Source organism: Acidimicrobiales bacterium (assembly GCA_035536915.1).
Taxonomy (GTDB): domain Bacteria; phylum Actinomycetota; class Acidimicrobiia; order Acidimicrobiales; family JAHWLA01; genus JAHWLA01.
The window spans coordinates 1-113,229 of the sequence record DATLNE010000010.1 but is presented as its reverse complement, the minus strand read 5'-3'; the positions used below and the strand labels follow the sequence as shown (position 1 = coordinate 113,229).

The window sequence follows — 113,229 nt, the reverse complement described above, 5'->3', positions numbered from 1 at the left end:
GGCGACGACAGCCATCCCCAACGCGTGGGAGAGGTCGATGATCGAGGCGACGATGGCCCGTTCTGTGGCACCGAGGGCGAGCTCGCTGATGAACGAGCGGTCGATCTTGACGAAGTCGAGCGGGAACAGCCGCAGGTACGACAGCGACGAGTAGCCGGTGCCGAAGTCGTCGAGGCCGACTTTCACCCCGGCGTCACGCAGGACCTTGAGGCCGCTCATGGCCGAGTTCGACGCTTCCATGAGCACCCGCTCGGTGACCTCGACCTGGAGCGCGGCAGCGGGCAGGCCGTGGGCGGCCAGGTCGGCGATGACCGACTGGGCGAACCCGGCGTCGGACAGGTGGCGAGCGGTGACGTTGATGGCGACGTCGGCAAAGGCGGTGCCTGCAAACAACCCTCGCCATGCACCGGCCTGGCCCACGGCCTGGCCGAGGACCCATTCGTCCATCTGCGCCAGGAGGCCGACCTCCTCGGCCACTTCGATGAACGACTCGGCCTCGATGAGGTGGTCCTGGTCGGGGTCCCATACCCGCACCAGCGCCTCGACCGCCACGGTGTCACCGGTGCGGAGCTCGACGATGGGCTGGTAGTCGAGCCGGAGCCGACCCTCGGCGATGGCCCGCCGCAGCATGCGCTCGGTGCCCAACCGGCCGACCGCCCGCGTGCGCAAGTCCTCGTCGAAGACCTCGGCCCGGTCCCGCCCCCGGTCCTTGGCGCGGTACAGGGCGAGGTCGGCCTCTTGAAGGAGGCCCTCGGCGCTGTAGCGGGCGTCCGACGTCACGGCGATCCCCACGCTGGTCGTGCAGACGAACCGCTCGTCGCCCACCTGGAACGGGGTGCGGCCGGCTTCGACGATCCGCCGGCCCAAGGCCACTGCCTCCTCGGCCTGCGACATGTCCTCGACCACCACGGCGAACTCGTCGCCACCCAGGCGTGCCAACGTGTCCTGCGGGCGCAGGAACTTGCTGAGGCGCTCGGCCATCTTCAGGAGGACGGCGTCGCCCGCCAGGTGCCCGACGGAATCGTTGATCAACTTGAACCGGTCGAGGTCGAGGAACAGCACGGCGACGAGGCCGTCCTTGCGCTCGAGCCTGAGCAGCGCTTGGTGCAGGCGGTCCATGAACACGGTGCGGTTGGCGACGCCGGTCAAGGGATCGGTGCTGGCTTTGTGCCTGAGCTCGACCTCGGACTTCTTGCGGTCGCCGATGTCGCGGATGCTGGAGACGATCAGCGGCCCGTCCTCACCGTCGACCAGCCGCGACACGGCCTCGGTCCACCGGTAGATGCCGCTCGCACAGCGGAACCGGAAGACGGTGGTCGACGTGCAGCCCGGGTCGGCCGTGACGAGCCTGCGGGCGTCGTCGACGAGCCCCACGTCATCGGGATGTGTGAAGGCGGCCTGGGGCCGGCTCACGAAGTCGTCGGGTTCCCATCCGAAAAGCGCACGGGCGGCGGGAGACACGAACCGGTAGACGCCGTCGAGCGTCGCCACCGTGTGCAGGTCGGGCGAGCCCAGTGTGACCACGCGGTCGAGCCCCGGACCGAGCATCGGGTCGACCTGAGTGACTCCCACAGCGAACGCTCCTCACCGACACGCTTGGGCGCCACCAGGGTCAGGAGCAACGCAACTGCCATTTCGGGTCGCCCGAAAATGGGCCCCCACGGGTGAGGGTACACCGCTTGCTCGCAACTCAATACGGACGCCGTACGGCTTGGGAACGATCCTCCACGTCGTCGCTCCATACGCGACGTACGCTCCGGGCGATTCGTCCTATTCGACCTCGACAGGGGGCATCCATGAGCCCGAAGCGGCAGTCCACGACACCGGTGAAAGCCAGCAGGCTCACTGCAGGCAAGCAGCAGGCAGCCAAGGTGCCGGTCGCCAAAGCCGCCAAAGCGGCCACGGGGAAGGCCACGACGAAGGCCACGACGAAGGCCAAGGCCGAGGTGACGGGCAGGCCGGTGCGCAAGCGGCGCAGCGGCCTCGACATCGCCATGAGGGAATCGATCCCCTTCGACCACGACGACCTCACGCCGATCAAGGCCGACACCTCCGCGCTCAAGCCGGAGAAGGCAGGCTCCCGCTCGGTCAAGCAGACGGGCGCCGGCGGCATCAAGGCCACAGGCGTCGACGCCCCCGCACCCGACGCCGAGTTCAAGCACCTCAAGGCCCGCAACGTGGCAGTCGACGCCGGCTACGGCGGCGGCGCGGCGACGTTGGCCCAGAAGGTGGTGGCGAGCACCCCGGCAATCGAGTTGGTCGACGCCAAGAAGGCGACATCGGTGCAAGTGCGCCGCGGCACCCGCACCCACGCCCACCTCGGTGAGTGGGACGGCAGGTCCGGCCTTTGGGTGGGCATCGACGACAAGCTCCCCGGGCGAGTGGTGGTGCGGGCGGGCAACGCCAAAGCTCGCATCGTGCTCGACGGTGCGGAGTGCGCCATCCGCGTGCGCGGCACCAACGAGAACGTGCAGGCGGTGCTCGGCCCCAGCGCCGACGGCGGCAGCTTGCGGCTGTACGACGCCAACGGGGCGGCCTTCGCCTACCTCGGCGAGTTCGACGGTTACGGCGGCCTCGCTTTGGGCGGTGAAGGCCGCCTGCCCGGTCGCATCGTCCTGCGCAAGGGACAGTTCGAGGACCAGATCGTGCTCGACGCCGATACCGGCGACATCGTGCTCACCAATGCCGACTGTGCCGAGGAGTTCGACGTGGCGGGCGACAAGCCCGAACCGGGCAGCGTGCTCGTGCTCGACGACGACCCGGGCCGCTTGCGCAGGAGCGCCGAGCCCTACGACACCCGGGTGGCCGGCGTCGTCTCCGGGGCGGGCGCCTACCGTCCGGGCATCGTGCTCGACCGGCGGGCCACCGGCGCCGAGCGGGTGCCGGTGGCACTGGTCGGCAAGGTCTTCTGCCAGGTCGAGGCCGACAGCGCCCCCATCGCGCCGGGCACGTTGCTGACCACCTCGGAGCGGCCTGGCGTGGCCATGGCCGCCGTCGATCGTGAACGCGCCTTCGGCGCCGTGCTCGGCAAGGCGCTGGCCCCGCTCGACGCGGGCACGGCCCTGTTGCCCGTCCTCGTCACCCTCCAGTAGGGGGCGAGGCCGTGCTCTCCCTGCGCGACACCGCCTTTGCCCTCGACAACCCGTCCGGCTCGTGGAGCCTGCGCCAGTCGCTCGGCGTGCCCACGTGGCCGCAGCCCATGCCGTCGGGCACGGTGTCGGTCCGCGACTTGGCCCAGCGGTTCAGCCCGGCGGGCACAGCCCTGCGCTCGTTGGCCGACGGCAGCGTGAACCTGTGGTCGCACATCGACCGGGCCACGGTGGTGGCCGAGCTCCGCGACCGGTTGCGCGACCCGGCGATCATCCGGCAGAACCCAACGGGCTTGTGCGGGCCCATCAGCATCGTCGTCGAGTTCGCCCGTCGCCGGCCCGTCCAGTACGTGCTGGCCGCCAAGCAGTTGTTGGAGACGGGCAAGCTCGTGTGCCCGACGGGGCGCGTCATCGTGGCCGAAGCGGAATTGCGCAAGGAGCCGGTCGCCTCCGGGACCATCGGCCAAGTGGACTGGCTGCTGGCCGCGACCATGCGCGACGACGAGAACATCTGGGAAGACGTCGACGACGACGCCAACGGGCTGGAGACGATCACCCTCTGGGGTGAGGAGCGAGGGTGGACGCGCGACGTGCTCGACCTGCCCAACGGCGGGTGGGAGACGTGCTTCGTCGAAGGCGAAGTGCGCTGCATGCGCAAGGCCCAGGACGCGGTGAACGCAGGAGGCGTGGCCTTCTTCCTCATCGACGCCAACCTCATCAAAAACGGGGGCGACGACGATGAGGAGCCCATCCACTACCGGAGCTCGGGGCACGGCGCCCGCCAGGCGCCCAGCGGCTTCGGGGGTTGGGTACACAGCAAGGACGACGACTACCCACCCGACCACTGGGTGATCTACCTGGGTGGCCTGAACCTGGGTGCCGACCCCGACGACGACGACCCCGTGCTGTTCCGAGTGTGGTCGTGGGGCTCGGAGTTCGAACTGAGCGGGACGGTCGACGCCTTCTCCGAATACCTCTACGGGGTCGTCACCGGCACGCCGTGACCAGGCGTGCTCAGAGCAGCGAGGGGTCCGGCACGGCGATGCCCCACAGGTAGAAGTCGTCTTCGCTGAACCCTTCGTTGTTCAGTTCGAGCACCTGGATGTGGGTGGTAACCCCCTTGGCTGTCACCGTGGCGAGGCGCACCGACTCCAACTCGTTCAACGTGGTGGGCGTGGACTCGTCGGCGTCGGCGTGCAACGACATCTGCCCGAGCAGGCGTCCGGTGATGGCGCTGTAGCACTGCACCAGTTCGTCCTCGTCGTCGTCCTTGACGTCGTGGATCATCAGCAACCGTCGGTTGGTGGTGAAGCATGCGCCCTGCACCCCGTTGGGTGGGGGGTCGCCCCAGTGCAAGGTGATGTCCTCCTTGTCGACACGAGGCATCACGCCGTCGACGGTGGCGCTGGCGTCGTAGGCGTACAACTTGGTGGGGAACGAGAAGTTGCAGGTGTAGAGCAGGCCGTTGGCGGGATTGACGTCGCACCACGGGAACAGGTCGTCGGCCGGTCGGTCGGCGGCGGTGAGGACGGCATCGGCGGTGAAGTCGGCCCGCACCTTCCACACGCCCCATGTCGCGTGTTGCACGGGAACGTAGATCCACTCCTCCCACTCGCACGGTGCCCCGTGGTGCACGGTCCCTGTGGCGAGGCGGGGTGCCAGGCGTGTCCACGTCGCCGACGACGTGCCGGGAACCAGTCGGTAGAGGCCCTCTCGGCCGTCGTCTGCGTTGGTGGCGACGTACCACCCGTCCCGTCCCCAAGTGACCCCTTGGGCCTCCTCGGTCCACGCCTCGTTGTCGACCTGCCACATGGGCTCGGGCCACCGCACCCACTCATTGACGCGGGAATCGGTGCAGTAGCCGAGGAGTTCCCGCACGCTTGGGGGCGGGCAGTGCAGGTGCTCCTGCCAACTGAACGGGCCGGTGTGGCCCAGTACTGCCAACCCCTGGCGAAGGCTCTTCATCGGCGCACGCAGGCGCCCGCGATGGCCTGGACGTGGCGCACATCGGTACCGCAGCATCCGCCGAGCACGGCGAAGCGATGTTGCTCCGACAACTCGGCGTATTGGCCGGCCAACTCCGCCGGGTCGCCCTCGTCGAGCTCCTCGGCTTCGTCGAGCTCGGCGTGGCTGGCGCGCGACGAGTTCGCCCGTAGGAGCTTCACCCGTTCGACGGCGTCGGATCCGACGGCGAGCGCGTCGGTGAAGTGGTCGGGGTGGGCGCAGTTGATCCCGAAGTACAACGCTGCCGCGCCCGTCGAGGCGTCGACCTCCTCGATCGCCTCGTGCAGCGGCTGCCCGTCGGGGAGCCTGCCGTCGGTCTCGACGGTGAAGGCGACGACGACCGGCATGCCCGCCGCGCTCGCGGCGTGGACGACACCGATGGCCTCGCCCGCATGCGTGGCCGTGAGCATCGTCACCCGGTCGGCGCCTGCCCCCGCGAACGATGCGACCTGCGGCCCGTGGTACGAAGCCGCCACGTCCGGGGTGAGGAGCTCGGCCGGGCTGTAGCCGTCGCCGCGCGGGCCGATGTTGCCGCTCACCACTGCGTCGACGCCGGGGAACTCGGCACCGACTCCCCGGACGAATGCCACGGCGTCGCGGTTCACCCGGTCCAGGGCATCGGCGTCGTAGCCCAGCCGCGCTCCCCAATCGGCATTGGCCCGCCACGTCGGGGTTTCCAGGACGAAGCCGGTACCCGCCTCCTGGGCTACCCGCAGGTGGTCGCGGAAGTACGTGGCCAGCAACTCCCGGCCGTCGGCGTCGTCCAAGAGCGGGAACGCCGCGAAGTCCGCCAGGTCGATGCCGCGGTGGAAGACCAGCCAGGTCTCCAAGCCACTGTCGGTCAGCCACGGTGCTTGCATGCCTGCCTCCCACCTCGCGCCGGTCGCGCCCGGAGGTTAGGGCGCGTGCGGCCGCGACCGCGGACCCACTGTGCCGTCACCGTGGCTCTACAGGAGCAGGATGCGGGGCGCCGACGCGAGTCTCAGCTTCGTGGGGACGAGTCGGCGCGACGCGCCGACTCCACCGCGGCGAAGTAGGTGGCGACGTTGCCTTCGCTGTCGTACGGGCGCCGGCAGAGATCAGGCTCCCACCATTCGCTGCGTGGCTCGGGCGCCCGCGTGAGGTCGCCGCTGTAGACGTGCAGCGCCGCGCTCCACTCCTGCGACCGCGGGTTGCGCACCGCATGGATCACGTCGGGCCCGAGGGCTCCCACCTGGCCGCGGTGGTACTCACGGGAGACGACGTGCTCGAGGGTGTCGCCTCTCGCTCGGAACAGCCGGTTCTCCTCGACTCCCGCGGCGATGCCCACGACCGCCCACAGCCCGCCGTGGTCGTGCGCCTGCGTGCTGTAGCCCGGCGGCCAGAGGAACTGCTGGACGAGCAGGTCGTCGCTCCGGTAGAGCTCGACGTAGGCGTCGTCGCCCACGGCGAGCCCGTCGGCCAGCGCCTGTTCCACGACCTCTTTGACCGCGGCCATGCCGTCGGGTCGGGCGGCGAGGCACGCCCCGATGAGCTCGTCGCGGTCCATGCGTCCATCATGGCGCGCCCATCGGCATCGAGCGGCCTGTGGTGCAGGCCTACGCGCCGTTGCGCTCGCGGTGCTTGCAGCCCGGCCAGCAACAGGGCCGGCGCTTGCCTTCCTCCAGCTCTTCCTTCGTCCGCCGAATGCGGCGTTCTCGGGTCGTGTCCTGCTTGGCGTCTTCTACCCAGCAGATGAACTCGTTGCGGGCCAGAGGCGTGATGTCCTTCCATGCCTCCAGCGCCGCAGGGTTGGCGACGAGCACGTTGCGCAAGTCGCCTGGAAGCTTGTGTACTACCCCACCGGGCAAGGGCGAGCCGGCCATGCGGTCACGGTAGCCGTCCGACCTCGCCGGACACGGCGCGGAAGAGGCCCGCCACGCATCAGCGCAGCGAGCCTCTTCGACCGTCGTCGGGTTGAGCTCGATGGACGAGCGTTGGGCGTCAGACGAGTGACGTGGTCACCGTGCCTGCATAGGCGCCGGCGAGCGCGCCGGCGGGCATGCTGACGTCGAGGGTGGGGCTCCACGAGGCGGTGTTGTTGCCCGACACTGCGGTCGCGGTCGCCACGGCGCCAGCGGTCGTCGTGAGCGCTTTCGAGGTGACAGCGGCGACGGTGTTGGTCCCGGTCTCCGTGACGGTGCCGTTGGTGTAGGCGACGCCGGTGGAGACGGACAGGCCCTCGCCCGTGAAGGTGGTCGACGCTGCGGAGGTGACCCAGCCGGCGGTGCCGCCACGTGCATCGGTCACGGCCACTTCGCCGAGGGTGCCGGTGATGACGTTGGCGTCGACGCCCGACGCTTCATTGGTGAGAGCAGCACTCGCTCCCACACTGAGGGTGAGCGTCCCGCCGGTGAGGCTGAAGGTTGCGTCGGTGTCGTCGGCGGATGCCGGAAGAGCGGCACCGACGACCAGCGTGGCCGCGGTGGCGAGGATGATAAGAGGCTTACGGAGTTGCATGAGGATCCTTTTTGATGATGTGGGGGTCGGTCGACTCCCGTATCTGATGACCACTGTCGGTGGCATTCCTCGGTGGCTATAGCCGCGTTGAGAAGACGTTGAGCACGGGTGGCCCGGGCCAGAAACGGTGGCTGCGCGGCGGCAGCATTGAGCCGCTGTTGAGCACAGATGTGATGCCGGATGTCGATCAAAGAGGCACGAGGCTGCCGCACCCGGCGCGTCGAACCAGTCGGCGAGGACGCACTCATGAGCAGGTCGCTTCCCTTTCTCAGCATCGCTTCCTTGGTGCTTGCGCTCGGCGTCGCCGCGGCACCAGCGACGGCGGCAGAACCCACGAGCGCGACCGTGTCGGTCACCGGCGGCGCGTTGACGATCACCGTGCCCGCCGACGCCGGAAGCCTCGGCACGCGGGCCAACTCGGTCCAAGGCGGGACGATCAGCGGGCCGCTGGGCCAGGTGCAGGTCAACGACGCCCGTAGCGCCGCCGCCGGATCGGGATGGGTGGCAAGCGTGATCTCCACTGCGTTCACGCCGCCGTCAGGCCCGGCCATCGCCGCCAGCGCGGTCGGCTACACCGCCGGCGACATCGTCAAGGTCGGCACTGCCACCTACACGGCCAACAACCCGCCGAACCTGACCGGCGTTGCACCTGCGGTCACCGCCACCGGCATCACCGGCGACAACTCGGCCACGTGGAACCCGACCATCAGCGTCGCCGTCCCCGGAGGCATGGCCGCCAACGTCTACTCCGCGACGATCACGCACTCCGTTGTCTAGGTCGCGGTCCCGCCGGGTCGCCCTTGCCGCACTGGTACTGACCGCCGGGCTTTCGGCAACACCGTTGACGGCCGCCGCCCAGGGAGCAGCGGGCGGCATCGGCCTCCGGCTGGTCGAGGCGCCGGTCGCCGCCAAGGACGATCCACGGGCGCGCATCTACATCGTCGACCACCTGGCCCCCGGCACCGTCATCGAGCGTCGGGTGGAAGTCTCGAACTCGACCACGTCGAGCCATCACGTGGCCTTGTACTCCTCCGCTGCCACCATCGAGGACGGCGCCTTCGTGGGCGCCGAAGGGCGCACGCCGAACGACGTCTCCAGATGGACCACCGTCAGCCCCGGCACCATCGACGTCGCCGCGGGCGCCAAGCTCACGGCCGTCGTCAAGGTCGCCGTGCCCGACGATGCCGCACCCGGTGAGCAGTACGGCGTCGTGTGGGCCGAAGCCCGCTCCCAGCCTGCGCCCGGCGGCGTCGTGCAGGTGAGTCGCGTCGGCATCCGCCTCTACCTGTCGGTCGGGCCCGGCGGCGCTCCCGCCCCCGACTTCGCCGTTGAAGCCCTCACCCCTGCCCGATCGGCCAAGGGGGCGCCGATGGTCACCGCCACGGTTCGCAACACCGGCGGCCGAGCGCTCGACGTGACGGGGACGCTGCTGCTGTCCAACGGCCCCGGCGGCCTCAGCGCCGGCCCGTTCCCCGCCGAGCTCAACACCACCCTCGCCGTCGGCGACACCAAAAAGGTCACCATCACCTTGGACGAGCGCCTGCCGGCGGGGCCGTGGGACGCGACGGTGGCGCTGGCCAGCGGCGTAACCGAACGTCGAGGTGAAGCCACCATCACCTTCCCCAACGCTGGTGAAGGCGACGCCGTGGCCGCACGAAAAGACTCGATGGTCGGGTGGCCGATGGTCGCCGGAGCCACGGCGGCAGGCGTGGGCCTCGTCGTTTTCGGGATGGCCCACATGAAGGGACGGCGCCGACGTTCGCACGGTCGCCGACAGGCGGCTCTCCCCGTCTAGCGCGCGGCGGCTGTACCGGCTGCGGCCGGAACCCTTGATGGAACTCGACGCCTGGCTCGAGGCCGACCTGGTCGACGCCATGCACATCGCCGTTGCACCCGTCGAGCTCGGACGGGGCGAACGTCTGTGGCACTCCCCCGAGGATCTGCTCGACCGCTTCCATTCGGAATCGGTGCCCAGCCCGAGCGGGGTGACGCACCTGCTGTTCTGGCGCCGATGACGTTCGGCCGGGGCGCTCCCCGGTGAAACGCCGATAGAGAGGCAGCTGGTCAATCGCCGAACCCAAGCCGACGCGAGTTGCTCCGGCGTTTTCAGGTACAGCCGACTGCTTCAAAGACGACACGCTCTACGACCAATTCGTCACCTACGAGCATGACGTGGATTCGCTTTGTGGACTGTTGGCAAGCATCCCACGCGGGCGCAGGGATCACGCCTGCGAGACGGGAAGCCGCCCGCCTGCGACGACGGGAAGCCGCCGCCGAGATGTTCCTCGCTCCCGGTGGCTATGGGCCGCTGCCGGCGATGTCCACCACGGCGGTGACGAAGCCGGGCAGTGCCACAAGCGCCACACCCGCGAGGATCACGCGTCCGAAGAAGGTTGCCTTCGGTCCGTGCAGACCTGTCCTGATCGGCTCCACCTGGCTCAGCGCGACCGCGACCAGTCCAACCAACGCGAGCAGGAGCAGAGGGAACACAGCGGGCAGGAGCAACAACAGCGGCGCGTGGCCGACGAGGGCCCGCCGCTCCCGCGCCAGGAGCGGCAGCGTGGTTGCGTAGCGGGCAGCGAGTGCCGCAACGACCACACCATGGAGAACGACGAGCGCGCCGAAGGCGAGCAGCGCGACCGAGGACGGGCCGACGATGTCGAAGTCCGCGTTGTCGGGTCTGAGCGGCTCGATCCGAGTCCCGGCCACAACCAGGAGCAGCCCGCCAAAAGCGAGGCCGCCAAGCCGTCCGGCCGGCAGCCACCGGCGCACCAGAAGGTAGAGGACGCCGGTCCCCAGTCCGAAGAAGAGCCCGGTGAACACGACGAAGCCGACGGTGCCGCCGACCGTGATCTCGCCAACGATCTCGTTGGCCTCCGTGACCCGGCCCCGTGCCGCCCCAGGCGAGGTGACGGCCAGCAGCCGCATCACCAACCGTCCGCCGGCGCCGGCTACAAGGACACCCGCGCCGAGCCCCGAGACTGCGGCCACCGCCAGGTACCACACATAACGACGGGCTACGTCGACTCGCGCCTCCGCGTCCGACGACGGCGGCGGCGGCTGGAACTTGAGCCCACCCCAACGGACGCCGGCGGTGAGCCCGACGGCCACCAGCAGTCCGCAGGCGATCACAACCACCATGCCGCGAGTCTCGCCCACGTTGGACGCCACTGCGGGGAGGACGTTGCTCCTGACGCTCGGGGCGTTTCGTCAGCGTCTGCGGGTTGTCGCGTAACGAACGTCGCACGTGACGCCCGCCCGGGCTAAGGCGCACGCTGCTCCCATGACCAAGAACACGAAGCCCGGCGCGGCAATGGCGATCACTCGCGGGGCGTCGTCACATCACCAACTCGAAGCTGCACTGAGCGCCTGGTGCATTGACGAGCCGGCGATCTGCAGTGAGCAGCGTGACATCGAGGCTCTCTGCGAGGGCGATGTAGGCGGCGTCGTAGACCGTCACGTTCTTGCGCAGTTCCCAGCAGCGATCCAAAAGGGGGCGGTGGGGCACTCGCTGGACCCGGAGATCGTGGAGGTCGATGACAGCGGCTTCCGCCCGTTCGGCCGTCAGTGTCCCGGCGGCACACAGGCGACGGAAGGCAGAGATGACTTCGAGGTCCAGCAGTTCGGGTGCCGCAAGGCGTTCACCGGCTAATCGCTCTCGCACACGGCGGCCACCGGCGTCGTCGTCCGCCAAAGCGGTCGCGAGCACGCTCGCGTCGACAACGATCAACTGGCGTCGCGATCGGCGCGCACCGCCCGCACGGCTTCCTTCAAGGCGACGCGGCCACCCGTTCGATGCTCGATGCGTCCGAGGACCTCGTCGAGCGTGGGAGTACGCGCCTCATCCACCAGTCGGGCAAGGAGGTACTCCTGCAGAGATTGACCGGACGCGCCGGCCCGTCGCCGTAGCACGGAGTGGACATCCTCCGGAACGTCTTTCACCTGGATGCTCGGCATGTTGCCAGTGTAGCGCCATTGTGGCGCTGACACATGCATATCGGCACCCAGACAACTACAACGTTGTGATTCGAGTGGACCTGAGGTGTCATTATGTAAACACCCCGAGCGTCAAGGGTGCCCCCATCTTCTATCGCGCCGAACAACGGTTCTACGGCACGGTGATGGTGGCCGAACCCCGATCTTCGGTCCATCAGGTGGACCGATTTCAGGGGGTCAGGTCAGGGTCACTGGGTGGCAACCCACCGGCAGTCCCGGTCGTCACCGTAGCTCCGTTGGGCAAGTAGGTCGGCGGGTGGCGAGCCAGCGCCGCCGTGTTCGGCCCTCCCCCCCCTCCGTCGATGTCATCGGGGGGTGGGCGGCGCGATCGCCGCTCACCCCCCGAGGAACGACGCCTAGGGTGCAATCGTCACGACACGGTTATCCCGTGATCGTCACGCTGTTCCAGTATTCGAGACGGGAACCGCCCGTGTAGTTGTTGTAGTGGTAACCGCCCCCGAAGGCCGAGTAGAAGTCGAACAATGCAGTGCCCGGGCCCGTATTGCAGCGGAACTTCGCATAGTTGGCACCGACCGGTCCCGCGCTCACGGTCGGACCGGAGTCGCTCGAGCCGCAACTCGTGGTTCCGGTCATATCGGCGCGGAAGTGGTAGCGCTGCGCGACGACATCGCCGCAGAACCGTCCCCAGCCCCAGACGTCCAGGGTGCCCGACGTGTCACCCGCGCTGGCGTTGCCATCGGTCGTATAGATCGAGTTGGCACCCAAGGTCTCCCACACGCCGGTGTTGCAACGGTAGGTGACCGTGAACTCCCAGTAGTTGGGGCCGTGGTGCGTGTCGGCGGCACCGGCGACGTCCACGAATGCCGAGACGTTCGTGGTGCTGAACCATCCGTGCCCCTCATCGCGAACCACGGTGCTCAAAGCCTGTGCCCCTGGCGCCGGCGCCGCAGTCACGATCGCCGCTGCGACCGCGAGCATGGCAAGCGACCTTCTCCATCCCGTCATTTTCATCGCGTTTCTCTTTCTTTCATTTGGCACGAGTGGCCCAGAACGCGAGGTACGCAATGAAGCAGCCTTGCGGCACCGAACCCCCCGGACCTTCGTTCCTCCGTTTCCCGAGTCATTCGTGCGGAGGGGGTTGTTGTCCTCCCGGTTTTCTCACATGGACAACGTGCGGCTGTGGCCGAAAACAACGTCGAACCCAGAAACTCTCGTCGTAGGCGGCGCCAAGCACCCGCAAGTGGCTTCCCGTCTCCCTCATGCGACGACCGTGTATGAGGGCGAGGGTGCGGCTCGTGGTTGGCCAACCAGCCGACAGTCGCCAGCAGCATCGAAGTGAGCACGAGTAGTTGTGAAAGGTGGTCTCGAAGTCCATGGCCGGACCCACGATGTCGTCACTGGTGAAGGCAGGTTCGATCCGTTGGTCCGACGTCGTGGACGGAGGCGTGGCGTACGTCGTTGACCCGCAGTAGTAGCTCCACCACGCACCGTGGAGCGTCTGCAGACAGTTGGCTCCATACCCAAGGGCAGGTCTGCGCGCGTCGCCGTGAGGAGCTACAGGACATCCTCGACCGGCCGCAGCCTGAAGCCCCGTCCGAGGAGACCGGATGGACTAGTGGACCTGGGTTGTCATTGCACGAACCGCGTTCCACTGCTCGCCGCGCCGCCACTCTCACTCGGGTGACGGCCTGCCACCGCTCTGCGATGCGATGCCCTGGACGAAGTCGACGAGGTGCGGGTCGCGCTCGACGTGAGGGTACGCGGCATAGAAGCGGCTGACGGCGTCGGCCGCGGACCCGAACGAGCACACCGGCCAAAGGGCGACCATGTCGTCGTAGTCGACCGATCGCGCCGCAAAGAGTTTCATCAGGAACACGAAGTGGGCGGGCGGGCCAAGGACGATGAGAGACCTGCGCTCGAACAGCGTGGTACAGCTCATGACGTCGAGGCCGATAGGCGCAAACGCTGCCGAGCGATCGTTAAGCCAGTCCGGACGCAGATCGCGCTCGGCCGCGATGTCCTCAATGACCTTGCGCAACCGGTCGTCGATGCGCGTGATCGTGTCGACGTCGGCGGTCCCCGCCCGAAGCCCGTGCAAGGCCATGAATGAGCCACCGACCACGACGATGGTCGCAGGCTCGCCACCGGGGGACTTCTCGAGCCGATGGGCGACTGCATCCAGCAGGCCGAGGATGTCTTCGCCGGAGAGGACGCCGACACTCACGCGGCGCGCCAGAGGTCGTCGACAGCGAGGACGATGTTGCGGCGCCTGAAGGGCTCGGACGTTCGTCGGCGTGCGGCAGCGACCATCCGCGGGGTGCCGGGAGGCACCCATTCCTCGCGGAGTGGTGGGACCGACCGGGTCCACCGAGGCGATGCGACGCCTGCGTCGTGTGCGACCTGATCCGCCACGGCGGCGAGAAGCGCGGCGACGAACGGGCCGGTGCGCGGCGGTGGCGTGGAGATTGCAGCCTCGGCTTGGTCGGGGTGGAGCCGGATCCAGTCGATGAACCCCCGCAGGCGCGTCCAGTCGATCCCCGTGCCCGGGAGCAAAACGTCGTAGATGTCCACGAGACCGGCGAGCGTGCGATCGCGGTCGAGAGCCGTGGCAGAGATCCCCATCTGCCGTCCGGCCGCGGCGAGAACGCGTTCGAGCATCGTGAACGTCGGGTCGACGTCGTCGTCCTCGATGCGGGACACAGTCGACGTCGGAACACCTGCTCGCAGCGCGAGGGCACGACGGGACAGCCCGGCTGCGATCCGGGCTTCACGGACGAGAGCGGAGGGCGAACTCACCCCTCATAGCATATATGCAACACAGTTGCGCGGACGAAACGACACCGAGCGATTTCGTGGACTTGGCTTGTCTATGTACTAAGACCCGGTGGCCGCTCGTGGGCGGGCCAGCGGTCGAACTCAGCGCCCCGAACACCGCACTTCGGGACGGGGACGGCGACCGGTGACGCCGTTCAGCTGACCTTGAGGTAACGGCGCAGCGCCTCGCGCACGACCTCCGACGCCGTCGTCTTCTCGCTTGACGCCCGCTCGTCGACGGCCTTTCGAAGCGCTGGGTCGAGTCGGACGGGCAGGGTGTCTGCCGGCCCGTCGCCCATGGCAGGCCTCCCCGGCCGCCGCCGCAGCCGGGTCACATCGAGGCCCTCCTCCGCCTCAGCCGCCATCCGGTCGAGGACTTCCTCCGTGAGCTCGACGCCCGTCTTCGAGCGCCCATAGGTCTTTCGCTTTTCACTCATCGGCCTCTCCAACGTCGCGGAGCCACGACTCATAGATGCGGCGCATCCGCATCTACGTGGATCACCACCTCGGTGCCGTCCACGCGCAGCACCGAGACGACTTCGAGCACGTTCCCGGCTCGGTCGGGGCCGAGGTAGAGACACTTGCCCTCGTCGTCCTCGGCCGCGACGAGCGCATGCTCGACGGCGTAGATCGCGTCGTCTTCGGCGATGCCGTGCTTGCGTGCGGAGGCGTAGAAGTCCACGTACGAATATCGTATCGCGAAACTCCGCGTGCCGGAGGGCACGCCGAGAAGCCCAGGGGAGTGTTAGTACAGACTGCCCGACTGCCACGAAGATGCTGGTCAGGCTGCCAGTGGACTTGGCTTGTCTTTGTACTAACACCCGCTGGCCGCTCGTCACCGGGCCGGCGATCACGCTCAGCGAACCGAATGCTGTCCTTCGATCGGGGGACGGCGACCGGTGACGTCGGTGCGCGTGCCCGTCAACTGACCTTGAGGAGGCGGCGCAACGCCTTGCGAACGACCTCGGACGCCGTGGTGTGGTCCGAGGCTGCCCTGTCGTCGACCGCCTTGCGCAGGGCTGGGTCGAGCCGGATGGGGAGCGTGTCGGCCGGTCCCTCGCCCATCGCTGGGCGACCGGGCCGCCGGCGGAGCTTCGTCACGTCCAGCCCTCGCTCTGCGTCCGCCGCCATCCGATCGAGGACGTCCGCCGTGAGTTCAACGCCAGCCCCCTCCAGAGCAGCGATCCCGAGGCGACCGAGGCGCTTGCCAGGAGTAACGAAAATCCCTAGGATTGCAAGCGGAGGCTTTGCCGGCCGTCGGTCGGCATTGCCTTTTCTTGTTTCGGCTCACGCTCGCTGCGCGGTCGAAGGTCGTCGATCTTGGTGATGCTCCAGATGTTGAAGCCTGGGCGGCCATCCTGATCGCGAACAGCGCGATAGCGCATGTCGGCAACGATGCGACCCAACGGGTCCAGTTCGCCCCGGGCTGGCAGGGGGGTCTGGATGTACCTGAAGTTCCAACTGACGATGTAAGCGATGAGATCGGCCAGCTGAACACCCGTCGTGAGATCGCTATGCACGAAGAAGGGTTGTGGGATGATCCAGGCTGCTCGGCGCTGACCCTTTTGGGTCTCGATGAAGTACTTGTGCATTTGATCCAAGAGCAGGTGGCTTCGCGACCGCTCAAGCTCATCGAAGACCACGATCCCCTGGTGGTCCCCGCCGGCATCATCCTCGAGGAAGTAGGAAAAGCGCTCGAAGAGGTACGCGTAGTCCTTGCGCAGCGCCGTACCCGTCGGTCGAGGCGCGCTCTGGGGAACCATCGTTGCGAAGACGCGGGCGCGGGATTCCGCACACGCCTGGAGAACCGCTTCAACGAACGCGATCTTCGCCTGCGCTAGAGCGGCCTGCATCCTGGGACCGGCGCCGTCGCCGCGGTCGAGGCACGCCCTCGCTAGGCGCTGTCGCTCGTCCTCATCGATAGGGTCATGAGATGCCGCTTGCCTGTACGCCTTTTTCTTGAGGAGATTCTTCGCCTTGAGCTCACGACCGCCACCGCTATAACGACCACCGAAGTGGTGTTGCTCAAGTCGCCCTACCTCCTTGATGAGCGGCCACAGGTCGCTATCTCGAACGGCGATACCTGCGAGCACTTCGTACGGAGACGCCCCCTGGTCCTGGCCCGACTCGTCTACGAACAGGAGGTACGCCATTCGGAGAGCGTACGTGAGTCAGACCAGCGCAGGACCCAGTCCGCTCGGTCCGATCTCGACCCGGTGACTGCGTTGGTCCGGGTCGGGTGTCGCGGCATGCGCGCGTCTCCGCCACTGCGCCGTGAAAGCGCGGTAGCTGGTCAAGCGACAGCGACGACGTGCGGCCGAGACCGTGCACGAACACACCCCGGCCGGGCCGTTTCTCTGTGGACCTGGGTTGTCATTGGACGAACCAAGCGGCACTCGTGACAGGCCCGGCGCTCCTACGGGTGCCTACGGCATGATCGCGTCGACGGCGAGGAAGGCGCTCGGCAAGTGCTTCTTCAGTAGTCACCAAAGGAGTACCGACCCGGCGGGCAAGCACGACGAAGGACCGTTCACGGCGACCTATGACGAAAGAGCCCAGGGCTGGGCCCTCGAATCACCCCGTCCGCCCTTGACGCCGCGCGAGTGACTTATTGCTCCTCGAAATCGCCTCGCTAGTCATAGCTGGGGCCTTCGAGACTTGCACCACACCAACGGATCCCACATGATTTCTCCGTGTTGCTCCGGGGGGACCACGCGATCATGAGGCTCACAGGGGTGAAGTGGGGCCGCTCGAAAGATGTCGCAACGCGCCGATTGCGGCCACGAGCGCACATCGCGTTGACAACGCTGCTCTCCTCCGCTGTAGCGAGGGGGTGCCCGGCCTCGTGACGCAACCGCTTGAAGCTGATGCGCGAACGCCGAACCTAAGTGACAAGGAGAAAGCGGAAGCGATCACTGTCGCCACGATCGCCATCGTCGTCGTTGTGTCGATGTGCATGGCTTACGGCTTTTCGGACGTCGATAATGACACCAAGTATCCGTCCCGCGAATTTTTTACTATCGAGTTCGGGGTCCTTCTGGTCGGAGCTCGGTTGGCCCGACTCGGCGCGACGATCTTTGGGAGACGTCCCTCGACGGCCGGTCAGCGAGGCGGAGTGGTCGCGTTGTGGGCGATCACTCTCGGAAACTATGGAGCCTTGGGGATCCTCGTGCAGCAGACTGGCGGTGCGACGTCGAGCCCGTTCGCAACTCTCCTCGTGGCTGTAATAGCCCTGAGTCCTTACATCATGACGGGTGCATTGACGCCATGGCTCAACCTCATCGGCGGCCTCGGGTTCTTTGGCTGGCTTCTATCGGAGACAGACCAGGCGACCGCTCTCCCGGGTGACGTAGCGCCATGGGTGTACTGGTCGACGACTGCGCTTATCGCGTTCATCAGCGTCTACTTCGTCGCGCGGGCGAGGGAACAGACGCTTGCTGACGCGATTACTCTCTCTGCCCGCCGAGTAGGCTCCCTGACTCACAGGGCGTACTTGACGGTGCGTGGCCACCCGTGGGCGTTCGTGGCGGTAGCCCTCGCTGGCTCGATCGTCGCTGCCCTGCTGTTGGTCCAATGACGGATCGGATGTGTAGTGAACAGGGCGACACGTTGGAAGCAGACCTGAGCCGCGGATGAATCGCCGACGCGCAGATGCCGCCGTCGTTGCTGTGGGATGCGGTGTGCTGCTCCTGCAACTGTCGCTTTATCTTTCTGGCGCCCATGTCGGCTGGCTGGCGCTCATTCTGTTCGCTGGCCGGTGGGCACACCTCGCGGAGCACAACCAGGCTCACAAGTCCGTGTTCGACGGACGGGTATGCAGCAACCTCTTCGAAATGGTCTTGACGCTCTCGACGGCGGTTCCGGTGGATCTGTATAGAGCTCACCACGTTGAGACTCATCACCGCTATGACAACGGTCCGGGCGACTGGACGAGTCCGTTCGCGTATAAGGGCGCTCGTTTCCCTGATCGCCCCGTTCATTTTGTAGTCTACGTCGCCACGTTCCCTGGCAGGGCGTGGCGTCGAGGCGTGCCGATCGTCTGGTCGAAGCGGGAACGCCAGACGATCTTCCTCGGGAGCGTCGCCGTACTTGCCATATTCGCCGTTGCGCTAGCCACTTACCGAACGGCCGAATTCGTGATCTTTTTTCTGGTGCCGTGGGTACTTCTCTGGCTGGGCACGGCTGTCGCTAACTGGCTGCACCATGATGGCCGTTCTTTCGAAGAAGGCGACATCGCTAACGATAACTATGGCTTCCTCAACCGATGGATCGCCTTCAATATTGGCTACCACTCGGCACACCATAGGTATCCGTCTGCACATTGGTCCGCGCTCCCACTTCTGACTTCGCGAGATCGCCAGACCGATCGGTCGGTGCCACAAGTTCAGTAGGTCGCTTGCGCGTCGACACCTGGGCTGACAGTGGACGAACCCTATGGGCCTCGCGCTGCGGTAGAGGTAACAGCGCCCACTGCTTGCATCTGCGGACGAAGGGGCTGTACCACATCCCCGTGCCGGTCAGTCGCAGCCCCGGACCGGTGATGCGCCCCTTGGGCCGCCTACCAACAATCTGGTGGCCGGGGCGCTGCGTCAACAGCCCCCGGCCCGGCCGATTCCTGTATTGGAGGAACCGACATGGCCGAAGCTACGTCATCGTCCGAACTGCCGTCCTCGGCACTGTGCGACCGCGTCGCCGTGCTGACCGAGGAGGGCCTGGAACTCGAGAGCCGGGTGCTCGCCTTCGCCACAGAGGCGTGCGAGCTGGCGCGGGATTTCGACGGCGAGGTGGGGCCGCACCTCGACGGCCCTGCGCTCGACCGTGCCGCGGTCCGGTGCGGCCTGGGGGTACTGCACGCCCTGGTGGAGCGCATGACCGAGGCGCTGGCCGGGGCGCTCGGCGGCACTTGCGACGCCGAGGAAGCCGCATGACGGCCGCGGCTCCGCGACTGTCCCTGGAGCCGCTGGTGGGCCGCTACGGCGGCGTCAGCGGACTCGCCCGGGCGCTCGGCCGTGAGCGCGCCCAGGTGAGCAAGTGGCGCAGCCGGGGACTGCCTGCCACGACGGCCGACGCGGTGGCCGTGGCGCTCGGACTGCACCCGGTCGAGGTCTGGCCGGACTGGTACGACGTCTTCCAGTCCGAGGACGCCGCTGCTTGATGGCGTTCCGGAGAGGGACCGCTTCGGCGGTCCCTCTCCACCCGCGCCAGGCTGAAAGAGGGGGGTGAAATCCGGGGGGATCTCCGGGGGGAAGTCAGGGGGGATCTCCGGGGGGATGCGAGAAGCCCCCCAATGCCACCCGCGACACCGCCAAGACGCTGGTCACGGCCTCGCAGGGTGGGGATGGCGGGAACCCGACTCCATAGGACTCGAACGTCCTATGTCCTCCCCTCCGCACGGACCGATGCGTGAAAAGGACTCCACTCGGGGCCTCACAGAACGACGCGGGCAACCGGGTGGGAGGCCGGGCTGGGAACCGGGCCGGCGACCGGGTTGTGCGCGAGAAGGCCGGCAACGGCGTCGGTGCGGCGACGGCGCTGGTCGCCACACTGCAACCCTGGGAGGCGAGAACCCGGACTCCGTAGGACTGCAGGCGTCCTAGGTCGCCTCGGCCGGGGAGAAATCCGCGAAATCTGGAGGAACCGACCCGCGAATCGAGGTTTTCCGCGTCTTTTCCGGTGGAGGCAACTACTCGACCTGGGAGCGCCGATGCCGAGGACCCGACCCGACGACCAAGCCGCCGCCGACGCCGATCTGCGGCTCGCAGTGGCCCGCTACGTGCCGATGACGCCCGAGCAGCGCGAAGCCGCCGTGGCTGCCATGGCGGCGCTGCTCGCCCACGCACGCCGGCGGCGGGCGGTGCTTGAAGGGGGGCGTGGAGACGACGTGTGCTTGTCGGCGGACCCGACCACCCACGACAGCGAAGGAGCCGCGGCATGACCCGGACCGCACAGCCCAAGCGCAAGAGCGACGCCACCACGCCCGCACGCAGCGTGCGAGTGGCGTTGTACCTGCGCATCTCCACCGACGAGGAGCACCAGCCGTTCTCGCTGGAGGCCCAGCGGCTCAAGCTGGAGGCGTTCGTGCCCACCCAGCCCGGCTGGGTCCACACCGCCACCTACGAGGACCAGGTGAGCGGGGCCAAGGCCAGCCGCCCCGAACTCGACCGCGCCGTGCGCGACGCCAAGCTCGGCCGCTTCGACGTGCTGCTGGTCTACCGGGTGGACCGCTTCGCCCGGTCGCTCAAGGTGCTCGTGCACCTGCTGGAGGAGCTGGAGACCGCCGGCGTCGCCTTCCGCTCGGCCACCGAGCCCATCGACACCTCGACGGCGACGGGCCGGATGCTCGTGCAACTGCTAGGCGTCTTCGCCGAGTTCGAGCGGGCCACGATCATCGACCGCGTCGTCAACGGCATGGAGCGCAAGGCGGCCCGCGGCGGCTGGCCCGGAGGGCGGCTCCCCTACGGCCTCCGCCTCGACGACGACGGGCGGCTCGCAACGGTGCCCGAGGAGTTCACGACGGTCGAGCGGGTCTTCAGTCGCTACGCCGAGGGCGTCGTCGGCTGCACCGCGCTGGCCAGCGAGTTGAACGAGGCGGGGCTGCGCACCCGAACCGGCAAGCTGTGGAGCCGCCAGGTGCTGCTGGAGATGCTCCGCAACCGCGCCTATGTCGGCGAGGTGTTCTTCCGGGGCACCTGGCACCGAAGCGCCGAGCACCCCTTCCTCGACCCGACGGTGTTCGACCGGGTGCAGGCCACGCTCGCAACCCGAGGCGAGAATTACGACCGCCGGTTCCGGGCGCGGGACCGCGAGTACCTGTTGACCGGGCTCGTCCGCTGCGGCCGCTGTGCCCAGCGATACGTCGGCGTGTCGGCCCGCGGCCGCTCCGAGCGCTACCGGTACTACACCTGCTGGAGCCGCAACCGCAGCGGCCGGCAGGCGTGCGAGGCCGAGTCCGTGCGCGCCGACGCCTTGGAGCGTGCCGTTCTCGACGCGCTGGTCGACCTCTACGCCGAGCCGACCGCCCTTCTCGACGCCGCAGCGCGACAGAAGCGTCACACGACCATGACAACGGCGCGACACGAGGCCGATGCGGCCGCCGTCGCGGCCGAGTTGCGCAAGGTCGAGGCCGCCGTCGAGCGCTGGATGGCGGCGTTCGAGGAAGGGTCGCTCACCGCCGACGCCTTCGCCGGCCGCGTGCGCGGGCTGACCGAGCGCGCCGAGGTGCTGCGCGCCCGCCACGTCCAACTGCTGGCCGACGCCGAGGCCGAGCAGCACGCCGGAGCGCTGCCCGACGTCGAGACGATCGCCGCCGTGCACGAAGAGCTCGTCGTCGTGAGCAAGGGCGGGCCGCTGGAACTGCGCAAGGCCGTCGCCCAGGCGTTCGTGCACGAGCTACGCGTCGAGCGGAAAGACCTGATCCTGCCGACGTTCCGCGTGCTGCCGGGGCTGCCTGTCAGCACCGAAGCCGGGGAAAGCCCGGTTCGTACAATGACAGGCTCGGTGGGCGTTGAGGGACTCGAACCCCCGACCCCTTCCTTGTAAGGGAAGTGCTCTAGCCAACTGAGCTAAACGCCCGGAAGCCCGTCATCTTCGCACGGCTCGGGCGGCGTCGCTCCAGTTGAGCGGGCTACCGGTCGGCCCACTCCGCAGGCACTCGGTCGGGCACGGCGGGGTTGCGGAGGCGGCGGCTGCCGACGGCGACCAGGAAGAGCAGCACGGCCACCTCGGGTCGCACCAGTGCGAGCGGCAACGCCACGGCGGCCACGATCGACGAGGCGATGGCGTGCTCTCGCGCCTCGGCATGCACAGCCAAGTGGAGCAGCCCCATGGCGGCCACGCACACGAGAACGGTAAAGCTCATTGCATCTGACACGTGTTGTCCCTCCCCGGACGCCCCTCGTTCATTTTTCGGCCGCTTCGCGCCGAACCTGAGCGTTCCTGGCCTGCCACCCCGCCTTCCACATCCTCGTCGGACCGCACTCGCACCCCGCAGCCCGCAGCGCGGCCACCGCGACAGCCCCAGACGGGCGCCCCTTCCCAACGTGGTTCCTCGGCACCCCGAGCAGGCAGGCGGATACCACGATCGCGGCCGGCCGACCAGTACCCTCGCTCATGCGGCCACGGTAGGGGTCGGGGGCACCCACGTTCCACGAGCACGACACGTTCCATGAGGAGCACGCGCATGGCAGGGCGGAGCGACACCGACACCGCGGACGACTTGGTCCGCCGCTACCTCCGGGAGATCGGCGTCTACCCCCTCCTCACGGGGGCCGACGAGGTCCAGCTGGCCGAAGCCATCCACGTCGGCGCCACTGCTCAGGCCGAACTCGACGCCGGCGCCGACCCGACTCCGGAGCGCACCGCCGCCGTGGCCGCGGGCAAAGCGGCCAAGCAGCGCTTCATCCAGGCCAACCTCCGCCTCGTGGTCTCCATCGCCAAGCGCTACCACTCCGTCGGCCTCCCCCTCCTCGACCTCGTCCAAGAGGGCAACCTCGGCCTCATCCGCGCCGTCGAGAAGTTCGAGCACGAACGAGGCTGCAAGTTCTCCACCTACGCCACGTGGTGGATCCGCCAGGCCATCAGCCGGGCCATCGCCGACAAAGCCCGCACCATCCGCGTGCCGGTACACATGCTCGACACCGCCCGCAAGGTCAACAAGGCCGTCGCTCACCTCACTGACCGGGGCGACGGCGACCCCAGCCACGAAGCAGTGGCCGCCATCACCGGCCTGCCCGCCGAGACCGTCAAGGACGCCCGCGCCCTCATCCCCGACCCCATCTCCCTACACCTGCCCGTGGGCGACGACGACGACGGCGAGCTCGCCGACCTCGTGCCCGCCACCGGCGACGCCGGTGCCGACAGCCCCTTCGAGTCGGCAGTGGCGGCCATGGCCCAGGACTCGGTGCAACACGCGGTCGGCCGCCTCACCGCCCGCGAGCAAGAGGTGCTGCGCCTGCGCTTCGGCCTCGAAGGCAGCGAGCCGTGCACCCTCGAACAAGTCGGCCGTCACTTCCGCGTCACCCGTGAGCGCATCCGCCAGATCGAGGCAAAGGCGCTCACCAAGCTCCGCCACCCCACCAGCCCGCCGGGCCTCCGTGCGCTCGTGGGGAACGACGGGGCCCGGCAGGCACCTCTCCGGGGGGACGTTGATCAGGCGGTCAGCTGGGCCTGACGGTTCTTCGGGGGTCGCCCTCGCGGCCGCTTGAAGGCGAGCACCCGCCCGTTGGCGAACAGCTGGCCACCCCACACACCCCACGGCTCACGACGAGCCACGGCGCCCTCGAAGCAGGCGTCGATCACGGGGCACTTGCCGCAGATGGCCTTGGCCCGCGCGATGTCGTCAAGCTGCTCGGAGAAGAACAGGCTCAACATGGTGGCGGCCCCGTCACGGCAGCGCGCCTGCGCCCAGTCGACCTCTGCGGCCTCTTCGGTTGTTCGGACTGCCTCTGCAACCAACTCGGCGAACATGTCGCCCTTCCCTTCACTCTCGTTCGAAACTCGTGTCGTCCTCCGCCGAACCTGAAAAACAGAAAGGCCGCCGGGATATCCCGACGGCCTCTGGGCCTTGCTCGAAGGTTGGTGCCGGTTACCCGGTCGAACCTCCGAAGCCCAGGGGCCGCAGTGCCGTGGCCTTGGCAGTGAGGACCATGGCGTTGGCGGCGCAGTCGCGAACCACCACATGGTCGGTGCCAAAGGCCGGGACGCCGGACCGACGCGCGGACGCGCTGGTGCCGGCGTAGCCCTGGGGCTCTCCGGTCTGCCAGCGAATGCCTGCCATCTCGATCCGTCCTCGCGTCGCCGCCTGAGGGAACTCCTCCGGCTTGGTTATCCGATCACGACTGCCCGGAGGCGTCAACCGAATTAAACGAGATTTCTGCGGGCGGCCACGATCTCCGCCAGCAGTGGCTCGCTCCCCGCCGCCAAGGGCGTCCGTCGCAGCGCCGGGTCACGCACCACCAGGTCACGGTCGAAGGCCTCCGCCACGAACGCCCCCGCTTCCTGGCACACCAGCAGCCCGCCGAGGTAGTCCCACACGCCGTGGGCGTCGACCGAGCAGTCGACGTAGCCGTCGAGCCACCCGCACGCCACCGCGCACAGGTCGAGGGCCGCGGCGCCCAGTGCGCGGAACTGGCGCCACCCGAGCGGCGCCGACGGGTACCCCGACAACCCGACAACAGCCTCGCCCAACGACGAGCAGCCCGACGGCCGCACGCGCACGCCGTCGCGGAACGCGCCCTCGCCTCGCACCGCCGAGAACCGCGTGCCCGACGCCAGGTTCACCACCAGGGCAGCCGCGGGCCCGTCGGCATCCACGGCGCACAACGACGTGGCGAACCACGGGATCCCCCGCCATGCGTTGGTCGACCCGTCCACCGGGTCGACCACCACAAGCACGTCACGCGCCGGCTCGTGCAACCCCGACTCTTCGCTCAACACCCCGAAGCCCGCGGCGTCCAACACCGCCAGCACCGCCTCGTCGGCCGCCAGGTCGCTGCGGTACTGGCCTTCGCGGGTGCCTGCCAGTCCCCAGTCGTCGAGGCCGCCCAGCATCCGCGCGACAGCGGCGGCGGCTTCGTCGAGGACGTCGAGCACGGGTGCCGACGCTACCGCTGGTCGTAGAGTTGCGGTCGATGGCAGTCATCGACGTCGCCGGCTACGTGGCCGATCTAAAGGTGCATGCGAGCGACCACGGGTTCCACGTGCACGACGAACGGCACTTCGTGGAGACCTACTCGTTGCGCCAAGCCTGGGAGGTCGACCTCCACCCCGAGGAAGGCTGTGGCGGCCCGCTCGACCTCCACCTCGCCCTCGAAGTCGACCCACGCGTGCTGCTGTCGTTCGAGGACGTGGTGATGGCGCTGCCCGAAGACGACGAACCGCCCGACGAGTTCCACTTCCCCCTCACCTTCACGTGGGCGCTGCCGCCGCTGCCGCTCGGCCCCGACCTGCTGCAGGTCCACCTCGACCTGGCAGCCGTGGGCGGCGTCGACCTGCCCCTCGAAGTGTCGGCCATCGACTCGTTCCCCTCGGCCACCGACGCCCCCGAGCGCAGCCTCACCATCATCGCCCGCCAACGGGTGTCGCTGGCCCACGTGCTGGCGGGCGAGGAACTCCTGTGCGACACCCTCGACCGCTGCCTGGCCGTGAGCCAACACCTGCTCGAACGGGCGCCGGGGTGGTTGGGCGACGCCAGCTGACTCAGGTCAATCAGGCTGAGGCCAGCGGCACCTCGGCCCGCAGCAGCAGCTCCAACTCGGCCACAGGCACGGCCGGGGACCACAGGAAACCCTGGGCATAGGTGCATTCGAGGGCGACGAGCTCGTCCCGTTGCGCTTCGGTCTCCACGCCCTCGGCCACCGTGTCGAGCCCCAGCGTCTTGGCCAGGCTGACGATGGCGCGCACGATGGCCGAGTCCTCCGCCTCCCGGCCCAGGCCGTCGACGAACGACTTGTCGATCTTCAAGGCGTCGACGGGGAAGCGCCGCAGGTAGGCGAGCGACGAGTAACCCGTGCCGAAGTCGTCGACGGCGAGGTACACGCCGACGTCCTTCAACGACACGAGCATCCGGCGGGCGGCCTCGGCGTCTTCCATCAACACGCTCTCGGTGATCTCCAACGACAGCGCCCGCGGCGGCAGGTCGTACTCCCGCAGCAACCCCGCCACCCGGTCGACCAAGCCCGGCGCGGCCAACTGGCGGGCGGAGAGGTTGACCGCCACCGTCATCGCCCCGCCGTCGGACGCCGCCCACTGCAGTTGCGCCGCCAGGTCGACGGCCTGGGCCAGCACCCACTCCCCCACGGGCACGATGAGCCCGGTCTCCTCGGCGACGGGGATGAAGTCGGCGGGGCCGACCAGCCCTCGTTGGGGATGCTGCCAGCGCACCAGCGCTTCGACGGCGGCGATGTTGCCGGTCTGCAGGTTGATGCCGGGTTGGAACTCGACCCGCAACTCGCCGCGGGCCACGGCCCGGCCCAAGGCCTGCTCGGTCTCCAACCGCCGCACCGCCTGGCGGCGGATGGCCTCGTTGAAGACCTCGTAACGGCCCTTGCCTCGGTCCTTCGCTCGGTACATGGCGGCATCGGCGTCACGCACCAGGGCCTCGGCGCCGTCGTGGTCGTTGCCGGTTGCGGCGGCAATGCCGACGCTGGCCCCAGACACCACCTCGCGGCCGCTCAGGACGAACGGCCGCCGCAACGCCTGGGCCACCCGTTCGGCCACGTCGACCGCATCGCTCTCGGCGTCGAGGTCGTCGCACAACACCACGAACTCGTCGCCACCGAAGCGGGCCACGGTGTCGCTGGGGCGCACGAGGTCCTGCAGCCGCGACGCCACCTCCTTGAGCAGCATGTCGCCCACCACATGGCCGAGCCCGTCGTTGACGACCTTGAAGCGGTCGATATCGAGGAAGAGCACGGCCACCGTCCGCCCGCTTCGGGCGCTGCGCCGCAGCGCTTGTTGCAGCCGGTCGAGGAACAGCGTGCGGTTGGGCAGCTTCGTCAACGCGTCGTGGACCGACTGGAGGCGTATCTCCTCTTCCGCCTGGTGCCGTTCCGCCGCGGTGGCCAGCACGTTGGCCGCCGCTTCGAGGAAGTGGATGTCGTCGGCGCCGAAGCGGCGACGTTCCTTGGTGTGCACGCCGAGCACACCGAAGGCTCGTTCGGCTCCTTGGATGGGGACCATGACGCCGCTGACCATGCCCAGGCGGCGCAACGTGTTGGAGCCCTCGACGCGTACGTCGCGGCCCAAGTCCTCGACGACGACGGCGGCGCCGGTGGCCAACGCCTGGCCTGCGTGGGTGCCGAGCGTCACCGGTCGGCGGAAGGTGCCGACCATGTCGGGGTCCCACCCCGACCCGGCGCGCAGCACGAGCTTGGCCTGTTCGGCATCGACGGCGAACACGCTGGAGAGGTCGGCGCCGAGCGTGGTGCGCACCATGGCGGCCGCCTCCGAGGCGAGCACGTCGAGGTCGACGCCGCTCAACGCCCGGTGGCCGAGCACTGCGACGATCTCCTGCTGCCGGGCCCGGCGACGCAGTTCGGCTTCGGCCAGGCGGCGCTCGGTCACGTCGCGCATGTTGAGCACGAGCCCTCGCACCCGGCTGTCGTCGGCCAGGTTGGCGACGATCACTTCGACGTGACGCCACGAGCCGTCCGGGCCGGCCAGCCGCAGTTCCGATTCCAGCCGCGGCGCACCGGCGGCCACCAGCTCGGTCAGCTCGGCCCGGAAGCGCGGGCGGTCCTCGGGGTGCACGGTGTCGTCGGGCACGCGGGCCGGTTGGTGCGTCTGCGACCAGCCCACGAGGCGGCGTAGGGCGGGAGAGACGTACTCCAGGCTCCCGGTCCGCCCGAGCACGGCCAGCAACTGGCCCGAGTCGCGCACCAGTGCCCGCCACCGGTCCTCGATGACCTGCACGTCGGTGAGGTCGGTGACCACGACCATGGCGCCGTCGCCCACCGGCTCGCACCACACCTCGTACAGGCGGTCGTCGGCGGAGGCGAAGGTGCGCGTCTGCTCGCCCCCCAGTGCCGCTCGCGCCGCGTCGGCAGCCACGCCGAGGTCGTCGACCGTCCGGGGCAACGGCCCCGCGTTGTGGGCCCGGGCCGTGGTCACCGTGCCGCCGGCGTCGAGCATGCATGCGAGGCGGGGTGCCTCGGCCATCACCCGCGTGAGCAGCGTGTCGGGCATCGTGCTCCGGTCGCCTACGACAGCCCGGGGCCAGGCGACGACGTGAGCATGGCGATGGTGTCGTCGGCCGCCTTGGGGCGACCGAAGTAGTAGCCCTGCACCGAGTTGCAGCCGAGCCGGCGCAGGTGGGCGAGCTGCACGGCGGTCTCCACGCCCTCGGCCACCACGCCGAGCTCCAGCGCTTGGGCCAGTCGCACCACGGCGGTGACGATGGCTTCGTCCTCGGCGTCGTCGCCCAGGCCGTCGACGAACGATCGATCGATCTTCAGCACGTCGACGGGAAAGCGCTTGAGGTAGCTGAGCGAGGAGTAGCCGGTGCCGAAGTCGTCGATCGACAGGTGGACGCCGAGGCTGCGCAAGGCCATCAACGTCTCGATGGTCGCCTCGGCCTCCTCCATGAGGACGCTCTCGGTGATTTCCAGCCACAGGGCGGACGGGGGCAGGCCCGAGTCGCGCAAGGCGGCGGCCACGACGGGGACCAAGTCGGCATCGCCGAACTGGCGAGCCGAGAGGTTGACGCCCACATGCAGGTCGGCGCACTCCTCGTGGTCCCGTCGCCACTCGGCCAGTTGGCGGCACGCTTCGCGCAGCGCCCATTGCCCCAGCGGGACGATCAGGCCGTTCTCTTCGGCCACCGGGATGAACTCGTCGGGCAGCACCAGGCCACGGTTGGGGTCGGGCCAGCGCAACAGCGCTTCGAGCGACTCGATGCGGCCCGTCTTCAACGAGACGGTCGGCTGGTAGTAGAGGACGAACTCCTCGTGGTGCAGCGCCCGCCGCAAAGCGTGTTCCATCTCCAGGCGCTCGAGCATGCGCGTGCGCATGGCGGCGTCGAACAACTCCAGGCGGGCGCGACCTCGTTCCTTGGCCCGGTACATGGCGACGTCGGCGTCGCGCAGCAGGTCCTCGGCGCGGGCGTCGGGGGCGGCCACGGCAATGCCGATGCTGGCGGTGATGATGGCGTCGCGGCCGTAGAGCGGGATGGGCACGGCCACGGCATCGGCGATGCGTTCGGCCAATGTCATCACTTCGCAGTCGGACTCCACGTCCTCGCACACCACGACGAACTCGTCGCCCGCCAGCCGGGCCACGGTGTCGCCCGGCCGCACTGCGTCCTGCAACCGCTGCGCCACCTGGATCAACACCTCGTCGCCCACAGAGTGGCCCAGCGAGTCGTTCACCACCTTGAAGCGGTCGAGGTCGACGAACAACACGGCGGGCCCGTGCGGGCGGCGCTTGGCCCGGGCCAAGGCGTGGGTCAGGCGGTCGACGACAAGGGTCCGGTTGGGCAGGCCGGTGAGGGCGTCGTGGGTGGCTTGGTGGACCGCTTCGCCGAAGGCGCGGCGCATGGCCTCGACGGCGCTGGCGTCGTTGAGGGCGAGGCTGGCGTGCTCGGCGAAGGCGAGCAACAGTTCCTGCTCGGCCGAGCTGTAGGACCGACTGGCATCGCGCCCGCCGACCACCAGGCTCCCGACGACGGTGCCGTTGCGGTGCACGGGGGCGGCCATGACCGACTGGAGGCCCACCTCGATGAGGGGCGTCAGCGCACCTGGTTCGTTGGCGTAGTCCTCGGCGATGACCATGCGCTCTTCGCGGATGGAACGGGCGGCCACGCCGTCCGACAGCGGCGCCCGGCGCAGGCGGGTGAGCGTCTCGTCGTCGAGGCCCACGGAAGAGACGAGCAGGGTCGTGTTGGGATCGTCCTCGTCGAGGAGGCGGAGGGCGACGACCTCGTCGCCCAGCAGTTCGGCGGCGCCTTCGGTGATGGCGTCGAGCACGCTCTGGATAGGGGCGCGGTGCGAGATCGAACGCTGGATCTTGAACAGCCGCTCCAACAGGCTCTGGCGTTCCTGCAACCCCGCCAACAGCCGGGCGTTCTCGTCGGCTTGCGTCTCGCTCTCCTGGCGCAGCTCGCGCTCGCGCTCGACCACCCGGAGCATCTCCACGGTGAGGCCGAGCACCCGGGCCATGCCCCGCAGCAGGCTGGCCTCTTCGTGGGCGAAGGGGCCGCCGGAGCGGGCCAGCACGAGTGTGCCGACCATGGCCCCGTCGAGCGGGATGGCCAAGGTCGCGCACGGCCCCACCCCGGGCACGTCGAGCTCGCGACATCGGCCGGTGGCGACGTGCAGGATCGCCTCAAGGGGAACCCGGCCGCGGGGGAAGCCGATGGCGGCGACGTCCTTGCCATCGCGGACCATGACGGCGACCTCGGCCTCCACCGACTCCGCCGCGCGTTCGACGGCGCTGACGACAGCAGCATGTTCGTCCGGCAGCGACGACACGGCGGCCAGGAACTCCGCCAGTTGCTGTGCCGACCAGTTGGCGGATGCAACCACGGCTAGCCCAGGGCCAGCACGACCAGCGTCTGGTTGTGGAAACCGCTCATCCCGTGCGTGCGGGCGATCTCGCCGTACGTGTAGAAGCCGGCCACGGGGGCGCCTCTCGCATGCTCGGCGATGCGGTCCACTTCCTGCTGGATGCCGTGCTCTCCAAGGACCCCCCGTCGGGCAATGCAATCGAAGGCGACCACCCCGAGCGGCTCGGTGGAACCGAGGGCCGCCAGTGCGTCGGTGCACGCCGCATCGGTCGCTTCCAGCACCGATTCGTCGTCGCCTTCCATGAACCAGGCCAAGCCACTTTGTGGCACTTGGGCGATGCAGACGATCGACCGTTGCTCGAAATCGGCCTCGGCCACGAACCGCACCTCTTCCCCACTGCGGCGGCTGAGGCCGAGGGGGTGGGTGAGGGCGAAACGGGTGAAGGCGGCCGCGTCGGTGTGCGCCTCCGCGGGCGCATCGAGGCGGCGAAGGTAGACGTCGAGGGCAGGCTCGTCGTCGAGGGTGAAGACCCGGTTGCTGTCGCTGCTCGTCACCAGCATCGGCTCGCCCACGCGGCGCCAACCGTGGCGCACGCCGATGCCCATGGGGGCGTCCGACGCGATGGCGGCTGCCACCACGGCGTTGCCGAGCACCTTGCCGTCGTGGAGCTGATAGGTGCGCTTCATCTTGAGGTCGTCGCCAGCGCACCCGCCGACAAGCGGGACCTCGGCGCCGACGACGCTGTAGGCGCCCCGCACGATCTCCTGCTGGTCGCCGGCCAGGCCGTCGGTGAGCAGGAGCAGGACGCGATAGGGGCGGTCCTCGACGTGGTCGATGCAGAAGGCGGCGCGGGCGCTGGCCTCACGCAGGTGGGCGGAGGCGTCCTCGGCCGAGCCGGTAGCCACCGAGAAACCGTCGCCGCCGATAGCAGTGACCACCACGCCCGCGTCGCCCGGGCCGGTGCTGGAGATCTCGCCCGCAGTGGAGCAGCCCACGAGGGGCACCCCGCCGGAGGTCTCGTTCACGCCGCGCAGGAGGGCGGGCAGGTCGTAGGCGTCGGAGCAGAAGACGATCAGCAGCTTGGCGTCGTCGCCCGCCAAGGCCTGTCGGGCGGCGGCGGCGCCCGCGGTGTAGGCGTCGGCGTCGTCGGACCGACCGACGCCCAGCCAACGGCTGGACGCATGCGCGTTCGCAGTCGGGGTCGCAGTGGTTGACACGCTCATCACTTGTGTTATCGGCACGCACCGCGGTGATCAGAGACTTTCCACGCGCAAATAACCACGCAAAGCGCGTGAATTGTGCCTTCCTGTCCGGCATGTGACGCCGTCCCCGCTTCTGGTCCGGGAATCCCGCGCCACGGCGCGGGATACCCGGACCAGAACGGCGCAATCTGTCGGCGAGCGGGAGCGCGGTGTACCCTGTTGCGACCTGCGGCAGGGCCAACGTCGTCCCGGGCTACGCAGAACCATCGGCACCACCAGCCCGACGAAGGATGACGAGCATGCGCCAGGACCTCCCCGAGGCCCAGGGTCTCTACGATCCCGCCTACGAACACGACGCCTGTGGCGTGTCGTTCGTGGTCGACATGAAGGGTCGTCGCAGCCACGACATCGTGCAGATGGGCATCAACGCCCTCTGCAACCTCCAGCACCGCGGCGCCTCCGGCAGCGAGGCCAACACCGGCGACGGGGCGGGCATCCTGCTCCAGGTCCCCGACGCCTTCCTCCGCGCCGTGGCCGGGTTCGACCTGCCCGAGGCAGGCAGCTACGCCGTCGGCTGCGCCTTCCTGCCCACGGACGCCGCCGCGGCCGACGCCGCCGCGGCGGCCGTCGACAAGATCGTCGACTCCGAGGGGCTGCAACTGCTCGGCTGGCGCGACGTGCCCGTCGACGACTCGATGATCGGCGACACGGCCAAGGCGGTGGAGCCGACGTTCCGCCAACTGTTCGTCGGCGGCGCCTCGGGCATGGACCTGGAGCGCCGGGCCTTCGTGCTGCGCAAGCGCATCGAGCACGAGGTCGAAGGCGTCTACTTCCCGAGCCTGTCGGCCCGCACGCTCGTCTACAAGGGGATGCTCACCACCCCGCAGCTGCCCGAGTTCTTCCTCGACCTCAACGACGAGCGCATGGACAGCGCCATGGCGTTGGTGCACAGCCGCTTCTCCACCAACACCTTCCCGTCGTGGCCGCTGGCGCATCCGTACCGCTACATCGCCCACAACGGCGAGATCAACACGGTGCAGGGCAACCGCAACTGGATGCGGGCGCGCGAGGCCCTGCTGGAGAGCGACCTGCTTCCCGGCGACCTCGAGCGCATGTACCCCATCTGCGCGCCCGGCGCGTCCGACAGCGCCAGCTTCGACGAGGTGCTCGAACTGCTCCACCTCGGCGGGCGGCCGCTCCCCCACGCCGTGCTCATGATGATCCCCGAGGCGTGGGAGAACCACGAGTCGATGTCGCCCGCCAAGCGGGCCTTCTACCAGTACCACGCTTCCCTGATGGAGCCGTGGGACGGCCCCGCGTCGGTGGCCTTCACCGACGGCACCGTCATCGGTGCCGTGCTCGACCGCAACGGCCTGCGCCCCAGCCGCTACTGGGTCACCAGCGACGACCTGGTGATCATGGCGTCGGAGGTCGGCGTGCTCGACGTGCCGCCCGCCAAGGTCGTGCGCAAGGGCCGCCTCCAGCCCGGCCGCATGTTCCTGGTCGACACCTCGCAGGGCCGCATCATCGAAGACGACGAGATCAAGGAGCAGTTGGCCTCCGAGCAGCCGTACCAGGAGTGGCTGCACGCGGGCCTCGTCCACCTGGAGGACCTGCCGCCGCGCACCATGCTGATCCCCCAGCACGCCTCGGTGGTCAAGCACCAGCGCACGTTCGGCTACACCCACGAAGAGCTCAAGATCCTCCTCGCCCCCATGGCCAAGAACGGCATGGAACCGATCGGGTCGATGGGCACCGACACGCCCATCGCCGTGCTGAGCGACCGCTCGCGCCTGCTCTTCGACTACTTCACCCAGCTCTTCGCCCAGGTCACCAACCCGCCCCTCGACGCCATCCGCGAGGAACTGGTGACGTCGTTGCATCAGCGCATCGGCCCTGAGGCCAACCTGCTGGAACCTACGGCGGCGTCGTGCCGGCAGATCGTGCTGCCGTTCCCGATCATCTCCAACGAGGACCTGGCCAAGCTCCTCTACATCAACGAGAACGGCGACATGCCGGGCTTCCAGGCCTTCGCCATCGACGGCCTCTACCCCGTGGCCGAAGGCGGCGAGGGCATGCGCCGGGCGCTGGAGGACATCCGGGCCAAGGTGACCTCGGCCATCGCCGAGGGCGCCAAGGTCATCGTGCTGTCCGACCGCCACTCCAACGAAGAGCTGGCGCCCATCCCGTCGCTGCTCCTCACCGCGGCGGTGCACCACCACCTCATCCGCGAGAAGACCCGCACCAAGGTGGGCCTGGTGGTGGAGGCGGGCGACGCCCGCGAAGTGCATCACATGGCGTTGCTCATCGGTTACGGCGCGGCCGCCGTCAACCCGTACCTGGCCTTCGAGACCATCGAGGACATGATCCGCAGCCACGCCCTGCCCGGCCTCACGCCGCGCAAGGCCGTGCGCAACTACATCAAGGCGTGCGGCAAGGGCGTCTTGAAGGTCATGTCGAAGATGGGCATCTCCACGGTGGCGTCGTACTGCGGCGCCCAGGTCTTCGAGGCCATCGGCCTGTCGCAGGAGCTCGTCGACGAGTACTTCACCGGCACCGTCAGCCGCCTCGGCGGCATCGGCCTCGACGTGCTGGCCCAAGAGGTCGCCACCCGCCATGCGCTCGCCTACCCGTCCCGGCCCACCGAATTGGCGCACCGCGACCTCGAGGTGGGCGGCGAGTACCAGTGGCGGCGGGAGGGCGAGTACCACCTGTTCAACCCCGAGACCGTCTTCCGCCTCCAGCACGCCACCCGCACCAAGCGCTACGACATCTACAAGCAGTACACCGAGATGGTCGACGAGCAGTCGGCCAAGCTCGCCACCCTGCGCGGCCTGTTCAAGCTGAAGACGGACGAGCGCCCGCCGGTGCCCATCGAGGAAGTCGAGCCGATCTCCGAGATCGTCAAACGCTTCGCCACCGGGGCCATGTCGTACGGCTCCATCTCGGCCGAGGCCCACGAGACGCTGGCAATCGCCATGAACCGCCTGGGCGGCAAGTCGAACACCGGCGAGGGCGGCGAAGACGCCGACCGCTTCACGCCCGAGGCCAACGGCGACCTGCGGCGCAGCGCCATCAAGCAGGTGGCGTCGGGCCGCTTCGGCGTCACCAGCGAGTACCTGGTCAACGCCGACGACCTGCAGATCAAGATGGCCCAGGGCGCCAAGCCCGGCGAGGGCGGCCAGCTGCCCGGCCACAAGGTCTACCCGTGGATCGCCCGCACCCGGCACTCCACCCCCGGCGTGGGCCTCATCTCGCCCCCGCCCCACCACGACATCTACTCCATCGAGGACCTGGCGCAGCTCATCCACGACCTCAAGAACTCCAACCCCGAGGCCCGGGTGCACGTGAAGCTGGTGGCCGAGGTCGGCGTGGGGACGGTGGCCGCGGGCGTGTCGAAAGCGCACGCCGACGTGGTGCTCATCTCCGGCCACGACGGCGGCACCGGCGCCTCGCCGCTCACGTCGCTCAAGCACGCAGGCGGGCCGTGGGAACTGGGCCTGGCCGAGACCCAGCAGACGCTCTTGCTCAACGGGCTGCGCGACCGCATCGTCGTGCAGGTCGACGGCCAGTTGAAGACCGGCCGCGACGTGGTCATCGCCGCTTTGCTCGGTGCCGAGGAGTTCGGCTTCGCCACCGCCCCGCTGGTGGTGAGCGGCTGCATCATGATGCGCGTCTGCCACCTCGACACCTGCCCCGTCGGCGTGGCCACCCAGAACCCCGAACTGCGCAAGCGCTTCACCGGCAAGCCCGAGTTCGTCGTCACCTTCTTCGAGTACATCGCCGAGGAGGTGCGCGAGCTGCTGGCCGAGTTGGGCTTCCGGTCCCTGGAGGAAGCCATCGGCCACGCCGAGCTGCTCGACACCCGCGAGGCGGTCGACCACTGGAAGGCATCGGGGCTCGACCTCACGCCGATCCTGCACGTGCCCGAGGTCGAGGGGCCGCGGCACCAGGTGACCACGCAGGACCACGGGCTCGACCGGGCGCTCGACGTCACGCTCATCGAGTTGGCGCAGCCCGCCTTGCTCGACGCCCGGTCGGTCTCGCACGAACTGGCCATCCGCAACGTCAACCGCACCGTCGGCACCATGCTCGGCTACGAGCTGACCAAGCGCTACGGCGGCGAGGGCCTGCCCGACGACACCGTGTCGTTCCACTTCCGCGGATCGGCCGGACAGAGCTTCGGCGCCTTCGTGCCTCGGGGGATCACCCTGCGGCTGGAGGGCGACACCAACGACTACCTCGGCAAGGGGCTGTCGGGCGGACGGCTCATCGTGCACCCGCCCGCCGAGTCGCCGTTCGTGGCCGAAGAGAACGTCATCGCCGGCAACGTCATCCTCTACGGGGCGACGCAAGGCGAGGTGTTCATCCGGGGCCTGGTCGGCGAACGGTTCTGCGTGCGCAACTCCGGTGCCACCGCCGTCGTCGAGGGCATCGGCGACCACGGGTGCGAGTACATGACCGGTGGCCGGGTGGTCGTGCTCGGCCCCACCGGGCGCAACTTCGGCGCCGGCATGTCGGGCGGCGTGGCCTACGTCTACGACGCCGACGCCACCTTCGCCAACCGGCTCAACAAGGAGATGGTCGACCTCGACCCCATGGAGGCCGAGGACGTCGAGTGGCTGCGCGACACGGTGCGCAAGCACCAGGCCGAGACCGGCTCGGCGGTGGCGCAACGCTTGCTCGCTCGTTGGCACGACGAGGTGCGGCGGTTCGTGAAGGTCATGCCCAAGGACTACAAGCGGGTGCTGGAAGCGGCCCGCATCGCAGAGGAACGAGGGGAATCAGTGGACGAGGCGATCATGGCGGCAGCGCATGGCTAAGGCCCTTCGCCGCCGAACCGGAGGTTCGGCGGCGAGCTCGACGGCGCTCCGGCCGACCGGCAAAGCCGGCTCGGCTTCCGCACTGAAAGGCACTTTCTAATGGGAGATGTCACCGGCTTCATGAAGCACGGGCGGGACATGCCGACGAGGCGTCCCGTGCCCGTCCGCCTGCGCGACTGGAAAGAGGTCTACGAGCCGTATCCGGCCGAGCGCCTGCAGACCCAGGCGTCGCGCTGCATGGACTGCGGCATCCCCTTCTGCAACAACGGCTGCCCGCTGGGCAATCTCATCCCCGACTGGAACGACCTCGTCTACAAGGACCACTGGCACGAGGCCATCGAGCGGCTGCACGCCACCAACAACTTCCCCGAGTTCACCGGCCGCCTGTGCCCGGCGCCGTGCGAAGCGGCGTGCGTGCTCGGCATCAACCAGGACCCGGTGACCATCAAGCAGGTCGAGGTCTCGATCATCGAGCGGGCCTTCAACGAGGGATGGGTCACGCCGCTGCCGCCCGACGTGAAGACGGGCAAGAAGGTCGCCGTCGTCGGGTCAGGCCCGGCGGGCATGGCCGCCGCCCAGCAGTTGACGCGCGCCGGCCACGACGTCGTGGTGTTCGAACGGGCCGACCGCATCGGCGGGCTCATGCGCTACGGCATCCCCGAGTTCAAGATGGAGAAGTGGGTGCTCGACCGCCGCGTCGAGCAGATGGAGGCCGAGGGCACCGAGTTCCGGGTCAACGCCAATGTCGGCGTCGACATCCCGGTGTCGGACCTGCAGGCCGAGTTCGACGCCATCGTGCTGGCGGGCGGCGCCACCCAGTGGCGCGACCTGCCCATCCCGGGGCGTGAGCTCACCGGCATCTACCAGGCCATGGAGTACCTGCCGCCCGCCAACCGGGTGCAGCAGGGCGACATCGCCGAGTCGCCGATCACAGCCACAGGCAAGCACGTGGTCATCATCGGCGGCGGCGACACCGGCGCCGACTGCCTGGGCACCGCCCACCGGCAAGGCGCGGCCTCGGTGCACCAGTTCGAGATCATGCCCCGGCCGCCCGACGCCCGGCCCGATTCCACCCCGTGGCCCACGTGGCCGCTCATGTTCCGCACGTCGTCGGCCCACGAGGAGGGCGGCGAGCGGGTGTTCTCGGTCAACACCGAGTGCTTCCTGGGCGACGACGACGGCAACGTGCGGGCGCTGCGGGCGCACGAGGTCGAGATGGTCGACGGGCGGTTCCAGAAGATCGAAGGCAGCGACTTCGAACTGCCGTGCGAACTGGTGACGCTGGCCATGGGCTTCGTGGGCCCTGAGCGCGGCGGGCTGCTCGAACAGCTCGGCGTCGACCTCACGCCGAGGGGCAACGTGGCTCGCGACGAGTGGGCCACCTCGGTCGACAACGTGTTCGTGTGCGGCGACATGGGCCGGGGCCAGAGCCTGATCGTGTGGGCCATCTCCGAAGGACGGGCCTGCGCGGCGGCCGTCGACCGTCACCTCATGGGCGAGACGGTGCTGCCCGCCGTCATTCCCAGCACCAGCGCCTGACGTCGATGCGCGGTCGCGGGCCCAGGCCTGCGACCGCGCCGACGTAGCCGTCGGGCACGTCGAGGTCCTCCACCCACCACGGCCCGGCGGGCGGGTACACCTGCACCTCGGTGAGGCTGCGGCGGATGCCCTCCCCGGTCGCCTTCACCACCGCCTCCTTGCGCGTCCACGCGCCCAGGATGTCGGAGCCGGCTTCGGCCGGGGACAGGATGCGGCGGGCCAGCGCCTCGGCGTCGTAGAGGGCACGCACCTCCTGCACGTCGACGCCTATCTCTTGGCCGGCCACCGCCACGGCGGCGAGCTCGCCTGAATGCGAGAGGTTGAAACAGATCTCGCGGCCGGCGAGATGGGGCTTGCCGTTGACATCCGACTGCAGGTCGATCCGCTCGACGTACTGCGAGAGCACCGCCCGCAACGCCATGTGCGACGCCAGGAACCGGCGCCGCGGTTCGTCGAGGCGCATGCGGCTCGCTCGTTCCCGCTCCTCGTCGGACAGCGCGTCGGTCGATGCTTCCACCCCCCTGAGATCGACCAGCCACACGTCCACGGACTCCACCCGCGGGACCCTACCGGCCCGAAGTTGCGTAGAAAACGTTGCGGAAAACGGCGCGATTCCTACGCAACTTCGGGGGTGGGGAGGGGGACGGTCGGGGTGGCGGTGACGCCGAGGCGGTCGAAGGCGGCCGCCGCTTCCTTGGCCCAACGATCTACCCGTTCGTCGTCGGCCAACCGGCCCACCCGGGCAAGGCCCTCGTAGGCCAACGCCGCTTCGTAGTCGGCCCCCGCGGCCTCGGCACGGGCCAGCGAGGCTTCCAACCGGTCAATCGCCTCCAGCACTCGCCCGGCCTGGGCGAGCGCCCAGCCGTCGAGCCGGTCGAGCATGGCCAGCAGCACCGGCATACCCCCGGCCCGCACGGCGGCGCGGCGCACGTCGTCGACGCAGCCCGGCGCAGCCACGCCTGCGAGCACGGCGCGTTCGGCCAGCCGGGCCTCGGCCTCCAACAAGAAGGCGTCGGCCCGCAAACGCCGGAACTCTTCACGCGCCTCGACCAACAACGCCTCGCCCTCGGCGAAACGGCCGGCCCGCACGGCCAACCGCCCGAGGTTGGCCGTCACCACCGCCACCCAGTCGGGCGACCGGGTGGCGCGGAACACGGCCAGCGCCTCGGCGAACAGCGGCTCGGCTTCGACCAGCCGTCCTTGGTCGGACAGCACCTCGCCGATGTTGTTGTCGGCCGAGCCCACCTGCACGGTGTCGCCGGAGCGGGCGAACAGGTCGCGGCAGCGGCGGTAGTGGGCCAGCGCGTCGTCCCACCGGCCTTCGTAGTAGGCGTCAACGCCGAGGTTGTTGAAGACGTTGGCCTGGCGCCACACGTCGCCCAGTTCCTCGAAGATCTCCAACGCCCGCTCGCGGAACCGAGCCCCCTCGCCGGTGCCAAGGTCGGTGTGCACGTTGTCGAGCATGTAATAGGCGTTGCCGAGCGTGCGCAGGTCGTCGACGGCCGACGCCGCAGCCACCGCCGCTTCCAACGGAGCCAGGCAGTCGCGGTAGCGGCCTTGTCGGTAGCGGCAAGCGGCCCGGCCCAGCGCCATGCGCCCCGCCGCCCGGGTGGCATCGGCGCCCGCAGGCAGCGACGCCAGCAACTGCTCGCCTCGGGTGTACCAGCGCAGCCCGTCGGCGTAGCGGCCCCACCGCTCGCGCAGCCGGCCTTCCTTGCGATAGAGGCGTACCAGCCCGGCGGCGTCGGCGGCACGCAGGCGGCGGCTCTGCCGGTACGCCTCCTGGGCGACGGCGAAGCGACCGCCCAACTCGGCCACGTCGCCCAGCGCCTCCCACACGGCGGCCACCTCGTCGCGTGCCACGCCGTCGAGCCCGGCGGCGGCGTCGACGGCGCGGCGGTAGAACGTCTCGGCCTCCACCAACGCGCTCGTACGCCGCGCCCGTTCGCCCGCGAGACGCGAGTACCGCCACGCCTCGGCGTCACGGCCCGCGGCGCTGAAGTGCAGCGACAACAGGTCGGACCACTCCTCCACCGCCTCGCCCGCCGAGGCCTCGACCAACTCGCCCGCCCGGCCGTGCAACTCCCGGCGTCGGCGGAACGGCAGCCCCCCGTAGGCCACCTCGCGCAGCAGGGCATGGCGGAAGCGGTACCGGCCCGACTCGTCCTGCACCAGGAACCCGCCGATGGCGCCGAGGGCGCCCGCCACGTCGCGCCCCAACAACGACGCCAGCATCCCGGCGTCGAACCGGCCACCCAGCACGGCCGCCCCCCGCAACACGGCGCGCCCGTCGCGCGGCAGGGTGTCGATGCGGGCCGCCACCACCGCCTCCACGCTGTCGGGAACCTCGGCGATGTCATCGCCCATGGCCAGCAACTCCTGCAGGAACAACGGGTTGCCGCCGCTGCGCTCCACCAACGAGCCCGCCACCAAGCCGCCCGGCCCGCCCAGTGAGCGCACGAGCGACTTGGCCGCCTCCGGCCCCAGCGGTTCCACCGCCACCGACGTCACGTGCTCGCCCGCGGGCCGCAAGCCGCCCTCGACGTCTCGCCGCGTCACGCACGCCACCCACGGCCGCTCGGGGACGAGGTCGAGGAGGTGGCCGAGCAGTCCGCTCGATGCCGCATCGAGCCAGTGGGCATCCTCCACCGCCAACGCGGTTCGCTCGGGCAGCACCCGCTCCACCACGTCGACCACCAGCGAATGGATGCGGGCGGCGCGAAAGGCGGGGTCGACGGCGGCGGTCGTCGCCGTGTCGGCCAACTCGACGCCGAAGGGCACCGCCAGCAACGGCAGCTCGTCCTCCAAGTCGGGCGCCTGTGCGACGAGGGCGCGCACCACGGCCTCGTCGGGCGAGTCGGGGGCCACGCCGAGCAGTCGCCGCAAGGGCGCCCGCAATGCAAGGTACGGGCTGCTGGTGGCATAGGGCATGCCCTCGACCTGCAGCATCGCCGCGCCGCCGACCAAGCCGCAGAACGCTGTCAGCAATCGCGACTTGCCGATGCCCGGCTCGCCCACCAGCTCGACCACCCGCCCGCCCGAGGCCACGGCCTCGCGCAGCAGGGCCACCTCCCCCTCGCGGCCGACCAACGGCGCGTCGGCGGCGGGCGCGGCCGCAGCGGCCACCGCTCGACCCACCACGGCGGCGTCGACCAGTTGCGACTTGCCCTTCACCGGGAAGGGCGCCAACCACTCCGTCTCGTAGGCGCCTCGCACCCGGTCGAGCACGCTGCGGGTGGCCAGCACTGTGCCGGGGGCGGACTTGCCCATCACCCGAGCCGCCAGGTTGGTGGCGTCGCCCATCACCGCGTAGGTGCGGCGAGTGCGCGACCCGACGTCGACGGCGAAGGCCCGCCCTCGGTTCACGCCCGCCCGCACGACCAACGGCCCGTCGGCCACCTCGTCGAGCACGTCGAGCAACGTGTGCAGCATGCGGTCTTCGTCTTCGGTGGAAGCCACGGGCGCCCCCGCCGAGAGCAGCACCTTGGTGCCGTTCGACGACAGGTCGGTGGCGAGGAACGTGACCCCGTGCTTCTCCGACGCCGCCTGGGCCGCGCACACCACGTCGTGCAGCGCGGCGGCCACCGCAGCCGGACCCGACGTGGCCAAGAGGTCGGAGGTTCCCCGTGCCTCGACAAACGTGAGCACAGCCACGCGGTGCTCGCCGTCACCCGCTTCGCCGGCCAGGCACTCGCGCAGCGACGCCGGCACGCCCGCCTCGAACGCCGACCCCGCGCCGGGTGCCACCGCAACGGGAGCAACGTCGCCCGCAGCCACCGAAGCCACCAACACCTGGTCGGCCTCGGCGGCGGACTCCTGGGCCACCACCTCGTCGACAGTCGGCCCGCCCACCACCAGCTCGCGATGGCGGTCGCCCACCAGGAACAGGTGCACCGGCCCCGATGCGACGCCGACCGACATGCGCAACGACACGGGCCCGGCCTCGGTGCGCAGCCGGCGGTAGGGCCGCAGTGCCTTCTGCATGGCATGGGCGGCCTCGACGGCCCGCTCCGCATGGCCCTCGCCCGAGAACAGCAGCAGCAACGCGTCGCCGCCGTACTTCAACAGGTCGCCGCCGCGCTCGACGGCCACGTCGAGCAAGCCCGCCATGACCTCGTTGAGGATGTCGGTCAAACGCTCGGCTCCCACCCGTCCGAGGCGGGCCAGCCGCTCGGTCAACGGGGTGAAGCCGGAGACGTCGGCGAAGACCAAGGTGGCGTCGAGCGAGCGGCAGGCGGGGCCGCCGACGTCGACCTCCAACCACTCCGCGTGGCAGCGGGCCAGATAGGCCCCGAACGGACGTTCTGCCATAAGCAGGTTGTAACCCTCGCTTTTTCCCCTGTCGAGCCGGCACCATGGTGGGAGCAGTCAGCAGCACTGCGCACCTGGGGCGTCGACCTGCCAACCACGGTAGGCGGCGAAGAGCGGAGGCACTTTCATGGCACGAAGCTGGGCGGCGGCGCGACGGCGCGTCGCGATCTCACTCGCAGTACTGGTGGCGGCAGTAGCGAGCGGTGTCCCATCGCCTGCCTCTGCCCTCGTGGTCGACGACGGCTCGATCGAGAGCATGTCGTTCACAGCCGCAACAGCGGCGGGGCCTGCGGGCCTGTCGAAGCTCGACAAGTCGACGCTCGACATCAGCACCATCCCGCTGTTCACCAGCGGGCCCGAGGCGGCGCCGATCCGTTCGACGCCCATCCGCTCGACGCCGATCCGGTCGACCCCCATCCGGTCGACGCCCATCCGTTCGACGCCCATCCGCTCCACGCCGCTGGCGACCATGCCCATCCGGTCAACGCCGTTGGCGGCCGCGGCCCTGCCGCCCATGCCGCTGTCGACCGTGCCCGTCTTCGTTGAAGGCGGCTGGGCGACACTGCTGGAAGGCACGATCTACGACGGTGCCGCCCTCAACGCCGTCACCCTGCAGCAGGCCCTGGCCCTCGACGCGCCCCAGATCACAGCGCTCACACTGAACGACATCGACATCGCGTCGACCCCCATCCGCAGCACGACGCTCCAGGGCTTCCTCTTCGCAGGCCCCACCCTCGACCAGCTCTCGTCCACCTACGACTGGTGCGCCAACCTGCCGGGCTTCGACTGCGCGGCCAACGGCATCAACGAGGCCACCTCCACCCTGCTCGACCTCGACCTCAAGGGTGCCCCCATCCACCAACTGTGGTTCCTCCCCACACTGCTGGTGAACCAGGCCGACCTCACAGCCAGCCCGCTGGGCTTCTTCGACGTCGGGGCCATGGACGTGACAGGCACCGACCTGGCCAACATCCCTGCGCTGGAGCTTCCCGACGTCGTCGACTGCACAGTGCTGACATGCGGTGAAGGCACGACCTTGGCCGATGCCATCGCCGCGCTCACGCCGACCCGCCGCACCATCGTCGACCCCGCGCCGCTCAGCCGCGTGCTGGCGCGCGACGACGGCGGGTCGCTGCTGCCGTACCTGACCTTCGGCGACCTCGCCACAGCGGTCATCGACCCCACAAAGCTGGCGTACGAGAACCTCACACTTCGGAACGTCACCGGCGCTGCTCCCCTGCCCACACTGAACGACCCCGGCCTCGTCCGCTACACCGCCGAGGCCAACTTCAACTGCTGGGCCAGCGCGGGCATGGTCTTTTCCGTCCGCCTGGCCAACGGCTTCACCTACGTGCCCGATTCGGCCACCAAGCAGATCGACAACGGCGACGAGGTCTCGGCAGGCGAGCCCTTCGGTAGCTCTATCGAGTCGTCGAACACCGACACCGTGATGGTGACCCAGGCGGCCATGATCGACACCAGCATCCTTCGTTGGTACATGGGCGAGGAGGCCGACTGCAGCTCCGAGGAGATGCCGCGCACAGAGAGCGTCAAGCTCTCGTTCCTGGCCCGTCCCGGCGTGGAGCTGGGCATCAAGACGGCGTCGTTCCACGCCCGGTCCAACTCGACGTCGGGCGCCACCGCACTGAGCAACGCGCCGTTCACCGTCGCCGATGCCCTCGAGCCCAACGACAGCGTCACAAACGCCACGGCCGTGACAGCCAACACGATGTACCTCTCGCACATCGGTGACGGCGACGACGTCGACTACTACACACTCCCGGCCAACCTGCCCGAGGGCACGCGCATCATCGCCACCCTCAGCCACCTGCCCGCCGACTTCGACCTGTTCCTCGACGGCCCCACGGCGACGCCGTTCCTGGCCTCCGCGCCGCAGAAGACACTGCGGCAACTGCCCATCGAGGACTTCGGCCCCACCGACGTGGCCCCGCCGGAAGGCTTGCAGGACCTGCCCATCCGCTCGACCCCGTTGAGCATCTCCGACAACCGGGCCACCGAGACCGAAGTGGTCTCCACCATCGTGCGGCGCCAGACCTCGGAGCCCTTCACAGTCACAGTGGGCCACCACCTCGGCAGCAACAGCGCCATGCCGTACCTGCTCCAGATCACACTCGACCCGCCGCCGGAACTGACCTGCGCGGCGACCTTCTCGATGGGCACAGGCGGCACCACCGGCACACTGCCGAACAAGGCCACCCTCGACCCCGAGACGAAGACGATCTTCCTCGTCAACCAGAAGCGCATGGGCGACGCCTACGGCGCCACAGCGGCCACAGCCCTCGCCACAGCGCTGGAAGGCCTGGCCGACCGGCCTGAGGTCAACGGCCTCATCCTGCCGGTCGACGGCGACGCCACAGTGGCGGCCGCCTACGCCGCATGGGACGCCGACCGCTGCGCGCCCGAGGCCGCCAACGGCGTGGTCCGACCGATCACCGCCGTGCTCGACCAGTACCTCACAGCGCTGAAGAAGGCGCAGTACGTCGTGGTCGTGGGCGACGACGACATGATCCCGTTCGCCCGCGAGCTCGACAACGTGTCGCTGTCGAACCAGCGCGACTACTACGACTCGGTCCGCTTCCCCGGCGGCGACAACCCCATCTCGGCGGCCTCGGCCTACGGGATGCTGCTGACCGACAACGCCTACACCGAGCGTGACCGGGTCGACTACCTCACCGGCCAACTGCTCGTGCCCGACCTGGCAGGCGGCCGCCTGGTGGAGACGCCCGCCGAGATCCTGGGCGCCATCGACCAGTACACAACCAAGCCTTACATCGACCTGTCGAAGACGGTCACAACCGGCTACGACTTCGTGAGCGACCTGGCGACAGCCATCACAGCCCAGCTCACAGCACTGGGCGCCACAGCCAAGACACTCAACAACGAGACGTGGACGCGCGACGAGCTGCTGACAGCGTTGAGCGACGGCGCCACCGTGGCCTCGCTCAACGCCCACTACGACCATGCCGACGCGCTGCCCGCCCAGGGCAACTCGTCGCTGGCCACCAACCCGACGCTGTTCTCCAGCACCGACCTGGGCACAAGCGGGCTCGACCTGGGCGCGCTGCTCTTCACCATCGGCTGCAACGCAGGCCTGAACGTGCCGGGCCGTGCCTGGGTGTCGGGGGCCACAGCGGCCGACGCCTCGCGGCTCGACGACTTCGCCCAAGTGGTCGCCCGTGACAAGCGGGCGTTGGGCTTCCTGGCCAACACCGGCTTCGGTTACGGCGACACCGCGGCGCTGGCCTACGGCGAGCTGTTCCTGAAGCTGTTCACCAAGAACCTCGACGGCACAATGACCGTCGGGCAAGCGGTGATGAAGGCCCGCGAGGCGTTCACAAGGGAAGCGGCGCTCGGCGTGTACGACCAGAAGGTCGTGAACGAGTCGACGTTCTACGGCTTCCCCTTCGCCAAGGTGGGCGCCAACGGTGGCGAGCTGCCCGCGACAGTCGGCGCCACAGCGGGCACAGCGTTGCCGGTCGACCCGACACTGGCCGTGCAGGCCGCGCCGTTCGACCAGGACATCACACTGACCCCGGTCTCGACGCCCCAGGGCACCTACCTCACAGCCAACGGGCAGTCGCCGACAGCGGTGCACTACCGGCCGCTCGAGCCCAGCGTGGGCATCACACTGCCGCCGACGCCGGCAGGCGTGGTGCAGGGCGACGTGCTCATCACCGGCCTCACCTCAGGGCCGATGGACGAGAGTGTCAGCCCCCTCATCTCCATGCCGACGTCCGACCGCAGCGCCTTCAACGAGACGGTCACAGCCCGCGACGCGGTGTTCCCCGTGCCGGTGGCCTCGACGGCGCCCGGCGGGGGCGTGCAGCTGTTCCCGTCGCAGTACCGGTCGGAAGGCAGCGACGGCGAAGGCACCCGCCACACCTTCAGCCGCATCACAGGCAAGGTGCTGTACCCGACGACGTTGAACGGGCCGCGGCCGTCGTTCGCTGCCGTCGAGGCCGCCGCCATCGGTGAGTCGACCACGGCCTTCCGCATCGAAGCCCGTGATGCCGACCACGTGATGGTGCTGTACCGGGCCGACTCGGCCACGTGGCAGTCCTTGGACCTGACAGCGCTGCCCGCCACAGCGGGGGCCACAGCCCGCACCTGGACAGGGGTCGTGCCCACCACGGGCGTCGGCGACTTCTTCGTGCAAGGCGTGCGCGACGGCCAAGTCGGCACCACCCGGGCCAAGGGCCTCGACTTCCGGCCCACAACGCCGGCCTCCAGCGGCCTGACGATCACAGTCAACGGCACGCAGGACAACGGCTGGTTCACCGCTCCCCCGACGGTCACCGCCACCGGCGGCCAGCAGGTGGCGTACGAGGCCAGCATCGACGGCGACGCCTTCCGGCCCTTGGGCACGGGCCTCACCGTGGCAGGGCCGGGGCTGCACACCGTCGACGTCCGGGGCTCCGACGGCTCCACAGGGCGCACGGTCGTCGCCGTCGACAACGCGGCACCGACGGTGGCCATCACCAACCCGGTGCAGGGCCAGCACGTCCTGGGCGGCAACACCGAAGCCGCCTTCTCCTGCGCCGACATCGGCTCGGGCATCGAGTCGTGCACTGCGCTCGACCCGGTCACACTGAACACCACGGCCGGCAACCACGACTTCCGGGTCAAGGCCGTCGACCGGGTGGGCAACGAGACCACGGTGACCGTCACATACGCAGGCGGCTACGACTTCGAGGGCTACTTCGCCCCGGTCGAGAACCCCGGCGTGTGGAACGTCGTGCAGGCGGGTTCGTCGGTGCCGATGAAGTTCCGGGTGGAAGAACCCGACGGCACCGTCGTCACCCGCACGGGCGTCGTCACCTCGAGCGTGTCGGAACGAATCGCCTGCGCCGCGGGGGCGAGCTCCACAATCGCGCCCGACCTGCTCGACACCACATCGCCGTCGGGCCTGCGCTACAGCGAGTTGGACCAGCAGTTCGTCTACACCTGGAAGACGGCCAAGGCGTGGGCCGACACGTGCCGCCGCTTCGTCATCACCCTCGACGACGGCTCGACACACCCGGCCCTGTTCCACTTCAAGCGGTGACACCCCGAGTACGGGCTGCCCGGATGCCGGGCAGCCCGTACTCGTAACATGGCGGCCATGGGGGAATCGAACGAAGTATCCATCGACGTGGCGGCGTCACCCGAAGCCGTCTACGCCATGGTGGCCGACCTGCCCCGCATGGGCGAGTGGAGCCCCGAGTGCGTCCGCTGCGACTGGCTGGGCGGCGCGACCGCGGCCACTCCGGGCGCCAAGTTCAGAGGCCGCAACCGCATCGGGTTCCGCCGCTGGAGCACGACGGGCACGGTGGTGACGGCCAGCCCGGGTGAGGAGCTGACCTTCGACGTCACCTCGGTGTTCGGGCTGCCCGTGGCTCGCTGGACCTACCGCATCAGCGCCGACGGCAACGGCGGGTCGACAGTGGTGGAGCGCTGGGAGGAGCGGCGCGGCAGGCTCCTGAAGTTCCTCGGCTTGCTGGCCAGCGGCGTGGGCGAACGCACGGAGCACAACATGGCGGGCATGCGGGCCACCCTGGCCCGCATCAAGGCCACGGCCGAGGCATGACGACCCACGAGGTCTTCAACCAGGCACCTCCCTTGGAGCACCACAACGCCTTCACCGCTGACGCCGCGCTGGGAGAAGCGGTGCGTCGGGAGGGCGCCGAGTGGGCCGAGGCCGAGCTCGTCGAACTTGGCGCCAAGGCGGGCACGCCCGAGGCCATCGAGTGGGGCTTCCTGGCCAACGAGAACCCGCCCGTGCTGCACACCCACGACCGCTTCGGCCACCGCCTCGACGAGGTGCGCTACCACCCCGCCTACCACCAGCTCATGGACGTGTCGGTGGCGCACGGCCTGCACGCCTCGCCGTGGGCCGACGAGCGGCCGGGGGCGCACGTGGCCCGGGCCGCCAAGATGATCGTGTGGTCGCAGGTCGACGCGGGCCACACGTGCCCCATCTCCATGACCTACTCGGTGGTGCCTGCGCTGCGCCACGAGCCTGCCGTGGCCGCCGAGTGGGAACCGCGGGTGGTGTCGCGCACCTACGACCGGCGCTTCGCCCCCGCCCCGCAGAAGCAGGGCGTGACCTTCGGCATGGCCATGACCGAGAAGCAGGGCGGCTCCGACGTGCGGGCCAACACCACCCGGGCCGAGCCCAGGGCGGTCGACGGCGAGTACCTCGTCACCGGCCACAAGTGGTTCTGCTCGGCCCCGATGTCGGACGCCTTCCTGGTGCTGGCCCAAGCACCCGGCGGCTTGACGTGCTTCCTCCTCCCCCGCTGGCGCCCGGACGGCACCCGCAACGCCGTCGCCGTCCAGCGGCTCAAGGACAAGCTGGGCGACCGCTCCAACGCTTCCAGCGAGATCGAGCTGACGGCTGCTTGGGCGCGACGGGTGGGCGACGAGGGCGCCGGTGTCCGCACCATCATCGAGATGGTCAACCACACGCGCCTCGACTGCGTGCTCGGCTCCGCTGCGGGCATGCGCCTCGGCACCGCCCAGGCGATCCACCACGCTTCGCACCGAGCTGCTTTCGGCAAGACGCTGGTCGACCAGCCCCTCATGTCGGCCGTGCTGGCCGACTTGGCCGTCGAGTCGGAAGCGGCCACCGTCACGGCCCTGCGGCTGGCCCGCGCCTACGACAGCGGCGACGACGAGCACGAGCGCCTGCTCAAGCGGTTGGCCACCCCGGTCAGCAAGTACTGGGTCTGCAAACGGGCGCCGGTGCACGCGGCCGAGTCGCTCGAATGCCTGGGCGGCAACGGCTTCGTCGAGGCCTCGGGCATGCCCCGGCTGTTCCGCCAGAGCCCGCTCAACGGCGTGTGGGAGGGCTCGGGCAACGTCATCTGCCTCGACGTGCTCCGGGCCATGGCCCGCAGCCCGGAGTCGGTGGAGGCCTTCGTGGCCGAGCTCGACGGCGCGGCAGGGGCCGACGCCCGCCTCGACAACGCCGTGGCCCGCCTGCGCAAGGAGCTGGGCGACCTCGACGACATCGAACGCCGCGCCCGCCGGGTGGTCGAGGCCATGGCGCTGGCCTTCCAGGGCTCGCTGCTGGTGCGCTCGGGCGACCCGGCCGTAGCCGATGCCTTTTGCGCCTCGCGCCTCGACGGCGACGGCGGCCGCGCCTTCGGCACCCTCCCGCCGGGCGTCGATGCCCGCCGCATCGTGGAGCGCCACTCCCCCTCGTAGGTTGCCGCCGTCGGAGGCTCGGGTAGGACGCGAGGCGACAACGGCTACCACCTTCGAGGAGGCGCACGTGGCGCAGACGCTCAAGGACCTCATGACCCCCAACCCGCTGACGGTGTCGGCAGACACGACCGTGGCCGAGGCTGCCCGCTACATGCGCGACGAGAGCATCGGCGACGTCATCGTCACCGACGGCGACACCGTGCGAGGCATCGTGACCGACCGCGACATCGTGATCCGCGCCGTGGCCGACGGCCTCGACACCGGCTCCACGACGGTGGGCGAGATCTGCAGCACCGAGTTGGCCACGCTCTCGCCCGACGCAGGAGTCGACGAGGCGGTCACCCTGATGCGGGAGCGGGCGCTGCGGCGCCTGCCCGTGGTGGAGAACGGCAAGCCCGTCGGCATCGTGTCGATCGGCGACCTCGCCATGGAGCGCGACGAGGACTCGGCGCTGGCCGACATCAGTGCGGCTCCTCCGAACGAGTAAGGCAACTGCGGAGGCCGGCGTCCGTCGCGGGCGCCGGCCCTTTTCGCGTCCAGGTCCCGGTGTCACCCCCGGGTGACACCGCTTGCAGGGCCCCTCTTGAACTGCTACGTATCCTCATCATGAACACGCCCGAACGCGGGCTGGCGTGGCACAACGACATCTTCGAGGGGATGATCGACCGGTTGCAGGTCGACCCGAACGGGATGGCGACGGCGGTCGGGGACGACAACCCTGCTCGGCACGTGGTGCGTCATTTCGCCGACCTTTTACGCAACCGCCGACGGCTGACCCTGGCCGAACTCGAACAGATCGAAGCCGTCGGCGGCGTTCGTGCGGCGGCAGGGCGACCTGTCGACGACGTGCTGTGCGACTTGCGGGCTGCCATGGCCGCCTCATGGCACTACCTGGTCTCGCTGGTGCCGCCTGCCGCCCCGCCGGAGGCCGCTGTCGATGCACTCGCCCGCCTGGCCGACGAAGCGCTCGACTTCGCCCAGCGCGCCGTGGAAGCTGTCGCGCAAGGCCACGCAGCGGGCACCCGGCTCGATGCCCTGGGTCGTCGCCCGGCGCCGCGGGTCGACCCGTTCGACAGTGCCTCCGAGTTGGCCCACCTGCTCGAGCCCACCCGTCGTCACGGTGTCATCGTGTTCACGCTCCCCGCCACGGCAGGCGACGACCCGGCGCCGTTGGCTGCCTCGGCGTCCGCCTTCACCGCGCAGGTGGGGGGCGTCGGCGGAGTGGTGCGCTCGGCCCCGGCCATGCATGCCCCGGTGGCGGTGACGGCCGACGAGAGCGCGTGGGCGCACGTCGTCGCCCTGGCTGAAGCGACGGCAAAGGAGCATGGGGCGGTTGTACTCGCGACCGCACCGACGGGGGGCTCCGGCTCGGCGTACGACGCCTACCGGGAGGTGGCTGCGCTCGTCCCCATGGCCCGCGAAGTCGGCCGAGGCGGCCGGGCCGACGACCTCAGCGTCTATCGGTTCGTGGCCGGCACCGGGCCTGACGAAGCTCGCGCCTTCGTGCGGCGGGTGCTCGGCGGCCTGCTCGACCTGCCCGACGACGAGGTCACCACGCTGCTCGACCGCCTCGACGCCGACCCCAACGCCCGCCGGCGGGTGGAGGAGCAGACCGGCCTCGCGCTCGACCAGCCCTTCGACCGCATGCGGCTCGACACGGCCGCCGTGTTGCGGCGCCACGATTGGGTACCACGCTCGCCATGAGCGAACGCCTGCCCGACGACGTCACCCGGCCCGCCGACGACTGAGCCGGCCCCTCAAGCAGCCTCGGCGTCGGCCATGGCCAGCAGGTCCTGCGAGACCAGCCGCAGCAGCCGGGTGAACCGGGCCACGGGGACGAGGGGGATGAACACGCCCCGAGCCACCGCTTGTTCGACAGGCGTCACCCCCAGGGCCACGGCGAGGATGTCCTCGGGGCGGCCCCGGAACAGCACATGAGGGCGGCGGTCGCAGCCCAGCATCTCCCGCCGTGTCACGGCGGCCACGTTCCCGAGGCGGCGAGAACACGATCCACGCTTCTTGCACGGTCCAACTGGTGAGCACGATCTCGAAGCGCAACGACTCGCCGCCCAGGATGCGTACGAGGGCGTCGGACCGGTGCTGCAGGCGGGCCAAGAGCTCGCTCACGACCGAGCCGGGCTCGGTCTCGCAACGGGCAGCCAAGGTCTTCACGGCCTTCTTGGGGTCGGGGGTCACTGCGGTTAATTCCGGCGAAAGCAGGGTTGGTTCCGGTCCGAGCCGAAGTTTCCTCGGAGGACGGCACCGTGCCGTGCGAATGCACAAAGGGGGGAAACCCATGAGGGGTCGAACGACGAGGCGCGCCGCAGTGGCGTTGGCAGTAGGGGCGGGTCTCCTGGCCACGCCGGCCGCAGTCGGTCCGGCGAAGGCCGACTGCGTGTACTTGACGGCGTACGTCACGCGAGAAGCGGCTTCACCGACATACGTGAACAACGGCTGCGTGCCCCATACCAATACGCCGTGGCTGCACGACGTCACGCTGAGCCCGCGCTACACAGGCACAGGCCACCCGACGGGAACGCCGAACGGCTTCGTTGTGGACCTCCGCGTCCCTCTTCCCTAGCTCAGCGGGCGTGGTACCGAGCGGGCCACCATGCACACCGCGTCCGACGTACGGCCGGAACACTTGATCCCGACTTCGACTTGAAGGCTGCCGCCGACAGTGTCGTCCTGCCAGTGCACGGAGACCAAGCCCACCGTGCCGTTCGGGGTCACGGCGACATCGGCACTCCCGCCTGCGCTCGGAACGAGCGTGCGCCCGGGAGCCCCGGGGTCGGGCGGCATGGTGCCGGGTGGCTCGCTCGCCACGCCGCCGGTGCCCCCGAGGCTGCCCGCGCCAAAGGGCATGGGTACGTCGAGGCGCGGCGCGGCATCCGACGGGCTTCGGGTCGTGCCCGCATGGTCGCGCTGCGTGGCCGCCGAGCTGTCGATCGGCCCGGCTGCCAACAGGGCTACCGCGGTGGCCATGCCCACCACGACGCCGCCGATCAGTGCATCGGCGCCGGGCGCCATGGCCTGCACCCGGTCGCGGATGCGGCCGAGCAGGCGGCCGAAGGCGAAGGCGGCGAGTCCCGTGCGTTCGACGACGGAGGCGTAGCCCTGGCGGAAGCCGTTGCGGGCCCGGCAGATGGCCGACTTCAGCGCTTGGCGGGTCAGGCCCTCCTCGGCAGCCAGCGACTCGAACGCCCGTCCCTCGATCTCCCACCCCACCAACAGGCGCCGGTGCCGCGGTGTGAGGCCGTCGAGCGCCTGGGAAATGGCGCTGGCCTGCATCCGTCGCTCCAGCTCGAAGTGCGGGTCGGCGTAGGTAACTGCCCCGTCGTCGCGCAGGTCGACCACCGTCTCGGCGGGGTGGCGGCGACGGGCTTCCATGCACGCTCGCTTGGCGATGGTGACGAGCCAGGGCCACACCGGCCGCGACACGTCGAACCGGTGGCGGCTGCGGAACGCCCGCTCGAAGGTGTCCTGCACGGCGTCGTCGACGCAGGCGGGCGGGACCCGTGGCCGTACGAAGGCCCGGACCGCCGGCCCGTACTGGCGGAAGACCGCGTCCCAATCGAGCACCACGTCGTGATCCGGCCCAGTCGTCGTCACAGGGCACCTCCCCAGGTGCAGCCCCAGCGGGCGACACCGTCCCCCAATGAGGACACGCTACGGCCCACGCGGGCGTCGTTCAAGGGTTGGGCCGGACGCGAATGCCACGAACCCCCTCGGTAGGCCAGACTTTCGCCATGCCGAAGACCCGCTTGGCCCGCCGCGCGCTGGTGGGCCTCAACGTGGCGGTGGCGGTCGCCTTGGTAACGACCAGCAGCGTGTCGGCCTACGTGGCCTGGCGGCTGCGCCAGATCGACCGCGTCGACATCGACGGCGGCGCGCCGGAATCCGACCCGGGCGGCGCGGTGAACATCCTGGTGGTGGGCTCCGACTCGCGGGCGGTCGTCGACCCCTCGGAGCGCCGTGCGTTCGGCACCGAGGCCCAAGCGGGTGGCAAGCGCACCGACACCATCCTCGTCGTGCGGGTCGACCCCCGCGAGCGGCGCACGGCCATCCTGTCGATCCCTCGCGACCTGTGGGTGCCGATCATGGGAACGGGGTCGGTCAACCGCGTCAACGCCGCCTTCGCGGGCGGGCCCAAGCGGTTGGTGGCCACGGTGTCGAACGCCCTCGACATCCCCATCGACCACTACGTGGAGCTCGACTTCAAGACGTTCCGAAACGTCGTCGACTCGCTGTCGGGGGTCGACTACTACTTCGCCACCCCGGTGCGAGACCGCTACACGGGCCTCGACATCCGCACACCGGGGTGCGTGCACCTCGACGGCAATGCCGCCCTCGACCTGGTGCGCAGCCGCCACCACCTGACCTACCGCAACGGGCAATGGCAGGAAGACCCCCGACAGGACTTCGGGCGCATCGAGCGCCAGCAGCAGTTCATGCGACTGGTGCTGCGCAAGGCGCTGGTCGCCGCCCGCAACCCGCTCACCCTCAACTCCCTCTTCGCCGACGTGACCGCCGACCTCACCGTCGACGACGAGTTCGAGTTCGACGAGATGAGAGAGATGGCCACCCGCTTGCGGTCGCTGGCGCCCGAGGACGTCGAGATGCTGGCCGTGCCCGCCACCGCCGGGTGGGCGGGCAACGACTCCGTCGTCTACATCGACGAGCCTGCGGCCCGGCCCATCCTCGAGCGGTTCTCGGGCAGGCCGCCGACGGTACGGGCCGTCACCACCACGACCACCGCCCGCCGGGGCCGGTCGACGTCGACGACGGCCGCCACTGCGCCGCCGCCGACGACGACCACGACCGTGGCCTCGGCTGCCTGTTAGGTCAGGCGACCATGCGGCGCGTCATGCCGCGGGCGCCGCGGCGCTGACGGCCGACGAAGGCGTTCCACACCAGCAGCACGATCACCGCACCCACGGTGGCGCCGAAGAGGCGGACGCCGTTGGTGTCGTCGAACAGTGCCCGAGCCAGGAACCCGCCGACGAAACTGCCGACGACCCCGAGCACGATGGTGGCTATCAGGCCCATGGGGTCACGGCCTGGTACCAACAGCCGGGCCAGCAGCCCGGCAAACAGCCCGATGATCAACATCGCGATGAGACTCATTGGGTCACCTCCTGGGCCGCATGTACCCAACGGCGGCGTGACCTCACCCTGGACGCGACGAAGGGGCCGCACTTCGGCGGCCCCTTCGATCAAGTGGTGTCGCTCAGACGATGCGGACGTTGCCGGCCTGAAGGCCCTTCTGTCCACGGGTCACTTCGAACTCCACGCGCTGTCCCTCGGGAAGCTCGCGGTAGCCCTGCATCTGGATCGCGGTGTGGTGGACGAAGAGATCCTCGCCGCCCTCATCAGGGGTGATGAAACCGAAGCCCTTGGTGGCGTTGAACCACTTGACGGTACCGACTGCCATTTCGTTTTGCTCCTGTACTCCACGCAACAAACTCAGCGGGAGTCCTAACGGAGACCTGCGTCGGCAGCCGGCCGGCGTGGTCTGCGACCGGGCTACGAAGCCCAGGGTACGTCATTTGCGACAGATGTCACGCGATGGCCGCACTCGGGCGCGGCCGCACGCGCAAGGGAGCGGCCCCGTGGTGCCGGGCCGCTCCCTGGTACGACGCCTGATTCAGCGAGCCTGCTTGCGAGCCGCCTTAGCTTGGGCGGCGGCCTTACGCAGCCGCTGCGCCTCGTTCTCGGTGACGACGGCGGCTTCTTGCTTCTCCAATGCGGCGGCCTCGCCTTCGAGCTGCTCCAAGCGAGCCTCGCGGGCCTGCTTCTCGATGGCCGTCTCCACCTTGGCGGCGGACTTGCGCACCGCGGCCTTGCTCCGGGCGGCCTGCTCGTTGGCCTGGCGCTTCTCGGCCTGGCGCTTCTCCTCGGCCTGGCGGCGCTTCTGCTCGGCCGCCTGCTCGGCCTGGAGGCGGCGCTGCTCGGCCTGCTCCTGGCGGCGGCGGAACTCGGCGTCGGCTTCAGTCGAGCGGGCTTCCGCCTCGGCTTCGAGGCGGAGCGCCCGCTCCCGCTCGTCGGCGGCCACGCGACGGCGAGTGGCCTCGGCCCGCAACTCGTCGTCGCGCCAGATGCGCCCGGCCACGTCGCGGACGGCGGCGTCGGCCCGGTCGAGGGTCAGGCGTACGGCGCCACTGCGCTCGCCGTCACGGTCGAGCAACTCGACCGCCTTGTCGAGCGGGAACCGCACCGTCCGCAGATAGCGGTCGAGCGCGCTGCGCTGCATCGTCTTGATGTCCATGGTCACTGCACCTCCGGGTCGATGGCGTCGGCCACTGCCTCGGCACGACGCGCTTCTTCTGCCAATCGAGCGGCTTCCCGAGCGTCGTCCAACCGCTTGCGGGCCGCCTGCTCCTCCATCGTCTCTGCCGTCTGCTCGCCTGCCTGGCGCTGGGCCTCGGCCGCTGTTGCCTCGCGGGCAGCACGGGTTTCGGCTTCCTGCTCCTGCCGGCGCTGTTGCTGCTCGACCGCCTCTTCCTGGCGCTCGGCCGACACTTCGGCCTGGAGGCGCTTGCGCTCCAGCTCGACCTCGTCCTTGGACGCTTCCAGCTCCGCCTCGCGACGGCGCTGCTCGGCTTCGGCCTCGCGAACCTGGGCCTCGGCCTCGGCGTCGACCGACGCCTCCTGCAGCCGGCCTTCGCGCGCCAGGTCGTCGTCGCCGACGACCGTGCCGAACGCCGCCTTGGCTTTGCCCGCAACCTTGCCGAGGAGGCCGCCGGCCGTGCTCTCGGCTTCGTAGTCAGTCACTGTGCTTGCTTCCTCCGCAGTCGGTGGGTGTGTTCACAACTGTTACCCCTCTGCTAGCAAAAGTAAGCATCGGGTCGTGGCGACCCTTGACGGCTCGGGGTGCCGTTCGTACTGTCCGTCTTCCGCGAGACGAAGGAGGGCGAACGATGCCCGACAACGAGAACGACGCACCGGCCGACGACGAGGTCGAAGACCTGGCTCCCGAAGAAGGCGAAGCCACCGAGGTCACAGGCGGCGCTCGCGTCGCGTATCCCGGCTGACCACCACCCTGGGGGCTGACGCCGCCGCGTCGACGGCCGAGCCCCTCTTCCGCTGCGGTGCCACGGCGGTTGCCGTCGTCGTGGAGGAGGAGGGGGCGGGCGTGGTCGTCGACATCGGCGGCGACCTCGTGCTGGAGAGCAACTCGCTGCAGAAGCTGTCGACCGCGGGGGCGGTACTGCTCGACGCGGGACCGGGCTTGCGGTTCTGCACCTCGCTGCGCACGACGGGCGACGACCTCGTGTTCGTGGCGTCGGGCGACCCCACCTTCGGTGCCGACGACTTGGCGCGCCTGTGCGCCGCGGCGGCTGCCTCCGGGGTGAGGCAGGTGCGCTCGTTGGTGGTCGACGACACCCGCCACGACCGCCTGTGCTCCGTGCCCGGATGGAAGGACTACTACGTCCCCGGTTTCATGGGGCCGCTGTCGGCCTTCGTGCTCGACCGCAACCGGTACCGACGCGACGACGACTACGTGGCCGACCCGGTAGCCGCCAACGCGGTGCGGGTGGTCGACGCCTTGGGGGAGGCGGGGGTGGCGGTCGGCGGCGGGTGGCGCCTCGGCGTCGCACCGGCCGACGCCGTCGTGGTGGCCGAACACAGCTCGGCGCCTTGGGTGTCGATCGTGGCCGACATGGTGCGGGCGTCCGATTCGTTCACCGCCGAACTGCTCACCAAGGAACTGGGGGGCGGCACCACGGCAGGCGGGTTGGCGGCCGTCGATGCCGTCGCGGCACGACTCCGCGTTCCCCGTGCCGGCGGCACGACGAGCGCGGACGGTTCGGGACTGGCTGCGGCGACGACCGACACGGCGCGGCGCCAGGTGGCGTGGCTGCGGGCCATGGCGGGCACCGCCGTGGGCGACGCGTTCCGTCGCTGCCTGCCCGTGGCCGGTACCTCGGGCACGTTGGCGGCTCGGTTCCGCGGCACGGCAGCGGCAGGGGCGGTCCAGGCCAAGACCGGCACCCGGCGCCTGCACGGCACGGTGAACCTGGCGGGCTACGCCACCACCACATCGGGCCGTTCCTTGCGCTTCGCAGTGACGTTGACCGGCGCGCCTTCGCAGGCCGACGCCACGGCTGCCGTCGATGCCGCCGTGGTGGCGTTGGTCGAGCAATGACGCTCGCAGGCGAGGTCGCCGTCGCCTTGGCGCTGTCGATGGTCGGGCGGCCCTATGAGTACGGAGCGTCGGCCGTCGACACCAGCTCGTTCGACTGCTCCAGCTTGGTGCAGTGGGCGTGGGGGCTGGCCGGCGTGGCCCTCCCCCGCGCCTCCATCGACCAGTTGCAGGCGCTGCCGCCCTCGCCCATTGACGACCTGCAGGCAGGCGACCTCGTGTTCTACGACAACGCCCTGGCGAACGGGCCGCCGTACCGCGGGGTGAACCACGTCGTCATCTGGGTCGGTGACGGGCAGGTGGTGGAGGCCTCGTCGATCGGCGGCGGCGTGCGGGTGATCGCGCCGGCCGAGAAGGGCCGTCCTCTCGGCGTGCGCAGGCCCGGCGTCGCCGGCGAGGTGCCGCCGTGGCAATACGAGGTGCGGCGTGCCATCGGGCTGGCAGGCGGGTTGGTGCTCGAACGCAGCGGCCGCGTGGTCGGCGGCGCGGGCATCGAGGGGCGGGCCGCAGCGATCGTGGCCACGCCGTCGGGACTCGGCTATTGGGTCGCCTCGGCCGACGGACGGGTGGTGCCCTTCGGTGACGCCACGGCCTGCGGCGACGCACCCGCGCCGGTGGTGGCCATGGCCGCCACGCCGACCGGGCCGGGTTACTGGACGGTCGACTCCGGAGGGCGGGTGTCGGCCTTCGGGGACGCAGGCCACCACGGCGACGGCCGAGGCCCGGCCATGGCAATGGCCGCCACGCCGTCGGGCCTGGGGTACTGGGTGGCCCACGCCACCGGTTGCGTGTCCGCCCACGGCGACGCCCGCCAGTACGGAGGTCGAGCGGGGGCGACCGTGCCGGTGGTCGCCATGGCGGCGACGCCGTCGGGCCTGGGCTACTGGCTGGCCGACGCGGCGGGAGAAGTGTCGGCCTTCGGTGACGCCGAACCGGTGGGCGGCTGCCGCACCGAGGAACCGGTGGTGGCGATGGCGGTGTCCGACGACGGTTGCCGCCTGCTCGACGCGGGGGGCCGCATTTACGCCTGCGAACCAGCACGGGTGACCCCATGAGCGTGACGCCGGTGAACGCCGTCGCCTGGCCGTTTGCCGAGGGAGCCACCGCTGTCGTGGCCCGCGCTGCGGTCGACCGGGTACCCCTCTACGGCCGCGCCGGTGCGCCGTTGCCGTGGCGGTACCTCGACCACCCCGACGCCTTCGGCCTGCCGGTGGTGTTCCTCGTCGTCGGGTGCGACGGCGAGTGGCTCCGGGTGAAGGTGCCGTTGCGACCCAACGGGAGCACTGCGTGGGTGCGGGCCGACGACGTGCGGCTGACGGAGACGCGCTACCGGCTCGACGTCTCGGTGAGCGCCCGCCGTCTCACCCTGCGCTGGGGTGCACGGGTGGTGCTCGATGCGCCCGTCGCCGTCGGCAAGCCCCGCACGCCCACGCCGGTGGGCGATTTCTACGTCGAGAGCTCGGTCAAACGCGACGTGCCCGACCCGCTGTACGGCGTGTATGCCCTGGGGCTGTCGGGGTTCTCCGAGGTGCTCCACGACTTCAACGGCGGCGAAGGCCGGCTCGGCATCCACGGCACGGGCAGGCCCGACCTCATCGGCCGGGCGGTCACGGCCGGGTGCATCCGCCTGCGCGACGACCACGCCGAAGAGGTCTCCCGCCGCGTCCCCTTGGGCACGCCGGTGCGCATCCGCCCCTGAGCTACCGGGCTGGGGCTTCGTGGTCGAGCAGCCAGGCCTTGCGGTCGGTCCCCCACCCGTAGCCGGTGAGGGTGCCGCTCGCGCCGATCACCCGGTGGCACGGCACGATGATCGACACCGGGTTGCGGCCGTTGGCGGCCCCGACGGCACGGGCCGCTGTGGGACGGCCCAGGCGGCGGGCGATCTGGCCGTAGCTCGCTGTCTCGCCGTAGGGCACCTCGAGCAGCGCGTCCCACACCTGGCGCTGGAACGGCGAGCCGTGCAGTTCGATGCGCAGGTCGAACGTGCGCCGGGTGCCGGCGAAGTACTCGCCCAACTGCCGCCTGACGTCCTCGAAGGCGTCGTCGTCCTGTTTCCACTCCGAGGTGATGACGGCACACTTCTCGTGATCGGCCACGTAGAGCCCGTTGAGGACGTCGCCGTCGCCGACGAGGAGCAGGTCGCCGATGGGCGACGGCGTGCGGGTCCAGAGCGTCATCGGCATGGCTTGAGGATGACGCATGCCGGCGTCCGATGCCGGACAGATTCGGACAGCCTGTCAGCATGTCCGGATATGTCCGGCCCGACCGTGCCTCCTGTCGCTATACCGAGAGCATGAGCACGTTCTCGGCCGTCGTGACCACCGGCATCTACTGCCGGCCCGGGTGCCCGGCCAAGCCCAACCCGGCCAACGTGCGGTCCTTCGATTTGGCGGCAGCGGCCGAAGCCTCGGGGTTCCGGGCGTGCCTCCGCTGCCGGCCGTATCGTTCGCCGCAGCCCACGGAGCTGTCCGCTCCCGAACTCGTCTGCCGGGCCGTGCAACTGATCGTGGACGGGGCGCTCGACGGCGGCACGGAAACCGACCTCGGTGCCCGGCTCGGGATCTCGGCCCGCCACCTCAGGCGGCTGTTCGCGGAACACGTCGGCGTCACGCCCGACCAGTTGGCTCGGTCGCGGCGGGCGCACTTCGCCCGGCGGTTGCTCGACGACACCGACCTCACCGTCACCGACATCGCCTTCGCCGCCGGGTTCGGCAGCCTGCGCCAGCTCAACCGGGCGTGCCACGAGGTCTTCCGGGCGTCGCCCGGCGAGTTGCGCGCTCGTCGTCGGCGCGCCGACCGACTGGTGGCCGACGGCGGGCTCGTGCTCCGGCTCCCGTTCGACGGTCCCCTCGACTGGGAACGGCTGCTCGCCTACGCCGCGGCCCGAGCCATCCCCCATGTGGAGGACGTCGCCGACGGCGTGTACCGGCGCACGGTGGTGGTCGACGGCGACCCTGGCGTGCTGGAGATCAGCGAGGGCGGGCCCGACCACCTGTTGCTGCGAGCCCACCTGCCCTATTGGGACGGCTTGATCCACGTGGTCGAACGAGCTCGTCGCATCTTCGCCCTCGACGCGCCGCTCTCCGAGGCACTGCGTCACGTGGGCGACGACCCGGTCATCGCGCCGCTCGTGGCCGCCCGGCCAGGGTTGCGGGTGCCCGGCGCCTGGGACGCGTTCGAGATCGGCGTGCGCGCCATCGTCGGCCAACAGGTCAGCGTGGCGGGGGCCACGACGCTGGCCGGGCGACTGGTCGAACGGCTGGGCACGCCGGTGCCCGGCTTGCAGCAACTCGGCCTGACCCACACCTTCCCCACCGCAGAGGTGGTGGCCACCGGCGACCTCGACGGCTGCGGGCTCACCCGGGCGCGGGCGGCCGCGGTGCGGGCCTTCGCCGCCGCGGTCGCAGGCGGCGACGTGCGGCTCGACCGCAGCGTCGGTGTCGATCAACTGGTGGCCTCGCTCACCGAAGTGCGCGGCATCGGGCCGTGGACGGCGCAGTACATCGCCATGCGACTGGGCGAGCCCGACGCGCTGCCCGTCGGCGACCTGGGGCTGCGGCGGTCGTTGGCCCGGCTCACCGATGCACCGCTCGCCGAGGTGGCGGCCCGATGGTCGCCGTGGCGGGCGCTGGGCGCCGTGCATCTGTGGTTCGCCGACACGTGATTCCTCGTCGCCGAGGTGGGGGATTTCGCCCGTTTTTGTGCGATTGACCAGAGTCGCTTGACAGCGGCCAACTTCGGAACGAAAGTCTCGCCGCCCGGCCACCCGGGATCGTCCTGTGGGGCTGGGGTTGGGGGAAATCATGTTCAGCCGTCTTGGCAAGGTCGCGACCGCGTTCGGCGTGATCCTTGCACTCATCGTCCTGCCGACACCTGCGGCCGAGGCTCGTACCGACAACCGCAGCAAGCCCGTCGTGTACATCCACGGGTACAACGCCTTCGGCGACGGCACCGATTGCAACATGTGGTCGAACATGGACAACACGCTTCGGTCCTGGGGATTGACCGGCCCGAAGGTGACCGTCCGCTACTACAAGGGCGACGTCAACTGCACCCGCGCACTTGAGAACTACGGCACCGCCGGCGTCCACTACGACCCAGGCACCAACTCCTATGACCGCTACGTCCGCCTTGAACACCTCGGGTACGAACTGGCCTGGATGCTCTATCGGGAGTATTCGAGCAAGGGCGTGACCGTCGACATCGTGGCCCATTCCATGGGCGGCCTCATCGCCCGCTACGCCCTCGCCCAGACGGCCCGCCGCCACGCCGACTTCCCGCCGTACCTGTACGTCGAAGACACCGTCACCCTGGGCACGCCGCACTCGGGAACGGGTTGGGCGAGCTTCTGCTGGACCACCCAGTGCGAGCAGATGCGGCCCGGTTCCTCGTTCGTGAACTGGCTGGGGACCTACGCACCGAACCCGCAGGGCTCCGGTGGCACCGACTGGACGGCCGTGGGGTCGTACAACGACGAGATCGTGTCGGAGACATCGGCCGTGGCCATGAGCGCATCGCACAAGGTGCTGTACCACCCGAGCGCCGACGTGGTGCACAGCGATTACTACATCGACACCACCGATTCCCGGACCGCCGACGTCGACTACAACGACTACGGGGGCACCTGGTACGCCTGGTACGACGCCCCGTACGCGGTGCGGTGGAGCGACTACTCGCTGCTGTACGGCTCCTGGTAGCCGCCTGACTCGTGCCCGGGCCGGCCGTTGCGCCGGCCCGGGCATCGTCAGTCAGACGTCGGAACCCTCCGGCTCGTCCGCCGCCTCAGCCTGGGCCCGCGTCCACTTCAACTGGAACTCGATCTCTTCCTCGTCGTCCTCCCGCTCGTGCTCGATGCTGAACTCGGCGTGGCGCGGCACGAGGATGCGCTCGCCTGCAATCTGGATGCGGAACGGCTTGTCGGATTCCAGTGCGTCGGCGAGGCGTCGCAGCTTCGCCACTACTTCCGGGGTGCTGTACCCCTTCTCCACGTCACGGTCGTCGGCCATGTCGACGACTCTGCCACGTCTCAGCTGCGCATCAGCAGCGCAGGCATGGGAGTCGGATTCTCGTTGGCCATCGCGGCACGACAGAGCTGGGGCGGTGCGTCGGATGCGACGCCGCCGACGACAGCGTTGCCCCGGGTGTTCGCAGGCCTCTTCAACGGCACGAACACCACGGTCCCGGGAATGATGGACACAATAAGAACCTCACTGTCGACGACGGACACGTCGGACTGTCGCCGTAGGGCAAAGGGTCTCGGGTTCAACGCAGGGCAATCAGCCCTCGTGCACTCTGATGTCCGAGGTACCCTGATCGGCATGACGGACGCCGCGGTGCCGAACGATCCGGTCATCGTGTTGATCGAGGACGACGAGCCGACCCTGAGCTTCGAAGAGTGGTTGGCGCTGCTCGACGGCGACGAAGCGACCGAGGTTGACGTCGGCGCGGCAGAGATCCTCCGCGAGTTCCGCGAGCACGGCGAACGTTGACCTCGGTGGTGCTCGACGCCTCTGCGGGCGTCGAAATGCTCCTTCGTACGCCCGTCGGCCGCCGTCTTCGCGCAAAGCTCCCCGCGGATGCGCAGACGTGGGTGCCGGAGCTGTACTTCGTAGAAGTAGCGAGCGTGCTGCGCCGAGCGGAGCAACAGGGCACCCACGACGCGACACGAGTGCGGGTCGCGTTCGATCGCCTCCTCCGTGCTCCTGTTCGCCGCGTACAGGTCCGAGCGCTCCTTGCCGACGCATGGTTCCGTAGGCGCAACCTCACGATCGCGGACGGCGTCTACGTGGCCCTTGCCGATCACCTCGGCGCCACGCTGGTCACGACCGACCTGCGACTCGCCAACGCGCCAGGCCTTCCCGTCGTGACCCTCACCCCGTAGGACGACAAAGGTTCGCATTGTCTACAGCGAGTGGGCCGGGCAGGGATCGAACCTGCGACCGAAGGATTATGAGTCCCCTGCTCTGACCACTGAGCTACCGGCCCCGGACGCCCGCCGGTGCCGGGCGAAAGCTCCGGGGGAGAGACTCGAACTCTCAACAAACGGATTAACAGTCCGTTGCTCTGCCAATTGAGCTACCCCGGAACGACCCGAACGAGCTTCGCAGGTTAGCAGCGCTCGTGTCCCCTCCCGCCGGACGGGGTAGAACTGGCGCATGAGATTCCGCATGGGCGTGATGATCGGCTTCGGCACCGGCTACTACCTCGGCTCGATGGCGGGCCGTGAGCGGTACGAGCAGTTGAACCGCATGCTGCGCAAGGTGAAGCGCTCCGAGGCCTTCGACACCGCAACCGACAAGGCCAAGGCGGTCGTCGACCTCGGCGTGGAGCGTGCCCGCGACCTGGTGGACTCCAAGGTCGGCGGCGACGGGACGCCGGGCGACCCGACCCCCGACGTGGGCGTCGACGCCCACCTGCGCACAACCACCAACTGGTAGCGCCGCGTCGGTTCTGGTCCGGGAATCCCGCGCCAGAGCGCGGGATTCCCGGACCAGAACGACGAGCGGTTACTCCTCGTCGAGGTAGTCGCGCAGGCGCTGCGAGCGGATCGGGTGCCGCAGCTTGGCCAGCACCTTCGACTCGATCTGGCGGATCCGCTCGCGGGTCACGCCGAACTCCCGGCCGACCTCCTCGAGCGTGCGCACCTGCCCGTCGTCGAGCCCGAAGCGCAGCCGCACCACCTGCTGCTCACGCTCCGACAACTCCGACAGCGCCTGCTTGACCGCCTCGTTGAGCAGCGCCCGAGCGGCGGCGTCGGCGGGCATGACGGCGGACTGGTCCTCGATGACGTCGCCGAGGTTGAAGTCCTCCTCGTCGCCCATGGGCTGCTCCAGCGACACCGTGTCCTGCGCGATGCGCAGGATCTCGCGCACCCGCACCACCGGCATCTCCACCCGCACGGCCAGCTCCTCGACCGAGGGCTCCCGCCCGAACTCCTGCAGCAACTGGCGCTGCACCCGCCCCACCTTGTTGATCGTCTCCACCATGTGCACGGGGATGCGGATGGTGCGGGCCTGGTCGGCGATGGCCCGGGTGATGGCCTGGCGGATCCACCACGTCGCGTACGTCGAGAACTTGAAGCCCTTGGTGTAGTCGAACTTGTCGACCGCCCGCATGAGCCCGAGGTTCCCCTCCTGGATCAGGTCGAGGAACGCCATGCCCCGGTTGCGGTAGCGCTTGGCGATCGAGACCACCAGCCGCAGGTTGGCGTTGATGAGCTCCTTCTTGGCGGCCAACCCGTCGGCCACCACCCGCTCCTCGGGCCGCAGCCGCTCTCGGGGCACAGGGGCGTCGCCGTACTCGTCCTCCAAGGTGGCGATGCGCTCGGCGGCCCGCCACCCGGCCTCGATGCGTTGCGCCAGGCGGACCTCTTGGTCGCCCGCCAACAACGGCACCTTGCCGATCTCCTTGAGGTACATGCGCACCGGGTCAGCACCGGCACCGCTGACCCGGCCGTCCTCGGCGTCGCCCTCGGCCGCAGCGCGTGCCCGGCGCTTGGCCAAGGCGGCAGGCACCTTGGTGGGCGGCGGCGGCGTGGGGTCGACGTCGGAGGGGTCGATGGGCTCGGCCACCGCGTCGGCATCAGCGTCGACGTAGGTGATGCCTTCGCCCTTGACGCGGGCGACGACGGAATCGATGAGCTCGGGCGACAGCTCGACGGGCTTGAGCACTTCCATGAGGTCGTCAGGGGACAGCGAGCCGCGCTCCCGGCCCGCAGCCAGGAGTCGCCCGAACTCCTCTGCGGGAACGCCCTCCGGTGTGGAGAGCGTAGGGACCACCTCGTTCATGCCTTCCCCTTGCTTCTCTCGACCAGCCAGGCTACCAACCGGTCGGAGGCCTCGACGCGAGAAGTCGGCTCCCGCAGCTGCTCCAGTGTCAGCTTCAGCCAACTGACCACCGGGACCAGCTCGGCGAACCGGCTTTCGTCGGCACGAGAGGCCGAGTCCACCTCGGCCAGCACCCGCCGTCCGGCCCGATCGGCCAGCAGGGCGACCACGTCGTCGGGGTCGGCTTCGGTCTCCTCGACCGACAGCCGTTGCAGCAACGTGGCCGCCGCCGGGTCGGTGCTCTCGATGGCTTCGTGCAGCGTCGACGACGACGCCAGCGCCCGGAACGCGGCCACGTGCAGGTCGTCGAGGAACAGCACTTCCTCCAACCGCCCCACCACCGTCTCGGGGTGGTGCAGGGCCAGCCGCAACGCCTCGATCTCCGGGCCGTCGCGCCACGTCTCTCGCTGCTCGGCCACCACCGCCGGTCGCGCCGCCTGCCGGTTGCCTCGCGCCATCTCCCGTAACCGTTCCGGCTCGATGCGAGTGCGGTCGGCCACCTGCATGACGTACTGGTCGCGCACCAACTGGTTGGGGTGCTCGGCGATGACGGCCAGCGCCGCCTGCGCCGTGCGGGCCCGACCTTCGACCGTTCGCAGGTCGGCCGCGGCCAGCACCCGTTCCAAGCGGAACGACAGGAACGGACGGGCGTTCTCGACCGCGGCCTTCAACGCCGCCGGGTCCTCGCGCGCCACGTCGCCCGGGTCGGCCCCGGCCGGCAGGTCGGCCACCGCGATGTCGACCTCGTAGCGCTGCTCCCACTCGTAGAAGCGCTCGGCCGCCGCTTGGCCGGCGGCATCGGCGTCGTAGGCCAGCACCACTCGACGGGCGAAGTTCTTGAGCATGCGGAAGTGCTCGTCGGCCAACGCCGTGCCGCAGGTTGCCACCGCCCGCGGCAAGCCTGCCGTGAAGAAGCCGATGACGTCGGTGTAGCCCTCGCACACCACCACCTCGCCCGCTTCCACCACGTCGGTCTTGGCCCAGTTCAAGGCGTAGAGCGTGCGGCTCTTGGAGTACAGCGGCGTCTCCGGCGAGTTCTTGTACTTGGGCCCCTCTCCCCCGGGCAGGATGCGCCCGCCGAAGGCCACCGGCTTCCCCGACGCATCGAAGATCGGGAACATGATGCGCCCCCGGAAGGCATCGGTCTGGCGGCTGTAGCGGTTGAGGAAGCCGAGGCCGGTGTCCTGCAGCACGTCGTCGGGCAGCTTCAGCGCCGAGCACAAGGCGTGCCATTCGTCGGGCGCCCAGCCGATGCGGAAGGCGCGCACTGTCTCGCCGCCGTAGCCACGCGACCGCAGGTAGCCCCGCGCCGCAGCGGCGTCGGGCGACGCCAGCAAGCGCTCGTGGTACCAGTCGACGGCGCGCTCCATGGCCTCGATCAAGCGGGCCCGCCGCTGGCGGTCCTTGCCTTCGGCGGCGTCGTCGTAGCGCAGTTGGATGTTGGCCCGCGCCGCCAGCCGCTCCACCGCCTCGGCGAAGTCGAGGTGTTCGACCTCGCGCACGAAGGTGATGACGTCGCCCTTGGCCTGGCAGCCGAAGCAGTAGTACAAGCCCTCCTCGGCGTTGACGGAGAACGACGGCGACTTCTCGGCGTGGAACGGGCACAGGCCCACGTAGCGCCGCCCCACCCGCCGCAGGGCGATGTGCTCGCTCGCCACCTGGACGAAGTCGGTAGCGGCCCGCACCCGAGCCACGTCCTCGGCGACGATGCCCATCAGAGGTGCCGGCCGAACCAGTCGAGGATGATCTCCAACCGTTCGATGCGGTGCTTGGGCGAACCGCTGCGCGACAGCTCGTGGCCCTCGCCGGGGAAGCGCACAAACTCGACGGGCTTGCCCAACGCCCGCAGCGCCACCCACAGCTCCTCGGCCTGGCTGATCGGGCAGCGGTAGTCCTCTTCGGAATGGAGGATCAGCATCGGCGTGTCGATGTCGCGCACGTAGGTGATGGGCGACTGCCGAAGGTATTCCTCGGGGTCGTCGAGGTGGGTGGGGCCGACCCAGCGTCGGAACCACGAGGCAATGTCGGACGCGTGCTCACTGTTGAGCAGGTTGTTGACCGCCCGCTCCGAGCACGCCGCCTTGAACCGGTGGTCGTGGCCCACGATCCACGTCGTCATGTAACCGCCGTAGGAGCCGCCGAGCACTCCCAAACGCCCCGGGTCGACGAAGTCGAAGCGGGCCACCGCTTCGTCGATCACGGCGATGAGGTCTTCGAAGTCGACGCTGCCCCACCCCGACCCCGGGAAGGGCTCGGCCTTGGGCCCTCGGATGGCGTGGGCCCACGCGTCGCCGTAGCCGGCCGAGCCACGCGGGTTGGCGTAGACGACCGCGTACCCGGCGCCCGCTTGCACCTGGAACTCGTCGAAGAACCGGTTGCCGTACTGGGTGAACGGGCCACCGTGGATGTTCAGGAGGGTCGGGTGCCGCTCCCCCGCTACTGCACCAACCGGGCGCATGACCCACGCGTCGACCTGGGTGCCGTCGGCCGACGTGGCCGTGAACCGCTCCGGCTCCGACAGTGCAACCTCCTGGGTGAGGGCACGCCCGATGGTGGTGAGCCGGCGCTCGTCGCTGAACAGCTCGACCTGTTCGGTGGCGGTGGTGGCGCAGTAGGCGATCGCCCCGCCCCTCGCGTCGAAGCCGGTGACCACCCGTTCGCCGGCGACGACCGGCTCGGTGTTGCGGTACAGGTGGGCGTTGCCCCGGTCTTCCAGCAGGAACAGGACGTCGTCGCCGTCCCACACCGGTTCGCGATGGCCGGAGGGCGGCGCGCAGTTGCGGTCGAGCTCGGCGGTGAGCATGGTGACCTCGCCACCGGCCACCTCGGCCACGCCGACGTGCGAGTTGGCCGCACCGAGGCGAGGGTCGTAAGCGAGGAAGGCGATGCGCTCGCCGTCGGGCGACCACGATGGTGCGCTACAGGACAGCACGGTGTCGGTAAGCCGCCGGGGCTCGCCGCCCGCCGCGTCGACCACCCACAGGTCGACAGCCCAGTCGAGGTCCCAGTCGGGATGCCGGGCCGAGGTGAACGCGAAACGGGTGCCGTCGGGCGACCAGGCGAAGCCCGTCTCCTCATAGTCGCCGTCGAGCACCTGCCGCGGCGAGGCCGAGCCGTCGACGGGCACCACGAACAGCCGCCGCTTGCGGTCGAACGTCCACCCCGCCCCGTCGACGCGGGCGAACAAGTGGCCGACCCGCCGCGCCGGTTGGTCCTTGGCCTTGGCGCTCGCGTACTGGCGCTCGTCGCGCCGGCGGGCCAGGAAGGCGAGGTGGGTGCCGTCGGGCGACCACGCCACCTCCTCGATCTCCTCGGGCCAGGTGACGACGGTGCTCACCTCGCCCGCGCCGAGGGGGATGGCGTGCAGCGTGCAACCTTCGTCGTCGCGGTGCGACGTGAAGGCCAGCACCCAGCCGTCGGGCGCCCACCGGGGACGGCCGTCGCGGCCCGCGCCCGAGGTGAACGGGCGAGGCGCCATCGAGCCGTCGAGCGGGCCCAGCCAGATGCGGCTGCGGTACTCGTTGGCCTCGACGTCGACGTGCACCACGGCGAAGGCGACCTGCTCGCCGTCGGGCGACACGCGAGGGTCGCCGACCGTGACGAGTCGCCCCACGTCGGCGGGGCGCAGGCCTGCCATCAGCCGCGCGCTCCACCCGTGAAGCTCCACGAGGCGAGGTGGATGCTCGGCACCCAGGTAGCGCCGTTGACCAGGATCCCGTCGTTGCCGATGCCGCGCACCTGCCCGGGGCCGAGGGCGTCGACGAACGACTGGGTGAAGCGCATGTTCGCCACCGCTCCCACCACCCGGCCGTGCTCGACGAGGAAGGTGCCGTTGCGGGTGAGGCCGGTCACCACCAAGGTCTTGGGGTCGAGCACGCGGGTGTAGTTCAACTCGGTGACGATGAGCCCTCGCTCCATGCCCGCCACCAAGTCGGCAGCGGACGCTTCGCCCGGCCGCAAAAACACGTTGCTCGCAACGGGCCCTTCACCGCCGCCGTTGGCATGCCCCGTGCTCTCCGCTTCCATCTTGCGAGCGCTGCGACGGTCGTGCACGACCGCTTCGGTGACGCCGTTGCGCACGAGGACCAGTGGGCGCTTCGGGGTGCCTTCAGCATCGAAGCACAGGCCGACGGCGCGCCGGTCGGTTACGTCGTCGACGAGGGTGATGCGCTCGTCGAACTGCTGCTCGCCGATGCGGGCGAACGACTGCTCCTCCACGAACGCCTTGCCGTTGAGGCCGTAGTACGCCAGGAACTCGACGACGTCGGCCACGGCCACCGGCGACAGCACCACCTCGTAGTCGCCCGGCTCGATGTCGCGGGGGTCGACCGCCCTGCGGGCGCGGTCGACGGCGAGGGAACCGATGACGTCGCCGTCGAGGTCGCCGAGGCGACTGCTGGAGCGATGGGCGCTGCCCGCCGAGGTCGTCGTTTGATGGATGCCGTCGACGATCGCCTCGGTCACCCGGGCCGCGGCCCGCTGGCCCGCGGTGTTGCCGAAGGCAACGGCAGTGCCCGACGTGGAGCAGTAGCCCGCCGCCTTCAGGTCGCGCGCCGCGTACACGAAGTCGCGCGCCACCGCGGCGCGTTCGTCGGGCGCCGCGTGGTCGGTGGCTTCGTCGTAGGAAGCGGTGGCGGGCACGGGCGCAGGCGGTGCCAGCCCGGGCCAGTCGGGATCCACGGGACGCAACTGCGCGGCGGCGATGGTGTCGTCGACCAGGCGGCGGAGGGCGTCGGTGCGGGTGGTAGCGGCCGAGGCCAAGCGCCCTTCGACCGCCACCAACAGGTCGATGCGCCGCACCTGCTCGCCCACGTTCTGGTGGATGAACGAGTTGGCGAAACGGGTCAACGACGAGGCGCCGACGGTGGCGGTCACCGCCGCCTCGGCGCGGCCGTCTACGAGTTGCAGCACGGCGTCGCACAGTTCCATGGGCTCGGTCAATGCACCCCAACCCTCACGTTGCGGAAGCGGGCGGGCACCGCCGGGTGGCCGGTGTGGCCGATCTGCAGAGGCTGGCCCTTGCCGCAGTTGGGCGTGCCCCACAGCACCCATTCGTCGCGGTTGCCGAGGCGGTCGAGCGAACCCCAGAACTGGGGCGTGATGCCGGTGTAGGTGGGGTTGCGCAGCATGCGGCCCAAGCGCCCGTCCTTGACCTCCCAGGCAATCTCGCAACCGAACTGGAAGTTGAGGCGCCGGTCGTCGATCGACCACGAGCGGTTGGTGGCCATGTAGATGCCGTGGTCGGTATCGGCGATCATCTCGTCGAGCGACGACTCCCCCGGCTCCAGGCCGACGTTCGTCATGCGGACCATGGGCAGGCGGTTGAACCCGTCGGCCCGCATCATGCCGCCCGGAGCCAGGCCCGCCAGCGCAGCCGACGTGCGCCCCGAGAGCACGCCGACCCACACGCCGTCGCGCACGATGTCGACCGCCTGGGCGGGCGTGCCCTCGTCGTCGTAGCCGAAGGTGCCGAGGGCGCCGACCAGGGTGGCATCGGCGGTGATGTTCATGAGCTCGGAGCCGTAGCGGAACGAACCAAGCGTGGAGAGGTCGAGGAACGACGTTCCCGCGAAGGCGGCCTCCCAGCCGAGGATGCGGTCGAGCTCTGTGGCATGGCCCACCGATTCGTGGATCTGCAACGCCACCTGGCTGCTTTCCAGGATGACGTCGCACACCCCGGCCGGGCACTGCGGCGCGCGCAGCAAGGCGACGGCTTCTTCGGCGATGCGGGGCGCATGGCCGAGCAGGTCGAAGCGGCGGATGACCTCGTAGCCACCCGTCTCCCACTGGCCGAACGACTGCGGGTAGGAGCGGCGCTGCGTCTCCGTCTCGCCCACCGCGGTGGCGTCGATCCAGCCGCCCGACTCCACGATGTGCTGGGAGATGCGGTGGCCCTGGCTCGACACGAACCACTTGTCGATGTCGAAAAAGCCCATCGCCGCCCGCGACAGGGCCACGCCGTCGACCTCGCCCATGAGGCGGGTGGCCTCCACCAACAGGTCGGCCTGCTCGGAGAGCGACACGGCCAGCGGGTCCTCGACGTGGGGCGTCTCGTAGTGGTCCTCCAATGCGTCGCCCACGGCCAGCGACAGTGGCCGGGTGGCCACGCTGGCCGAAGCACGGGCGATGGCCGCGGCCGTCTCGCCCGCCCGGCGTGCGGCGGCGATGTCGAGGTCGGGGGTGGCGTAGAACCCCCACGACGAGCCGATGAGGGCGCGCACGCCCACGCCCGCCGACTCCTCCTGTTGGAGCCCTTCGACCACTTGGTCCTGGGCCAGGAGCCTGCGGGTGCGGCTCACCATGACGCGCGCGTCGGCGTAGGTCGCTCCCGCCGCGAGCGCTCCTTCCACCGCCGCCTGCGCGTAGTCGAACACAGCCGCCTAGGCGGTCCCGCTGGGGCCGCCGCCCGCGCCGAGGATGGCCTGCGCTGCGGCCAACCGGGCGATGGGCACCCGGAACGGCGAGCAGCTCACGTAGTTGAGCCCGACCTCGGCGAACAGCTCGATCGACTCCGGGTCGCCGCCGTGCTCACCGCACACGCCGAGCTTGATGTCGGGCCTGGTAGCCCGGCCTCGCTCGACGGCGATGCGCACCAGTTCGCCCACGCCGCTCTTGTCGAGGGTGTCGAAGGGGTTGCGCTTGAGCAGGCCCTGCTCCAGGTACTCGCTCATCATGCGGCCTTCGACGTCGTCGCGGCTGAAGCCGAACGTCATCTGGGTGAGGTCGTTGGTGCCGAAGCTGAAGAAGTCGGCCTCCTCGGCGATCTCGTCGGCTCGGATGGCAGCGCGCGGCGTCTCCACCATGGTGCCGATGGTGACGTCGATGGGCTTCTTCACGCCCTTGGTGGCCTCGGCGATGGCAGCCTCGACCCACGAGCGGGCCAGGCCCAGCTCCTCACGGGTGACGGTCAAGGGGATCATGACCTCGACCACCGGCTTGCCACCCTTCTTCACCCGAGCGGCGGCGGCCTCCATGAGGGCGCGCACCTGCATGGCGTAGAGGCCGGGCTTGATGACACCGAGGCGGACGCCACGGGTGCCGAGCATGGGGTTCATCTCGTGCCACGAACGGGCGGCGTCGTAAAGCTTGCGCTCCTCGGCCGACAGCCCGGTGGTGGCTTCCTTGACGGCCAGCTCCTCGGTCGACGGGAGGAACTCGTGCAGCGGCGGGTCGAGCAGGCGCACGGTGACGGGCAAGCCGTCCATGGCTTCGAGGATCTCTTCGAAGTCGGCCTTCTGGGCCTGGCGCAGGGTCTCCAGCGCCGCTTCTTCCTCGGCGGGCGAGTCGGCCAGGATCATGGCCCGGACGATGGGCAGGCGGTCCTCGCCCAGGAACATGTGCTCGGTGCGGCACAGGCCGATGCCTTCGGCGCCGAACTGGCGGGCGTTGGCGGCGTCGGGGCCGTTGTCGGCGTTGGCCCGCACGGCCATCGTGCCCTTGCGGATGGCGTCGGCCCATGTGAGCACCGTCTCGAACTGCTCCGGCGGGCGGCCGCTGATGACTTCGACGGCGCCGAGCACGATCTCGCCGGTGGTGCCGTCGAGGGAGATGACGTCGCCTTCCTTGACAGTGACGCCGCCGGTTGTGAACTCCTTGCCCTTGATCTTGACGGCCTCGGCCCCGACCACGGCGGGCTTGCCCCAACCGCGGGCGACGACGGCGGCGTGGCTGACGAGGCCGCCGCGGGCGGTGAGGATGCCCTCGGCCACGATCATGCCGTGCACGTCTTCGGGGCTGGTCTCGCTGCGCACGAGCACGACCTTCTCGCCCCGCTCGGCCGCGTCGGCGGCGTCGTCGGCGGTGAAGTAGACCGCACCGACCGCCGCACCGGGCGAGGCACCCAGGCCCTTGGCGATGACGGTGACGTCCTTGCTGGCGAACTGCGGGTGCAGCACCTGCTCCAGGTGCTCGGCGGTGACTCGCTGCACGGCCTCGGCCTTGGTGATCTTCCACTTCCGGCCGGTTGTCATCTCCACGGCCATGCGAAGGGCGGCCACGCCGGTGCGCTTGCCGACGCGGGTCTGCAGCATCCAGAGCTTGCCCTGGTCGATGATGAACTCGGTGTCGCACATGTCGCGGTAGTGCTTCTCGAGCCGCTCGAAGATGCCGAGCAGCTCCTTGTAGATCTTGGGCCAGCGGTCCTGCAGGGCCGAGAGGGGCTCGGTGTTGCGGATGCCCGCCACCACGTCTTCGCCCTGGGCGTTGACCAGGAAGTCGCCGTAGGCCCCCGCCGCACCGGTGGCCGGGTCGCGGGTGAAGCCCACGCCGGTGCCGCTGTTGTCGTCGCGGTTGCCGAAGACCATGGCCTGCACGTTCACCGCGGTGCCGAGGTCGTGGCTGATCTTCTCCCGCACCCGGTAGGCGATGGCCCGGGGGCCGTTCCACGAGGCGAACACGGCCTCGATGGCGCCCCGCAACTGGTCGGCGGGCTCCTGCGGGAAGGCCTTGCCGGTGTGGCGGAAGACGACGTCCTTGTAGCGCAGGCACAGGCGGCGCAGGGTGTCGGGTGTGATGTCGGAGTCGGCGGTGGCGCCGTCCCACTCCTTGGCCGTGTCGAGCAGGCGCTCGAACTCCTCGCCCTCGAGGTCGAGCACGATGCGGGCGTACATGGCGATGAAGCGGCGGTAGGAGTCGTAGGCGAATCGCTCGTCGGTCTGCTTGGCCAGGCCTTCCACCGACTCGTCGTTGAGGCCGAGGTTCAAGACGGTGTCCATCATCCCGGGCATGGAGAACTTGGCGCCCGAGCGCACCGACACGAGCAGCGGGTCGGCAGGGTCGCCGAGGCGCTTGCCCATCTGCTTCTCCAGTTTCTTAACGGCCTTGCCTACCTCGTCGGTGAGGCCGTCGGGCCAGCCACCGGTCATGTAGTCGCGGCAGGCGTCGGTCGAGATGGTGAAGCCCGAGGGGACGGGAAGGCCGAGTACCGACGTCATCTCCGCCAGGTTGGCGCCCTTGCCTCCGAGGAGGTCCTTGAGACTCATGGGCGGCTTGCGATGCTTGTGGTCGAAGGCGAAGACGTACGTCATGCGCCGGAGCCTACCCAGAGGCGTCCAGGCGACGTACGAGCCGCTTGGACGCCGTGATGCGGTAGGCGGTCTCCAACAACTCGGCCACCTCTCCCCAGTCCTCGACCCGGTCGAATCGGATGCCGATCCAGCCGTACCGGGCCACGAACGGCGGTGCCACGTACCACGGTCGTTCGAGGAGGGCGGGGCGTTCGGCTTTGTCGGCCCGGCAGGCGATGCCCGCCTCGTCGACGCCCGCGAAGCTTCTCCGCCCGACCATGTATGTGCGATTGCCCCGCCAGTCGACCTCGACCACTTCGGGGAACCCGAGCAACGTGGCCACGGCGCGCTCGATCACGATCGGGCGCTACAGCGTCAGGCGCCCGCGCAGTTCCTCGACCAACGAGTCGATGGGCACCCGCACCTGCTCCAACGAGTCGCGGTCGCGGATGGTGACGGCGCGGTCCTCCAACGTCTCGAAGTCGACGGTCACGCAGAACGGCGTGCCGATCTCGTCCTGGCGCCGGTAGCGGCGGCCGATCGACTGGGTCTCGTCGTAGTCGCACATCCAGTGCGGTTGCACCAGGCCGAGCACCTCGCGGGCCACTGGCGTGAGCGTGTCCTTCTTGGACAGCGGGAGCACGGCCACCTTGTACGGCGCCAACCGGTGATGCAGCCGTAGCACCGAACGGGCCTCGCCGCCGACCTCGTCCTCGGAGTAGGCGGCGATGAGGAAGGCCATCATCGTGCGGGTGGCGCCCGCCGCGGGCTCGATCACGTGGGGCACGTAGCGCTCGTTGGAGGCTTGGTCGAAGTACTCGAGCCGCTCGCCGCTCGCCGCGCCGTGGGCCTTGAGGTCGAAGTCGGTGCGGTTGGCGATGCCTTCGAGCTCGCCCCAGCCCCAGGGGTAGAGGAACTCCACGTCGGCCGTGCCCGCCGAGTAGTGCGACAGCTCCTCGGGGTCGTGGTGGCGTAGGCGCAGCATGTCGGCGGGCATGCCGAGGTCTTGGTACCAGCGCATGCGTTCCTCGCACCAGTACTCGAACCACTTGGTGCCCTCGTCGGGCGGCACGAAGAACTCCATCTCCATCTGCTCGAACTCGCGGGTGCGGAAGACGAAGTTGCCCGGCGTGATCTCGTTGCGGAACGACTTGCCCATCTGGGCGATGCCGAACGGCGGCTTCTTGCGCGACGTCTGCTGCACCTGCATGAAGTTCACGAACATGCCCTGCGCCGTCTCCGGCCGCAGGTAGGCGACGTTGGCCGAGTCCTCGACGGGGCCGACGTAGGTCTGGAACATGAGGTTGAAGGCCCGGGCCTCGGTGAAGGTGCCTGTGCCCTCGCAGCTCGGGCAGGTTGTGACGTCGTCGAGCTGGTCCTCGCGGAAGCGTTCCTTGCACTTCTTGCAGTCGACCAACGGGTCGGTGAAGTTCTCCAGGTGGCCGCTGGCCTCCCAGATGCGGGGGCTCGACAAGATGGCGGCGTCGAGGCCGACCACGTCGTCGCGCAGCTGCACCATGGCCCGCCACCACGCCTCCTTGACGTTGCGCAGCATGAGCACGCCGAGGGGGCCGTAGTCGTAGGTCGACCGGAACCCGCCGTAGATCTCCGCGCTGGGGAAGACGAAACCGCGGCGCTTGCACAGGTTCACGACCTGTTCCATGAGGGTGGGGTCCGGCGACGACATAGCCGGCGAGGTTATCGGGCGGGCTCTCCAGCCGTTCCGGTCCGTGGATCCGGCGCCTGAGCGCCGGATTCACGGACCGGAACGGCTGGGGTGGGTCAGCCGCGGTCGAGCACGTGCAGCGAGCGCAGCCGCCGTTCGAGGTGCGACTCCATGGCCCGAGCGGCCAGGTGCTCGACCTCGAAGGTCGCTGCCGACGCGGGCTCGCTCAGCGCCTCGGCTAGCCCGCCGCCGAGGATGCGGCGCACCAAGTCGAGTGCCTCGGGGCTGATGGCCTGGCCTTGTCGGCAGCCCCGGCACAACACGCCGCCTTGGCCGATGTCGAAGGCCACGAGGTCGTCGGGCGCCCCGCACCCGGCGCACTGGTCGAGGAGCGGGTGGGCGCCTTCCACCGACAACAGCTTCCAGAAGAACGCAGGGACCACCAGCGGCGAGTCGTCGGCGGCCAACGCCCGCAAGGCGCCGACGAGCATGGTGTAGAGGCGGGGGTTGGGCTCGCGTTCCTGGGCCACCTGGTCGACGGCCTCCAGCAGCGACTGGGCCTTGCCCATGCGGTCGAGGTCGCCGCGGATGGCCGGGAAGTGGTCGATGGTCTCGGCCTGGGTGACGATGTCGAGCTCGCGGCCTTCGTAGAACTGCACGGCGACGTGGCTGCAGGGTTCGCACCGCGAGCCGAAGCGGCTCTTGGTCTTACGCACGCCCTTGGCCACCGCCCGCACTTTGCCGTGGGCTTGGGTCACAAACGTGACGATGCGGTCGGCCTCGCCCAAGCGGATCGTCCGGAGGACCACCCCTTGGTCGCGGTACAGCACTACGCCTCCAGGCCCCCGAAGCGGCGGTCACGGCGCTGGTACTCGCGCACCGCTTCGAACAGGTCCTGGCGCCGGAAGTCGGGCCACAGCACGTCGGTGAAAACCAGCTCGCTGTAGGCCAACTCCCACAACAAGAAGTTGGAGATGCGCACCTCGCCCGACGTGCGAACCACGATGTCGGGGTCAGGCATGTCAGGGTGGTAGAGGTGCGCGCGAATGGCTTTCTCGTCGATCTTGTCGGCCGGGGTCCCCTCGGCCACCAGCGCGCGCACGGCATCGACGATCTCCACCCGCCCGCCGTAGTTGAAGGCGAACGTCAGCGTCATGCGCCGGTTGTGCTTGGTCAGCTCGACCGTCTCGTCCATGCGCTTGAGCACCCGACGGGGCACCCGCCAGTCGCGCCTGCCCGCGAACCGCACCCGCACGCCTTTGTCGTTGAGCTCGTCGCGACGGGTGGCCAGCAGCCGCTCGTTGAAGCCCATGAGGTAGCGCACCTCGTCGACCGGCCGGCGCCAGTTCTCGGTGGAGAAGGCGTAGACGGTCAGCCACTTGATGCCCAGGTCGAGAGCGCCCTCGACGGTGTCGAACAACGCCTCCTCCCCCGCCGCATGGCCCTCGGTGCGCGGCAGGCCCCGCTTCTGCGCCCACCGCCCGTTGCCGTCCATGACGCAGGCGACATGGACGGGCAGCCGCCCGGAGTCGATGTCGTCGAGGTCCACGCCTCGGACGGTACTCGGCGCGCGCCCAGGGGTAAGTGCCAAAGGTGATCGATCGCCTGCTCGCGCCGTTTACCAGCCGATGGGCGTGGGCGGCGACGGCCCTGCGGGTGCAAAAGCGCTTCTCGGAGGTGCACGGCGGGTCGTTGGCCGCGGCGGTGACGCTGGCTGCGTTCCTGTCGCTGTTCCCGTTGCTGGTGGCTCTCACCGGCATCATCGGGTTCTTCTCGTCGCAGGCCAGCGACCTGCCCGGCGAGGTCATCGGTCGGCTTGGGTTGCGGGGCGAAGCGGCCAAGGCGGTGACGTCGGCCATCGACGCCGCCGAGCGAAGCCGCCGCACGGCAACGATCGTCGGCTTCGTGGGCCTCATGTGGTCCGGGCTCGGGTTGGTGGCCGCGCTGGAGCAGTCGCTCAACTCGGTGTGGCAGGTCACAGGGCGGGGGCTGAAGGACAAGCTCTACGGGTTGCTGTGGCTGGGAGGCGCCATCGTCATCTTCGGGGCGTCGTTCCTCCTGACGGCCGGCTTGCGACTGCTCCCCGGGCCCGCCGCCCCCGTCGTCCTCCTCGGGGCACTGGCCGTCGACGTGGTGCTGTGGCTCTGGACCCTCCACACGCTGTGCAACCGCCAGATCGGCTGGAAGGCCCTGCTGCCGGGCGCCTTGCTCGGGGCCGTCGGGCTGGAGCTGCTCAAGCTGCTCGGCGGCATCTACGTGCCCATGGCGGTGGCCGGGTCGTCGGCGCTGTACGGCTCCATCGGCGTGGTCTTCGCCATCCTGGCCTGGCTGCTGTTCTTCGGGCGCCTGGTCGTCTACGCCTCGGTCCTCAACGTGGTGCGCTGGGAAGAGGACCACGGCACGGTGACGGCGGAGATCGAACTGCCGCGGGTGCCCGGCACCGTGCCCGTGGCCGCCAGCCGCTCGGGCGACGCCGTTCAGGCCAGCTGAGGCAGCACCTCGGCGCCCAGCAGGCGGATGTGGTCGAGGTCGTCGAGGTCCATCACCTGCAAGTAGGCGCGGTCGGCGCCGAAGGCGGCCAGGTGCTCCACGATCTGCGCGGGCGTGCCCGCCACGTCGATCTTGTCGACGGGCTTGCCGATGGCCTCGGCCCGGCGCGCCACCTCGGCGTCGTCGGCCCCGCAGCACACTGTGACGGCGACGGAGAAGATCATCGTGGCCGGGTCGCGGCCCGCGGCCTCGCACGCTCGCCGCACTCGGTCGAACTGCGTGGCAGCGGCGTCCACGTCGTGGAACGGGGCGTTGAACTCGTCGGCGTAGCGGGCGGCCAGGCGCGGCGTGCGCACCGCGCCCCAGCCGCCGATCACGATGGGCAGCTTGTCCTGCACGGGCTTGGGCAGGCCCGGTGAGTCGGCCACCTGGTAGTGGGTGCCGTCGAAGGAGAACCGCTCGTTCGACCACATGCCGGTGATCACCGCGAGCTGCTCTTCCAAGCGCTCGAAGCGCTCCGCCGTGGGCGGGAAGGGGATGCCGTAGGCGCGGTGCTCGGCGTCGAACCACCCGGCGCCCAAGCCGAGCTCCGCCCGGCCGCCGCTCATGGCATCGACCTGGGCCACGGCGATGGCCAGCGGGCCCGGGTGCCGGAAGGTGGCCGAGGTGACCAGGGTGCCGAGGCGGATGCGCGACGTCTCGCGGGCCAGGCCCGCCAGCGTCACCCAACTGTCGGTGGGGCCGGGCAGCCCGTCGCCGCCGCCCATGCGTAGGAAGTGGTCGGAGCGGAAGAAGGCGTCGAAGCCTTCATCCTCGGCGACGCGGGCAACGGCGAGCTGTTGGTCGTACGACGCACCCTGCTGCGGCTCGGTGAAGATGCGAAGGAGCATCCCGCCACACTGCCCCAGAACGCGAACAAGGGCCGCCCCCCGAAGGGCGGCCCTTGCCTGAAGGAGTCGGGCCGTTACTTCTTGCCGCCCTTGGCCTTGCCGCTTGCCTTGGCCGCCGAGGTGGCCGGAGCTTCCTCGGTGGCGTGCTTCTTGCCCTGGTTGGAGCGGGCCACTTCCGACACGGCCTTGCCGTGGACGCCACCCTTGCCCTTGGGCGCGGTCTTGGCCGTCTCCGACACGTACTTGCCGTGGTTCTCGGGGTGCGCCTTGACGACGGGCTCCTCGACGACGACCTCGGACTCCTCGACGACGATCACTTCGCCACCGGTCTCGCTGCCGCCTTCCTCGACGACGACGACTTCGCCGCCCTCACCTTCGGTCGGCGTGACTTCGCCTTCGGTCGGGGCAATGACCTCGCCGCCGTCCGACGGGATTGTGACGGTCTCGCCCTCCTCGACGACGGTGTCGGTGGTGGTGGGCTCGCCGACCTCGGCGAAGGCCAAGCCGCCGCCCAGGGTGATGATGCCTGCCACCGACGCCGCGCCGAACTTGCCCAGCAAGGTCCCTACTCGCATTGTGTGTGCCTCTCTGTTGTCGTTTCGCCGTAACGACCCACGGAGGGCGATGCCGCTGCCCCCATTCGGTAGCCCCGCTGCCTCGCTGTTTCGAGGCCGGTTGCTTTGCGCACCCGGGTCGCCCCGGGGATGCCGTTTCGTGGGTACCCCCATCACATCGGGTGGTACGGGCCAGTCGCGGAGGGCCATTTGGCGAACCCCCCGGAGGGACTAGTCAGGCCACACCACACGAGCCGGCCCGGCCCGCCGCGGTACCGTCGCTGGGGTGGGCGTGGCGGAGGGAATGCAGCGAGTCGTCGGCGCCCTCGGCGCGGGCGAAGACCGGCCGGGCCAGCGGGAGATGGCCGAGGCCGTGGCCGCCGCCATCAGCGAAGAGCGCCACCTCGTCGTGCAGGCGGGCACCGGCACCGGCAAGTCGCTCGCCTATCTCGTGCCCGCGCTGCTGAGCGGCAAGCGCGTGGTCGTTGCCACCGCCACCAAGGCCCTGCAGGACCAGTTGGCCAACAAGGACCTGCCGTTCCTGGCCGCCCACCTCGGCGCCCCCTTCGAGTTCGCCGTGGTGAAGGGGCGGTCGAACTACCTGTGCCGCCAGCGGGCTCGGGAGGTGATGGGCGGCGACGACCAGTTGGAGCTCGACGACAACGTGGGCGACCTGGGCCGCGAGATCGCGCAGCTCATCGAGTGGGGGCGTACGTCGGCCACCGGCGATCGGGCCGAGTTGTCGTTCGAGCCCAAGCCGCGGGCATGGGCCGGCGTGAGCGTCAACGCCATGGACTGCCCCGGTGCGTCGCGCTGTCCGTCGGGCGAGGACTGCTTCGCCGAGCAGGCCCGCCAGCGGGCCGAGGTGGCCGACGTCATCGTCGTCAACACCCACCTCTACGGCGCCCACCTGGCGTCGGGCGGCCACGTGCTCCCCGAGCACGACGTGGTGGTGTTCGACGAGGCTCACGAGCTGGAGGACATCGCCGCCGCTTCGTTGGGGTTGGAGCTCGGCGCAGGCAGGTTCCGGTCGCTGGTACGCAACGCCCGGGCCGTGGTCGACCCCGCCGACATGCCCGCCCTCGACGAGCTCGACGGTGCCGGGCTGCGGCTGGAGAACGCACTGGCGCCGTTTCGCGGCAAGCGCCTGCCTTCGGGGCTGGGCGCCGAGGTGGCCGACGTGGTGCGACTGGCGGGCGAACGAGCAGCCAAGGCCTTGTCGGCCATTCGCAAGGGCGAGCCCGACGACCCCAAGCGGGCGCGGGCGATGCAGGCCGCAGGCCACCTGTCGGGCGACTTGGCCTTCGTGCTGGAGGAGCGAGCGGGTTATGTCAGTTGGGTCGAAGGCCCTGCGCACGCGCCGGTGCTGCGCATCGCACCGATCGACGTCGGTGAGCTGTTGGCCGACCGGCTGTGGGACTCGGTCACCGCCGTGCTCACCAGCGCCACCATCCCGCCCGCGTTGGGGGCGCGGCTCGGGCTGCCGCCCGATGGGCACACGGTGCTCGACGTGGGCAGCCCGTTCCCCTATGCCGAACACGCCATGCTCTACTGCGCCGCCCACCTCCCCGACCCCCGGGCGGCGTCGTACGAAGCCGCGCTGCACGAGGAGTTGGAGGCATTGCTGCGCTTGGCCGGTGGGCGGACGCTGGCGCTGTTCACGTCGTGGCGGGCCATGCAGGCGGCCGCCGAGGCCTTGCGCGACAAGGTGCCGTGGACGGTCCTCACGCAGTCGGACCTGCCGAAGCCCGCGCTGATCGAGGCGTTCTCCGCTGACGAGCACGCCTGCCTGTTCGCCACCATGGGCTTCTGGCAGGGCATCGACGTTCCCGGGGTATCGCTGTCGCAAGTGGTGATCGACCGCATCCCTTTCCCCCGCCCCGACGAGCCCCTCATGCAGGCCCGGCGCGACCGGGCGCGGGCCGCGGCGTTCCGAGAGGTCGACCTGCCGCGGGCGGCCACCATGCTGGCGCAGGGGGCAGGGCGGCTGATCCGCTCGTCGTCCGACCGCGGCGTGGTCGCCGTGCTCGACCCCCGCTTGGCCAAAGCCAACTACCGATGGGACCTGGTGCGGGCGCTACCGCCCATGCGCCGCACGCGCCACCGGGCCGACGTGGAGGCCTTTTTGGCGGAAGCGCTGGCGGGCCGACCCCTGTGAGTTGCGTCGTCTTCTTGCACGCCCATCCCGACGACGAGGCCATCTTCACCGGGGGCACCATGGCGCTGCTGGCCCGGGCGGGCGTACGGGTGGTGCTGGTGGTGGCGACGGGCGGCGAGCTGGGTGGAGCGACGGCCGAGCAGCGCATGGCCGAGACGTGCGCAGCGGCCGGGTTGTTGGGAGTGGCGCGGGTCGAGTTCCTGCGCTGGCGCGACTCGGGCATGGCGGGCGACCCCGGGAACGAGGCGCCCGATGCGTTCTGCCGGGCGCCGCTCGAGGACGCGGCGCAGGCGGTGGCAGCCGTGTTGTCGGAGGAGTCGGCCGACGCCTTCGTGACGTACGACGAGTGGGGCATCTACAGGCACCCCGACCACGTGCAGGCCCACTTCGTGGGGCGCCGGGCGTGCGAGCTGGCCGGTGTCGACGTGCGCTACGACGCCACGGTCGACCGCGAGTACCTGCATTTCGTGGAGACGCACTTGGTGGTGGAAGCGGGCGGGGGCAGGGTCGAGGGCCTGGGCTTGGCGGCGTCGACCATCGGCATGCCCACGCTGCTCATCGACCTGGCGGTCGACGTGCGCTCGGTGCTCGACGTGAAACGGGCGGCCATGGCCGCCCACGGCAGCCAGATCCCCGAGACTGCCGCGGTCATGCAGCTACCGGTGCAGGCCTTCGGCGCCGTGTACGGCTACGAGTGGTTCGCCCGCCACGGCCCGGTGGGGCCACTGGACGCACTCCCGAGTACATAAGACCTGCGGAGCGACCGCCGACGGGCGTGCCGGTTCTCAGCCTGCGGTGGAGAGCGGCTCCGTGATCCCCAGCAAGTGCTTCCGGAGGAATTCGATCTGCCGGGCGCGTGCCTTCTGACGCCATTGCGGCTGGTACATCTCGTAGTGCGTGGTGGGGTACTCGTCGGCCTCACCGCGAGGTGCGCGACGAGCGAGCTCGCGGGTGAGGTAGATCGGCGCCTCGGTGTCGCCTTCGGCGATCGTGACGAGCAGCGGAGCCGCGACCTTGTGCGCGACCTTGACCGGCTTGACCCCGAGAAGGTCGAACACGATACGGGGAGCCACCTGGTTCTTCCACGTTCTTGCGTGCTCGGGGTCGAGGGACTCGACGACCGTCATCGCGTGGGGATCCACCAGGATGGCCCCTTCGTCCGCGCTGCCGATGGCCTCGACGTAAAGCGGCGACCGACCGAGCATCCCGCGCAGCCGGTCCTTGAGCGCCAGCCACATGATCTTGCGGACTTGTGCTTTCGTTCGGCCGACCGACTCCTTCGGGGGGCCCGCATACGGGATCTGTGCCACCACCGCAGCGACCTTCGGGTCGTCCGCGGCGATGAAGATCGTGTGCGTACCGCCGAGCGAACTGCCCCACAGGCCGATCCGATCGGCGTCGATCTCGTGTCGCGACCGCGCGTAGCCGATCGCCGCTCGCCAGTCCTCGCGTTGTCCCTTGATGTCGATGATCTGCCGGGGTGATCCGCCGCTCTCCCCGAAGCTGCGGTAGTCGAAGGTCAACACGGCGATCCCCGCGCCGACAAAATCCCCGGCGTGGGCGGTGAGAAGCCCCTGGGTGCCACAAAAGCCGTGCCCCATCACGAGGCACGCGTGCGGCGGGCTCTCGTTCCTCGGCAGGTAGAGGTACCCGACGACCTCCTCGCCATTCGCCGTGAAGGTCACCCGTTCGGGGGTTACATCGGCACTTGCGTCCCTCGCCTCGGCATTCACCTGCACGTACCTCCCGGACAATCGGCTCCCAGCAGGCATCGAAGCAGGAAGTCGTGGCGATCACATGTCGTGATAACCCTGGAAGTAAGAAAACGGTGAAGCCTTCGCCGTCCACCTAGTACCCCAGGCGCTCCAAGGCCTTCGTCCGGTCCTGCCAGTCCTTGTCGACCTTGACGAACAGCTCCAGGTAGGCGCCTTCCGGCAACTGCGCCCGGGCCCGGATGCCGACCTCTTTCAACACGCAAGCGTTCTTGCCGATGACGATCCCCTTCTGGGAGTCGCGCTCGACGATGATCTCGCAGCGGATGCGGGGCCACTCCCACTCGGTCACCCGGCAGGCGATGGAGTGCGGCACCTCTTCCCGGGTCACGGCCAGCAACTGCTCCCGCACCAACTCGGCCACCCAGAAGGCCTCGGGCACGTCGGTGATCATGTCGTCGGGGTAGTACTTGGGCCCCTCAGGCAACCGGCTCTCGATGGCGTCGACCAACTCGTCGAGGCCATCGCCGCTCTTGGCCGACACCGGGAAGTACTCGGCCAACTCGAGTCCGCCCGCGGCCGTCAACTGCTGGAGCACCTCGTCACGCGACGCCTTGTCGATCTTGTTGACGACGCACAACGCGGTCGGCGGCACACGAGCCGCCACGAACCGGTCGCCGCGCCCGAGCGGTGCTGTGGCGTCGATCACGAACAGCACCACGTCGACGTCGCCCAGCGCCCCGACGGCGGTGTCGTTCAAGCGCTCGCCCAACACGGTGCGGGGCTTGTGGATGCCCGGCGTGTCGACGAAGACGATCTGCGAGTCGGGCCGGTTGAGCACGCCTCGCACCTGGGTGCGCGTCGTCTGCGGCTTGTCGGAGACGATCGACACCTTGGTGCCGAGGATGCGGTTCAGCAGCGTCGACTTGCCGACGTTGGGCCGCCCGATGAACGTGGCGAACCCCGACTTCACGACGACAGCGATTCCGCTTGCGACTGCGCGTCGGCATCGACCTTGGCGATGCGCACGCGGCCGATGCGCCGGCCCTGCACCTTCTCCGCCGTCAGCCGGTAGCCGTCGACCGCGACCGACTCGCCGTCGGTGGGCACGTGGCCGAGCAGGTTGAACACCAACCCCCCCACCGTGTCCCAGTCGCCCGACGGCATGGCCGTGTGCAGCAGGTCGTTGACCTCGTCGATGGGCATGCGGGCGTTGACCCGCACGTCGCCGTTGGGCAGCTTCTCGATGTTGGCTTCCTCGACGTCGAACTCGTCGACGATCTCGCCCACCAGTTCCTCGATGAGGTCTTCCAAGGTGACCAGGCCCGCGGTGCCGCCGTACTCGTCGATGACGATGGCGATGTGGAACTTGTCGTGCTGCATCTCCCGCATGAGCTCGTTGACCCGCTTGGTCTCCGGCACGAAGTGCGCTTCGCGCACCAGCGAGCGCACCTCGATGTCGGAGCGGCCTTCACGCTCGGCCCGCATGAGGTCCTTGGTGAAGACGATGCCGCAGATGTCATCGATCCCCTGCTCGTAGACGGGGATGCGCGAATAGCCGGCGGCCATGGCCACTTCCATGACGTCACCGATTCGGTCGCGGCCTTCGACGGCAACCATGTCGGGCCGGGGCACCATGACCTCGCGGGCCACCGTGTCGCCGAACTCGATGATCGAGTGGATGAGCGCCCGCTCTTCCCGCTCGATGACGTCCTCTTCGAGGGCGACGTCGACGGTGGCCAGCAGTTCCTCCTCCGACACGAACGGGCCTTGCTTCAAGCCCTTCCCCGGCAGGATCCAGTTCGACAGGCCGATGAGCCCGCGGGCCAGCAGTCGCACGGGCGGGAAGTTGGTGATGGCCGAGACCACGGGCGCCGAGATCAGCGCGGCGCGTTCGGTGTGTTGCACCGCCCACGTCTTGGGTGCCGCCTCGGCGAACACGAAGACGACGACGACCTCGAAGAACGTGGCGATCGCCACGCCGACTGCGCCGAACAGGCGCTCGGACAACACGCCGACGAGGGTGGCCGAGACCAGGTGGCACACGAGGATGATCAGGAGGATGGGGTTCAGGAAGCGCTCTGGATGGTCGACCAGGTGCGCGAGCAGGCCGGCCCCCCGGCGGCCTTCCTCCTGAAGGGTCAGCGCCTTGACTCGGTTGATGCGGGTGAGGCTGGTCTCCGCCAGCGCCAGGAAGGCGGCCGTCAGCACGAGGCCGACGATGGCCACCAGCATGGCTATGTCTGTGCCGGTCATCCTTGGCCGCCCGCGCGGTGGAACTTCTCGAGCAGTTCCTGCTCACGCCGTTCCATCTGGGCCGCTTCCTCCTCGTCGACGTGGTCCATGCCCATCAGGTGGAGGATGCCGTGCACCAGCAGCAGGGCAAGCTCGTCGTCGTAGGTGCCCGCGTGCGTGGGGGCGTTGCGCTCCGCCACCGCAGGGCAGATGACCACGTCGCCCAACAGGGTGGGCAGGTCGGTGGCCTCGCCGGGCACCACGCCAGGGCCCGAGCCGCCGGAGTCGGGCGAGCGACCGCCTTCGGGCGGGTCCTCGTCGATGGGGAAGGCCAACACGTCGGTGGGCCCGTCCTTGCCCAAGAACCGCTTGTTGAGATCGGCGATGGTTTCCTCGTCGACGAACAACAACGACAGTTCGGCACTGCCCCGCACGCCCTCGGCGTGGAGGACCTTCTCGGCCAGTGTCACCCAGCGCAACGACTCGACGGGGTGCGACGACTGCTCGTCGGCCGCGAAGACGGCAACGCCCATCAGAAGGGCCTCCACAGACGCATTAGGGCTTCATCCCCATCGACTGGGCGGTCTCGTAGGCGTTGACGATCTCTTGCACGATGCGGTGGCGCACGACGTCCTTCGAGCCCAGCCGTACGAATGCCAGCCCGTCGATGTCGCCCAGGATCTGCTCCAGGTTGATCAGGCCCGACTTGCCGCCGTCGAGGTCGATCTGGGTGACGTCGCCGGTGACGACCGCCTTCGAGCCGAAGCCGATGCGGGTGAGGAACATCTTCATCTGCTCGGGCGTGGTGTTCTGCGCTTCGTCGAGGATGATGAAGCTGCTGTTGAGGGTGCGTCCCCGCATGAACGCCAGCGGCGCGATCTCGATGGCGCCCTTCTCGATCAGCCGCCCCACGGCCTCGGTGCCCAGCATGTCGAACAAGGCGTCGTAGAGCGGCCGCAGGTACGGGTCGATCTTGGCCATCATGTCGCCGGGCAGGAAGCCGAGCCGCTCCCCCGCCTCGACGGCGGGCCGGGTCAGGATGATGCGTTCCACCTGCTTGGCCTGCAGCGCCTGCACCGCCAGCGCCACCGCCAGGTACGACTTGCCGGTGCCGGCGGGGCCGATGCCGAAGGTGATGACGTTCTCGAGGATGGCGTCGGTGTAGCGCTTCTGGCCGCTGGTCTTGGGCCGCACGGTCCGTCCCCGGGCCGACTTGAGCACCTCGGCGGTCAGCACCTCAGACGGGCGTTCGTCGGCCTTCACCATGTCGATGGTGCGGGCCACGTTGGCCCGGTCGAGGGGGTGGCCCTGTTCGAGCAGCAGCCGTAGCTCGTCGAACAAGCGAGCGGCCCGCTCCACGTCGGCGCCCGCAACGGTGATCTCGTTGCCCCGCACATGGATGGCCGTGCCCGCGAACGCGTCCTCGATGAGGCGAAGCAACTCATCACGATGGCCGAGAAGACCGGCCATGAGATGGTTGGGGACGGAGACGGTGACCTGGGTGGCGGACACGGAGCGTTCTGGCAACAGGGTACGTCAGCCCGGAGGCCAACTCATGCGACGCCCGCCGATGACGTGCATGTGGAGGTGGGGGACGCTGTTGAGCGCGTCGTCGCCGACGTTGAACACGAGCCGGTAGCCGCTGCCGTCGATGCCTTCCGAGCGGGCCACCTCTTGGGCCGTGGCGAACATCTCGGCCAACAGGTCGCCGTCGTCGGCACCGATCTCGGCGGCGTTGGCGATGTGGCGGCGAGGCACCACGAGGACGTGGGTGGGCGCCGTCGGCTCGATGTCGCGAAAGGCGTAGGTCGCCTCCGTCGAGTGCACGGCCGTCGACGGGATGTCGCCCGCGACGATCTTGCAGAACAGGCAGTCGCTCACGGCACGAACGTACTCGGTAGGGTCCGGACCGCCATGGACGACGTCGAACGCCTCCTTGCCGACCTGGCCAGATGGACCGGGGACCGGCGGGCCGCCGACGAAGCTCGCTCGCGCAGCGAAGAAGCGTGGCTCCGGCGCCAAGCCGACGAGGAGGCCCGCTTCACCGGGCTCGTGCTCGACTTGGCCGAGCAAGGCGCCGCCGTCACCGTGCAGACCACGGCAGGGCGCCGGCATCACGGCACGGTGGTTGCGGTGGCCGACGACTTCCTCGTGCTCGACGCCCACCGTCCCGTGCTGCTCGCCTACCGGGCCGTGGCCGTGGTGCGCTCGACCGCGGGCGTGGCGGGCGCCACCCGCGTCGCCCCGCTCGGCACCCGACTGGTGCACGCCTTGGCGGGGATCGCCGCGGAACGGCCGCGGGTACTGGTGGTGGTCGACGGCAACGACGCCTTGCACGGGGAGTTGCGCTCGGTGGGCCGCGACGTGCTCGCCTTGCGCCTCGACGGGGCCGACGGGGCGGCGGCCCATGTGCGGCTCGACGCAGTGAGCGAAGTGACGCTGCTCGGCTGACGCCACGAGCCGAGCCGATAGGCGAGGCGACCAATTTGCACAGCGTCTGTCTCGCGGCCGCAGGCCGTCGAGAACGACCAACGGCGTGCGGCGGGTGCCCTATCCGCGCGACTCCTACGCGTCGGTGGGCTTGGGCTCGGGGTACAGGTGGCCGAGCGAGCCCGGCTGGATGCGCACGCTCTCGATGAACGACGCCACGTCGTCCTCCTTGATGCGGATGACCCGGCCGATCTTGTAGGCGGGCAGCCGCCCCTCGTCGACGAGGCGGTACAGCGTGCGCAGGGTCACCCCCAGACGCTCGCTTGCCTCCGCAGTGCTCAGCCAGCGCGACTCCGGCATATGCCTCACCCTACCCCGTGCTCGGTTTGCTGTACCTCATGTCTTTCCGTGCTGCTAGGTTTCCTGCCCGCGGGGCGCCTGGGAGGGATGGCGCCAAGGCTGGGGGAAAGGTCGTGGACGGGGGCGAGGAGCAACGATCTGTACGACGACGGCGCCCGTTGCCGGGCAGCCGGGCCGTCGTCGGGGGTTTTCTGGTGGCAGTGGCTGCCGTGGGCACGTTCGCCGTGGCCGCGGGCGCGGGCGACGACAGACGGGCGCCGTACGTCGTCGCTCGTGACGACTTGGCCGTCGGCCATCGCATCACGACCGACGACTTGGCGATGGCACCGGTCGACGCGCCCGCCTTCGTCGCCGAACGGGCCTTCCGCCGCACCGACGACCTTGTCGGCGCCGTGGTGGTGGGACCGGTGGCACGCGGCGAACTGGTGCAAGCGGGATCGGTGCTGCGCGATGCGCCGGAAGGCCGGCAGGTGTCGTTCCCCGTCGAGGCATCGCGAGCGCTCGACGGCAACCTGCAAGCGGGCGAGGCCGTCGACATCCTCGTGACCTACGGAACGGGCGAGCACGCCAAGACCGCCGTCGTGGCCCGGCGGGCGCGGGTGGTGCGGCTGCGTCGTCCCAGCGGCACGTTGTCGGACGGCCGCAACGTGGTGGCCACCGTCTCCGTCGACACCGACGACCAGGCCGCCGCCGTAGCCCACGCCGCTGGCGCGGGCACCGTCACGATCGTGCGGGTGGGACGCACGTCATGAAACACGAGCGTTATGTCGTGCTGGGCCTGGCGTCGGCCCGAGCCGAGTGGTTCCGCGCCGTCGCCGCGTGGGCCAACGCGGCGTCGCTGCCCGCCGACTTCGTGAAGTGCGTGTCGATCGAAGAGGTGCGAGCCCGCTTGGCCTCAGGGCGCCCGCTGTCGGCGGTGCTGGTCGACGGACGGTTGCCCGCCGTCGACCGCGACCTGGCCGACCGGGTGCGCACGGCGGGCGCCGCCTTGCTGGTCGTCGACGACGGCCGGGGCGGCCGCGACTGGCACGGCATCGGCGTCTCGCGCGTGCTGCCCGCCAGCTTCGACCGCCGCACGTTGCTCGACGCCTTGGCCGCGTGCGCGCCGCCGGTGTCACGGGCCGAGGCGTTGCCGGGCGATCCCGTCGCGGCGGTGCCGGCGCCCTCGGGTTCGGTGGTCGCCGTGTGCGGGTCGGGGGGCACCGGAGCGTCCACCGTGGCCATCGCCGTGGCCCAGGGCCTCGGCGGGGTGCTGGCCGACTTCGCCCTGCACGCCGAACAGGCGGCGCTGCACGACGCCCGCGACGTGATGCCAGGGGTGCAGGAGCTCGTCGAAGCCTTTCGCCTGGGACGGCCCGAACCCCGGGAGTTCACCTTCGCCGTCGAGGAACGGGGCTACGACCTCTTGCTCGGGTTGCGTCGAGCGCGGGCGTGGTCGACGTTGCGGCCTCGCGCCTTCGAAGCGGCGCTCGACGCGCTGCGCGTCGCCTACCCGTTCGTCGTGTGCGACATCGACCCCGACGTGGAAGGCGAAGACGAGGGCGGCTCGGCCGACGTGGAGGACCGTAACGTCATGGCCCGCACGGTGCTGCGGGTGGCCGACGCCGTGGTCGTGGTGACCTACCCGGGCATGAAAGGGCTGCACTCGTTGCTGCGGGTGCTGGCCGACCTGCGGGCCTTTGGCGTGCCCGCCGAACGGCTGGTGCCGGTGGTGAACCGGGCACCACGCTCGCGCCGGGCTCGCGCCGAGGTGGCCGCCGCCTTCGGCTCGCTCGTCGGCCCCACGGCGCTGGCCGCGCCGCTCTTCCTGCCCGAGCGCAACGTCGACGACGCCTTGCGCGACGGCGTGCGCCTCCCGCCAGCGTTGGTGGCACCGCTGGTGGGTGCCGTCGAGGTGCTGGGCAGTCGCACGGTGTTCCCGCGCGAGCCCGAACGAGTGGCGACCGGCTCGCTGGCCGCGTGGTCGTTCGACGAGGAGGCCGCGGGATGACCCTCGACGTGTCGCCGCTGGTGGAGATCGAACGGGCCGTGCAGGAGCGGGCCAAGGCCATTGCTCTCGACGGCGCCGACAACGGCGAGGCGCTACGGGCGTTGATCGACGACGAGGTGGCCCGCTGGTCGCTCGACCATGCCCGGGGGCTGCGGCCCTTCGACGTCGCCGATCCCGTCGGCGTGGCCGAGCGGGTGTACCGCAACGTGGCCGAGTACGGCCCGTTGACGCCGCTGCTGGCCGACGACGACGTGTGGGAGATCATGGTCAACGCGCCGTCGGAGATCTTTGTGAAGCGCCATCGAGGTACGTCGGGCTACCACCACGAGGGCTTCCACGACGACGACCACGTCGTGCGCACGTTGACCAAGATCCTCGACGACGCGTCCGGCTCGCACCGCAAGCTCGACCCGGCCGAAGGCTTGCAGGACGCCCAACTCGACAGCGGGGCGCGTATCCACATCGTGCACGGCGACATCGGCCGCGACGGCCACGTGCTGGTGAACATCCGCAAGTTCACCGGCGTCCCGTATCGCTCGCTGGACGAGCTGGTCGAGCGCGACATGCTCGACCGCCACGCCGCCGACTTCCTGCGCGCCGCGGTGCGAGCGCGGCTGTCGATCGTCTTCGCCGGTTCGCCCGGGTCGGGCAAGACGACCTTGCTGTCGTGCTGCGCCGCCGAGCTCGACCCGTCGTTGCGGGTGGTCGTCGCCGAAGAGGTGTTCGAGGTCGACGTCCCCCTGCCGAACGTGGCCCAGTTGCAGACGCGGCCCGCCCGGCGCGACCGGCCCGAAGTCGACCTTCGGCGGTTGGTAGCGGGCTTCCTGCGCATGGCGCCCGACGTCGCCATTGTCGGAGAGGTCCGCGACCGAGAGGCCCTCCCCCTTCTGTTGACCCTGTCGTCGGGCGTCAAGGGCTACACCACCATCCACGCCGGTTCCGCCCGCCAGGCGCTGACCCGGCTGCGCTTCATCTGCCAGTTGGCCGAGACGAGCAACGAGTTGCCCATGTCGGCGCTGTCGTCGTTGGTGAGCGAAGCCGTCGACGTCGTGGTGCATTGCGCCCGCAACGGCGATCGGGTGCAGGTCATGGAGATCGCCGCCGTCGAGGACTTCCAAGGCGGACGGGAGTCGATGGCCTTCACGGTGAGCGAACTGTTCCGCCGGGAGCGGCCTGATGCGCCCTTGCGCTGGACGGGCGACGTGCCGACCCGGGCGCGACGGGCGCTGGAGGCAGCGGGTTACGACGTGCGCCGACTGCTCGATCCCGAGGCGGTGCGGGTGTGATGCCCGCCGCGCTCGCCCTGCTCGCCGCCTACGGCACGTACCTCGTGGTGACGGCCGTGCTGTTCGGCTGGCGCGGGCTCGGCGTGGCGCCCCGCCTCACAGCTCACAGTCGCCGTTGGCCGCGCCCGAATGCGGCCCAACTGGGGCCGGTGCTCGTGCTGTTCGCGGTGGGCGCCGCGGTCGGCTTCACCTTGTTCGGTGGCCTGTTGCCTGCGGCAGTAGCGGGTGGGTTCGCGTCGACGTTCCCCGCGGCGTCCGAGCGGGCCCGTGCGGAGCGGCGCCGCGCGGTGGCGCGCGACGCGTGGCCTCGCATGATCGAGGAAATCCGCCTGCAGGTCGGCTCAGTCGGCCGGTCGGTGCCGAACGCGCTCTTCGAAGTGGGCAGGCGGGCGCCCGACGAGTTGCGCGAGGCCTTCGCAGCGGCCGAGCGGGAGTGGCATGTGTCGACCGACTTCGCCCGCACCGTCGCCGTCCTGCAGGGCGCCCTCGGCGACGCCACGGCGGATGCCACGTTGGAGACGCTGCTGGTGGCGCATGAGATCGGCGGCAGCGACGTCGACCGTCGCCTGGCGGCGTTGGCCGAGGACCGGGTGCACGAGCTGCGCGGCCGCAAGGATGCCGAGGCCGAACAAGCGGGCGTGCGCTTCGCCCGGCGCTTCGTGCTCGTGGTACCGCTCGGCATGACGCTGGCCGGGCTGTCGATCGGCACCGGCCGGGCTGCGTACCAGACCTCGGCCGGGCAGCTTGCCGTCGCCTTTGGCCTCGCCATGGTGGCGGGCTGTTGGGTGTGGGCAGGCCGGTTGATGAAGCTGCCCCAGGAAGAGCGGGTGTTCACCGGAGCCGAGGCATGAGAGCAGCCGTCGCGCTGGGGCTGCTGGCATGGGTGGGAGCCGCCCTCGTGCTGGCCGAGTTGCGGTGGTTCTCCCGGCCGTCACTGGCCGACCGCCTGCGGCCCTATGCGCCGGTCGGCGTGGGAGGTGGGCCGTCGGCGCCGTCGCCCTTCTCCGTCGAGTCGTTCCGCGACCTCGTGGCCCCGCTCGCAGCTTCAACGGGGGCGCGGGCCGCGCGCCTGTTCGGCGTGCAGGAGGAAGCGGCGTTGCGGCTGGAACGCATCCACTCCCCGCTCGACGTCACTGCCTTTCGCGTGCGGCAACTGGGGTGGGCGGTCGTGGCGGTGGCCGCCGCCGTGCCGGGCGCCATGGCCTTGCGCCTGCCGCCGCTGCCCGCCTTGGCGTTCGTCACCGGCGCCGCGTTACTGGCGTTCCTCGTCCCCGAGCAGCAGTTGGCCTCCGCGTCGCAACGCAGGCAACGGCGGTTGCTGCTCGAACTGCCGGTGGTGAGCGAGCAGTTGGGCATGCTGCTGGGCGCCGGGTACTCGCTCGGCGCCGCATTGCACCGGCTGGCGTCGAGGGGCAGCGGCGTGTGCGCCACCGACGTGCGACGGGTGACGGCACGGACCCGCCACGGCGTGCCGGTCGACGCTGCCCTACGGGAGTGGGCGGCGGTCGCCCGTGTGCCCGCGCTCGACCGCTTGGTGGCGGTGCTGGCGCTCAACCGGGAGACGGGCGACCTGGGCCGCCTCATCTCCGACGAGGCCCGGGCCATCCGCCAAGAGGTGCAGCGCGAGGCGGTGGCGACCATGGAGCGCCGGGCGCAGCAGGTGTGGGTGCCGGTGACCGTCGCCACCTTGGTACCCGGCGTGATCTTCCTGTCGGTGCCGTTCGTAGAAGCCCTGAGGTTGTTCTCGGGATCATGAGAAGGAGTCGGAAATGCTGGGGGTGTACGTGTGGCAACAGACGTGGCGGGCATGGCTGCGGGATCGCATCGTGCCCGACGAGGCGGGCGAGGGGGTGATCTCCGCCGCCATCGCCGTCCTGGTGATGGCGTTCCTCGGCGTCCTCATGTGGCAGCTGTTCGGCGACACGCTGCGCAAGGCCAACAGCGATGTCAACACCAAGCTGGGCGACCTCAACTGAGCGGGGCGAAGACGGCACCGGCATCATCGGGACGGTTGTCGGCGTCCTGATCTTCTTGTCGCTGCTGCTGTTCGCGGTGCAGGTGCTGGTCGGCTTGTACGCCACCACGGTTGTCAGCGCCGCCGCGTACGACGCGGCCAAGACGGTGGCGGGCGCCGACGCGGGCGCCGACTCCCGGGCGGTCGCCGTCGACGGCGCGCGGCGGCGCTTGGGGCGCGTGGGCGAGCAGGCTTCATTCACGTGGGGCGAGGCTCCCGACGTCGTGGTGCTGACGGTGCGCGCGCCGCGGCCGCAGTTCCTGCCCGGCGGGTTGGGCCTGCCCGACGTGGTGCGCACGGTGCGCGTGCGGGTGGAGGAAGTCCGGTGAGGCGGGGGCGGGGCGAGGCGGGGCAGGTCGGCGGCCTGGAGGGCCTCGTCTTCGGCGTGCTCGTGTTCGTCTTCGGGACGTTGCTCGTGGTCAACGCCTGGGCGGTGGTCGACGCCAAGTCCGCCGCCGCGGCTGCGGCCCGGGAGGCGACGCGCTCCTATGTGGAATCGTCGGTTGCCGACGACGCCGATACCCGTGCTCGGGAGGCAGGCATGGCTGCCTTCGAGGGGCACGGCCGGTCACGCGACGGCGCCACCGTGGTGCGCACGGCGGGCACCTTGGACCGCTGCTCGCGGGTCGTCTACGAAGCGGCCTACGTGGTGCCGCTGCTGCAGGTGCCGCTGGTGGGCGGCATCGGGCGGGGCTTCCGGGTGTCGGCACGGCACTCGGAGGTGGTCGACCCCTATCGCAGTGGGCTCGGGCACCAGGCGGCCGACTGTGGCTGATCGTCGTGGCGAGCGGGGCAGCGTGTTGCTGCTGGTGCCGGCGGCGGTACTGGTGCTCGTCGTGCTCGGTGCCATCGCCGTCGACTTCTCCCTGGCCTTCTTGGGCCAGCGGGAGCTGACGGGGGCCGCCGCAGCCGCCGCCAACGACGCGGCTGCCGCCGCGGTGTCCGACGCTGCCTTCTACGGCAGCGGCGAGGGGCCCATCGTGCTCGACCCCGCCCGGGCCGAGGCGGTGGCGAGCGACGCAGTGGGGCGGCGACGGTCGGGCGGCGTGGACGTCACGTCGGTGGCCGTGCGGGTGGTGGGCGCCCAGGTGTGCGTCACCGTCGTCGGCGAGGTGCCGTACATCTTCGCTCCCGTCGTGCCCGGCGTTCCTCGACGGGCAGTCGTGCGGGGCCAAGCGGTGGCGACCGCCGTGCTCGGTCCTGCAGGCACCGAAGCGCCCTCGTCTTCGTCCGTGTGTTGACATGCTATTTCATTGACTTTCGATCTACAACGCGCGAGGCTCGGCGCCATGCGGAAGTTGCTGTGCTGGATGGCAGTGGTGGCGGCCGGGGAGTTCGTGCTCCTCGCCCTCGGCGACGGCCTGCTTGCCGCGCCGAATCTCACCGAACCCGCCACCTGGCCGTCATGGCTGGTGCTCCGGGGCACCGACGTGGCTGTGCTCGCCTTGGTGCGCCTCGCGGCGTTGTGGGCGGGCGCGTACCTGCTCGCTGCGCTGGCCGTCGGCACGGTCAGCCGTGCGCTGCGGTGCCGGCCGTTGATACGTGCAGGTGACGTTGTCACCCCGCCTTTCCTGCGGGCGGTGCTCGACCGCGCCATGGGCGTCGCCGCGGCCGGGTCGGTCGCCGTCGCCTCGTTCGGGGGCGGCATCCCACCAGCTGCCGCGGAGGCCCACGAACGACCACCGACCAGCGTGCACGGTCCGCCGATCACGCTCCGGGGCCTCGACGGCCCGCGCCCCGACCGGGCGCCCACCACCACGACCGCAGTGCCTCTCCCACCGCCCGTGTCGCCGCCGGTCGAGGAAGCCGCTCCCCCGCCGCCCGCCACGGTCCTCCCACCCCCACAGGCCGACGAAGACCCTGCGTCGCCGCGGGCCGACTCGCCACCGAGGGCGCCCGAGGCCGAGCCTGAGCCGATGCCAATGCCGCCCGCGGTGACCGACGCGCAGGGAGATGCGCCTGTGCCCGCCGAGGAGACGTGGACGGTCCGGCGGGGCGACAGCTTCTGGGTCATCGCCGAACAACGCTTGGCCGACACCTGGGGCCGAGCACCGTCGGCCCGCGAGATCGACCCCTACTGGCGCGCCCTTGTGGAGGCCAACCGCTTCCGCCTGGCCGATCCTGGCAACCCCGACCTGCTGTTCGCCGGCCAGGTGCTGGCGGTGCCTCCACCACCGGCCCAGGCGGCGTGACGGTCCGCCTTACTGTCACACCCCCTGCGTACAGTTGGGAAGCGATGAGCTTCCCGCTCCCTACCTCACTGTCGCCGTCGAAAGTGGCGGGCTTCAAGGACTGTGCCTTGGCCTTCCGTTTCTCGGCCATCGACAAGCTGCCCGAGCCGCCCTCCCCGTGGACGACGAAGGGCACCCTCGTCCACCGCGCCCTGGAACTGCTGTTCTGGGACGAGCCGCCGGGGCGGCGCACGCTCGACGCGGCCCTGGGCAAGCTCCAGTTGGCGTGGGCGGAATGCGTGGCCGACCCCGAGTTCACCATCCTCGGCCTCGACGCCGAAGAAGAGGCCGAGTTTCTGGCTGACGCCGAGGGGCTGGTTCGTGGCTACTTCGAGCTCGAAGACCCCAACGCCGTGCAGGTGCTGGGCACCGAGCTCTACCTCGAGGCCCAGGTCGGCTCGCTGCGGCTGCGGGGCATCATCGACCGCCTCGAGCTCGACGCCGACGGCGAGCTCGTCGTCACCGACTACAAGACCGGCCGCGCCCCGGGCGAGCGCCACGAAAACAGCCGGCTCGGCGGCGTCCAGTTCTACGCATTCCTGTGCGAGCAGGTGCTGGGTCGTCGCCCGGCCCGGGTGCAACTGCTCCACCTGCGCGAACCCATTGCCATCGTGAGCGTGCCCACCGAGCAGACCATCCGGGGGTTGCGCACCCGCACCGCCGCCATCTGGTCGGCCGTGGAGTTGGCCTGCCAGCGCGAGGACTTCCGGCCCAACCCCGGGCCCCTGTGCAACTACTGCGCCTACAAGGCGTATTGCCCGGCGTTCGGCGGCGACCCTGCCGCCGCAGGCAAGCCTGTCGCCCTGGCGGCGGGCGCCGCCCTCTGACGGCACTACGCTCCGCGGCGCCATGCCGCTCCTGTCGAACCACGCCCGCAAGCGCATCGCCGACTTCGACTCCCAAGTCGACACGGCCATGGACCGGGTCCGGGGCAACCCCGTGCTCGACCGTGTCATGTACGGCGCGTCGGCCCTGGGCGACCACAGCCTGGTGTGGCTCATGCTCGGCGCCCTGCGCGGCCTGCGCTCCGAGCACGACTGGAAAGCCGCCGTCCGGGTGGGCGCGGGCTTGGGCGCCGAATCGGCCTTGGTCAACGTCGGCATCAAATCGCTGTTCCGCCGGGCCCGCCCGCCGTGGGAGGTCGACCACCCCCTGAAGCTGCGCCGACCGCGCACCAGCAGCTTCCCCAGCGGCCACGCCACCTCGGCCTTCACCGCTGCGGGCCTCTTGGCCGACGACGACCCGCTGTGGCCCGCCTACTACGTCATCGCCGCCCTGGTCGCCACCAGCCGGGTCTACGTCAGGGTGCACCATGCCTCCGACGTCATCGGGGGCATCCCCATCGGCATCCTGCTCGGGCGCATCGGCCGCCGCATCGCACCGCTGCCGCCCCGGCCCACCGGCCTCGTGGGCTGACTGGAATCCCCCGCTCCCGGGAACGGTTGGCATAACCATGAGCGATTTCGCCGTCACGTGGGACTACCGGTGCCCCTTCGCCCGCAACGCCCACGAACACCTCGTGGCCGGCCTGGAGGCCGGAGCCCCGTGGGACGTCCGCTTCGCCGCCTTCTCGCTCAACCAGGTCCACGTGGCCGAGGGCGGCCTCGATGTGTGGGACGACCCCGCCCAGGCCGCCAACCTGCGGGCCATGCAGGTGGGCATCGTCGTGCGCCACCGCTTCCCCGAACTGTTCCGCAAGGTGCACGTGGCCTTGTTCAAAGCCCGCCACGACGAGGGCCGCGACATCCGTGACGGCGACGTGCTGCGCGCCGTGCTCACGGAGCAAGGCGCAGATGCCGACGCCGTGTTCGCCGAGATCGAGGACGGTTGGCCGCTCGACGCCTTCCGCAAGGAGCACGAGCAACTGGTCAACGACCACCAGGTGTTCGGCGTCCCCACCTTCATCGCCGAAGACCAGGCCGTGTTCGTGCGCCTCATGGACCGGCCGTCCGGCGACGGGGAGCTGGCCCGCCGCACCATCGAGCGGGTGCTCGACCTGGTGACGGGGTGGCCCGAGCTCAACGAGTTCAAGCACACGTCGGTCCGTCGTTAGCCGCCGGGTAGCGTGCCGTCGATGAGCGAGCGCGCCGTGCGATCAGAACGACGGATGTCGCCCACCGAGGCGCTCATGTGGGCGGCCGAGCACGACCCCGTGCTGCGCTCCACCTTCCTCAACGTCACCTTCCTCGACCGGCCCCCCGACGTCGACCGCTTCCGCGCCCGCCTCGCCATGGCCGCCCGGGCCGTCCCCCGGCTGCGGCGGCACGTGGTCGACATGGCCTTCGTCGACGACCCCGACTTCGACCTCGACTTCCACGTCCGCCACCTGGCCCTGCCCCCGCCCGGCACCGACCGGCAACTGCTCGACTTCGCCGCCCTGCTGATGCAGGAGGCGTTCGACCCGGCCCGGCCGTTGTGGCAGTTCACCATCGTCGAAGGACTCGAAGGCGGCCGCGCCGCCCTCTTGGCCAAGATGCACCACACCATCACCGACGGGGTTGGGGGCGTGCGCCTGTCGGCCATGTTCATCGACTTGGAGCCCGACGCCCCCGAACCGCCGCCGCCGCCGATCGCCGACGACGGCGGTCCCGACGACGGCGACGGCTGGTTCGACTCGGTCGGCCGCGCCGCCTCCAACGCCACAGGGGCGATGCGCGGCATCGTCGGCGTGCTGGCCGGCGGCCCGGGCGAAGCGGTGGAGACCGCTCGCTCGCTGGCCCGGCAGCTGCTCGTGACCGAAGGCGCCCACTCCCCCCTGTGGGCCGGTCGCCGCTCGCTTCGCCGGCGCTGCGAAACCCTCACCCTCGACCTCGGCGAGGTCAAAGCCGCGGCCAAGGCCATGGGCGGCACCGTCAACGATCTCTACATCGCCGGCGTGGCCGGCGGCGCAGGCGCTTACCACCGGGCCAAGGGCGCGCCCGTCGACGAACTGCGCATCACCATGCCGGTGAGCACCCGGTCCGACAAGTCGGTCGGCGGCAACGCCTTCGCCCCCGCCCGCCTGCTCGTGCCCGCAGGCATCGAAGACCCCCGAGCCCGCTTCGACGCCGTGCGCGAACGGCTGTCGGCCACCAAGGCCGAGCGGGCCTTCGCCCTGGCCGACAGCTTCGCGGGCGCCCTCACCACCCTCCCCACACCGCTGGTGGTGCGCCTGGCCCGCCAGCAGATCGAGACCGTCGACTTCGCGGCGTCGAACGTGCGCGGCGCGCCGTTCGACCTGTGGATCGCGGGCGCCCACGTCCTGGCCAACCACCCCATGGGGCCGACGGCGGGTACCGCGTTCAACGCCACCCTCCTGTCGTACAAGGACGGCATGGACATCGGCCTCAACATCGACACCGCGGCGGTCGACGACGTCGACCTCTTGCGCAACTGCATCGAGGGCTCGCTAGCCGAAGTGGTCGCCGCCGCCCACGCCTAGAGTTCGCCGCTATGGAACTGGGTGGGAAGGTCGCGGTGGTCACCGGCGGCGGCAGCGGGATCGGCGCCGCGCTGTGCCGGCGCTTCGCCGAAGATGGCGCCAAGGGCGTGGTAGTGGCCGACCTCGACGGCGACGCCGCCGCCAAGGTTGCGTCCGAGGTCGGCGGGCGAGCGGTGGCCCTCGACGTCTCCCGCCAGGCCGAGGTCGAGCACCTCGTGCAAGAGGCGGAGGACGCCTACGGCCCCGTCGACTTGTTCTGCTCCAACGCGGGCATCGGTGGAGGCGGCGGCGTCGAGGTGCCCGACGAGGACTGGCAGCGCATCTGGGACGTGAACCTCATGGCCCACGTGCACGCGGCGCGTGCCGTGCTGCCGAGCATGGTGGCCCGGGGCGAGGGATACCTGCTCAACACCGCATCGGCCGCGGGCTTGCTGGCCAACCTGGGCAACGCGCCCTACACCGTCACCAAGCACGCCGCAGTGGCGCTGGCCGAGTGGCTGGCCGTCACCTACGGCGACCGCGGCATCAAGGTGTCGTGCCTGTGCCCGCAGGGCGTGCGCACCCCCATGCTCGTCGGCGGCCTCGACGTGGGCGACACGGCGGCGGCCATGGTGCTCGCCTCCGGCGGCATGATCGAGCCCGAGGACGTGGCCGAAGCCGTCGTCGTGGGCCTGCGGGAAGAGCGCTTCCTCATCCTCCCCCACCCCGAGGTGGCCGAGTACTACCGCCGCAAGGCCGACGATCCCGACCGCTGGATCGCAGGCATGCGACGCCTCCAAGCCCGCTTGTGAGCCTGGAGGAAATCGGCCTGCGCAAAGGCGACGCTGTCCGCTTCCGCCGCAAGGCCGAAGGGCGATGGCAGTCGGGCACGGCGGAACGGCGGGAGAAGGACGGCAGCCTCGGGGTGCGTGACGGCAAGGGCGCGGCGCGGGCCATCCCCGTGGAACTGGTCGAGGTACGCACCCGCGGCCCCCGCGGCGCCCTGGTGTGGGAGCCACTACCCGAGCGGGCCGCCCGCACCGAGCAGATGAAGCTGCTCTAACGGGGAGGCAGGTAGGCCAGCGGGTCGGTCTGCACGCCGTGCTGGCGCACCTCGAAGTGCAGGTGCGAACCGGTGACGTTGCCGCTGGTGCCGATGCGGCCCACCTGCACCCCCGGCTCGACCGCGGCGCCGGTGGCGATGGTCAACGACGACAGGTGGGCGTAGAGCGTCTGCACCCCGTCGGCATGGTCGATCAGGATCATCGTCCCGTAGCCGCTGTAGCCCGCGGGCGCAGGCCCGGCCCACGACACCACGCCCTTGGCGGCCGCCCACACCGGGTCGCCCGTTTCGCCGTCGATGTCGATGCCGAGGTGGCCTCGGCCGCCGCGCCGCTCTCCGTAGGTGCCGCTGAGCGGGCCGGCCGCCGGCCACACGACGGGCCCGGTCGCGGCGGCGCGCACGACCGGAGCCGGCGGCGGGATCGGAGGCCGGGGACGGGCCGCCGAACGCGACGCCCTCGGCGGCGGGGCGGGAGCTTCGGGGACGACGACGACCGCGGCGGCGGCCCGCTGGGCGGCCAAGCGCTCGTCGAACGCGGCCGCCAACGCCACCTGCGCCGACAGCCCGTCGTACGCATGGACGACGGCGGCCGCCTCGTAGTTCACCGGTTCCTTCGCAGGGGCGTCGCGCACCGTCACGACGACGGCAACCACCGTCGAGGCCACCAACAGGGCGGACGCCGCGGCGCGGGCCGACCGCAGGGGGGCGCGCTGGGCGCGCGTGAAGGCAGAAAGGGCAAATCGGGGCAAGTCGCCAGGGTAGACGGTGTCGACGGCCAAACGCCATGATCCCCGGCATGCCGATCGCCACGGCGCGCCGAATGTGGCAGCGCATCGAGCCTGTCCACGCCCTCGTCTACTTCACGCCCGCCACACGAGAGGAGTTCGCGGCGGCGGGCACCAAAGGCTTCTGGATGGGCTACTTCGCCTCCCGCGCCGCGGCCATGGGGCCGGTGCCCGCCGACGTCGTCATCGCCACGTTCTTCAACTTCGCGCCCCGCTCGGTCCGACGAGCGCTGCCCGACGCGTGGACGTTCACCACGCCGGAGCGCATCCTTGCCGCCCGCCATCGGGCCGCCGCCGCGGCCCTCGCCGAGGTGGCCGGCGACCTCGACCTCCACGAAGCGGTGGGGCTCGCCCGCCGGGCCGCCGCCGGGTGCCGCCCCGCAGGCCGTCCGCTCTACGCCGCGCACGCCGCCTTGCCGTGGCCGGACGAACCGCTACCGGCCCTGTGGCACGCCACCACCCTCTTACGCGAGCACCGGGGCGACGGCCATGTGGCAGCACTGGTGGCCGCCGGGCTCGACGGTTGCGAGGCGTTGGTGACGGCGACGGCGGCGGGCGCACTCGACAAGGAGAGCTGGCTCGTGGCCCGGGGCTGGACCGACGAGGAGTGGGAAGGCGCCGTCGCCCGCCTCCAGGCCCGAGGCTGGCTCGACGAGACCGGCGCCTTCACCGCCGAAGGACGGGCGGCACGTGAGGCCGTTGAGGTGCGCACCGACGAGCTGTCGGCGGAACCGTGGTCGGCGCTGGGCGAGGAGGGCTGCGCCCGCCTGGAGGCGTTGCTCCAGCCCCTCCTCGACCGGATCAGCCGGTCCGGGACGTTGCCGTTCCCGAACCCGATAGGGCTGCCGCCGCCTTCGTAGAGCTCACGAGCAGCGCGCCGAGCACGGTGCCCGCCACGGCCCACAGCACGGCGGCTCCACCCAAGGCCGCGAGCCGGAAGCGCCACACCAACGTGGCCGGCGCTTCCACTGCGTCGGGCGTCCCCGGCAACACGACGAAGCCGACGGCGACGAGGGCGACGAAGGTGGCGGCGGCGGCGGTGAGGCGCACATGGTCGGGTGCCGTCCGGCTGCGCAGCCACAAGGCAACCCGCCAGCCGCCCCACGCCGAGAGCACCGACCACGCCAGCAGGATGAGGTAGAGCGTCGTCCGACGGCCGACGGTGTCGGGGTCACCGACCGCAGGCGGGTTGGCCGGGTACTTGAGGGCGGGCACCAAGGCCAGCGTCACGAAGCCGGCGAGGGCGACGAGCACGGCCCGGCGCCAGTCGTCGCGAGCGGCCAGTCGATGGCGCACGGCGGCCAGGACCACGGCGAGCACGAGGCCGAACAACACGCCGCTGATGGCAGCGCCGGCCACGCCGCCTGCTACTTGGGTGCCGCGGCTGAACATCTCGTCGTGCGGCTCGCCCGAGGCGTGCTCCAAGGCGATGGCATCGGCGATCGACGACTCGCCTACGGCGAGGAGGAACAGGCCCATGGCCAGTCCCCCGACGAGGCCGGCGAGCGCGCCGAGCCGCAACAACCGGGTCATGCAAACTCCTTCAACGTGTTTCGAGTACATAGCCGGCGAAATCCGCCGGCTATGTACTCGGGACGGTCAGTGGCAGGGCACGCCGATGAAGTGGCGGGCGTCGTGGAACAGCTCGTGCAACGTCTCGGCCTTGGACGCCAGCAGCGCCCCGTTCTCCATGGCGAGCAGGTACAGGCCGAACGTGGCAAAGGCCACGACGGCCCACGTCCACACCGGGACGTGCACCGGCTGTAGGGCAACGGCTTCTTCCAGGGGGATCACCTCCTTCCTCAGTGCGAATGGTCGTGATGCGAATGGATGTGCAGCGGCGCGCCGACCTTGGCCTCGTGGCCGGGCAGGGCGCTGCGGTAGACGCACAGGTCGCAGTTCATGCGGGCCTCGCCTGCGGCCGCCTCGCGGTAGCGCTCCAGCACCAGGTCGGCGATGCGCACGTCGGCGCCCAGATGGGCACCCACCGAGGCACCGGCGGCTCGGGTTTGTTCGCCGATGCGGTCGACGAGGATCCCGGTGAACAAGAAGTAGGGCACCACCACGACCTGCTCGGCACCCAGCCGTCGGCAGCGGTCGATCGCCGTGGCCACATCGGGCGCGGCGAGCGACACGAATGCGGGCTCCACGATCGACAGCCCCCGGCTGTCCTGCAGCAGGCGCGCCACCTTGTAGAGGTCGGCGTTGGCGTCGGGGTCGGACGACCCCCGGCTGACGAGCACGACGCCGGTGGTCGCCGGGTCGGCATCGCCCACCGCCTCCTTGATGCGCTGCTCGGCCACCGTCAGCACCAACGGGTGGATGCCGAGGTCGCGCCCGTACGTGAACGCCACGCCCGGGTGGCGCAGGCGGCCGCGGGCCAAGGCGGCGGGGCCGTCGTTCTTCATGTGCCCGGCGCCGAGCAGCACGAGCGGGACGGCGACCACCGAGGGGGCACCGTCGGCCACCAGCTTGTCGACGGCGGTGTCGAGGTCGGGCTCGGCCAGCTCGATGAACCCGCAGCCGAGGGTGACCTCGGGAGCTCGTTCGGCCAACACGCGGGCGAACTCCCAGTACTCGGCCACGCCCGCGGAGGAGCGGCTGCCGTGGCCGACGAGCAGCAGGGCGGGGTCATGCATCGGCGAGCCTCCGGATGGCGTTGAGGGCGGCGGCGGCCACGGCGGAGCCGCCCTTCTCGCCCACGTTGGTGATTGCAGCAAGGCCACTGGCGCGCAGGGCTTCCTTCGACTCGGCCGCACCGACGAAGCCGACGGGCAAGCCGATGACAAGGGCCGGTGCGAAGCGGCTTGCGGCGGCCAGGTCGACGACTTCGAACAGCGCGGTCGGGGCGCAACCGACGACGACGATGCTGCCGGTGGGGTGGCGCTCGGCGGCGATGCGCATGGCCGCCGCGCTGCGGGTGACGTCGCCGTCGGCGAGGGCGTCGCGCAGGTAGCAGTGCGCGTCGACGTTGGTGAGGCCGGAGCGCACCATCTCCACGTCGGTGATGACGGGAGCGCCTGCCCGCAGGGCTGCGATCCCCGCAGTGACGGCGCCGTCGCTCAGCACCATGGTCTCTGCGTACTCCAGGTCGGCCGAGGCGTGGATGATGCGAGCCACCACGGCGCGGTCGCCGTCGTCGTAACGCGAGAGGTCGACCCGTTCCGAGAGGATGCGGTAGCTCTCCACCTCGATGGGGTGAATCGTCATGCAGTCACCTCGATGGCATCGACGGGGCACACCTCGATGCACGCCAGGCACGCCGTGCACCGTTCGTCGACGGCGACGGGCTTGCGGGGTGCCCGCAGCAAGGCGGCTTCGGGGCAGGTGACGATGCACAACCCGCAGGCCGTGCACCGGGCGTCGACGAGCACGGTGGTCACGGCTTGTACCCCCTCGGCGTCACCATGCGGCCGTTGACGACCGTGGTGGTCGACGAACCGATGACCACGCAGGTCGTCATCGTCACCAACTCGGGGTCGAGGTCGCCCAAGGTGGTCAGTGTCATGCGTTGGTCGGGACGGGCGGCATCGGTCACGACGCCGACCGGCGTCGTCGGCGAGCGACGTTCGAGGAGGATGCGGCGCGCCGCGTCGAGCTGCCACGACCGGCCCTTGGAACGCGGGTTGTAGAGCGCCACGACGAGGTCGGCCTCGGCCGCGGCGCGCACTCGTTGTTCGATGGCCTCCCACGGCGTGAGCAGGTCGGAGAGGCTGATGAGCACATGGTCGTGGCCCAGCGGCGCGCCGAGGGCGGCGGCCGCGGCCAGCGAAGCGGTTACCCCGGGCACGACCTCCACGTCGACGGCGGCGCCGGTGTCACCTATGACCTCGAAGGTGACCGACGCCATGGCGTAGACGCCCGCATCGCCCGAACACACGAGGGCGACGCGGCGGCCGGCGGCCGCGGCTTCGACGGCGATGCGAGCGCGTTCCACCTCGCTGCCGATGGGCGAGCGCACGACGTCGTGATGGGGCGCCAACAAGTCGGCGCACTGCTCGACATACGGCGTGTAGCCGACGACGACCTCGGCGCCGCGTACGGCGGCCATGGCGGCGGGCGTGCGGTGCGCAGGGAGTCCGGGGCCGAGGCCGACGATGGCCAGGTGGCCTTTGGGTGTGGCGCGCCGAGCGACGGCCACCGTGCCCGCCGCGCTCTTGCGCTTGGGCACCACGAGCTGAGCGCCCGGGCCGGCAGCGAGCAGGGCGGCGGCTTCGGCCACGCTCGGCGTGCCCACGGCAGCGGCGACCTCGGCGCTCGGCGTGGGCACGTCGGCCCGGCTGAGCTGTTCCGCGGTGAATGTGGTGATGGGCAGGCCGAGGGCGACGACGGCGGGCTCGGTCAGGCGGCGGTCGATGGTGGCGACTCCTGCCACTGATTCGCGCGCCAAGCCCGCGAGCGCGTCGTCGACCAAAGCGGCGATCTCCTCGGGTGGCGCGCCGAGGGACGTGCCCACGCCGACAACCAACGACGGCGGGTGCAACGCCACGGTGCCCGGCGCGGCGGTAACGGCTTGGTCGGTCACGACGACGCGCTCGGGACCGGGGCCGGGGTCGAGCGGGACGGGCCACGGCAACGTCTGTTCCACCAGTGGCGCGCGGCCGTCGAGCAGCGCCGTCGTCACCGCCGCGACATCCCCGCGAGCGACGAAGCCCGGCAGCGTGTCGAGGGCGACGGCACCGACCGCGTCGGTGGCAGTGGTCACCACCGGCTCGGCGCCGAGCAGCGCAGCCACGTCGTTGGCCAGCGCGTTGGCGCCGCCTTCGTGGCCGCCCACCAGGGCGACGGCGAAGCGGCCCGCCTCGTCCACGCACACCACCGCGGGGTCGGTCCGCTTGTCGTGCAGCAGCGGGGCAACAAGGCGGACGGCGGCGCCGGTGGCGATGAACAGCACGAAGGCGTCGGCGTCGTCCCACCGCGAGCGGATGGTGCCCGCGGCGTCGCCGTGCACGCGTTCGTACGGGAGGCGGGCGGCGAGGGCGCGGCCTGCTTCGGTCACGGAGACGGCGACGACGTTCACGACGGTGTGCCCCAGACGAGGAAGACAGGGTTCTCGGCGGCCAGGCGCCAGCCGCCGTCGGGCAAGCGTTCGCCCCGGGCGGCGTTGACCTGGACGAGGTTGCCCAATCGGTCGGCGGCCGCGGCTGCTCGGTCGAGGGCGGCGAAGGAGGCGACGACGGTGCCTCCCGGCCGCAGCCGTTCGACCACCGCGTCGAGCACGGCCAGGCCCCCGCCGCCCACGAAGGCGCGGTCGGGGTCGGGCAAGGCAGCGAGGGCGGCGGGCGCCTCGCCGTCGACCACTGTGAGGTGCACGCCATGGGCGGCGGCGTTGCTGCGGACGCGCTCGGCGTCGTCGTCGTTTCGTTCGACGGCGTAGACGTCGAGGCCCGGGCAGAGCGCCGCGCATTCGACGGCGATGCTGCCGCTGCCCGCGCCCACGTCCCACAGCACGCCGAGGGGCGGAAGGTCGAGCTTGCCAAGTGCGACCGCTCGCACTTCGGCCTTGGTGACCATGCCCGCCCGGGCGGCGAAGGCCGACTCGGGGCGTCCCCAGGCCAATGACTTGGCGGGCGCGATGCCGTCGTCGGCCAGCAGCACAACAACCGACAACGGGTCGAAGCGGCCGTTGGCCAAACCCTCGAGGTCGGTGCGGTCGATGCGTTCGTCGTCGAGGCCGAGGCGGGTGCACACCGCCACCTGGCGCGGCCCGCAGCCGAGGGCGAGCAGTTCCTTGCCCAACGCTTCGGGCGGCGAGTCGGGCGACACGAGGACGGCGACCTTGCGAGCGGTCGCCGCCGTCGCCGCGGCCTCGTGGAGGGGCCGCCCATGGGCCGACACGACGAGGCAGTCGTCCCAGGGCAACCCGAGGCGGGCGAAGGCCAGCGCTATCGACGAGGGCGCGGGGTGCACGTCGAGGATGTCGGTGCCGAAACGGGCGGCCAGTCGGCGCACGATGCCGAAGAAGCCGGGGTCGCCGGAGGCCAGCACGCAGACGGTGCCCGGCTCAGCGGCCACGGCGTCGAGCACGGCGTGCACGTCGCCCTCGATGGCCGCGGTGCGCGCCGCCGACGGCGCGTACGACAGGTGCCGATGCCCACCGATCACCAGTTCGCCCTCGACCGGTGCGACCGGCTGGCCGCCGAGCATGCCCACGACGCGGATGCGGCTAGGCACGGGCCACCACCGCCTCCCTGCCACCGAAGTTGCGTCCGAATCGCGCTGCAATACGGCGCGATTCGTCCGCAACTTCGGCGCGGATGCGGCTAGGCACGGGCCACCACCGCGGCGCCGTCGAAGTCGACCATGAGCACGTCGACGGGAAGCTCGGCATGGGCCTGGCACGCTGCTTTCGCCCGTTCGCACAGCAGGCGCAACGGCTCCAGCGCCCCGTGCTCGACGCACACCTCGTAGAAGTGGCGCGCCGTGGCGGTGGCCGTGGCGGCCTCGACGACGGCGGCAGGTGCGGCCGCGTCTCGGGCCACCTCGGTGAGGAGCTCGCCGTCGACCTTGGAGCGGCGGAAGTGGGTCATCATCGTGCCCGCCGCCAGCTTGGCGATCTTGCCCGCCATGCCCACGAAGATCGCGCGCGTCATACCCGCGGCGGCCGCCCGGCGCAGGGCGATGCCGGTGAAGTCGCCTACCTCCACGAAGCACACCTCGGGCAGGTCGGGGTGCAACGACATGGCCGCCTTCTCCGAGCGGGCACCGGTGCACAGGACGATGGTGCGCTCGCCTTGGGCGGCGGCGACATCGACCTGCTGCACCACCGAGGCCCGGTAGGCGGCGGTGGAGAACGGCCGCACGACACCGGTGGTGCCGAGGATGGAGATGCCGCCGACGATGCCCAGGCGGGCGTTGCTGGTCTTGGCCGCCATGGCTTCGCCGCCGGGCACTTCGAAGGTCACGTCGAGGGGATCGGGCGTCACCTCGGCCAGGGCGGCGAGGATCATGCGGCGCGGGACCGGGTTGATGGCGGGCGCACCGACCGGCAGGCCCAGGCCCGGCTTGGTGATGGTGCCGATGCCGGGACCGGCGTGCAGCACGGTGTCGTCGCTGCCGCGCTCGACGGTGGCGGTCATGCGCGCCCCGTCGGTGCAGTCGGGATCGTCGCCTGCGTCCTTGACGACGACGCAGCGGTTGGCCGCCTCCGACTCCACCGGGAACGACACGCGCTGCCCGGTCGGGAGCCCGACCTCGACCGTGGCGGGCGGCGCCCCCGACATGAGGCCGATGGCCGCGGCTTTGGCCGCCGCCGAGGCGCAGGTGCCCGTCGTCCACCCGGTGCGCAGGCCGGTGGACCCGGAGGCACTCATCTACGCGGGGCGACCGGCCGTGGACCCGGCGGCGGACCGGCGGCGGAACTTGTGGGCGTAGTCGGGCGAGTACAGGTGGCTGCGCGCAACGGGGCCCTCGGCCAAGGCGGGGCCTACGAGTACGAGGACCGTGGTCTTGGTGCCGGTGGCCTTTACGGCATCGGCCAGCCCGCCGACGGTGGTGCGCACGATCTGCTCGTCGGGCCACGACGCCCGGACGACGACCGCAGCGGGCGTGTCGGGGCTGTAGCCGGCCAGCAGTTCGTCCTGCAGTTCGACGGGCCGAGCCGCCGACAGGAAGACGGCCATGGTGGCGCCGTGGGCGGCGAACGCCCGTACCGACTCGCGGTCGGGCATCGACGCCGCGGTGCGACCAGCCAGCCGCGTGAGCACGACGCTCTGCGACACCTTGGGGATGGTGAGCTCGCGTCCCACCGCGGCTGCGGCCGCGGCCAGGGAACTCACGCCGGGGACGATCTCGTAGGGGCGGTCGTTGGCTTCACACCAGTCGATCTGTTCCTGAATGGCGCCGTAGATCGACGGGTCGCCCGAGTGCAGCCGCACGATGTCGGCCGTGGGTTTCGCCTGGTAGACGCCCAGCACGTCTTCGAGCGTCATCGTGGCCGAGTCGTGCACGACGGCGTCGGCACGGGCGTGCGTCAGTACCTCCTCCGGCACCAGCGAGGACGCCCAGATCACCACGTCGGCTGCCGCCAGGCGGTCGCGCCCTCGGATGGTGATGAGGTCGGCCGCTCCAGGGCCTGCGCCGACGAAGGAGATCACGGTCGGCCCGCAGGCGGGACCACGACGGTGGCCAGGTAGGCGCCCGGACCGTCGGCCGCTTCCTTGACCGCGCCCACCCGCTCGCCGGGCAGGCCGAGCAGCTCGCCGTACACGGCGTCGTCGAGGCGTCCGGCGTCGGCCAACCGCTGGGCGATCTCGGGGAGGAAGCGTCCGCCCTTGTAGACGACGATTGCGGCGGCGGGGTCGGCCAAGGCGGCGTCGAGCACGTCGGGACCGTCGACGGCCGACACCAGCGACAAGCGCTCCACGCCGTCGGTGACGACGACGCCGGCGCGCGAGGCAAGGTCTTGGAAGGCCATGATCCCGGGCACCGTCTCGATCGGCACGGCGGGGCGCGCCGCACGGACGTAGGCGGCCAGGTGCGGGAACGTGCTGTAGATGTTGGGGTCGCCCAGGGTGATGAAGGCGACGCGTTGGCCACGATCGAGGCAGGCGACCACTTGGTCGGCCGCCTCCTGATGGGCTGTGGCACGAGCTTCGTCGTCGCGACGGATGGCGAACACCAGGCGCTCGACGGCCAGCGAGGGGTCGGCCTGCCGCACGATCGACTCGGCCCGCCCTTCGGCGTCGATAGCCATGGTGGGGCTGAACACCCGATCGGCTTCGCGCAGCACGCGCAAAGCCCGGGCCGTCAGCAGCTCAGGATCTCCGGGACCGACTCCGACCCCGACAAAGGACGCAGGCATCCATTCCTCCGTGGACGCGCTCGTTACTGGGCCGCAGCCGGTCTTCTGGCTCCCGGATCAACGCTCGCCCTCGCCTTCCCAGCCCGGAGGCCAGTGGCATCGTCGAGGGGTCGCTCCCCGGTCACAGCGGCGGGAACCGCGCCGGACTCTCACCGGCTTCCCGTGCACTACGGCGGGCCGACACTACTCCAACGAAGCGTTCGGCCGGCCGAGGCGTGGCCCCCAGGTGCAGGTGCAGGTACGACGCCAACAGCGTCGGGGTGGCGAAGCCCGCCGGACCTTCCCCGAAGCGAGCGCGGAGGTGCAGCGCGTCGCCCGTCGGTTGCACCACGGAGTAGTGGAACTCGTGGCCCCGCAGCTCTTCCCCCGCGGCCGACAGCGGGTTGTCGACCTGCGCGGTCGCTCGTCGGTAGCCGAGGGTCAACCGCTCCGTCATGCGGGCGTCGGCGTCGACGACCCCGGCCAGGCGGTGCCCGTCGAGTTGGTTGCACAGCCACAGCAGCCCGCCGCACTCGGCCCAGGTGACGACGTCGCGTGTGCGCACGTCGTCGAGCAGGGGCACGTTGTCGGCCAAGGCCTCGGCGAACACTTCGGGGAAGCCGCCGCCGACATACAGGCCGTCAACGCCCGCGGGCAGGCGTTCGTCGTGCAGGGGGTCGAAGGTGACCACCTCGGCCCCCGCCCCTTCGAGCGCTTCCACGTTGTCGGGATAGACGAAGGCGAACGCAGGCCCGGTGGCCACGGCCACGACGGCGTGGCCGACGCGACGGGGGGCGGGCAAAGCGCGCACGTCCAACCGCGGTGCGGTGGCGGCGACTCGCATGAGGGCGTCGAGGTCACACCCGTGCTCGACGGCGGCGGCGAGACGGTCGAGCGACCGCTCGACCTCGTTGCGCTGTTCCACGACCGGGACGAGCCCCAAATGCCTGTCTCGCCATGTGAGATGAGAATCTCGTCTCAAAATCCCGAGCACGGGAATGCCGGTGGCGACGAGGGCTTCTTGGAGCATGGTGGCGTGGCCGTCGCTGCCCACCTGGTTGAGGATCACGCCCGCCACGCGCACCGATGGGTCGAAGGTGGCGAAGCCGTGCACGAGGGCGGCCACCGAGCCGCTCATGGCCTTGGCGTCGACCACGAGCACGACGGGGGCGTCGAGCAAGGTGGCCACGTGCGCGGTGCTGGCGGTAGCGCCGTCGTCGGAGGCACCGTCGAAGAGGCCCATGACGCCCTCGACCACCAGCACGTCGGCGTCCGCTGCGGCACGGGCGGCGAGCGGGGCGACGGCGTCGGCGCCGCTGATCCAGGCATCGAGGTTGCGGCCCGGTCGGCCGGCGGCCAAGCCGTGGTAGCCGGGGTCGATGAAGTCGGGGCCGACCTTGGCGGGCGCCACCCGGAGCCCCCGTCGGCGCAGGGCGGCCATGAGCCCGGTGGCGACCGTCGTCTTGCCCACTCCCGACGACGTGCCCGCCACCACGAGCCGGGGGATGTCGAGCGTCAGAACTCGATCCCCTTCATGCCTTTGATTCCTTGGTCGTAGGCGTGCTTGACCTTTCGCATCTCGGTGACCGTGTCGGCCACCTCGACCAACTCGTCGGCAGCGTCGCGGCCGGTCATGACGACCGACGTCTTGGGCGACCGGTTGCGGATGGCCTCGGCCACCTCGTCGGCGGCCACCCAGCCGTACTTCACCGCGTAGGTGAGCTCGTCGAGGATGAGCAGGTCGAAGTCGCCGGAGGCCAGCTTGGCCGCGGCGACGTCCCACGCGTGGCGGCCCTTGGCCGCCGTCTCGTCGAGGTCGGTGGACTCCCAGGTGAACCCGTCGCCCAGGGTGTGCCACTCAATTTCGAGATGGTCGGCCAGCTTGCGCTCGCCGGTCTTCCACTTCCCGCTCTTGATGAACTGGACCACGCCGACCCGCCAGCCCCGCGCCCAGCCGCGACCCATGACCCCGAACGCGGCCGAGGACTTGCCCTTGCCGTGCCCGGTGTTGACGAGGACGATCGATTCGGCTCGGGCCATCGGGCGCAGCGTATGATGCCGCTCGCAGCGCAGGGAACCCGGTGTGATTCCGGGGCTGTCCCGCAACTGTCACCGGGGAGCAGACCTCACGCAGTGGCCACGGCCCGAGAGGGCGGGAAGGCCGAGGCGAGCGCCGATCCGGAAGCCAGGAGACCTGTCTGTGCGGCACGGATTTTCCGTGAACCAGTGCCGGGAGAAAGGTCGCGTGGACGTGGATCTGCAGGTTCGATTTCGCCAGGAGGGCGGCCGTGCCCTGCCCGTGCTGGTGTGGCGGGCGGCGACGCCTCTCCGCACCATCGCCTCCGCCCCTCACGGTGGCGGGATCGGGGTGCGGCGATGGGTGGTCAACGCCCAGGTGCCGATGAGCTACGGGCGGCGCGACCCCGCCCACCATCTGTCCAGGCTCGGGATGTCCCTGGGGCTGCCCGGTCGCGGCGTGGGCATGCTGACCGCCGCCGACGTCCGGGCCGTCTCGTCGGTGACCGACGCCGGCGTGGAGGCCTCCGCCACCGTGGGCCTCGGGCACCCGACCTGGGCGGCGGCGCCCGATGCGTCGCACCCGGTCGGTCTGGTCGGCACCATCAACCTGATGGTCGTCCTCCCGGAGCGGCTTTCCGACGCCTGACGGGTCAACGCCATCTCAACCGCCACCGAGGCGAAGAGGCAGGCGCTGTGGGAGTCCGGGATCCGCGGCACGGGTACGGCCACCGACGCCGTCTGCATCGTCTGCCCCGACGAC

General features: G+C 70.3%; 115 protein-coding genes, 3 tRNA genes, 1 pseudogene and 3 riboswitches (1 of these 122 only partly in view). Of the genes and pseudogenes, 51 read left to right on the top strand and 68 right to left on the bottom strand.

Annotated features, from left to right (window positions below; all coding sequences use genetic code 11):
* Positions 1 to 1,572: the 5' portion of an EAL domain-containing protein gene (locus VM938_03235; GenBank protein HVF74038.1), read on the bottom strand. 144 nt of this gene lie to the left of the window's left edge; only the first 1,572 of its 1,716 coding nucleotides appear in the window; the start codon lies at positions 1,570 to 1,572; its stop codon lies off the left edge, out of view.
* Positions 1,573 to 1,796: 224 nt separating this feature from the next.
* Between VM938_03235 and VM938_03230 the strand changes: the two genes are divergently transcribed.
* Positions 1,797 to 3,092, top strand: coding sequence for a hypothetical protein (locus VM938_03230; protein ID HVF74037.1), 1,296 nt, complete (start codon positions 1,797 to 1,799; stop codon positions 3,090 to 3,092).
* An 11-nt stretch (positions 3,093 to 3,103) separates the two neighbouring features.
* Positions 3,104 to 4,093, top strand: a complete 990-nt coding sequence (locus VM938_03225; protein HVF74036.1) for a hypothetical protein — start codon at positions 3,104 to 3,106, stop codon at positions 4,091 to 4,093.
* A gap of 10 nt (positions 4,094 to 4,103) precedes the next feature.
* Here VM938_03225 and VM938_03220 read toward each other — a convergent pair whose 3' ends face one another.
* The 5 genes from VM938_03220 to VM938_03200 form a co-directional block, all read right to left on the bottom strand.
* Positions 4,104 to 5,054 carry a hypothetical protein gene (locus VM938_03220; GenBank protein HVF74035.1) on the bottom strand — a complete coding sequence of 317 codons (951 nt, stop codon included), beginning with the start codon at positions 5,052 to 5,054 and terminating at the stop codon, positions 4,104 to 4,106.
* Positions 5,051 to 5,953: a homocysteine S-methyltransferase family protein gene (locus tag VM938_03215; GenBank protein HVF74034.1), complete on the bottom strand. Its 903-nt coding sequence runs from the start codon at positions 5,951 to 5,953 to the stop codon at positions 5,051 to 5,053. The genes VM938_03220 and VM938_03215 overlap by 4 nt, the downstream gene beginning before the upstream one ends.
* Before the next feature lie 122 nt (positions 5,954 to 6,075).
* Positions 6,076 to 6,621, bottom strand: coding sequence for a cysteine dioxygenase family protein (locus VM938_03210; protein HVF74033.1), 546 nt, complete (start codon positions 6,619 to 6,621; stop codon positions 6,076 to 6,078).
* A gap of 49 nt (positions 6,622 to 6,670) precedes the next feature.
* Complete coding sequence (locus VM938_03205; protein ID HVF74032.1) at positions 6,671 to 6,937, bottom strand: YdeI/OmpD-associated family protein; 267 nt, start codon at positions 6,935 to 6,937, stop codon at positions 6,671 to 6,673.
* A 118-nt stretch (positions 6,938 to 7,055) separates the two neighbouring features.
* A complete protein-coding gene (locus VM938_03200) occupies positions 7,056 to 7,571 on the bottom strand; it encodes a hypothetical protein (GenBank protein ID HVF74031.1) in 516 nt (171 codons plus the stop codon).
* Between the two features lie 246 nt (positions 7,572 to 7,817).
* On the opposite strand from VM938_03200, the gene VM938_03195 reads away from it, so the two are divergent.
* The 3 genes from VM938_03195 to VM938_03185 all read left to right on the top strand — a co-directional run bounded on the left by VM938_03195 (position 7,818) and on the right by VM938_03185 (position 9,586).
* Positions 7,818 to 8,348, top strand: a complete 531-nt coding sequence (locus tag VM938_03195; GenBank protein HVF74030.1) for a hypothetical protein — start codon at positions 7,818 to 7,820, stop codon at positions 8,346 to 8,348.
* A 64-nt stretch (positions 8,349 to 8,412) separates the two neighbouring features.
* Positions 8,413 to 9,366, top strand: coding sequence for a hypothetical protein (locus VM938_03190; protein HVF74029.1), 954 nt, complete (start codon positions 8,413 to 8,415; stop codon positions 9,364 to 9,366).
* A gap of 37 nt (positions 9,367 to 9,403) precedes the next feature.
* On the top strand, positions 9,404 to 9,586 hold the full coding sequence (locus VM938_03185) for a hypothetical protein (GenBank protein ID HVF74028.1): 183 nt from the start codon (positions 9,404 to 9,406) through the stop codon (positions 9,584 to 9,586).
* Between the two features lie 283 nt (positions 9,587 to 9,869).
* Here the strand turns inward: VM938_03185 and VM938_03180 are convergent, their stop codons facing one another.
* From VM938_03180 to VM938_03135, 10 genes are all read right to left on the bottom strand, one after another.
* The gene (locus VM938_03180) at positions 9,870 to 10,712 is read right to left on the bottom strand and encodes a hypothetical protein (protein HVF74027.1); all 843 of its coding nucleotides are present in this window, start codon (positions 10,710 to 10,712) and stop codon (positions 9,870 to 9,872) included.
* A 196-nt stretch (positions 10,713 to 10,908) separates the two neighbouring features.
* Entirely contained in the window at positions 10,909 to 11,301 is a 393-nt protein-coding gene (locus VM938_03175) for a type II toxin-antitoxin system VapC family toxin (protein HVF74026.1), read from the bottom strand.
* Positions 11,298 to 11,528: a hypothetical protein gene (locus VM938_03170; protein ID HVF74025.1), complete on the bottom strand. Its 231-nt coding sequence runs from the start codon at positions 11,526 to 11,528 to the stop codon at positions 11,298 to 11,300. Before VM938_03170 ends, VM938_03175 begins: the two co-directional genes overlap by 4 nt.
* Before the next feature lie 420 nt (positions 11,529 to 11,948).
* Positions 11,949 to 12,506 carry a hypothetical protein gene (locus VM938_03165; protein HVF74024.1) on the bottom strand — a complete coding sequence of 186 codons (558 nt, stop codon included), beginning with the start codon at positions 12,504 to 12,506 and terminating at the stop codon, positions 11,949 to 11,951.
* A 694-nt stretch (positions 12,507 to 13,200) separates the two neighbouring features.
* Entirely contained in the window at positions 13,201 to 13,752 is a 552-nt protein-coding gene (locus VM938_03160) for a hypothetical protein (protein HVF74023.1), read from the bottom strand.
* Positions 13,749 to 14,324, bottom strand: a complete 576-nt coding sequence (locus VM938_03155; GenBank protein HVF74022.1) for a helix-turn-helix transcriptional regulator — start codon at positions 14,322 to 14,324, stop codon at positions 13,749 to 13,751. Before VM938_03155 ends, VM938_03160 begins: the two co-directional genes overlap by 4 nt.
* A gap of 173 nt (positions 14,325 to 14,497) precedes the next feature.
* Positions 14,498 to 14,779 carry a CopG family transcriptional regulator gene (locus tag VM938_03150; GenBank protein ID HVF74021.1) on the bottom strand — a complete coding sequence of 94 codons (282 nt, stop codon included), beginning with the start codon at positions 14,777 to 14,779 and terminating at the stop codon, positions 14,498 to 14,500.
* 29 nt (positions 14,780 to 14,808) lie between these two features.
* The gene (locus VM938_03145; GenBank protein ID HVF74020.1) at positions 14,809 to 15,024 is read right to left on the bottom strand and encodes a hypothetical protein; all 216 of its coding nucleotides are present in this window, start codon (positions 15,022 to 15,024) and stop codon (positions 14,809 to 14,811) included.
* 239 nt (positions 15,025 to 15,263) lie between these two features.
* Positions 15,264 to 15,443 carry a hypothetical protein gene (locus tag VM938_03140; GenBank protein ID HVF74019.1) on the bottom strand — a complete coding sequence of 60 codons (180 nt, stop codon included), beginning with the start codon at positions 15,441 to 15,443 and terminating at the stop codon, positions 15,264 to 15,266.
* A gap of 125 nt (positions 15,444 to 15,568) precedes the next feature.
* Entirely contained in the window at positions 15,569 to 16,495 is a 927-nt protein-coding gene (locus tag VM938_03135) for a DUF3800 domain-containing protein (protein ID HVF74018.1), read from the bottom strand.
* Positions 16,496 to 17,175: 680 nt separating this feature from the next.
* On the opposite strand from VM938_03135, the gene VM938_03130 reads away from it, so the two are divergent.
* From VM938_03130 to VM938_03110, 5 genes are all read left to right on the top strand, one after another.
* A complete protein-coding gene (locus VM938_03130) occupies positions 17,176 to 17,919 on the top strand; it encodes a hypothetical protein (GenBank protein HVF74017.1) in 744 nt (247 codons plus the stop codon).
* 55 nt (positions 17,920 to 17,974) lie between these two features.
* Entirely contained in the window at positions 17,975 to 18,733 is a 759-nt protein-coding gene (locus VM938_03125; protein ID HVF74016.1) for a fatty acid desaturase, read from the top strand.
* Between the two features lie 243 nt (positions 18,734 to 18,976).
* On the top strand, positions 18,977 to 19,270 hold the full coding sequence (locus VM938_03120) for a hypothetical protein (protein HVF74015.1): 294 nt from the start codon (positions 18,977 to 18,979) through the stop codon (positions 19,268 to 19,270).
* Positions 19,267 to 19,497 (top strand): hypothetical protein, encoded by a 231-nt coding sequence (locus tag VM938_03115; protein ID HVF74014.1) that lies wholly within the window; start codon positions 19,267 to 19,269, stop codon positions 19,495 to 19,497. The genes VM938_03120 and VM938_03115 overlap by 4 nt, the downstream gene beginning before the upstream one ends.
* A gap of 549 nt (positions 19,498 to 20,046) precedes the next feature.
* Positions 20,047 to 20,277, top strand: coding sequence for a hypothetical protein (locus VM938_03110; GenBank protein ID HVF74013.1), 231 nt, complete (start codon positions 20,047 to 20,049; stop codon positions 20,275 to 20,277).
* 416 nt (positions 20,278 to 20,693) lie between these two features.
* On the opposite strand, the gene VM938_03105 is transcribed toward VM938_03110, so the two are convergent.
* From VM938_03105 to VM938_03095, 3 genes are all read right to left on the bottom strand, one after another.
* On the bottom strand, positions 20,694 to 21,728 hold the full coding sequence (locus VM938_03105) for a hypothetical protein (GenBank protein ID HVF74012.1): 1,035 nt from the start codon (positions 21,726 to 21,728) through the stop codon (positions 20,694 to 20,696).
* A 112-nt stretch (positions 21,729 to 21,840) separates the two neighbouring features.
* A tRNA-Val gene (locus VM938_03100) sits at positions 21,841 to 21,914 on the bottom strand.
* A gap of 52 nt (positions 21,915 to 21,966) precedes the next feature.
* Positions 21,967 to 22,200, bottom strand: coding sequence for a hypothetical protein (locus tag VM938_03095; protein HVF74011.1), 234 nt, complete (start codon positions 22,198 to 22,200; stop codon positions 21,967 to 21,969).
* 321 nt (positions 22,201 to 22,521) lie between these two features.
* On the opposite strand from VM938_03095, the gene VM938_03090 reads away from it, so the two are divergent.
* Positions 22,522 to 23,511, top strand: a complete 990-nt coding sequence (locus VM938_03090) for a sigma-70 family RNA polymerase sigma factor (GenBank protein HVF74010.1) — start codon at positions 22,522 to 22,524, stop codon at positions 23,509 to 23,511.
* Here the strand turns inward: VM938_03090 and VM938_03085 are convergent.
* Both VM938_03085 and VM938_03080 read right to left on the bottom strand, forming a co-directional pair.
* Complete coding sequence (locus tag VM938_03085) at positions 23,490 to 23,807, bottom strand: WhiB family transcriptional regulator (GenBank protein ID HVF74009.1); 318 nt, start codon at positions 23,805 to 23,807, stop codon at positions 23,490 to 23,492. The genes VM938_03090 and VM938_03085 overlap by 22 nt on opposite strands.
* A 393-nt stretch (positions 23,808 to 24,200) precedes the next feature.
* Positions 24,201 to 24,932: an inositol monophosphatase family protein gene (locus tag VM938_03080; GenBank protein ID HVF74008.1), complete on the bottom strand. Its 732-nt coding sequence runs from the start codon at positions 24,930 to 24,932 to the stop codon at positions 24,201 to 24,203.
* A 38-nt stretch (positions 24,933 to 24,970) separates the two neighbouring features.
* Between VM938_03080 and VM938_03075 the strand changes: the two genes are divergently transcribed.
* A complete protein-coding gene (locus tag VM938_03075; protein ID HVF74007.1) occupies positions 24,971 to 25,537 on the top strand; it encodes a hypothetical protein in 567 nt (188 codons plus the stop codon).
* Positions 25,538 to 25,547: 10 nt separating this feature from the next.
* Here VM938_03075 and VM938_03070 read toward each other — a convergent pair whose 3' ends face one another.
* Genes VM938_03070 through VM938_03060 form a run of 3 tightly spaced genes read right to left on the bottom strand, consistent with a single transcriptional unit; the run spans position 25,548 to position 31,560 of the window.
* The gene (locus VM938_03070) at positions 25,548 to 28,025 is read right to left on the bottom strand and encodes an EAL domain-containing protein (protein HVF74006.1); all 2,478 of its coding nucleotides are present in this window, start codon (positions 28,023 to 28,025) and stop codon (positions 25,548 to 25,550) included.
* Between the two features lie 14 nt (positions 28,026 to 28,039).
* Entirely contained in the window at positions 28,040 to 30,361 is a 2,322-nt protein-coding gene (locus VM938_03065) for an EAL domain-containing protein (protein ID HVF74005.1), read from the bottom strand.
* Positions 30,362 to 30,363: 2 nt separating this feature from the next.
* Entirely contained in the window at positions 30,364 to 31,560 is a 1,197-nt protein-coding gene (locus tag VM938_03060; protein HVF74004.1) for an FIST N-terminal domain-containing protein, read from the bottom strand.
* A 284-nt stretch (positions 31,561 to 31,844) separates the two neighbouring features.
* Here VM938_03060 and gltB point away from each other — a divergent pair, with 284 nt between their 5' ends.
* On the top strand, positions 31,845 to 36,368 hold the full coding sequence (gene gltB, locus VM938_03055) for a glutamate synthase large subunit (protein ID HVF74003.1): 4,524 nt from the start codon (positions 31,845 to 31,847) through the stop codon (positions 36,366 to 36,368).
* A 99-nt stretch (positions 36,369 to 36,467) separates the two neighbouring features.
* Positions 36,468 to 37,907 carry a glutamate synthase subunit beta gene (locus VM938_03050; protein ID HVF74002.1) on the top strand — a complete coding sequence of 480 codons (1,440 nt, stop codon included), beginning with the start codon at positions 36,468 to 36,470 and terminating at the stop codon, positions 37,905 to 37,907.
* Here the strand turns inward: VM938_03050 and VM938_03045 are convergent.
* Together VM938_03045 and VM938_03040 are read right to left on the bottom strand one after the other, a co-directional pair.
* Positions 37,885 to 38,463 (bottom strand): 4'-phosphopantetheinyl transferase superfamily protein, encoded by a 579-nt coding sequence (locus VM938_03045; protein ID HVF74001.1) that lies wholly within the window; start codon positions 38,461 to 38,463, stop codon positions 37,885 to 37,887. The two genes, VM938_03050 and VM938_03045, sit on opposite strands and share 23 nt — an antisense overlap.
* 59 nt (positions 38,464 to 38,522) lie before the next feature.
* Positions 38,523 to 42,218: a tetratricopeptide repeat protein gene (locus VM938_03040; GenBank protein ID HVF74000.1), complete on the bottom strand. Its 3,696-nt coding sequence runs from the start codon at positions 42,216 to 42,218 to the stop codon at positions 38,523 to 38,525.
* A gap of 184 nt (positions 42,219 to 42,402) precedes the next feature.
* Between VM938_03040 and VM938_03035 the strand changes: the two genes are divergently transcribed.
* The 5 genes from VM938_03035 (at position 42,403) to VM938_03015 (ending at position 51,131) form a co-directional block, all read left to right on the top strand.
* Entirely contained in the window at positions 42,403 to 47,283 is a 4,881-nt protein-coding gene (locus tag VM938_03035; protein ID HVF73999.1) for a PxKF domain-containing protein, read from the top strand.
* A gap of 57 nt (positions 47,284 to 47,340) precedes the next feature.
* Positions 47,341 to 47,805 (top strand): SRPBCC family protein, encoded by a 465-nt coding sequence (locus VM938_03030; GenBank protein ID HVF73998.1) that lies wholly within the window; start codon positions 47,341 to 47,343, stop codon positions 47,803 to 47,805.
* Entirely contained in the window at positions 47,802 to 49,427 is a 1,626-nt protein-coding gene (locus VM938_03025) for an isovaleryl-CoA dehydrogenase (GenBank protein HVF73997.1), read from the top strand. Before VM938_03030 ends, VM938_03025 begins: the two co-directional genes overlap by 4 nt.
* Positions 49,428 to 49,494: 67 nt before the next feature.
* Positions 49,495 to 49,914 (top strand): CBS domain-containing protein, encoded by a 420-nt coding sequence (locus VM938_03020; protein HVF73996.1) that lies wholly within the window; start codon positions 49,495 to 49,497, stop codon positions 49,912 to 49,914.
* A 119-nt stretch (positions 49,915 to 50,033) separates the two neighbouring features.
* Positions 50,034 to 51,131, top strand: coding sequence for a hypothetical protein (locus VM938_03015; protein HVF73995.1), 1,098 nt, complete (start codon positions 50,034 to 50,036; stop codon positions 51,129 to 51,131).
* A gap of 53 nt (positions 51,132 to 51,184) precedes the next feature.
* Here VM938_03015 and VM938_03010 read toward each other — a convergent pair whose 3' ends face one another.
* Together VM938_03010 and VM938_03005 are read right to left on the bottom strand one after the other, a co-directional pair.
* Positions 51,185 to 51,403 carry a hypothetical protein gene (locus VM938_03010; GenBank protein HVF73994.1) on the bottom strand — a complete coding sequence of 73 codons (219 nt, stop codon included), beginning with the start codon at positions 51,401 to 51,403 and terminating at the stop codon, positions 51,185 to 51,187.
* A 601-nt stretch (positions 51,404 to 52,004) separates the two neighbouring features.
* Positions 52,005 to 53,039: a sigma-70 family RNA polymerase sigma factor gene (locus VM938_03005; GenBank protein ID HVF73993.1), complete on the bottom strand. Its 1,035-nt coding sequence runs from the start codon at positions 53,037 to 53,039 to the stop codon at positions 52,005 to 52,007.
* A gap of 137 nt (positions 53,040 to 53,176) precedes the next feature.
* On the opposite strand from VM938_03005, the gene VM938_03000 reads away from it, so the two are divergent.
* Positions 53,177 to 54,271: an LCP family protein gene (locus VM938_03000; GenBank protein HVF73992.1), complete on the top strand. Its 1,095-nt coding sequence runs from the start codon at positions 53,177 to 53,179 to the stop codon at positions 54,269 to 54,271.
* 1 nt (position 54,272) lies between these two features.
* Here the strand turns inward: VM938_03000 and VM938_02995 are convergent, their stop codons facing one another.
* From VM938_02995 to VM938_02980, 4 genes are all read right to left on the bottom strand, one after another.
* Complete coding sequence (locus tag VM938_02995) at positions 54,273 to 54,554, bottom strand: GlsB/YeaQ/YmgE family stress response membrane protein (GenBank protein HVF73991.1); 282 nt, start codon at positions 54,552 to 54,554, stop codon at positions 54,273 to 54,275.
* A gap of 103 nt (positions 54,555 to 54,657) precedes the next feature.
* Positions 54,658 to 54,861, bottom strand: coding sequence for a cold-shock protein (locus VM938_02990; protein ID HVF73990.1), 204 nt, complete (start codon positions 54,859 to 54,861; stop codon positions 54,658 to 54,660).
* Between the two features lie 213 nt (positions 54,862 to 55,074).
* The gene (locus VM938_02985) at positions 55,075 to 55,695 is read right to left on the bottom strand and encodes a hypothetical protein (GenBank protein ID HVF73989.1); all 621 of its coding nucleotides are present in this window, start codon (positions 55,693 to 55,695) and stop codon (positions 55,075 to 55,077) included.
* Positions 55,696 to 55,697: 2 nt separating this feature from the next.
* On the bottom strand, positions 55,698 to 56,201 hold the full coding sequence (locus VM938_02980; protein ID HVF73988.1) for a hypothetical protein: 504 nt from the start codon (positions 56,199 to 56,201) through the stop codon (positions 55,698 to 55,700).
* Between the two features lie 256 nt (positions 56,202 to 56,457).
* Between VM938_02980 and VM938_02975 the strand changes: the two genes are divergently transcribed.
* From VM938_02975 to VM938_02965, 3 genes are read left to right on the top strand one after another with little or no spacing between them, the layout of a single operon-like run.
* Entirely contained in the window at positions 56,458 to 57,576 is a 1,119-nt protein-coding gene (locus VM938_02975; GenBank protein ID HVF73987.1) for a D-alanyl-D-alanine carboxypeptidase, read from the top strand.
* The gene (locus VM938_02970; GenBank protein HVF73986.1) at positions 57,573 to 58,628 is read left to right on the top strand and encodes a C40 family peptidase; all 1,056 of its coding nucleotides are present in this window, start codon (positions 57,573 to 57,575) and stop codon (positions 58,626 to 58,628) included. Before VM938_02975 ends, VM938_02970 begins: the two co-directional genes overlap by 4 nt.
* Entirely contained in the window at positions 58,625 to 59,272 is a 648-nt protein-coding gene (locus VM938_02965) for a L,D-transpeptidase (GenBank protein HVF73985.1), read from the top strand. Before VM938_02970 ends, VM938_02965 begins: the two co-directional genes overlap by 4 nt.
* Before the next feature lies 1 nt (position 59,273).
* Here VM938_02965 and VM938_02960 read toward each other — a convergent pair whose 3' ends face one another.
* Positions 59,274 to 59,750: a methylated-DNA--[protein]-cysteine S-methyltransferase gene (locus VM938_02960; GenBank protein HVF73984.1), complete on the bottom strand. Its 477-nt coding sequence runs from the start codon at positions 59,748 to 59,750 to the stop codon at positions 59,274 to 59,276.
* Positions 59,751 to 59,866: 116 nt separating this feature from the next.
* On the opposite strand from VM938_02960, the gene VM938_02955 reads away from it, so the two are divergent.
* Positions 59,867 to 61,237 (top strand): AlkA N-terminal domain-containing protein, encoded by a 1,371-nt coding sequence (locus VM938_02955; protein ID HVF73983.1) that lies wholly within the window; start codon positions 59,867 to 59,869, stop codon positions 61,235 to 61,237.
* A gap of 178 nt (positions 61,238 to 61,415) precedes the next feature.
* On the top strand, positions 61,416 to 62,270 hold the full coding sequence (locus VM938_02950; protein HVF73982.1) for a hypothetical protein: 855 nt from the start codon (positions 61,416 to 61,418) through the stop codon (positions 62,268 to 62,270).
* Positions 62,271 to 62,321: 51 nt separating this feature from the next.
* On the opposite strand, the gene VM938_02945 is transcribed toward VM938_02950, so the two are convergent.
* Both VM938_02945 and VM938_02940 read right to left on the bottom strand, forming a co-directional pair.
* Positions 62,322 to 62,579: an amphi-Trp domain-containing protein gene (locus VM938_02945; protein ID HVF73981.1), complete on the bottom strand. Its 258-nt coding sequence runs from the start codon at positions 62,577 to 62,579 to the stop codon at positions 62,322 to 62,324.
* A gap of 20 nt (positions 62,580 to 62,599) precedes the next feature.
* A complete protein-coding gene (locus VM938_02940; protein ID HVF73980.1) occupies positions 62,600 to 62,800 on the bottom strand; it encodes a hypothetical protein in 201 nt (66 codons plus the stop codon).
* Between the two features lie 91 nt (positions 62,801 to 62,891).
* Between VM938_02940 and VM938_02935 the strand changes: the two genes are divergently transcribed.
* The gene (locus VM938_02935) at positions 62,892 to 63,062 is read left to right on the top strand and encodes a hypothetical protein (GenBank protein ID HVF73979.1); all 171 of its coding nucleotides are present in this window, start codon (positions 62,892 to 62,894) and stop codon (positions 63,060 to 63,062) included.
* A 5-nt stretch (positions 63,063 to 63,067) separates the two neighbouring features.
* Positions 63,068 to 63,454, top strand: a complete 387-nt coding sequence (locus VM938_02930) for a type II toxin-antitoxin system VapC family toxin (GenBank protein ID HVF73978.1) — start codon at positions 63,068 to 63,070, stop codon at positions 63,452 to 63,454.
* Between the two features lie 31 nt (positions 63,455 to 63,485).
* Here the strand turns inward: VM938_02930 and VM938_02925 are convergent.
* Both VM938_02925 and VM938_02920 read right to left on the bottom strand, forming a co-directional pair.
* A tRNA-Ile gene (locus VM938_02925) sits at positions 63,486 to 63,558 on the bottom strand.
* Between the two features lie 27 nt (positions 63,559 to 63,585).
* Positions 63,586 to 63,658 (bottom strand) — tRNA-Asn (locus tag VM938_02920).
* A gap of 70 nt (positions 63,659 to 63,728) precedes the next feature.
* On the opposite strand from VM938_02920, the gene VM938_02915 reads away from it, so the two are divergent.
* Complete coding sequence (locus tag VM938_02915) at positions 63,729 to 64,010, top strand: hypothetical protein (protein HVF73977.1); 282 nt, start codon at positions 63,729 to 63,731, stop codon at positions 64,008 to 64,010.
* Between the two features lie 69 nt (positions 64,011 to 64,079).
* Here the strand turns inward: VM938_02915 and rpoD are convergent, their stop codons facing one another.
* The 10 genes from rpoD to uppS form a co-directional block, all read right to left on the bottom strand.
* Complete coding sequence (rpoD, locus tag VM938_02910) at positions 64,080 to 65,360, bottom strand: RNA polymerase sigma factor RpoD (protein ID HVF73976.1); 1,281 nt, start codon at positions 65,358 to 65,360, stop codon at positions 64,080 to 64,082.
* Positions 65,357 to 67,114: a DNA primase gene (gene dnaG / locus VM938_02905; protein HVF73975.1), complete on the bottom strand. Its 1,758-nt coding sequence runs from the start codon at positions 67,112 to 67,114 to the stop codon at positions 65,357 to 65,359. The genes rpoD and dnaG overlap by 4 nt, the downstream gene beginning before the upstream one ends.
* A complete protein-coding gene (locus VM938_02900) occupies positions 67,114 to 69,036 on the bottom strand; it encodes a S9 family peptidase (protein HVF73974.1) in 1,923 nt (640 codons plus the stop codon). Before VM938_02900 ends, dnaG begins: the two co-directional genes overlap by 1 nt.
* Complete coding sequence (locus VM938_02895) at positions 69,036 to 70,340, bottom strand: TldD/PmbA family protein (protein HVF73973.1); 1,305 nt, start codon at positions 70,338 to 70,340, stop codon at positions 69,036 to 69,038. The genes VM938_02900 and VM938_02895 overlap by 1 nt, the downstream gene beginning before the upstream one ends.
* The gene (locus tag VM938_02890; protein HVF73972.1) at positions 70,337 to 71,749 is read right to left on the bottom strand and encodes a TldD/PmbA family protein; all 1,413 of its coding nucleotides are present in this window, start codon (positions 71,747 to 71,749) and stop codon (positions 70,337 to 70,339) included. The genes VM938_02895 and VM938_02890 overlap by 4 nt, the downstream gene beginning before the upstream one ends.
* Positions 71,750 to 71,779: 30 nt before the next feature.
* Positions 71,780 to 74,425: a pyruvate, phosphate dikinase gene (gene ppdK / locus VM938_02885; protein ID HVF73971.1), complete on the bottom strand. Its 2,646-nt coding sequence runs from the start codon at positions 74,423 to 74,425 to the stop codon at positions 71,780 to 71,782.
* 10 nt (positions 74,426 to 74,435) lie between these two features.
* Positions 74,436 to 74,762 carry an MmcQ/YjbR family DNA-binding protein gene (locus VM938_02880; protein HVF73970.1) on the bottom strand — a complete coding sequence of 109 codons (327 nt, stop codon included), beginning with the start codon at positions 74,760 to 74,762 and terminating at the stop codon, positions 74,436 to 74,438.
* Between the two features lie 9 nt (positions 74,763 to 74,771).
* Positions 74,772 to 76,091, bottom strand: a complete 1,320-nt coding sequence (locus VM938_02875) for a glycine--tRNA ligase (protein HVF73969.1) — start codon at positions 76,089 to 76,091, stop codon at positions 74,772 to 74,774.
* Between the two features lie 95 nt (positions 76,092 to 76,186).
* Entirely contained in the window at positions 76,187 to 76,900 is a 714-nt protein-coding gene (gene recO, locus VM938_02870; GenBank protein HVF73968.1) for a DNA repair protein RecO, read from the bottom strand.
* On the bottom strand, positions 76,900 to 77,619 hold the full coding sequence (uppS, locus tag VM938_02865) for a polyprenyl diphosphate synthase (GenBank protein ID HVF73967.1): 720 nt from the start codon (positions 77,617 to 77,619) through the stop codon (positions 76,900 to 76,902). Before uppS ends, recO begins: the two co-directional genes overlap by 1 nt.
* A 44-nt stretch (positions 77,620 to 77,663) precedes the next feature.
* On the opposite strand from uppS, the gene VM938_02860 reads away from it, so the two are divergent.
* The gene (locus VM938_02860) at positions 77,664 to 78,560 is read left to right on the top strand and encodes a YhjD/YihY/BrkB family envelope integrity protein (protein HVF73966.1); all 897 of its coding nucleotides are present in this window, start codon (positions 77,664 to 77,666) and stop codon (positions 78,558 to 78,560) included.
* Here the strand turns inward: VM938_02860 and VM938_02855 are convergent.
* Both VM938_02855 and VM938_02850 read right to left on the bottom strand, forming a co-directional pair.
* Positions 78,548 to 79,450, bottom strand: a complete 903-nt coding sequence (locus VM938_02855; protein ID HVF73965.1) for an LLM class F420-dependent oxidoreductase — start codon at positions 79,448 to 79,450, stop codon at positions 78,548 to 78,550. The genes VM938_02860 and VM938_02855 overlap by 13 nt on opposite strands.
* A gap of 74 nt (positions 79,451 to 79,524) precedes the next feature.
* A complete protein-coding gene (locus VM938_02850) occupies positions 79,525 to 80,025 on the bottom strand; it encodes a hypothetical protein (GenBank protein HVF73964.1) in 501 nt (166 codons plus the stop codon).
* 64 nt (positions 80,026 to 80,089) lie between these two features.
* Positions 80,090 to 80,169, bottom strand: a riboswitch (cyclic di-GMP riboswitch).
* Positions 80,170 to 80,290: 121 nt separating this feature from the next.
* Between VM938_02850 and VM938_02845 the strand changes: the two genes are divergently transcribed.
* Positions 80,291 to 82,162 (top strand): ATP-dependent DNA helicase, encoded by a 1,872-nt coding sequence (locus tag VM938_02845; GenBank protein ID HVF73963.1) that lies wholly within the window; start codon positions 80,291 to 80,293, stop codon positions 82,160 to 82,162.
* The gene (locus VM938_02840; GenBank protein HVF73962.1) at positions 82,159 to 82,911 is read left to right on the top strand and encodes a PIG-L family deacetylase; all 753 of its coding nucleotides are present in this window, start codon (positions 82,159 to 82,161) and stop codon (positions 82,909 to 82,911) included. The genes VM938_02845 and VM938_02840 overlap by 4 nt, the downstream gene beginning before the upstream one ends.
* A gap of 36 nt (positions 82,912 to 82,947) precedes the next feature.
* Here VM938_02840 and VM938_02835 read toward each other — a convergent pair whose 3' ends face one another.
* The 6 genes from VM938_02835 to VM938_02810 form a co-directional block, all read right to left on the bottom strand.
* Positions 82,948 to 83,895 carry an alpha/beta fold hydrolase gene (locus tag VM938_02835; GenBank protein ID HVF73961.1) on the bottom strand — a complete coding sequence of 316 codons (948 nt, stop codon included), beginning with the start codon at positions 83,893 to 83,895 and terminating at the stop codon, positions 82,948 to 82,950.
* 115 nt (positions 83,896 to 84,010) lie between these two features.
* Complete coding sequence (era, locus tag VM938_02830) at positions 84,011 to 84,847, bottom strand: GTPase Era (protein HVF73960.1); 837 nt, start codon at positions 84,845 to 84,847, stop codon at positions 84,011 to 84,013.
* The gene (locus VM938_02825) at positions 84,844 to 86,109 is read right to left on the bottom strand and encodes a hemolysin family protein (GenBank protein HVF73959.1); all 1,266 of its coding nucleotides are present in this window, start codon (positions 86,107 to 86,109) and stop codon (positions 84,844 to 84,846) included. The genes era and VM938_02825 overlap by 4 nt, the downstream gene beginning before the upstream one ends.
* A gap of 17 nt (positions 86,110 to 86,126) precedes the next feature.
* Positions 86,127 to 86,657, bottom strand: coding sequence for an rRNA maturation RNase YbeY (gene ybeY / locus VM938_02820; protein ID HVF73958.1), 531 nt, complete (start codon positions 86,655 to 86,657; stop codon positions 86,127 to 86,129).
* 7 nt (positions 86,658 to 86,664) lie between these two features.
* Entirely contained in the window at positions 86,665 to 87,621 is a 957-nt protein-coding gene (locus VM938_02815; protein HVF73957.1) for a PhoH family protein, read from the bottom strand.
* 24 nt (positions 87,622 to 87,645) lie between these two features.
* The gene (locus tag VM938_02810) at positions 87,646 to 87,990 is read right to left on the bottom strand and encodes a histidine triad nucleotide-binding protein (protein HVF73956.1); all 345 of its coding nucleotides are present in this window, start codon (positions 87,988 to 87,990) and stop codon (positions 87,646 to 87,648) included.
* 33 nt (positions 87,991 to 88,023) lie between these two features.
* Between VM938_02810 and VM938_02805 the strand changes: the two genes are divergently transcribed.
* Positions 88,024 to 88,560, top strand: coding sequence for a hypothetical protein (locus VM938_02805; protein ID HVF73955.1), 537 nt, complete (start codon positions 88,024 to 88,026; stop codon positions 88,558 to 88,560).
* A 114-nt stretch (positions 88,561 to 88,674) separates the two neighbouring features.
* On the opposite strand, the gene VM938_02800 is transcribed toward VM938_02805, so the two are convergent.
* A complete protein-coding gene (locus VM938_02800) occupies positions 88,675 to 88,899 on the bottom strand; it encodes a helix-turn-helix domain-containing protein (protein ID HVF73954.1) in 225 nt (74 codons plus the stop codon).
* A 194-nt stretch (positions 88,900 to 89,093) separates the two neighbouring features.
* On the opposite strand from VM938_02800, the gene VM938_02795 reads away from it, so the two are divergent.
* Genes VM938_02795 through VM938_02720 form a run of 16 tightly spaced genes read left to right on the top strand, consistent with a single transcriptional unit; the run spans position 89,094 to position 100,883 of the window.
* Positions 89,094 to 89,651, top strand: a complete 558-nt coding sequence (locus tag VM938_02795; protein ID HVF73953.1) for an SAF domain-containing protein — start codon at positions 89,094 to 89,096, stop codon at positions 89,649 to 89,651.
* On the top strand, positions 89,648 to 90,889 hold the full coding sequence (locus VM938_02790; protein HVF73952.1) for a hypothetical protein: 1,242 nt from the start codon (positions 89,648 to 89,650) through the stop codon (positions 90,887 to 90,889). The genes VM938_02795 and VM938_02790 overlap by 4 nt, the downstream gene beginning before the upstream one ends.
* The gene (locus VM938_02785) at positions 90,886 to 92,175 is read left to right on the top strand and encodes an ATPase, T2SS/T4P/T4SS family (GenBank protein ID HVF73951.1); all 1,290 of its coding nucleotides are present in this window, start codon (positions 90,886 to 90,888) and stop codon (positions 92,173 to 92,175) included. The genes VM938_02790 and VM938_02785 overlap by 4 nt, the downstream gene beginning before the upstream one ends.
* Positions 92,175 to 93,026, top strand: a complete 852-nt coding sequence (locus tag VM938_02780) for a hypothetical protein (GenBank protein HVF73950.1) — start codon at positions 92,175 to 92,177, stop codon at positions 93,024 to 93,026. Before VM938_02785 ends, VM938_02780 begins: the two co-directional genes overlap by 1 nt.
* Positions 93,023 to 93,931 (top strand): type II secretion system F family protein, encoded by a 909-nt coding sequence (locus VM938_02775; GenBank protein ID HVF73949.1) that lies wholly within the window; start codon positions 93,023 to 93,025, stop codon positions 93,929 to 93,931. Before VM938_02780 ends, VM938_02775 begins: the two co-directional genes overlap by 4 nt.
* Positions 93,932 to 93,944: 13 nt before the next feature.
* The gene (locus VM938_02770) at positions 93,945 to 94,151 is read left to right on the top strand and encodes a hypothetical protein (protein HVF73948.1); all 207 of its coding nucleotides are present in this window, start codon (positions 93,945 to 93,947) and stop codon (positions 94,149 to 94,151) included.
* A complete protein-coding gene (locus VM938_02765; GenBank protein ID HVF73947.1) occupies positions 94,120 to 94,518 on the top strand; it encodes a hypothetical protein in 399 nt (132 codons plus the stop codon). The genes VM938_02770 and VM938_02765 overlap by 32 nt, the downstream gene beginning before the upstream one ends.
* Positions 94,515 to 94,964, top strand: coding sequence for a hypothetical protein (locus VM938_02760; GenBank protein ID HVF73946.1), 450 nt, complete (start codon positions 94,515 to 94,517; stop codon positions 94,962 to 94,964). Before VM938_02765 ends, VM938_02760 begins: the two co-directional genes overlap by 4 nt.
* On the top strand, positions 94,957 to 95,430 hold the full coding sequence (locus VM938_02755) for a hypothetical protein (protein HVF73945.1): 474 nt from the start codon (positions 94,957 to 94,959) through the stop codon (positions 95,428 to 95,430). The genes VM938_02760 and VM938_02755 overlap by 8 nt, the downstream gene beginning before the upstream one ends.
* 48 nt (positions 95,431 to 95,478) lie before the next feature.
* A complete protein-coding gene (locus VM938_02750) occupies positions 95,479 to 96,381 on the top strand; it encodes a hypothetical protein (protein HVF73944.1) in 903 nt (300 codons plus the stop codon).
* 44 nt (positions 96,382 to 96,425) lie between these two features.
* Positions 96,426 to 97,247: a PD-(D/E)XK nuclease family protein gene (locus VM938_02745; GenBank protein ID HVF73943.1), complete on the top strand. Its 822-nt coding sequence runs from the start codon at positions 96,426 to 96,428 to the stop codon at positions 97,245 to 97,247.
* 22 nt (positions 97,248 to 97,269) lie between these two features.
* Positions 97,270 to 97,836: a phosphatase PAP2 family protein gene (locus VM938_02740; protein ID HVF73942.1), complete on the top strand. Its 567-nt coding sequence runs from the start codon at positions 97,270 to 97,272 to the stop codon at positions 97,834 to 97,836.
* A 37-nt stretch (positions 97,837 to 97,873) separates the two neighbouring features.
* Entirely contained in the window at positions 97,874 to 98,473 is a 600-nt protein-coding gene (locus VM938_02735) for a DsbA family protein (GenBank protein HVF73941.1), read from the top strand.
* Between the two features lie 21 nt (positions 98,474 to 98,494).
* Complete coding sequence (locus tag VM938_02730; protein HVF73940.1) at positions 98,495 to 99,841, top strand: wax ester/triacylglycerol synthase domain-containing protein; 1,347 nt, start codon at positions 98,495 to 98,497, stop codon at positions 99,839 to 99,841.
* An 11-nt stretch (positions 99,842 to 99,852) separates the two neighbouring features.
* Positions 99,853 to 100,632, top strand: coding sequence for an SDR family oxidoreductase (locus VM938_02725; GenBank protein ID HVF73939.1), 780 nt, complete (start codon positions 99,853 to 99,855; stop codon positions 100,630 to 100,632).
* Positions 100,629 to 100,883: a hypothetical protein gene (locus tag VM938_02720; GenBank protein HVF73938.1), complete on the top strand. Its 255-nt coding sequence runs from the start codon at positions 100,629 to 100,631 to the stop codon at positions 100,881 to 100,883. The genes VM938_02725 and VM938_02720 overlap by 4 nt, the downstream gene beginning before the upstream one ends.
* Here the strand turns inward: VM938_02720 and VM938_02715 are convergent.
* On the bottom strand, positions 100,880 to 101,632 hold the full coding sequence (locus VM938_02715) for a M23 family metallopeptidase (GenBank protein ID HVF73937.1): 753 nt from the start codon (positions 101,630 to 101,632) through the stop codon (positions 100,880 to 100,882). The genes VM938_02720 and VM938_02715 overlap by 4 nt on opposite strands.
* 47 nt (positions 101,633 to 101,679) lie before the next feature.
* Here VM938_02715 and VM938_02710 point away from each other — a divergent pair, with 47 nt between their 5' ends.
* Positions 101,680 to 102,528 (top strand): hypothetical protein, encoded by an 849-nt coding sequence (locus VM938_02710; protein HVF73936.1) that lies wholly within the window; start codon positions 101,680 to 101,682, stop codon positions 102,526 to 102,528.
* On the opposite strand, the gene VM938_02705 is transcribed toward VM938_02710, so the two are convergent.
* From VM938_02705 to cobI, 10 genes are all read right to left on the bottom strand, one after another.
* Positions 102,470 to 103,201: a CbtA family protein gene (locus VM938_02705; GenBank protein HVF73935.1), complete on the bottom strand. Its 732-nt coding sequence runs from the start codon at positions 103,199 to 103,201 to the stop codon at positions 102,470 to 102,472. The genes VM938_02710 and VM938_02705 overlap by 59 nt on opposite strands.
* 66 nt (positions 103,202 to 103,267) lie before the next feature.
* Complete coding sequence (locus VM938_02700; GenBank protein ID HVF73934.1) at positions 103,268 to 103,462, bottom strand: CbtB-domain containing protein; 195 nt, start codon at positions 103,460 to 103,462, stop codon at positions 103,268 to 103,270.
* 8 nt (positions 103,463 to 103,470) lie between these two features.
* On the bottom strand, positions 103,471 to 104,307 hold the full coding sequence (locus VM938_02695; protein ID HVF73933.1) for a sirohydrochlorin chelatase: 837 nt from the start codon (positions 104,305 to 104,307) through the stop codon (positions 103,471 to 103,473).
* Positions 104,300 to 104,878 (bottom strand): precorrin-8X methylmutase, encoded by a 579-nt coding sequence (locus VM938_02690; GenBank protein ID HVF73932.1) that lies wholly within the window; start codon positions 104,876 to 104,878, stop codon positions 104,300 to 104,302. Before VM938_02690 ends, VM938_02695 begins: the two co-directional genes overlap by 8 nt.
* Entirely contained in the window at positions 104,875 to 105,051 is a 177-nt protein-coding gene (locus VM938_02685; GenBank protein ID HVF73931.1) for a 4Fe-4S binding protein, read from the bottom strand. Before VM938_02685 ends, VM938_02690 begins: the two co-directional genes overlap by 4 nt.
* Positions 105,048 to 106,688, bottom strand: coding sequence for a precorrin-3B C(17)-methyltransferase (gene cobJ / locus VM938_02680; protein ID HVF73930.1), 1,641 nt, complete (start codon positions 106,686 to 106,688; stop codon positions 105,048 to 105,050). The genes VM938_02685 and cobJ overlap by 4 nt, the downstream gene beginning before the upstream one ends.
* Positions 106,685 to 107,842, bottom strand: a complete 1,158-nt coding sequence (gene cbiE / locus VM938_02675; protein HVF73929.1) for a precorrin-6y C5,15-methyltransferase (decarboxylating) subunit CbiE — start codon at positions 107,840 to 107,842, stop codon at positions 106,685 to 106,687. The genes cobJ and cbiE overlap by 4 nt, the downstream gene beginning before the upstream one ends.
* Positions 107,843 to 107,931: 89 nt before the next feature.
* A complete protein-coding gene (locus VM938_02670; protein HVF73928.1) occupies positions 107,932 to 108,981 on the bottom strand; it encodes a cobalt-precorrin-5B (C(1))-methyltransferase in 1,050 nt (349 codons plus the stop codon).
* Entirely contained in the window at positions 108,982 to 109,764 is a 783-nt protein-coding gene (cobM, locus tag VM938_02665) for a precorrin-4 C(11)-methyltransferase (GenBank protein HVF73927.1), read from the bottom strand.
* The gene (gene cobI, locus VM938_02660) at positions 109,761 to 110,471 is read right to left on the bottom strand and encodes a precorrin-2 C(20)-methyltransferase (protein ID HVF73926.1); all 711 of its coding nucleotides are present in this window, start codon (positions 110,469 to 110,471) and stop codon (positions 109,761 to 109,763) included. The genes cobM and cobI overlap by 4 nt, the downstream gene beginning before the upstream one ends.
* 17 nt (positions 110,472 to 110,488) lie before the next feature.
* Positions 110,489 to 110,674, bottom strand: a riboswitch (cobalamin riboswitch).
* Positions 110,675 to 110,808: 134 nt separating this feature from the next.
* Here cobI and VM938_02655 point away from each other — a divergent pair.
* The gene (locus tag VM938_02655) at positions 110,809 to 112,008 is read left to right on the top strand and encodes a hypothetical protein (GenBank protein HVF73925.1); all 1,200 of its coding nucleotides are present in this window, start codon (positions 110,809 to 110,811) and stop codon (positions 112,006 to 112,008) included.
* Here VM938_02655 and cobO read toward each other — a convergent pair.
* Positions 111,966 to 112,490 (bottom strand): cob(I)yrinic acid a,c-diamide adenosyltransferase, encoded by a 525-nt coding sequence (gene cobO, locus VM938_02650; protein HVF73924.1) that lies wholly within the window; start codon positions 112,488 to 112,490, stop codon positions 111,966 to 111,968. The genes VM938_02655 and cobO overlap by 43 nt on opposite strands.
* A riboswitch (cobalamin riboswitch) is annotated at positions 112,487 to 112,667 on the top strand. (Overlaps the previous gene by 4 nt.)
* On the opposite strand from cobO, the pseudogene VM938_02645 reads away from it, so the two are divergent.
* A pseudogene (locus VM938_02645) lies at positions 112,651 to 113,229 on the top strand (adenosylcobinamide amidohydrolase). (Overlaps the previous riboswitch by 17 nt.)

Bases quoted from the DNA above. Each gene is read 5' to 3' on its own strand.
- VM938_02915 (HVF73977.1), top strand. From the start codon at position 63,729: ATGAGATTCCGCATGGGCGTGATGATCGGCTTCGGCACCGGCTACTAC.
- VM938_02850 (HVF73964.1), bottom strand. From the start codon at position 80,025: ATGCGAGTAGGGACCTTGCTGGGCAAGTTCGGCGCGGCGTCGGTGGCA.
- VM938_03165 (HVF74024.1), bottom strand. From the start codon at position 12,506: ATGCTCGCGGTCGCAGCGGCGATCGTGACTGCGGCGCCGGCGCCAGGG.
- VM938_02735 (HVF73941.1), top strand. From the start codon at position 97,874: ATGAGCGATTTCGCCGTCACGTGGGACTACCGGTGCCCCTTCGCCCGC.
- VM938_02875 (HVF73969.1), bottom strand. From the start codon at position 76,091: ATGTCGTCGCCGGACCCCACCCTCATGGAACAGGTCGTGAACCTGTGC.
- VM938_02990 (HVF73990.1), bottom strand. From the start codon at position 54,861: ATGGCAGTCGGTACCGTCAAGTGGTTCAACGCCACCAAGGGCTTCGGT.
- VM938_02900 (HVF73974.1), bottom strand. From the start codon at position 69,036: ATGGCAGGCCTGCGCCCCGCCGACGTGGGGCGACTCGTCACGGTCGGC.
- VM938_03135 (HVF74018.1), bottom strand. From the start codon at position 16,495: ATGGCGTACCTCCTGTTCGTAGACGAGTCGGGCCAGGACCAGGGGGCG.
- VM938_03070 (HVF74006.1), bottom strand. From the start codon at position 28,025: ATGCCCGACACGCTGCTCACGCGGGTGATGGCCGAGGCACCCCGCCTC.
- VM938_02790 (HVF73952.1), top strand. From the start codon at position 89,648: ATGAAACACGAGCGTTATGTCGTGCTGGGCCTGGCGTCGGCCCGAGCC.
- VM938_02825 (HVF73959.1), bottom strand. From the start codon at position 86,109: ATGCTGGTGGCCATCGTCGGCCTCGTGCTGACGGCCGCCTTCCTGGCG.
- VM938_02780 (HVF73950.1), top strand. From the start codon at position 92,175: ATGCCCGCCGCGCTCGCCCTGCTCGCCGCCTACGGCACGTACCTCGTG.
- VM938_02955 (HVF73983.1), top strand. From the start codon at position 59,867: ATGAGCACGTTCTCGGCCGTCGTGACCACCGGCATCTACTGCCGGCCC.
- cobO (HVF73924.1), bottom strand. From the start codon at position 112,490: ATGGCCCGAGCCGAATCGATCGTCCTCGTCAACACCGGGCACGGCAAG.
- VM938_02995 (HVF73991.1), bottom strand. From the start codon at position 54,554: ATGAGTCTCATCGCGATGTTGATCATCGGGCTGTTTGCCGGGCTGCTG.
- VM938_02725 (HVF73939.1), top strand. From the start codon at position 99,853: ATGGAACTGGGTGGGAAGGTCGCGGTGGTCACCGGCGGCGGCAGCGGG.
- rpoD (HVF73976.1), bottom strand. From the start codon at position 65,360: ATGAACGAGGTGGTCCCTACGCTCTCCACACCGGAGGGCGTTCCCGCA.
- cobI (HVF73926.1), bottom strand. From the start codon at position 110,471: ATGCCTGCGTCCTTTGTCGGGGTCGGAGTCGGTCCCGGAGATCCTGAG.
- VM938_03050 (HVF74002.1), top strand. From the start codon at position 36,468: ATGGGAGATGTCACCGGCTTCATGAAGCACGGGCGGGACATGCCGACG.
- VM938_03205 (HVF74032.1), bottom strand. From the start codon at position 6,937: ATGGCCGGCTCGCCCTTGCCCGGTGGGGTAGTACACAAGCTTCCAGGC.
- VM938_03150 (HVF74021.1), bottom strand. From the start codon at position 14,779: ATGAGTGAAAAGCGAAAGACCTATGGGCGCTCGAAGACGGGCGTCGAG.
- VM938_02965 (HVF73985.1), top strand. From the start codon at position 58,625: ATGAGCGTGACGCCGGTGAACGCCGTCGCCTGGCCGTTTGCCGAGGGA.
- VM938_03180 (HVF74027.1), bottom strand. From the start codon at position 10,712: ATGGTGGTTGTGATCGCCTGCGGACTGCTGGTGGCCGTCGGGCTCACC.
- gltB (HVF74003.1), top strand. From the start codon at position 31,845: ATGCGCCAGGACCTCCCCGAGGCCCAGGGTCTCTACGATCCCGCCTAC.
- VM938_03125 (HVF74016.1), top strand. From the start codon at position 17,975: ATGAATCGCCGACGCGCAGATGCCGCCGTCGTTGCTGTGGGATGCGGT.
- VM938_03115 (HVF74014.1), top strand. From the start codon at position 19,267: ATGACGGCCGCGGCTCCGCGACTGTCCCTGGAGCCGCTGGTGGGCCGC.
- VM938_02670 (HVF73928.1), bottom strand. From the start codon at position 108,981: ATGAGTGCCTCCGGGTCCACCGGCCTGCGCACCGGGTGGACGACGGGC.
- VM938_02775 (HVF73949.1), top strand. From the start codon at position 93,023: ATGAGAGCAGCCGTCGCGCTGGGGCTGCTGGCATGGGTGGGAGCCGCC.
- VM938_02690 (HVF73932.1), bottom strand. From the start codon at position 104,878: ATGACGATTCACCCCATCGAGGTGGAGAGCTACCGCATCCTCTCGGAA.
- VM938_03075 (HVF74007.1), top strand. From the start codon at position 24,971: ATGGCAGTCATCGACGTCGCCGGCTACGTGGCCGATCTAAAGGTGCAT.
- VM938_03200 (HVF74031.1), bottom strand. From the start codon at position 7,571: ATGCAACTCCGTAAGCCTCTTATCATCCTCGCCACCGCGGCCACGCTG.
- VM938_02785 (HVF73951.1), top strand. From the start codon at position 90,886: ATGACCCTCGACGTGTCGCCGCTGGTGGAGATCGAACGGGCCGTGCAG.
- VM938_02805 (HVF73955.1), top strand. From the start codon at position 88,024: ATGGACGACGTCGAACGCCTCCTTGCCGACCTGGCCAGATGGACCGGG.
- VM938_02770 (HVF73948.1), top strand. From the start codon at position 93,945: ATGCTGGGGGTGTACGTGTGGCAACAGACGTGGCGGGCATGGCTGCGG.
- VM938_02745 (HVF73943.1), top strand. From the start codon at position 96,426: ATGAGCTTCCCGCTCCCTACCTCACTGTCGCCGTCGAAAGTGGCGGGC.
- VM938_03110 (HVF74013.1), top strand. From the start codon at position 20,047: ATGCCGAGGACCCGACCCGACGACCAAGCCGCCGCCGACGCCGATCTG.
- VM938_02945 (HVF73981.1), bottom strand. From the start codon at position 62,579: ATGGCCGACGACCGTGACGTGGAGAAGGGGTACAGCACCCCGGAAGTA.
- dnaG (HVF73975.1), bottom strand. From the start codon at position 67,114: ATGGGCATCGTCGCCGAGGACGTGGCTCGGGTGCGGGCCGCTACCGAC.
- VM938_03210 (HVF74033.1), bottom strand. From the start codon at position 6,621: ATGGACCGCGACGAGCTCATCGGGGCGTGCCTCGCCGCCCGACCCGAC.
- VM938_02705 (HVF73935.1), bottom strand. From the start codon at position 103,201: ATGACCCGGTTGTTGCGGCTCGGCGCGCTCGCCGGCCTCGTCGGGGGA.
- VM938_02855 (HVF73965.1), bottom strand. From the start codon at position 79,450: ATGCTCCTTCGCATCTTCACCGAGCCGCAGCAGGGTGCGTCGTACGAC.
- VM938_03170 (HVF74025.1), bottom strand. From the start codon at position 11,528: ATGCCGAGCATCCAGGTGAAAGACGTTCCGGAGGATGTCCACTCCGTG.
- VM938_02765 (HVF73947.1), top strand. From the start codon at position 94,120: ATGTCAACACCAAGCTGGGCGACCTCAACTGAGCGGGGCGAAGACGGC.
- VM938_03120 (HVF74015.1), top strand. From the start codon at position 18,977: ATGGCCGAAGCTACGTCATCGTCCGAACTGCCGTCCTCGGCACTGTGC.
- VM938_02740 (HVF73942.1), top strand. From the start codon at position 97,270: ATGCCGCTCCTGTCGAACCACGCCCGCAAGCGCATCGCCGACTTCGAC.
- VM938_02750 (HVF73944.1), top strand. From the start codon at position 95,479: ATGCGGAAGTTGCTGTGCTGGATGGCAGTGGTGGCGGCCGGGGAGTTC.
- VM938_03040 (HVF74000.1), bottom strand. From the start codon at position 42,218: ATGGCAGAACGTCCGTTCGGGGCCTATCTGGCCCGCTGCCACGCGGAG.
- VM938_03030 (HVF73998.1), top strand. From the start codon at position 47,341: ATGGGGGAATCGAACGAAGTATCCATCGACGTGGCGGCGTCACCCGAA.
- VM938_02730 (HVF73940.1), top strand. From the start codon at position 98,495: ATGAGCGAGCGCGCCGTGCGATCAGAACGACGGATGTCGCCCACCGAG.
- VM938_02985 (HVF73989.1), bottom strand. From the start codon at position 55,695: ATGGACATCAAGACGATGCAGCGCAGCGCGCTCGACCGCTATCTGCGG.
- VM938_03185 (HVF74028.1), top strand. From the start codon at position 9,404: ATGGAACTCGACGCCTGGCTCGAGGCCGACCTGGTCGACGCCATGCAC.
- VM938_03085 (HVF74009.1), bottom strand. From the start codon at position 23,807: ATGTTCGCCGAGTTGGTTGCAGAGGCAGTCCGAACAACCGAAGAGGCC.
- VM938_02970 (HVF73986.1), top strand. From the start codon at position 57,573: ATGACGCTCGCAGGCGAGGTCGCCGTCGCCTTGGCGCTGTCGATGGTC.
- VM938_03195 (HVF74030.1), top strand. From the start codon at position 7,818: ATGAGCAGGTCGCTTCCCTTTCTCAGCATCGCTTCCTTGGTGCTTGCG.
- VM938_03215 (HVF74034.1), bottom strand. From the start codon at position 5,953: ATGCAAGCACCGTGGCTGACCGACAGTGGCTTGGAGACCTGGCTGGTC.
- VM938_03015 (HVF73995.1), top strand. From the start codon at position 50,034: ATGAACACGCCCGAACGCGGGCTGGCGTGGCACAACGACATCTTCGAG.
- VM938_02710 (HVF73936.1), top strand. From the start codon at position 101,680: ATGCCGATCGCCACGGCGCGCCGAATGTGGCAGCGCATCGAGCCTGTC.
- VM938_02935 (HVF73979.1), top strand. From the start codon at position 62,892: ATGACGGACGCCGCGGTGCCGAACGATCCGGTCATCGTGTTGATCGAG.
- VM938_02800 (HVF73954.1), bottom strand. From the start codon at position 88,899: ATGCCGGAGTCGCGCTGGCTGAGCACTGCGGAGGCAAGCGAGCGTCTG.
- VM938_03220 (HVF74035.1), bottom strand. From the start codon at position 5,054: ATGAAGAGCCTTCGCCAGGGGTTGGCAGTACTGGGCCACACCGGCCCG.
- VM938_03000 (HVF73992.1), top strand. From the start codon at position 53,177: ATGCCGAAGACCCGCTTGGCCCGCCGCGCGCTGGTGGGCCTCAACGTG.
- VM938_02695 (HVF73933.1), bottom strand. From the start codon at position 104,307: ATGCATGACCCCGCCCTGCTGCTCGTCGGCCACGGCAGCCGCTCCTCC.
- VM938_02960 (HVF73984.1), bottom strand. From the start codon at position 59,750: ATGACGCTCTGGACCCGCACGCCGTCGCCCATCGGCGACCTGCTCCTC.
- ppdK (HVF73971.1), bottom strand. From the start codon at position 74,425: ATGACGTACGTCTTCGCCTTCGACCACAAGCATCGCAAGCCGCCCATG.
- VM938_03230 (HVF74037.1), top strand. From the start codon at position 1,797: ATGAGCCCGAAGCGGCAGTCCACGACACCGGTGAAAGCCAGCAGGCTC.
- VM938_03095 (HVF74011.1), bottom strand. From the start codon at position 22,200: ATGAGCTTTACCGTTCTCGTGTGCGTGGCCGCCATGGGGCTGCTCCAC.
- VM938_03025 (HVF73997.1), top strand. From the start codon at position 47,802: ATGACGACCCACGAGGTCTTCAACCAGGCACCTCCCTTGGAGCACCAC.
- VM938_03090 (HVF74010.1), top strand. From the start codon at position 22,522: ATGGCAGGGCGGAGCGACACCGACACCGCGGACGACTTGGTCCGCCGC.